Annotated in this window: 111 protein-coding genes (2 of these 111 running past the window's edge); 63 read left to right on the plus strand and 48 right to left on the minus strand. The window is 73.9% G+C overall.

The window, feature by feature from the left end; genetic code table 11:
• On the minus strand, positions 1-275 hold the start of the coding sequence (locus H9X71_RS00545; RefSeq protein WP_244961678.1) for a TetR/AcrR family transcriptional regulator. 475 nt of this gene lie to the left of the window's left edge; only the first 275 of its 750 coding nucleotides appear in the window; its start codon is at positions 273-275; its stop codon lies off the left edge, out of view.
• A 109-nt stretch (positions 276-384) separates the two neighbouring features.
• Between H9X71_RS00545 and H9X71_RS00550 the strand changes: the two genes are divergently transcribed.
• The 9 genes from H9X71_RS00550 (at position 385) to H9X71_RS00590 (ending at position 9,571) form a co-directional block, all read left to right on the plus strand.
• The gene (locus tag H9X71_RS00550; protein ID WP_191147839.1) at positions 385-1,476 is read left to right on the plus strand and encodes a Gfo/Idh/MocA family protein; all 1,092 of its coding nucleotides are present in this window, start codon (positions 385-387) and stop codon (positions 1,474-1,476) included.
• On the plus strand, positions 1,473-2,285 hold the full coding sequence (locus tag H9X71_RS00555; RefSeq protein ID WP_191147840.1) for a hypothetical protein: 813 nt from the start codon (positions 1,473-1,475) through the stop codon (positions 2,283-2,285). Before H9X71_RS00550 ends, H9X71_RS00555 begins: the two co-directional genes overlap by 4 nt.
• Positions 2,286-2,344: 59 nt before the next feature.
• Positions 2,345-3,670: an ABC transporter substrate-binding protein gene (locus tag H9X71_RS00560; protein ID WP_191147841.1), complete on the plus strand. Its 1,326-nt coding sequence runs from the start codon at positions 2,345-2,347 to the stop codon at positions 3,668-3,670.
• 42 nt (positions 3,671-3,712) lie between these two features.
• On the plus strand, positions 3,713-4,699 hold the full coding sequence (locus H9X71_RS00565) for a carbohydrate ABC transporter permease (protein WP_191147842.1): 987 nt from the start codon (positions 3,713-3,715) through the stop codon (positions 4,697-4,699).
• The gene (locus H9X71_RS00570; RefSeq protein ID WP_191147843.1) at positions 4,696-5,577 is read left to right on the plus strand and encodes a carbohydrate ABC transporter permease; all 882 of its coding nucleotides are present in this window, start codon (positions 4,696-4,698) and stop codon (positions 5,575-5,577) included. The genes H9X71_RS00565 and H9X71_RS00570 overlap by 4 nt, the downstream gene beginning before the upstream one ends.
• Positions 5,578-5,758: 181 nt before the next feature.
• Complete coding sequence (locus H9X71_RS00575) at positions 5,759-8,125, plus strand: ATP-binding cassette domain-containing protein (RefSeq protein WP_191147844.1); 2,367 nt, start codon at positions 5,759-5,761, stop codon at positions 8,123-8,125.
• A gap of 155 nt (positions 8,126-8,280) precedes the next feature.
• Positions 8,281-8,892, plus strand: coding sequence for a TetR/AcrR family transcriptional regulator (locus H9X71_RS00580; protein ID WP_191147845.1), 612 nt, complete (start codon positions 8,281-8,283; stop codon positions 8,890-8,892).
• The gene (locus H9X71_RS00585; RefSeq protein ID WP_425321404.1) at positions 8,889-9,257 is read left to right on the plus strand and encodes a DMT family transporter; all 369 of its coding nucleotides are present in this window, start codon (positions 8,889-8,891) and stop codon (positions 9,255-9,257) included. Before H9X71_RS00580 ends, H9X71_RS00585 begins: the two co-directional genes overlap by 4 nt.
• The gene (locus H9X71_RS00590) at positions 9,257-9,571 is read left to right on the plus strand and encodes a DMT family transporter (protein ID WP_191147846.1); all 315 of its coding nucleotides are present in this window, start codon (positions 9,257-9,259) and stop codon (positions 9,569-9,571) included. Before H9X71_RS00585 ends, H9X71_RS00590 begins: the two co-directional genes overlap by 1 nt.
• Positions 9,572-9,593: 22 nt before the next feature.
• On the opposite strand, the gene H9X71_RS00595 is transcribed toward H9X71_RS00590, so the two are convergent.
• Together H9X71_RS00595 and H9X71_RS00600 are read right to left on the minus strand one after the other, a co-directional pair.
• A complete protein-coding gene (locus H9X71_RS00595) occupies positions 9,594-11,447 on the minus strand; it encodes a glycoside hydrolase family 2 protein (protein ID WP_191147847.1) in 1,854 nt (617 codons plus the stop codon).
• Positions 11,448-11,598: 151 nt separating this feature from the next.
• Entirely contained in the window at positions 11,599-14,235 is a 2,637-nt protein-coding gene (locus H9X71_RS00600; RefSeq protein ID WP_191147848.1) for an MMPL family transporter, read from the minus strand.
• A 67-nt stretch (positions 14,236-14,302) separates the two neighbouring features.
• Here H9X71_RS00600 and H9X71_RS00605 point away from each other — a divergent pair, with 67 nt between their 5' ends.
• Positions 14,303-14,887: a TetR/AcrR family transcriptional regulator gene (locus H9X71_RS00605; RefSeq protein ID WP_244961679.1), complete on the plus strand. Its 585-nt coding sequence runs from the start codon at positions 14,303-14,305 to the stop codon at positions 14,885-14,887.
• Positions 14,888-14,947: 60 nt separating this feature from the next.
• Positions 14,948-16,156 (plus strand): MFS transporter, encoded by a 1,209-nt coding sequence (locus tag H9X71_RS00610; protein ID WP_191147850.1) that lies wholly within the window; start codon positions 14,948-14,950, stop codon positions 16,154-16,156.
• Positions 16,157-16,198: 42 nt separating this feature from the next.
• Here H9X71_RS00610 and H9X71_RS00615 read toward each other — a convergent pair whose 3' ends face one another.
• Positions 16,199-17,056, minus strand: coding sequence for a 3-hydroxyacyl-CoA dehydrogenase (locus tag H9X71_RS00615; protein ID WP_191147851.1), 858 nt, complete (start codon positions 17,054-17,056; stop codon positions 16,199-16,201).
• Positions 17,057-17,401: 345 nt separating this feature from the next.
• On the opposite strand from H9X71_RS00615, the gene H9X71_RS00620 reads away from it, so the two are divergent.
• The 4 genes from H9X71_RS00620 to arfB all read left to right on the plus strand — a co-directional run bounded on the left by H9X71_RS00620 (position 17,402) and on the right by arfB (position 20,041).
• On the plus strand, positions 17,402-18,328 hold the full coding sequence (locus H9X71_RS00620) for a hypothetical protein (protein WP_191147852.1): 927 nt from the start codon (positions 17,402-17,404) through the stop codon (positions 18,326-18,328).
• Between the two features lie 125 nt (positions 18,329-18,453).
• On the plus strand, positions 18,454-19,311 hold the full coding sequence (locus H9X71_RS00625) for a phosphatase PAP2 family protein (protein WP_191147853.1): 858 nt from the start codon (positions 18,454-18,456) through the stop codon (positions 19,309-19,311).
• A gap of 28 nt (positions 19,312-19,339) precedes the next feature.
• Positions 19,340-19,579, plus strand: a complete 240-nt coding sequence (locus H9X71_RS00630; protein WP_191147854.1) for a hypothetical protein — start codon at positions 19,340-19,342, stop codon at positions 19,577-19,579.
• Between the two features lie 39 nt (positions 19,580-19,618).
• Positions 19,619-20,041, plus strand: a complete 423-nt coding sequence (arfB, locus tag H9X71_RS00635; protein WP_191147855.1) for an alternative ribosome rescue aminoacyl-tRNA hydrolase ArfB — start codon at positions 19,619-19,621, stop codon at positions 20,039-20,041.
• 50 nt (positions 20,042-20,091) lie between these two features.
• On the opposite strand, the gene H9X71_RS00640 is transcribed toward arfB, so the two are convergent.
• Together H9X71_RS00640 and H9X71_RS00645 are read right to left on the minus strand one after the other, a co-directional pair.
• A complete protein-coding gene (locus H9X71_RS00640) occupies positions 20,092-21,141 on the minus strand; it encodes an LLM class flavin-dependent oxidoreductase (RefSeq protein ID WP_191147856.1) in 1,050 nt (349 codons plus the stop codon).
• Between the two features lie 79 nt (positions 21,142-21,220).
• The gene (locus H9X71_RS00645) at positions 21,221-21,376 is read right to left on the minus strand and encodes a type II toxin-antitoxin system Phd/YefM family antitoxin (protein WP_191147857.1); all 156 of its coding nucleotides are present in this window, start codon (positions 21,374-21,376) and stop codon (positions 21,221-21,223) included.
• A gap of 70 nt (positions 21,377-21,446) precedes the next feature.
• On the opposite strand from H9X71_RS00645, the gene H9X71_RS00650 reads away from it, so the two are divergent.
• Positions 21,447-21,791 carry a DUF2200 domain-containing protein gene (locus H9X71_RS00650; protein ID WP_191147858.1) on the plus strand — a complete coding sequence of 115 codons (345 nt, stop codon included), beginning with the start codon at positions 21,447-21,449 and terminating at the stop codon, positions 21,789-21,791.
• Here H9X71_RS00650 and H9X71_RS00655 read toward each other — a convergent pair.
• Both H9X71_RS00655 and H9X71_RS00660 read right to left on the minus strand, forming a co-directional pair.
• Positions 21,788-22,015, minus strand: coding sequence for a DUF2283 domain-containing protein (locus tag H9X71_RS00655; protein WP_191149018.1), 228 nt, complete (start codon positions 22,013-22,015; stop codon positions 21,788-21,790). The two genes, H9X71_RS00650 and H9X71_RS00655, sit on opposite strands and share 4 nt — an antisense overlap.
• Complete coding sequence (locus H9X71_RS00660; RefSeq protein WP_191147859.1) at positions 22,015-22,590, minus strand: TetR/AcrR family transcriptional regulator; 576 nt, start codon at positions 22,588-22,590, stop codon at positions 22,015-22,017. Before H9X71_RS00660 ends, H9X71_RS00655 begins: the two co-directional genes overlap by 1 nt.
• 74 nt (positions 22,591-22,664) lie before the next feature.
• Between H9X71_RS00660 and H9X71_RS00665 the strand changes: the two genes are divergently transcribed.
• Both H9X71_RS00665 and H9X71_RS00670 read left to right on the plus strand, forming a co-directional pair.
• Entirely contained in the window at positions 22,665-23,810 is a 1,146-nt protein-coding gene (locus H9X71_RS00665; protein WP_244961680.1) for a zinc-binding alcohol dehydrogenase family protein, read from the plus strand.
• A gap of 30 nt (positions 23,811-23,840) precedes the next feature.
• Positions 23,841-24,425 (plus strand): YdeI/OmpD-associated family protein, encoded by a 585-nt coding sequence (locus H9X71_RS00670; protein WP_191147860.1) that lies wholly within the window; start codon positions 23,841-23,843, stop codon positions 24,423-24,425.
• A gap of 15 nt (positions 24,426-24,440) precedes the next feature.
• Here the strand turns inward: H9X71_RS00670 and H9X71_RS00675 are convergent, their stop codons facing one another.
• Positions 24,441-25,028, minus strand: a complete 588-nt coding sequence (locus H9X71_RS00675; protein ID WP_191147861.1) for a GNAT family N-acetyltransferase — start codon at positions 25,026-25,028, stop codon at positions 24,441-24,443.
• 278 nt (positions 25,029-25,306) lie between these two features.
• On the opposite strand from H9X71_RS00675, the gene H9X71_RS00680 reads away from it, so the two are divergent.
• From H9X71_RS00680 to H9X71_RS00690, 3 genes are read left to right on the plus strand one after another with little or no spacing between them, the layout of a single operon-like run.
• Positions 25,307-26,656 carry an ABC transporter substrate-binding protein gene (locus tag H9X71_RS00680; RefSeq protein ID WP_191147862.1) on the plus strand — a complete coding sequence of 450 codons (1,350 nt, stop codon included), beginning with the start codon at positions 25,307-25,309 and terminating at the stop codon, positions 26,654-26,656.
• 40 nt (positions 26,657-26,696) lie between these two features.
• Positions 26,697-27,560: a carbohydrate ABC transporter permease gene (locus tag H9X71_RS00685; protein ID WP_191147863.1), complete on the plus strand. Its 864-nt coding sequence runs from the start codon at positions 26,697-26,699 to the stop codon at positions 27,558-27,560.
• Positions 27,557-28,483 carry a carbohydrate ABC transporter permease gene (locus H9X71_RS00690; protein ID WP_191147864.1) on the plus strand — a complete coding sequence of 309 codons (927 nt, stop codon included), beginning with the start codon at positions 27,557-27,559 and terminating at the stop codon, positions 28,481-28,483. Before H9X71_RS00685 ends, H9X71_RS00690 begins: the two co-directional genes overlap by 4 nt.
• A 30-nt stretch (positions 28,484-28,513) precedes the next feature.
• On the opposite strand, the gene H9X71_RS00695 is transcribed toward H9X71_RS00690, so the two are convergent.
• Positions 28,514-29,173, minus strand: a complete 660-nt coding sequence (locus tag H9X71_RS00695) for an HAD-IA family hydrolase (protein ID WP_191147865.1) — start codon at positions 29,171-29,173, stop codon at positions 28,514-28,516.
• Positions 29,174-29,271: 98 nt separating this feature from the next.
• Between H9X71_RS00695 and H9X71_RS00700 the strand changes: the two genes are divergently transcribed.
• The gene (locus tag H9X71_RS00700; RefSeq protein WP_191147866.1) at positions 29,272-29,466 is read left to right on the plus strand and encodes a hypothetical protein; all 195 of its coding nucleotides are present in this window, start codon (positions 29,272-29,274) and stop codon (positions 29,464-29,466) included.
• Between the two features lie 131 nt (positions 29,467-29,597).
• Entirely contained in the window at positions 29,598-30,725 is a 1,128-nt protein-coding gene (locus H9X71_RS00705) for an FAD-dependent oxidoreductase (protein ID WP_244961681.1), read from the plus strand.
• A gap of 21 nt (positions 30,726-30,746) precedes the next feature.
• Here the strand turns inward: H9X71_RS00705 and H9X71_RS00710 are convergent, their stop codons facing one another.
• The 9 genes from H9X71_RS00710 to H9X71_RS00750 form a co-directional block, all read right to left on the minus strand.
• Complete coding sequence (locus tag H9X71_RS00710; RefSeq protein ID WP_244961682.1) at positions 30,747-31,418, minus strand: coiled-coil domain-containing protein; 672 nt, start codon at positions 31,416-31,418, stop codon at positions 30,747-30,749.
• Between the two features lie 140 nt (positions 31,419-31,558).
• A complete protein-coding gene (locus H9X71_RS00715; protein WP_191147867.1) occupies positions 31,559-32,518 on the minus strand; it encodes an acetylxylan esterase in 960 nt (319 codons plus the stop codon).
• A gap of 110 nt (positions 32,519-32,628) precedes the next feature.
• Positions 32,629-33,276: a TetR/AcrR family transcriptional regulator gene (locus tag H9X71_RS00720; protein ID WP_244961683.1), complete on the minus strand. Its 648-nt coding sequence runs from the start codon at positions 33,274-33,276 to the stop codon at positions 32,629-32,631.
• Between the two features lie 26 nt (positions 33,277-33,302).
• Complete coding sequence (locus H9X71_RS00725; RefSeq protein ID WP_191147868.1) at positions 33,303-35,339, minus strand: CocE/NonD family hydrolase; 2,037 nt, start codon at positions 35,337-35,339, stop codon at positions 33,303-33,305.
• Positions 35,336-37,069 (minus strand): dipeptide ABC transporter ATP-binding protein, encoded by a 1,734-nt coding sequence (locus tag H9X71_RS00730; protein ID WP_244961684.1) that lies wholly within the window; start codon positions 37,067-37,069, stop codon positions 35,336-35,338. Before H9X71_RS00730 ends, H9X71_RS00725 begins: the two co-directional genes overlap by 4 nt.
• Positions 37,069-37,965: an ABC transporter permease gene (locus H9X71_RS00735; protein WP_191147869.1), complete on the minus strand. Its 897-nt coding sequence runs from the start codon at positions 37,963-37,965 to the stop codon at positions 37,069-37,071. The genes H9X71_RS00730 and H9X71_RS00735 overlap by 1 nt, the downstream gene beginning before the upstream one ends.
• Positions 37,962-38,960: an ABC transporter permease gene (locus tag H9X71_RS00740; protein WP_191147870.1), complete on the minus strand. Its 999-nt coding sequence runs from the start codon at positions 38,958-38,960 to the stop codon at positions 37,962-37,964. Before H9X71_RS00740 ends, H9X71_RS00735 begins: the two co-directional genes overlap by 4 nt.
• A complete protein-coding gene (locus H9X71_RS00745) occupies positions 38,957-40,603 on the minus strand; it encodes an ABC transporter substrate-binding protein (protein WP_191147871.1) in 1,647 nt (548 codons plus the stop codon). Before H9X71_RS00745 ends, H9X71_RS00740 begins: the two co-directional genes overlap by 4 nt.
• 125 nt (positions 40,604-40,728) lie before the next feature.
• A complete protein-coding gene (locus tag H9X71_RS00750) occupies positions 40,729-41,196 on the minus strand; it encodes a VOC family protein (RefSeq protein ID WP_191147872.1) in 468 nt (155 codons plus the stop codon).
• A 107-nt stretch (positions 41,197-41,303) separates the two neighbouring features.
• On the opposite strand from H9X71_RS00750, the gene H9X71_RS00755 reads away from it, so the two are divergent.
• Positions 41,304-42,272, plus strand: coding sequence for a helix-turn-helix transcriptional regulator (locus H9X71_RS00755; RefSeq protein WP_191147873.1), 969 nt, complete (start codon positions 41,304-41,306; stop codon positions 42,270-42,272).
• A 15-nt stretch (positions 42,273-42,287) separates the two neighbouring features.
• Here H9X71_RS00755 and H9X71_RS00760 read toward each other — a convergent pair whose 3' ends face one another.
• Entirely contained in the window at positions 42,288-44,276 is a 1,989-nt protein-coding gene (locus H9X71_RS00760; protein ID WP_191147874.1) for an APC family permease, read from the minus strand.
• 448 nt (positions 44,277-44,724) lie between these two features.
• Here H9X71_RS00760 and H9X71_RS00765 point away from each other — a divergent pair, with 448 nt between their 5' ends.
• On the plus strand, positions 44,725-46,053 hold the full coding sequence (locus H9X71_RS00765) for an LPXTG cell wall anchor domain-containing protein (RefSeq protein WP_191147875.1): 1,329 nt from the start codon (positions 44,725-44,727) through the stop codon (positions 46,051-46,053).
• Between the two features lie 108 nt (positions 46,054-46,161).
• Here the strand turns inward: H9X71_RS00765 and H9X71_RS00770 are convergent, their stop codons facing one another.
• Positions 46,162-47,391 carry a multidrug effflux MFS transporter gene (locus H9X71_RS00770; RefSeq protein WP_191147876.1) on the minus strand — a complete coding sequence of 410 codons (1,230 nt, stop codon included), beginning with the start codon at positions 47,389-47,391 and terminating at the stop codon, positions 46,162-46,164.
• A gap of 50 nt (positions 47,392-47,441) precedes the next feature.
• Between H9X71_RS00770 and H9X71_RS00775 the strand changes: the two genes are divergently transcribed.
• The 4 genes from H9X71_RS00775 (at position 47,442) to H9X71_RS00790 (ending at position 54,493) form a co-directional block, all read left to right on the plus strand.
• On the plus strand, positions 47,442-48,947 hold the full coding sequence (locus H9X71_RS00775; RefSeq protein ID WP_342355633.1) for a type I restriction-modification system subunit M: 1,506 nt from the start codon (positions 47,442-47,444) through the stop codon (positions 48,945-48,947).
• On the plus strand, positions 48,947-50,086 hold the full coding sequence (locus tag H9X71_RS00780; RefSeq protein ID WP_191147877.1) for a restriction endonuclease subunit S: 1,140 nt from the start codon (positions 48,947-48,949) through the stop codon (positions 50,084-50,086). Before H9X71_RS00775 ends, H9X71_RS00780 begins: the two co-directional genes overlap by 1 nt.
• Positions 50,083-53,463 carry a DEAD/DEAH box helicase family protein gene (locus tag H9X71_RS00785; protein ID WP_191147878.1) on the plus strand — a complete coding sequence of 1,127 codons (3,381 nt, stop codon included), beginning with the start codon at positions 50,083-50,085 and terminating at the stop codon, positions 53,461-53,463. The genes H9X71_RS00780 and H9X71_RS00785 overlap by 4 nt, the downstream gene beginning before the upstream one ends.
• A 199-nt stretch (positions 53,464-53,662) precedes the next feature.
• On the plus strand, positions 53,663-54,493 hold the full coding sequence (locus H9X71_RS00790) for an oxidoreductase (RefSeq protein WP_191147879.1): 831 nt from the start codon (positions 53,663-53,665) through the stop codon (positions 54,491-54,493).
• Between the two features lie 37 nt (positions 54,494-54,530).
• Here the strand turns inward: H9X71_RS00790 and H9X71_RS00795 are convergent, their stop codons facing one another.
• From H9X71_RS00795 to H9X71_RS00805, 3 genes are read right to left on the minus strand one after another with little or no spacing between them, the layout of a single operon-like run.
• Positions 54,531-54,788: a hypothetical protein gene (locus H9X71_RS00795; RefSeq protein ID WP_191147880.1), complete on the minus strand. Its 258-nt coding sequence runs from the start codon at positions 54,786-54,788 to the stop codon at positions 54,531-54,533.
• A gap of 57 nt (positions 54,789-54,845) precedes the next feature.
• Positions 54,846-55,481: a methylated-DNA--[protein]-cysteine S-methyltransferase gene (locus H9X71_RS00800; RefSeq protein WP_191147881.1), complete on the minus strand. Its 636-nt coding sequence runs from the start codon at positions 55,479-55,481 to the stop codon at positions 54,846-54,848.
• Positions 55,478-56,008 carry an RNA polymerase sigma factor gene (locus tag H9X71_RS00805; RefSeq protein ID WP_191149025.1) on the minus strand — a complete coding sequence of 177 codons (531 nt, stop codon included), beginning with the start codon at positions 56,006-56,008 and terminating at the stop codon, positions 55,478-55,480. Before H9X71_RS00805 ends, H9X71_RS00800 begins: the two co-directional genes overlap by 4 nt.
• 337 nt (positions 56,009-56,345) lie before the next feature.
• On the opposite strand from H9X71_RS00805, the gene H9X71_RS00810 reads away from it, so the two are divergent.
• Together H9X71_RS00810 and H9X71_RS00815 are read left to right on the plus strand one after the other, a co-directional pair.
• The gene (locus H9X71_RS00810) at positions 56,346-57,089 is read left to right on the plus strand and encodes a response regulator transcription factor (RefSeq protein ID WP_191147882.1); all 744 of its coding nucleotides are present in this window, start codon (positions 56,346-56,348) and stop codon (positions 57,087-57,089) included.
• 263 nt (positions 57,090-57,352) lie between these two features.
• Entirely contained in the window at positions 57,353-58,666 is a 1,314-nt protein-coding gene (locus H9X71_RS00815) for a sortase (RefSeq protein ID WP_191147883.1), read from the plus strand.
• 97 nt (positions 58,667-58,763) lie between these two features.
• Here the strand turns inward: H9X71_RS00815 and H9X71_RS00820 are convergent, their stop codons facing one another.
• Both H9X71_RS00820 and H9X71_RS00825 read right to left on the minus strand, forming a co-directional pair.
• Positions 58,764-59,516: a mechanosensitive ion channel family protein gene (locus H9X71_RS00820; RefSeq protein ID WP_191147884.1), complete on the minus strand. Its 753-nt coding sequence runs from the start codon at positions 59,514-59,516 to the stop codon at positions 58,764-58,766.
• A gap of 175 nt (positions 59,517-59,691) precedes the next feature.
• Positions 59,692-60,540, minus strand: coding sequence for a DUF2382 domain-containing protein (locus H9X71_RS00825; protein WP_191147885.1), 849 nt, complete (start codon positions 60,538-60,540; stop codon positions 59,692-59,694).
• A 102-nt stretch (positions 60,541-60,642) separates the two neighbouring features.
• On the opposite strand from H9X71_RS00825, the gene H9X71_RS00830 reads away from it, so the two are divergent.
• Positions 60,643-61,431: a TetR/AcrR family transcriptional regulator C-terminal domain-containing protein gene (locus H9X71_RS00830; protein WP_244961685.1), complete on the plus strand. Its 789-nt coding sequence runs from the start codon at positions 60,643-60,645 to the stop codon at positions 61,429-61,431.
• 19 nt (positions 61,432-61,450) lie between these two features.
• On the opposite strand, the gene H9X71_RS00835 is transcribed toward H9X71_RS00830, so the two are convergent.
• Entirely contained in the window at positions 61,451-62,380 is a 930-nt protein-coding gene (locus H9X71_RS00835) for an NADP-dependent oxidoreductase (RefSeq protein WP_191147886.1), read from the minus strand.
• A gap of 91 nt (positions 62,381-62,471) precedes the next feature.
• Here H9X71_RS00835 and H9X71_RS00840 point away from each other — a divergent pair, with 91 nt between their 5' ends.
• Positions 62,472-62,969 (plus strand): MarR family winged helix-turn-helix transcriptional regulator, encoded by a 498-nt coding sequence (locus H9X71_RS00840; protein ID WP_191147887.1) that lies wholly within the window; start codon positions 62,472-62,474, stop codon positions 62,967-62,969.
• Between the two features lie 32 nt (positions 62,970-63,001).
• Here the strand turns inward: H9X71_RS00840 and H9X71_RS00845 are convergent, their stop codons facing one another.
• Positions 63,002-63,547 carry a hypothetical protein gene (locus H9X71_RS00845; protein WP_191147888.1) on the minus strand — a complete coding sequence of 182 codons (546 nt, stop codon included), beginning with the start codon at positions 63,545-63,547 and terminating at the stop codon, positions 63,002-63,004.
• A 168-nt stretch (positions 63,548-63,715) separates the two neighbouring features.
• On the opposite strand from H9X71_RS00845, the gene H9X71_RS00850 reads away from it, so the two are divergent.
• From H9X71_RS00850 to H9X71_RS00865, 4 genes are all read left to right on the plus strand, one after another.
• Entirely contained in the window at positions 63,716-64,930 is a 1,215-nt protein-coding gene (locus H9X71_RS00850) for a Gfo/Idh/MocA family protein (protein ID WP_191147889.1), read from the plus strand.
• A gap of 48 nt (positions 64,931-64,978) precedes the next feature.
• Positions 64,979-65,680, plus strand: coding sequence for a hypothetical protein (locus H9X71_RS00855; protein ID WP_191147890.1), 702 nt, complete (start codon positions 64,979-64,981; stop codon positions 65,678-65,680).
• A gap of 172 nt (positions 65,681-65,852) precedes the next feature.
• Positions 65,853-66,578, plus strand: a complete 726-nt coding sequence (locus H9X71_RS00860) for a YcnI family protein (protein WP_191147891.1) — start codon at positions 65,853-65,855, stop codon at positions 66,576-66,578.
• A complete protein-coding gene (locus tag H9X71_RS00865; RefSeq protein WP_191147892.1) occupies positions 66,575-68,026 on the plus strand; it encodes a PepSY-associated TM helix domain-containing protein in 1,452 nt (483 codons plus the stop codon). The genes H9X71_RS00860 and H9X71_RS00865 overlap by 4 nt, the downstream gene beginning before the upstream one ends.
• Positions 68,027-68,060: 34 nt before the next feature.
• On the opposite strand, the gene H9X71_RS00870 is transcribed toward H9X71_RS00865, so the two are convergent.
• The 3 genes from H9X71_RS00870 to H9X71_RS00880 form a co-directional block, all read right to left on the minus strand.
• Entirely contained in the window at positions 68,061-69,074 is a 1,014-nt protein-coding gene (locus H9X71_RS00870) for a LacI family DNA-binding transcriptional regulator (RefSeq protein WP_191147893.1), read from the minus strand.
• 112 nt (positions 69,075-69,186) lie between these two features.
• Positions 69,187-69,909: a Pr6Pr family membrane protein gene (locus H9X71_RS00875; protein WP_191147894.1), complete on the minus strand. Its 723-nt coding sequence runs from the start codon at positions 69,907-69,909 to the stop codon at positions 69,187-69,189.
• A gap of 86 nt (positions 69,910-69,995) precedes the next feature.
• Positions 69,996-71,195: a glycosyltransferase family 4 protein gene (locus H9X71_RS00880; protein WP_244961686.1), complete on the minus strand. Its 1,200-nt coding sequence runs from the start codon at positions 71,193-71,195 to the stop codon at positions 69,996-69,998.
• A 216-nt stretch (positions 71,196-71,411) separates the two neighbouring features.
• Between H9X71_RS00880 and H9X71_RS00885 the strand changes: the two genes are divergently transcribed.
• The 5 genes from H9X71_RS00885 (at position 71,412) to H9X71_RS00905 (ending at position 75,368) form a co-directional block, all read left to right on the plus strand.
• Positions 71,412-72,758, plus strand: coding sequence for a TRAP transporter large permease subunit (locus tag H9X71_RS00885; protein WP_191147895.1), 1,347 nt, complete (start codon positions 71,412-71,414; stop codon positions 72,756-72,758).
• 73 nt (positions 72,759-72,831) lie between these two features.
• On the plus strand, positions 72,832-73,110 hold the full coding sequence (locus tag H9X71_RS00890) for a hypothetical protein (protein ID WP_191147896.1): 279 nt from the start codon (positions 72,832-72,834) through the stop codon (positions 73,108-73,110).
• A gap of 40 nt (positions 73,111-73,150) precedes the next feature.
• Positions 73,151-73,735: an RraA family protein gene (locus tag H9X71_RS00895; protein WP_191147897.1), complete on the plus strand. Its 585-nt coding sequence runs from the start codon at positions 73,151-73,153 to the stop codon at positions 73,733-73,735.
• 27 nt (positions 73,736-73,762) lie between these two features.
• A complete protein-coding gene (locus tag H9X71_RS00900) occupies positions 73,763-74,542 on the plus strand; it encodes an IclR family transcriptional regulator (RefSeq protein ID WP_191147898.1) in 780 nt (259 codons plus the stop codon).
• Positions 74,543-74,585: 43 nt separating this feature from the next.
• Positions 74,586-75,368, plus strand: coding sequence for an NAD(P)-dependent oxidoreductase (locus H9X71_RS00905; protein WP_191147899.1), 783 nt, complete (start codon positions 74,586-74,588; stop codon positions 75,366-75,368).
• Here H9X71_RS00905 and H9X71_RS00910 read toward each other — a convergent pair.
• Positions 75,365-75,994, minus strand: coding sequence for a YdcF family protein (locus H9X71_RS00910; RefSeq protein ID WP_191147900.1), 630 nt, complete (start codon positions 75,992-75,994; stop codon positions 75,365-75,367). The genes H9X71_RS00905 and H9X71_RS00910 overlap by 4 nt on opposite strands.
• Positions 75,995-76,088: 94 nt before the next feature.
• Positions 76,089-76,340, minus strand: coding sequence for a DUF4287 domain-containing protein (locus tag H9X71_RS00915; RefSeq protein ID WP_191147901.1), 252 nt, complete (start codon positions 76,338-76,340; stop codon positions 76,089-76,091).
• Positions 76,341-76,557: 217 nt separating this feature from the next.
• Here H9X71_RS00915 and H9X71_RS00920 point away from each other — a divergent pair, with 217 nt between their 5' ends.
• The 5 genes from H9X71_RS00920 to H9X71_RS00940 all read left to right on the plus strand — a co-directional run bounded on the left by H9X71_RS00920 (position 76,558) and on the right by H9X71_RS00940 (position 78,974).
• The gene (locus H9X71_RS00920) at positions 76,558-76,827 is read left to right on the plus strand and encodes a hypothetical protein (protein ID WP_191147902.1); all 270 of its coding nucleotides are present in this window, start codon (positions 76,558-76,560) and stop codon (positions 76,825-76,827) included.
• 194 nt (positions 76,828-77,021) lie between these two features.
• Complete coding sequence (locus H9X71_RS00925) at positions 77,022-77,525, plus strand: FluC/FEX family fluoride channel (protein WP_191147903.1); 504 nt, start codon at positions 77,022-77,024, stop codon at positions 77,523-77,525.
• Positions 77,522-77,902, plus strand: coding sequence for a fluoride efflux transporter FluC (locus tag H9X71_RS00930; RefSeq protein WP_191147904.1), 381 nt, complete (start codon positions 77,522-77,524; stop codon positions 77,900-77,902). Before H9X71_RS00925 ends, H9X71_RS00930 begins: the two co-directional genes overlap by 4 nt.
• Complete coding sequence (locus tag H9X71_RS00935) at positions 77,899-78,387, plus strand: GNAT family N-acetyltransferase (protein ID WP_244961687.1); 489 nt, start codon at positions 77,899-77,901, stop codon at positions 78,385-78,387. The genes H9X71_RS00930 and H9X71_RS00935 overlap by 4 nt, the downstream gene beginning before the upstream one ends.
• Positions 78,384-78,974 carry an NUDIX hydrolase gene (locus H9X71_RS00940; RefSeq protein WP_191147906.1) on the plus strand — a complete coding sequence of 197 codons (591 nt, stop codon included), beginning with the start codon at positions 78,384-78,386 and terminating at the stop codon, positions 78,972-78,974. The genes H9X71_RS00935 and H9X71_RS00940 overlap by 4 nt, the downstream gene beginning before the upstream one ends.
• 105 nt (positions 78,975-79,079) lie before the next feature.
• On the opposite strand, the gene H9X71_RS00945 is transcribed toward H9X71_RS00940, so the two are convergent.
• The 4 genes from H9X71_RS00945 to H9X71_RS00960 form a co-directional block, all read right to left on the minus strand.
• A complete protein-coding gene (locus tag H9X71_RS00945; protein WP_191147907.1) occupies positions 79,080-79,928 on the minus strand; it encodes a DUF4097 family beta strand repeat-containing protein in 849 nt (282 codons plus the stop codon).
• A gap of 60 nt (positions 79,929-79,988) precedes the next feature.
• A complete protein-coding gene (locus H9X71_RS00950) occupies positions 79,989-80,651 on the minus strand; it encodes a LuxR C-terminal-related transcriptional regulator (protein ID WP_191147908.1) in 663 nt (220 codons plus the stop codon).
• Positions 80,639-81,844 carry a sensor histidine kinase gene (locus H9X71_RS00955; RefSeq protein ID WP_191147909.1) on the minus strand — a complete coding sequence of 402 codons (1,206 nt, stop codon included), beginning with the start codon at positions 81,842-81,844 and terminating at the stop codon, positions 80,639-80,641. Before H9X71_RS00955 ends, H9X71_RS00950 begins: the two co-directional genes overlap by 13 nt.
• Before the next feature lie 80 nt (positions 81,845-81,924).
• Entirely contained in the window at positions 81,925-82,440 is a 516-nt protein-coding gene (locus H9X71_RS00960; protein ID WP_244961688.1) for a hypothetical protein, read from the minus strand.
• A 227-nt stretch (positions 82,441-82,667) separates the two neighbouring features.
• Here H9X71_RS00960 and H9X71_RS00965 point away from each other — a divergent pair, with 227 nt between their 5' ends.
• From H9X71_RS00965 to aroQ, 12 genes are all read left to right on the plus strand, one after another.
• Positions 82,668-83,906 (plus strand): sugar ABC transporter substrate-binding protein, encoded by a 1,239-nt coding sequence (locus H9X71_RS00965; protein ID WP_191147910.1) that lies wholly within the window; start codon positions 82,668-82,670, stop codon positions 83,904-83,906.
• The gene (locus tag H9X71_RS00970) at positions 83,906-84,895 is read left to right on the plus strand and encodes a carbohydrate ABC transporter permease (protein ID WP_191147911.1); all 990 of its coding nucleotides are present in this window, start codon (positions 83,906-83,908) and stop codon (positions 84,893-84,895) included. The genes H9X71_RS00965 and H9X71_RS00970 overlap by 1 nt, the downstream gene beginning before the upstream one ends.
• Complete coding sequence (locus tag H9X71_RS00975) at positions 84,888-85,778, plus strand: carbohydrate ABC transporter permease (protein ID WP_191147912.1); 891 nt, start codon at positions 84,888-84,890, stop codon at positions 85,776-85,778. Before H9X71_RS00970 ends, H9X71_RS00975 begins: the two co-directional genes overlap by 8 nt.
• Positions 85,779-85,857: 79 nt before the next feature.
• Entirely contained in the window at positions 85,858-86,631 is a 774-nt protein-coding gene (locus H9X71_RS00980; protein WP_191147913.1) for a ThuA domain-containing protein, read from the plus strand.
• Positions 86,628-87,848 carry a Gfo/Idh/MocA family protein gene (locus tag H9X71_RS00985; protein ID WP_191147914.1) on the plus strand — a complete coding sequence of 407 codons (1,221 nt, stop codon included), beginning with the start codon at positions 86,628-86,630 and terminating at the stop codon, positions 87,846-87,848. The genes H9X71_RS00980 and H9X71_RS00985 overlap by 4 nt, the downstream gene beginning before the upstream one ends.
• Positions 87,849-87,868: 20 nt before the next feature.
• Positions 87,869-89,185, plus strand: a complete 1,317-nt coding sequence (locus H9X71_RS00990; protein WP_191147915.1) for an ROK family transcriptional regulator — start codon at positions 87,869-87,871, stop codon at positions 89,183-89,185.
• A 99-nt stretch (positions 89,186-89,284) separates the two neighbouring features.
• A complete protein-coding gene (locus tag H9X71_RS00995) occupies positions 89,285-89,551 on the plus strand; it encodes a hypothetical protein (RefSeq protein WP_191147916.1) in 267 nt (88 codons plus the stop codon).
• A gap of 210 nt (positions 89,552-89,761) precedes the next feature.
• Positions 89,762-90,709, plus strand: coding sequence for an ATP-binding cassette domain-containing protein (locus H9X71_RS01000; RefSeq protein WP_191147917.1), 948 nt, complete (start codon positions 89,762-89,764; stop codon positions 90,707-90,709).
• Positions 90,706-91,566 carry an ABC transporter permease subunit gene (locus H9X71_RS01005; protein ID WP_191147918.1) on the plus strand — a complete coding sequence of 287 codons (861 nt, stop codon included), beginning with the start codon at positions 90,706-90,708 and terminating at the stop codon, positions 91,564-91,566. The genes H9X71_RS01000 and H9X71_RS01005 overlap by 4 nt, the downstream gene beginning before the upstream one ends.
• A 79-nt stretch (positions 91,567-91,645) precedes the next feature.
• Positions 91,646-93,010, plus strand: a complete 1,365-nt coding sequence (locus tag H9X71_RS01010) for a sensor histidine kinase (RefSeq protein WP_191147919.1) — start codon at positions 91,646-91,648, stop codon at positions 93,008-93,010.
• Positions 93,007-93,681, plus strand: coding sequence for a response regulator (locus tag H9X71_RS01015; RefSeq protein WP_191147920.1), 675 nt, complete (start codon positions 93,007-93,009; stop codon positions 93,679-93,681). Before H9X71_RS01010 ends, H9X71_RS01015 begins: the two co-directional genes overlap by 4 nt.
• A gap of 84 nt (positions 93,682-93,765) precedes the next feature.
• Positions 93,766-94,356, plus strand: coding sequence for a gamma subclass chorismate mutase AroQ (gene aroQ / locus H9X71_RS01020; RefSeq protein ID WP_191147921.1), 591 nt, complete (start codon positions 93,766-93,768; stop codon positions 94,354-94,356).
• Positions 94,357-94,383: 27 nt separating this feature from the next.
• On the opposite strand, the gene H9X71_RS01025 is transcribed toward aroQ, so the two are convergent.
• The 5 genes from H9X71_RS01025 to H9X71_RS01045 all read right to left on the minus strand — a co-directional run bounded on the left by H9X71_RS01025 (position 94,384) and on the right by H9X71_RS01045 (position 98,523).
• Positions 94,384-94,722, minus strand: a complete 339-nt coding sequence (locus H9X71_RS01025; protein ID WP_191147922.1) for a YnfA family protein — start codon at positions 94,720-94,722, stop codon at positions 94,384-94,386.
• A gap of 74 nt (positions 94,723-94,796) precedes the next feature.
• Complete coding sequence (locus tag H9X71_RS01030) at positions 94,797-95,288, minus strand: FBP domain-containing protein (protein ID WP_191147923.1); 492 nt, start codon at positions 95,286-95,288, stop codon at positions 94,797-94,799.
• Positions 95,289-95,527: 239 nt separating this feature from the next.
• Positions 95,528-95,977 (minus strand): MSMEG_6728 family protein, encoded by a 450-nt coding sequence (locus tag H9X71_RS01035; protein ID WP_191147924.1) that lies wholly within the window; start codon positions 95,975-95,977, stop codon positions 95,528-95,530.
• A gap of 50 nt (positions 95,978-96,027) precedes the next feature.
• On the minus strand, positions 96,028-96,846 hold the full coding sequence (locus H9X71_RS01040; RefSeq protein ID WP_191147925.1) for a GNAT family N-acetyltransferase: 819 nt from the start codon (positions 96,844-96,846) through the stop codon (positions 96,028-96,030).
• A 33-nt stretch (positions 96,847-96,879) separates the two neighbouring features.
• Positions 96,880-98,523: a hypothetical protein gene (locus tag H9X71_RS01045; protein ID WP_191147926.1), complete on the minus strand. Its 1,644-nt coding sequence runs from the start codon at positions 98,521-98,523 to the stop codon at positions 96,880-96,882.
• A gap of 205 nt (positions 98,524-98,728) precedes the next feature.
• Between H9X71_RS01045 and H9X71_RS01050 the strand changes: the two genes are divergently transcribed.
• On the plus strand, positions 98,729-99,769 hold the full coding sequence (locus H9X71_RS01050; protein ID WP_191147927.1) for a LacI family DNA-binding transcriptional regulator: 1,041 nt from the start codon (positions 98,729-98,731) through the stop codon (positions 99,767-99,769).
• A gap of 6 nt (positions 99,770-99,775) precedes the next feature.
• Here H9X71_RS01050 and H9X71_RS01055 read toward each other — a convergent pair whose 3' ends face one another.
• Together H9X71_RS01055 and H9X71_RS01060 are read right to left on the minus strand one after the other, a co-directional pair.
• On the minus strand, positions 99,776-100,666 hold the full coding sequence (locus H9X71_RS01055; RefSeq protein ID WP_191147928.1) for a nucleoside hydrolase: 891 nt from the start codon (positions 100,664-100,666) through the stop codon (positions 99,776-99,778).
• On the minus strand, positions 100,663-101,715 hold the full coding sequence (locus tag H9X71_RS01060; RefSeq protein ID WP_244961689.1) for a LacI family DNA-binding transcriptional regulator: 1,053 nt from the start codon (positions 101,713-101,715) through the stop codon (positions 100,663-100,665). The genes H9X71_RS01055 and H9X71_RS01060 overlap by 4 nt, the downstream gene beginning before the upstream one ends.
• 180 nt (positions 101,716-101,895) lie before the next feature.
• Between H9X71_RS01060 and H9X71_RS01065 the strand changes: the two genes are divergently transcribed.
• From H9X71_RS01065 to H9X71_RS01075, 3 genes are all read left to right on the plus strand, one after another.
• Positions 101,896-103,167, plus strand: coding sequence for an ABC transporter substrate-binding protein (locus H9X71_RS01065; protein WP_191147929.1), 1,272 nt, complete (start codon positions 101,896-101,898; stop codon positions 103,165-103,167).
• A gap of 68 nt (positions 103,168-103,235) precedes the next feature.
• Entirely contained in the window at positions 103,236-104,225 is a 990-nt protein-coding gene (locus H9X71_RS01070; RefSeq protein ID WP_191147930.1) for a carbohydrate ABC transporter permease, read from the plus strand.
• Positions 104,225-105,130, plus strand: a complete 906-nt coding sequence (locus H9X71_RS01075; RefSeq protein ID WP_191147931.1) for a carbohydrate ABC transporter permease — start codon at positions 104,225-104,227, stop codon at positions 105,128-105,130. Before H9X71_RS01070 ends, H9X71_RS01075 begins: the two co-directional genes overlap by 1 nt.
• Before the next feature lie 96 nt (positions 105,131-105,226).
• On the opposite strand, the gene H9X71_RS01080 is transcribed toward H9X71_RS01075, so the two are convergent.
• From H9X71_RS01080 to H9X71_RS01095, 4 genes are all read right to left on the minus strand, one after another.
• Entirely contained in the window at positions 105,227-106,483 is a 1,257-nt protein-coding gene (locus H9X71_RS01080) for a glycoside hydrolase family 27 protein (RefSeq protein WP_244961690.1), read from the minus strand.
• Positions 106,480-107,997, minus strand: coding sequence for an alpha-N-arabinofuranosidase (locus tag H9X71_RS01085; RefSeq protein WP_191147932.1), 1,518 nt, complete (start codon positions 107,995-107,997; stop codon positions 106,480-106,482). The genes H9X71_RS01080 and H9X71_RS01085 overlap by 4 nt, the downstream gene beginning before the upstream one ends.
• Before the next feature lie 118 nt (positions 107,998-108,115).
• Positions 108,116-110,320 carry an alpha-galactosidase gene (locus H9X71_RS01090; RefSeq protein WP_191147933.1) on the minus strand — a complete coding sequence of 735 codons (2,205 nt, stop codon included), beginning with the start codon at positions 110,318-110,320 and terminating at the stop codon, positions 108,116-108,118.
• Positions 110,321-110,369: 49 nt separating this feature from the next.
• On the minus strand, positions 110,370-110,620 hold the 3' end of the coding sequence (locus H9X71_RS01095) for a glycosyl hydrolase family 95 catalytic domain-containing protein (protein ID WP_342355642.1). Its footprint extends 2,344 nt past the window's final position; 251 of the gene's 2,595 nt are visible here — the last part of the coding sequence; the start codon falls outside the window, past its right edge — the gene reads right to left on this strand; the stop codon is at positions 110,370-110,372.

Below are 110,620 nucleotides of genomic sequence, written 5' to 3' on the forward strand. Positions count from 1 at the left end.
AAGTAGCGCAGCACGGCGGCGGGGGAGACGCCCACCTCGTCGGCGATTTCCTTGATGGTCGCGGCGCCGTAGCCGCGGACGCCGAACACGCGCACGGCCGCGGCGACGATCTCCGCACGCCGGCGCACGCCGGTGGAGTACAGGCCGCGGGACGACGTGCCGGTCTCGAGGCCCGATCCCGTGGCCGCGCTCTCATCCGCATCCGGGCGCGGGGACGGCTCCTCCGGCCCGGCGGACTCGCGGCGCCTCGGGGTGGCGCTTCTCGACTCGGTCACGATCTCGATCCTGCCCCTTGTGCCTCCGTGGACGCCGACGTATGGTGACTCAACCGTAAACGGTGCGTCAGCATTCGTCGTGCGGTCATCAGCTAGGGACGAGGGCGTCGTGGGCGAAGAGGTGTTCGGTGTGGGCCTGATCGGGGCCGGACCGGTAGGGCAGGCCATCCACCTGCCGACGTTGGCGCGCATGCCCGACCGCTTCCGGGTCGTCCACGTGATGGACGTCGACGCCGAGGTCGCCGAGCGGGTCGCCGCCCGAGCGGGAGCCCGGCACTCGACCGACGCGGACGCGCTCATCGCGGATCCCGCCGTCGACGTCGTCGTCATCGGCAGCCCGAACCGCTTCCACGCCGAGCAGGTCATCGCCGCGTGCCGCGCGGGCAAGCGCGCCGTCCTCTGCGAGAAGCCGCTGGCCGTCTCGGCCGAGGAGGGCGAGGCCATCGCCCGCGCGTCCGCCGAGCACGGCGTGCCCGTGATCGTCGGCACGATGCACGCGTTCGACCCCGCCTGGATCGCGGCGCTCGACGGCTGGGACGCGTCCGGCGCGCCGGCGCACACCGTGCGCATCTCCGCCGTCATCCCGCCGAACCCCGACTCCGAGGACTCCGCCACCGAGATCGTCGGCCGGCCCGCGCCGCGCCCCGCGGGCGAGCCCGACGTCGAGGCGCAGGCGCTCGCGGTGACCGGCGGCGTGCTCGGCCTCGCGATCCACGACCTGCCGCTCGCGCGCCGGCTCCTCCCCGACGCCCCGCCGCGCGTCGTCAGCGCCCGGGCGCTCCGGCCGTGGGGCTACGAGATCGTCGCGCTGGTCGGCGACACCGTCCTCGAGGTGCACGGCGTCGGCGGCGCCTCGTGGGATCCCGAGTGGACGCTCGACGCGGTCGCCCGCGACCGCTCCCTCCACCTCGACTTCTCCCTCTCCTACGTGCACGCCGGATCCAGCACCGCCACCCTCGCCGACGCCCGCAGCACCACCGGCTGGGGTCCGTTCCCGGACAACGGCTACCTCGGCGAGTGGGAGCACGTGCACGACGTGGTCACCGGCCGTGCCGCGCCCGTGTCGATGGACGCGCAGCTCGCCGACCTCGCGCTCGCGATCGACATCGCCGAGCAGAGCGCCGCGCTGATCCGCGCGGGTGCCGACGGCACCGCGTCGTCCGCCGCCGAGCGCTCCGCCCGGACGGAGGTCGCCGCATGAGCGCGCTCACCCTCCGCATCGACCCGGCCGCGTCCCCCGTGCACGCGGGCGCCGCCGTCGCCACGCTCGCCTCCCTGCCGGAGTCCTTCCGCCGCACCGACGACGCGGGCGACGTGGTCGTCGTCGCCGGCGGATCCGGCTGGGCCGGTCGCGCGACCGACGCCGCCCGCGCGGGCGCCCGCGCCCTCCTCGTGCTCGACCCCGGCCCGGCCGACGACGCCGAGCTCGCCGCGCTCCAGGAGACGGGCGCGCCCGTGGTCCTCGACGTGCCGTGGCGGCACGACGAGGCGGTCCGTCGGGTCGCCCCGCGGATCCACCGGCTGGTCGCGCCCGGTGCCCTGCTCGAGGCGCGGGCCACCGTGGCCGGCGCCGACGACCTCGCCGGCGCCGCCCGGGCCCTCGCGCTCACGGCACAGGCGCTCGCCGGATCCCCGATCGCGGAGCTGACGACGCTCGCCCGGACGCCCGACCACCTGATGCTCACGGGCCAGATGGCCTCCGGCGTCCACGTGATCCTCAGCGCCGTCGTCGCGGCCCACGGCCACGGCTGCGCGACCTTCCGCCTCGTCGTCGGCGACCGCGCCGCGCACGTCGCCCTCCCCGCGCCGGACACGGCCGCGCCCGGCCGCGCGAGCGTCACCGACGCCGCCGGCCGCGAGGACCTCCCCGTCGTCTTCGAGTCCGGCCACCGCACCGCGATGCGCCTCGCCCGCGACGCCGCCCACGGCCGATGCGCCCCCGCCGACGTCGCCGACCTCCGCTCCCTCCTCGCCGCCGCGCCCGCGCTGGCGGGCGAGCCGCCGAGCTGACCCACGATCCCTTCCCCTCCACCACACATCAGGCACCACAACATGCAACGGAGCACGAAATGCCACAGCAGTCATCCAGCGCCTTCGGCAACGGACTCACCCGTCGATCCCTCCTGAGCGCCGGCGTCGGCGCGGCGGCCGTCGGCCTCCTCGCCGCCTGCAGCGGCGGCGGGGGAGGTGCGGGCGGAGGCGCCGGCGCCCCCCTCAAGTTCTGGAACATGCCCTGGGGCGCGCCCGCCTTCCTCACCGAGGACAAGGCGATCTCCGCGGCCTACAAGCCGGCCAGCGGCATGGGCGGCGTCAGCTACCAGCAGGTCCAGTGGGCCAACTTCACGCAGACGTTCTCGACCGCGGTCGCGGCGAACAACGGTCCGGCCGTGAGCTCCGGAGGCGGGACGACGGCGTTCCTCTTCGAGTCGCAGGGCAAGATCGCGTACGCGGACGACCTCATCGAGTCGTGGAAGTCGAACGGCATCTACGACGACTTCCTCCCGGGCCTCGTCGACACCCTGAAGACGGCCAACGGCTACGCGGCCGTCCCGTACAACCTCGACATGCGCATGTACTGGTACCGCAAGGACCTCCTCGAGAAGGCCGGCGTCGAGGCGCCCACCGACTGGGACTCCTACGAGGCCGCGTGCGCCGGGCTCAAGAAGATCGGCGTCTACGGCTACGGCACCCGCTCGGGCGCCGGCGCCTTCACCGGCTTCCACCAGATCGTCGCCCACATGATCAACAACGGCGGCGGCCTCTTCGACCCCGACCAGAACCCCGACGTCGTCACCGACAAGAACATCGAGGCCGTCGAGTGGGTCCTCGGCATGGTGAAGAACGGCTACGTGGACCCCCGCAGCGCCACCTACACCTCGGACAACGCGTACCAGCAGATGGACGCCGGCACGTTCGGCATGCTCTGGGACGGCGCGGGCGCCACGGCGAACGTGAGCCCGGAGACCGCGGCGAACATGGTGGTCGGCGACCCGCTCGTGGGCCCCGGCGGCGAGAAGGGCGCGCTCTACTTCCCGAACAACATCATGATGTACAAGTCGACGCCCAGCCAGGAGAACAGCGAGGCGTTCCTCACGTACTACTACCAGAACATGAAGTCGCTCTGGACGAAGCAGACCGGCATCGGCCTGCCGCCGCTGAAGTCCATCGCCGAGGAGGCGTACGCGGACGACGCGAACACCACGAAGATCCTCAACGACTGGCAGCCGATCTCGAAGACGTGGGGCGCCCCCGGCTCCAACACGGTCTTCCAGAACGTGACCAAGGTCGACGGCACGCAGCCGACGATCTCGTTCGCGCAGGCCGTCCTCGGCGGCACCGTCACCGCGCGCGAGTCCCTCGAGAAGCTCCAGAAGGAGCTCGAGGCCGGCGCGTGATGCGCGTCCACCGGGAGGTCATGACATGGACGGGATGAGCTGATGGCGGTCGACACGCGCGTCACCGACAAGATCGGGATGGCCCGCCGCGGCGTCGGCGTGGCCGGCTCCGGCCGCCCGCCCGGCCCCCCGCGCAAGGGCTCCGGGAAGACGCCGCTCGGACGCGCGGGCGCGACGCTGGCGCTGTTCGCGCTGCCGTCGCTGATCCTGCTCGTGCTGCTCAACGTCTACCCGGTCGTCTACTCCTTCCTGCAGTCGCTGCAGCAGGGGACGCCGTCGACGCTGCCGTGGGAGACGCCGTTCGTCGGGCTCCAGAACTACACCGACGTGCTCATGTCGGAGCAGTTCCGCAACGCGACGACGTTCACGATCGTGTTCACCGTCGTGGGCGTCTTCGGCTCGTGGCTCGTGGGCCTCGCCCTCGCGCTGCTGCTCCGCACCCGGATCCCCGCCAACGGGCTCTTCAAGGTGCTGCTGCTGCTGCCGTGGATCGTCCCGGTGGTCGTCTCGTCGACGTCGTGGAACTGGCTGGTGGCGACGCCCCAGAGCCCGGTGCCGATCATCCTGGAGACGCTCGGGTTCCCCGACGCGAACTTCCTGGGCGACCCCGTGCTCGCGCAGGTCGTGGTCTGCGTCTTCAAGGTCTGGATCAGCTTCCCGTTCATGCTGATGATGATGTCCTCGGCGCTCGCGTCGGTGGACACCAACGTCTACGAGGCGGCGAAGATGGACGGCGCGAACGCCTGGCAGGCGTTCCGCGGCGTGACCCTCCCGATCATCTCGAGGACCACCTACATCAGCTGGGTGCTGATGACGATCTTCTGCGTCAACGACTTCCCGACGATCTTCCTGCTCACGCAGGGCGGTCCCGTGAACGCGACGACGTCGCTGATCGTGCTGGCGTACCAGCAGGCGTTCCAGAACCTGCAGACCGGCCCGGCGACCGCGGTGGCCTTCATGATGACGGCCGTGCTGGTCATCGTGTCGACCCTGCTGTACCGGCAGATCAAGAAGGCGGACATCGAATGAGCCAGCCACTCGCGGCCGTCGGCGCCACCTCGGCGACCGTCGGCGACATCAAGCGCACGTCGGCGAAGGAGCGCGAGCAGAAGGGCCAGTGGTGGCGCTTCCTGTTCATCGCGATCATCACGCTGATCGTGATCACGCCCATCCTCGCGGTGCTGTTCCTCTCCACCCAGCCGGGGCAGAACTCGACGGCCACCGGGTTCACGCTGGAGAACTTCCAGCGCGTGCTCGGCGGCACCGACGTGATGATCTGGCTGGGCAACAGCCTGCTCGTCGCGCTGGTGACGGTCGTGGTCTCGGTCGTCATCGCCGCGCCCGCCGGCTACGTGCTCAGCCGTTCGCGGTCGCGGCTCGTGTCCGGGTACTCGCTCGTGCTGTTCGTGGTGCAGGCGCTGCCGGTGGTGACGGCGGCGATCCCGCTGTTCATCACGTTCTCGGCCATGGGCCTCATCAACACGCTGCAGGGCGTGGCGATCATCTACATCGGGTCGACCATGTCGGTCGCGATCTGGATGATGGCGGCCTATATCGACTCCATCCCCATCACCCTCGAGGAGGCGGCGTGGATGGACGGCGCGAGCGTGTTCAGCGGCTTCATCCACGTGGTGATGCGCAACTCCCTGCCGGGCATCCTCTCGACCGCGATCTTCTCGTTCCTGCTGGCGTGGAACGACTACCTGATCGCGCTCCTGTTCCTGCAGGACTTCACGAAGTACACCCTCCCCATCGGCCTCAACACGTTCTTCCAGCAGAACGCGGCCGACTGGGGCTCGGTGATGGCGGTCGCGGTCATCATGATGCTGCCGCCCGTGCTGATCTTCGCCTTCCTGAACAAGTACTTCAGCGTCGGCGGGATCGGCGGGTCGCTCGCCGGGAGGTGAGGCGGCCGGTGCGCGGGTGATGCCGCGCGCGAGACGAGAGCCCGCTCCGGGATCCCACGCGGATCCGGGGGCGGGCTCTCGCCGTGCACGGCGCCGGACGCTTCGTCCGCGAACGGATGGGTCCTAGGCTGAGCGGCGCGTCACGCACGCCGAGGTGCGCGACGCCGACCCCAGGAGCACGATGAGCGCCGCACCCCATCCCGCCGACCGCCACGACCTCATCCGCGTGCAGGGCGCACGCGAGAACAACCTCAAGGACGTCTCGCTCGACATCCCGAAGCGCCGCCTCACGGTGTTCACGGGGGTGTCGGGCTCCGGCAAGTCGTCGCTCGTGTTCGGCACGATCGCGGCCGAGTCCAAGCGCATGATCGACGAGACGTACCCGTCGTTCGTGCAGGGCTTCATGCCGTCGCTCGCGCGGCCGGAGGTGGATCGCCTCGAGGGCCTGACGACGGCGATCATCGTCGACCAGGAGCGGCTGGGGGCGAACCCCCGCTCGACCGTCGGCACCGCGACCGACGTCAACGCCATGCTGCGCATCCTCTTCTCGCGCCTGGGCGACCCGCACATCGGCTCGCCCAACGCGTTCTCGTTCAACGTGCCCAGCGTGCGCGTGCAGGGCTCGATGACGGTCGAGAGGGGCGCCGCGACGCACGCGGTCGCGCAGGACCACACGATGCTCGGCGGCATGTGCCCGCGCTGCGAGGGCCTCGGTCGCGTCAACGACATCGACCTCGCGCAGATCGTCGACGACTCGCGGTCGCTGCTCGAGGGCGCGATCACCGTGCCGGGCTACACGGCCGACGGCTGGCTCGTGAGGATCTTCGCCGCCTCCGGGTTCGTGCCCGGCGACGTGCCCATCCGCGACCTCACCGACGAGCAGCGGCACGACTTCCTCTACCGGGAGGCGACCAAGGTCAAGGTCGACTCGATGAACATGACCTACGAGGGTCTCGTGCCGAAGATCCAGCGGTCGATCCTGTCGAAGGACAAGGAGTCGATGCAGCCGCACATCCGGGCGTTCGTCGAGCGCGCGGTGACGTTCCAGACGTGTCCCGACTGCGACGGCACGCGGCTCGCGGCGCCGGCGAGGTCCGCCAAGGTCGCGGGGCTGTCGATCGCGGAGGCCTGCAGCGTGCAGATCTCCGACCTCGCCGCCTGGGTGCGCGGCATCGACGAGCCGACGGTCGTGCCGCTCGTGCAGTCGCTCGCGCAGACGCTCGACTCGTTCGTGTCGATCGGCCTCGGCTACCTGTCGCTCGACCGCGCCTCCGGCACGCTCAGCGGGGGAGAGGCGCAGCGCACGAAGCTCATCCGGCACCTCGGCTCGGCGCTCACCGACGTGACGTACGTGTTCGACGAGCCGACGATCGGCCTGCACCCGCACGACATCCAGCGCATGAACGACCTGCTGCTGCAGCTGCGCGACAAGGGCAACACGGTGCTGGTCGTCGAGCACAAGCCCGAGACGATCGCGATCGCCGACCACGTCGTCGACCTCGGCCCGGGAGCGGGGTCGCACGGCGGGGAGATCCGGTTCGAGGGGACGGTCGAGGCGCTGCGTGCCAGCGGCACCCTGACGGGGCGGCACCTCGACGACCGGGCGCGCCTCAAGGAGGCGGTCCGCGAGCGGTCGGGCGTGCTCGAGGTGCGCGGCGCGTCCACCCACAACCTGAAGGACGTGGACGTCGACGTGCCGCTCGGCGTGCTCACGGTGGTGACCGGCGTCGCCGGCTCCGGCAAGTCGTCGCTCATCCACGGCTCCGTCGCCGGGCGCGACGGCGTCGTGTCGATCGACCAGACGGCGATCCGCGGCTCCCGCCGCTCCAACCCCGCCACGTACACGGGCCTGCTCGAGCCCGTGCGCAAGGCGTTCGCGAAGGCCAACGGGGTGAAGCCCGCGCTCTTCAGCGCGAACTCCGACGGCGCGTGCCCCACCTGCAACGGCGCCGGGGTCATCTTCACCGACCTCGGGCCGATGTCGACGGTGTCGACGACGTGCGAGGACTGCGGCGGCAAGCGCTTCATGGCCTCGGTGCTCGAGTACACGCTGGGCGGCAAGGACATCAGCGAGGTGCTCGCGCTGCCCATCGCCGAGGCGCGCGCGTACTTCTCGGACGGCGAGGCGCGGACGCCGGCGGCGGTGGCGATCCTGTCGCGGCTCGAGGACGTGGGGCTCGGGTACGTGACGCTCGGGCAGCCGCTCACGACCCTGTCCGGCGGCGAGCGGCAGCGGCTGAAGCTCGCGGTGCAGATGGCCGAGAGGCAGGGCGGGGTGTACGTGCTCGACGAGCCGACGACGGGCCTGCACCTCGCCGACGTCGCGCAGCTGCTGGGCCTCCTGGACCGCCTCGTCGAGTCGGGGAAGACGGTGATCGTCATCGAGCACCATCAGGCGGTCATGGCGCACGCCGACTGGATCATCGACGTGGGGCCCGGCGCGGGTCACGACGGCGGCAGGGTCGTGTTCGAGGGCACGCCCGCCGAGCTCGTCGCGTCGCGCTCGACCATCACGGGCGAGCACCTCGCGGCGTACGTCGGCGGGTGATCGAGCGCCCGGAGGAGGGGAGCCCGGTGACGATGCCGCCGTCGGCCGCCGGGTGCGCGCGTCTCGATCCGGTCGAGCCCGGCTGCTCGCGGGGGCGAGCTGGGGATCCTCCGAGCGGAGTTGGCCACTTGGCCAAATTACCGTAGGGTCTCCTCATGCCTCCCCGCGAACACCGCCCCCAGGACGAACGACGGCGCCAGCTGATCGACGCGGCCGTCGCCGTCATGACCGAGGAGGGGGTCGCGGCCGTCACGACCCGCGCCGTGACGACCCGCGCGGGGCTGCCGCACGGGTCCTTCCACTACTGCTTCGACTCGAAGGCCGACCTCTTCTCGGCGGTGCTCAGCCAGGAGCTCCGCACCGTCCTCGTGGCGGCCTTCGACCCGCCCGCCGAGGCCCTCCCACCGGTCGAGCGCATCGCCTTCGGCCTCCGGGCGCGGCTCGACCTCGTCGCCGCGCGGCCCGACCACGCGCTCGCCCTCGTCGAGCTCACGGCTCTCTCGCACCGCGACCCGGCCCTCGCGCATCTCGCCCGGTGGGAGCAGGCGGAGTACCGGCGCGAGGTGACGCGCGACGTCGACGAGTGGACGGCGTCCGACGGGCTCCGGTGGTCGGCGCCGACGCCGCGGATCGCCGCCCTGCTCATCGCCGTCGCCGACGGCATCGCGAACTCCTGGCTCGCCGACCGCGACGACGAGGCCGCCCAGGCCTCCATCGTCCTGGCCGCCCGGTCCGTCGCCGCGCTGCTGGAAGGGAGCGGATCGTGAAGTGGCTCTGGCTCACCTCCGCCGTGGCCGTCGAGGTGACCGCCTCACTGGCCCTCCAGGCGGCCGTCGACGCCCCCGGCTGGTACGTGCTCGTCGTCGCGGGCTACCTCTCGGCGTTCGTCTGCCTGACCCGGGTGCTGAAGGCCGGCATGGCCATCGGCGTCGCCTACGGGATCTGGGGCGCCGCCGGCGTCGCGCTGACCGCCGTCATGGCCTCGGTCCTCTTCGGCCAGCCGTTGACCGGGGTCATGGTCGTCGGCCTCGTCCTCATCATCGTCGGCGTCCTGCTCGTGGAGCTCGGCTCGCAGCGTGCGCATGCGGCACGCGCCCGCGGTGCCGCGGATCACAGCGGCGGGACCGTCTGATGGGCTGGGTGCTGCTGTCGATCGCCATCCTGTGCGAGGTCGCCGCGACGATCAGCCTCAAGCTCGCGACCGACGGGAGGAAGGGCTGGTACGTCGTGGTCGGCATCGGCTACGTCGTCGCCTTCTCGCTCCTCGCCGGAGCCCTCGCGCTCGGCCTCCCCATCGGGGTCGCCTACGGCGTCTGGGCGGCGACCGGCGTCGCCCTCACCGCGGTGCTCGGGCGGCTCCTCTTCAAGGACCCGCTCACCTGGCTGATGAGCGCGGGCATCGCCTGCATCATCGTCGGGGTCGTCCTCATCGAGGTGGGCCACTAGGCACGCTCGGGCCGCCTCCGGATCAGGCGTCGTCGCGCATCTCGTACGCCGCCCGCTGCTCCTGCACCGCGCGGATGCGCGCGATGTCGAACTTGGGCCGGCGGTGGAAGTCGTAGACGCCGTTCTGCTCCTGGAACGTGTCGGTGAGCTGCGTGAAGCAGTAGCCGAACATCAGCGGATCCTCCAGCAGCACCTCGGTGAGGCCGCGGAACCGGGCGTGCCACTCCTCCTCGCTCGCGACGCGCTCGCCGTAGCCCCAGGAGACCGCGCGCTCGGGGTCGTCGCCGTCGGCGGAGGACGAGGCGGCCGCCGCCGCGTCGGACTCGGCCGGGTTCCACCAGATGCCGCCGTACTCCGAGACGAAGAACGGCTGGCCCGCGTACGGCACCGACATCGCGCGGCCGTCGAGGTCGTTGACGAAGGGGCGGCCGTCGGCGAGGCCGGCCTGCTCCAGGCGGAATGCGGCGGGATCCTGCTCGTAGGAGTGGGAGTCGTAGACGTCGGCGGCGGGCACGCGGTGGGAGTAGCCGGAGGCGTCGAGGACGGGGCGCGACGGATCCGCCGCCTTCGTCGCCCGGTACATCCCGGCGGTCACGTCGTCGAGCTGCGTGATGCGGTCGTGCAGCGGCTGGTACGTCTCGTTGAGCGGGCACCAGCCGACGATCGAGGGGTGGGAGCGGTCGCGGGTGACCGCCTCGATCCACTGGGTGATGAACGACGCCGTCGGCTGCTGCGCGTCCTTGCCGAGGCCGCCGCCCGCGCCCCAATCGCCGAACTCGCCCCACACGAGGTAGCCGAGCCGGTCGGCGTGGAAGAGGAAGCGCTCCTCGAACACCTTCTGGTGCAGGCGGGCGCCGTTGAAGCCCGCCGCCATCGACAGCTCGATGTCGCGCACGAGGGCGGCGTCGTCGGGCGAGGTCATGAGCGTGTCGGGCCAGTAGCCCTGGTCGAGCACGAGGCGCTGGAAGACCCGGCGGCCGTTGAGGAGCAGGTCCTGCCCGTCGATGGAGATGGAGCGGAGGCCGCCGTAGGACGCGACCTCGTCGACGACCCGCGCGTCGTCGCCGTCGCCGTCGACCAGGCGCAGCGCGATGTCGTACAGGTGCGGGTCCTCGGGCGACCACGGGCGCACCCGGTCCTCGGGGAGCCGCAGCACGACCCGCGCGCCGAGGACCGCGGGCACGGCGGCGCGCGTGATCTCGCCGGCCGCGTCCGCGAGCACGGCCTCGAACCGCAGGCCCGCGGTGCGCGGCGCGAGCTCGGGCGTCACGGTGAAGGAGGCGTCGCCGAGCTGCGGCTCGACGTGCACCGAGCGGATGTGCGCCTCGGGCACGGGCTCCAGCCACACCGTCTGCCAGATCCCGGTGGTGCGCGTGTAGAAGCACTCGGTGTTCGCGTACCAGGTGGCCTGCTTGCCGCGGGCCTGCGGCTCGTCGCGGGTGTCGCGGGCGCGGACCACGATGGTCAGCTCCTCCTCCTCGGCCCGCACGCCGAGGTCGGCCGTGAACGACGTGAACCCGCCGCGGTGCCGCGCGACCTCCTCGCCGCCGACCCAGACGGTCGCGTCGTGGTCGACCGCGCCGAAGTGGAGGAGGACGCGTCGGCCGCTCCAGCCCGCGGGGATCCGCACGGTGCGGCGGTACCAGACGGCCGCGAGGAAGTCGACGTCGCCGATGCCCGAGGCCGTGGACTCCGGCGCGAACGGCACCAGGATCTCCTCCGCCAGCTCGCGCTCGACGAGCCCGCGCTCGAGGCCGGAGTCGCCGCGGTCGCGCTCGAAGCCCCACGAGCCGTTGAGGACCAGCCAGTCCGGCCGGGTGGTCTGCGGGCGCGGGTGCTCGGGCTTGGGGATCGCGCGGGCGGGGGCGTCGGTCATGGGCGGGTCCTTCTGTCGCGGGAGGCCGGGCGGACGTGCTCGGGATCCACTCTCGCGCAGCCGGGTGGGACCGTCCCGGGAGGATCGCCGCGGGCCGGGAGGACCGCCGCGGGCCGGGCGCCGGGCACCCGGGCGCCCGGCCGACCGCCGCCTACCGCTCGTGCGGCGCGGCCTCCGTCTCGGCCCGGACGGTCGACGCCGTGGGCGGCGCCGCGTGCGCCCCGTGCCCGCCGTCGGCCGGCAGCCCCTCGGGCAGCTCGGTCGCGGGGACCCCGGCAGCGGCCGACGCGTGCGGGTGCGTGCGCTCGAGCGCCGCGCCCTCGATGTCGACGTCCGGCAGGATCCGGTCGAGCCAGCGCGGCAGCCACCAGGCCGAGCGGCCGAGCAGGTGCATGAGCGCGGGCATCAGCAGCATCCGCACCACGAACGCGTCGAGGAGCACGCCGAACGCGAGGCCGAAGCCGATGGACCGGATGATGGTCGACTCCGAGAAGATGAAGCCGCCGAACACCGACACCATGATGAGCGCCGCCGCCGTCACGACCGCGCGCCCGGCCCGGAGGCCCTGCACCACCGCGAGCCGCGCCTCGGCGCCGTGCACGTACGCCTCCCGCATGCCGCTCGCGAGGAACAGCTGGTAGTCCATGGCGAGGCCGAACAGGATCCCGACGAGGATCACCGGCAGGAAGCTCAGGATCGGCCCCGGGCTCTCCAGCCCGATCAGCCCCGCGCCCCAGCCGAACTGGAACACCGCGACGATGAGGCCGTAGGTCGCGAACAGCGACAGCACGAACCCGCCCGTCGCGATGAGCGGCAGGAGGATCGAGCGGAACACGACGATCAGGATCAGCAGCGACAGCCCCACGACCACGAGCAGGTAGAGCGGCAGCACCGCGGCCAGCGCCTCGGAGATGTCGATGTTGGTGGCGGCCTGCCCGGCGACGCCGAGCGAGATCCCGCCGTCGAGCTCGGGCATCGCGCGGATGTCCTGCACCAGCTGCTCGGTCGACTCGCTGTTCGGGCCCTCCTCGGGGAGCACCTGGAACGCGAGCACGGTGCCGTCGTCGGTGTTCGCGACGGGTGCCACGGCGACCACGTCGTCGAGGTCGTGCAGGGCCTGCGCGACGTCGACCTGGGTGGCGAGGAGGTCGGCCTCGGCGACGCCCGCGGGCACGTCGGCGACCACGAGCAGCGGGCCGTTGGCGCCCTCGCCGAACTCGGCGGCGACCGTGGAGAAGGCGCGCTCGCTGGTGGATCCGGCGGGCTCGCTCGACCCGTCCGGGAGCCCGAGGCGCATCGACAGGCTGGGGATCGCGACCACGAGCAGGGCCACGACCGTGCCGAGCACCGTGAGCACGGCGCGCGCGTTCGACATGGGCTTCAGGGCCTTCGCCGCGTCCTGCGGGCGGGCCGGGTCGGCGGCCGCCGCGCGCTCGCGGTCGCGCTTCCGCAGCACGCGCGCGCCGGCGAGGCCGAGCACCGCGGGCGTGAGGGTGATGGCGACCAGCACCGCGACGAGCACGCAGACGGCGCCCACCGTGCCCATCAGCGCGAGGAACGGCACGCCCGTGATGTTGAGGGCGAGGAGCGCGACGATCACGGTGGATCCCGCGAACACGACCGCCGTTCCCGAGGTGCCGTTGGCGAGCCCGATCGACTCGCGCACGCCCGTGCCGGCGAGCATCTGCTTGCGGTGCCGGTTGACGATGAAGAGGGAGTAGTCGATGCCGACCGCGAGGCCGAGCATCACGCCGAGCACCGGGGTCACCGACGCCATGTCCACGACGCCGGAGAACGCGAGCGAGGCCGTGACGCCGACGCCCACGCCGACCACCGCGGTGACGATGGGGAGCGAGGCGGCGATGAGCGTGCCGAGCATCACGATCAGGACGATGGCGGCGAACACGAGGCCGACGACCTCGCCGATGCCGAAGATCTCGGGGACGCCCTGCGCCAGGTCGGTCGCGAAGTCGACGCGCGTGCCGTCGACGGGGGAGTCCTGGAAGTGGGCGATGGCCTCCTGCTTGGTCTCCTCGGAGAGCTCGAGGCGCGGCTCCGTGAAGGAGACGTTGACGATCGCGGTCGAGCCGTCCTCCGAGACGACGCCGATGCCGTCCGTGAGGCCGAGGAGCGTGCGGCCGAGTTCGGCCTGCTCGGCGCCGGACTCGAGCTGCGTGCGGTTCGCGTCGACCGTCGCCTGCTGCTCCTGGAGCGCCTGGGTCTGCTGGTCGAGCTGGGCCTGCTGCGCGTCGAGCGGCGCGAGCTGGGCCGCCTGCGCGCCCGCGGCCTCGGCCTGCTGGCGCGCGGCGGTGAGCTGCTGCTGGCCGGCCTCGAGCTGCGCCTTCCCGGCGTCGAGCTGCTGCTGCGCCTGGTCGAGCTGGCTGCGGCCCGCGGTGATCTGCTCGTCGCCGCTCTGCAGCTGCGCGGCCTGGTCGGCGCGCTGCTGGGTGACGGCGAAGGGATCCACCACGGAGGCGACGCCATCGAGGTCGCCCGCGCTCGTCGCGAGGGCCGAGATGTCCGCCTTCTGCTGGTCGGTGAAGGCCGAGCCGTCGGTGGTCGTGTAGACGACCGTGCCGGTGCCGCCCGCGGTGTCCGGGAGCGTCCGGGCGAGCTCGTCGGTGACGGCGCCGGACGCCGTGCCCGGGATGTCGAAGCTGTTGCCGAGGGTGCCCGCGAAGGCGAGGAACGAGCCCACGCCGATCCCGAGGATCACCACCCACGAGATGATCACGACCCACGCTCGACGCGCGGCCATCGAACCGAGCCGGTACAGCACTGATGCCATGTCATCTCCCTCAGACGCTTCGACGATACGCTACGTCTCGTCTAGTTTCTGGAGCTACCCTGTGCAGGTGAACGAGCACCGAACCGGGCGGGTCCGCAGCGAGGCGGCCCGCGAGGCGATCCTGAGCGCGACGGTGCGCCTCATCCACGCCGTCGGCTACGACCACCTCACGATCGAGGGCGTCGCCAAGGAGGCCGGCGTCGGCAAGCAGACGATCTACCGGTGGTGGCCGTCCCGCGGGGCGCTCATCGCCGACTGCATGACCGAGGGCCGGCTGATCCCCGTGGAGTTCGCGGTGCCCGACACCGGCGACCTCCTCGCCGACATCGAGCGCTGGCTGACCGACGTGCTCGCCGTGCTCGACGCCCCGGCCGGCGGTCCGCTCGTGCGATCGCTGGTGGCCGCGGCCGCGGAGGACGAGGCCGTCGGCGACCGCCTGGGCGCGAGCCTCGGCGTCGACCGCGACCTGTCCGAGCGCCTCGCCTCGGGGATCCGCGCGGGCCAGCTCCCGCCCGACGCCCCCGTCGAGGAGCTGGGCCAGGCGATCCTCGGCGTCATCGTGCTGCGCGTGCTCGGCCGGAAGGCCGACCACGCGGAGAGCGTGACGCGGCTGGTGCGGTTCGTGCTGGGGTCGGGCGGGGCGCACGGCTGAGCGGACCGCTGTCGGAGGCGCGGCCTAGGCTTGCGTTACAACGTTGTAATCGGAGGCACCATGGACCGGCTCGATCCCGCGTGGGCACGACGGCGGTGGCTCCTCGCCATCCTCGGCGGGTTCGCCCTCGGCGGCTTCACCCTGTCGAGCTGGGCGGCGCGGCTGCCCTCCATCCGCGCGGCCCTCGAGCTGGGCGACGCGGAGCTCGGCTTCGTCCTGCTGGCGACGACCGCGGGATCCGGCGCGGGGCTCCTCGCCTCCCGCCTGCTGCTCAGCGGCGGGGGAGCGCGCAGGGGGCTCGCCACGGCGGCCCTCGCGATGGCCGCGGGCGTCGGGACGGTGGGGGCAGGGGCCGCGATCGGCAGCGTGGCCGTCCTCCTCGCGGGCTTCGCCATCGCGGGAGTCGGCCTCGGCTCGCTGGACGTGCTCCTCAACATCGACGGCGCCGTCATCGAGCGTCTGTCGCGCCGCACCCTCATGCCGCTGATGCACGCGGCCTGGCCGGCGGGCGCGGTCGTCGGGGCGGGCGTCGGCGCGGGGTGCGCGGCGCTCGGGGTCGCGCCGTCGGTCCAGCTGATCGGACAGGCGGCGGTCATCGCGGCCGCTGGGCTGGTGCTGGTGCGGGCGGTGCCGTCCGGGAGCCGGGGGACGCGTCGTGCGCGGCGCCGGCGCAGGGACGCACGTGCCCGGCGGGCGCCGCACGTCGACGCCCGGCTGCTGGCGATCGGCGTCGTGATGCTCGGGGCCGAGTTCGGCGAGGGCGCGGCCAACGGCTGGATCAGCGTCGCCGTCCGCGACGCGATGGGCCGGCCCGAGGCCTTCGCGGCCGCCGCGATCGCGATCTACGCGGCGGCGCAGGTGGTCGTGCGGGTCGCCGCGGGACCGCTCGTCGACCGCCTCGGACGCGCGGCGATGATCCGCTGGACCTCCGCGCTCGGCCTCGCGGGCGTCGTCCTCTTCATCCTCGACCTCGGCACGGTGCCGCTCGTGATCGGCGTGGTCCTCTGGTCCGTCGGCGTCTCGATGGGCTTCCCGCTCGGGATGTCCGCCGCGGCTGAGGGCGACGACCCGACCGCGCGCGTGACCCTCGTCGCGAGCGTCGGGTACGTCGCCGGCTTCGTGGGACCGCCGCTCATCGGCCTGCTGGCCCAGGGCTTCGGGATCCTGCCCGCGCTGTGGCCGGTGGCCGTGCTGTTCCTGGTGGGTGCGCTGCTGGCGCCCGCGTTCCGGTCGCGGCGCGGGGAGGCGTCGGCCGCGCCGGTCGGGTGACGGCTGCCGGCCGCACGAGGCCCCGCGTCACCCGGCCCCGCATCACCCGTACGCGTAGAACCCCTCGCCGGACTCCACGCCGAGCTTGCCCTTGTCGAGGTACTCGCTCTTGAGGTGCGCCGCCCACGCCTGCGCGCCCGGGTCGTCGCTCGCCGCGGAGATGGCGTGGGCGGTGCGGAGGCCCACCACGTCGTAGATCTGGAACGGGCCGAGGGGCGCGCCGGTGGCGATGCGCCAGGTGGTGTCGACCGTCTTGGGATCCGCGACACCCGTCAGCACGAGGCCCGCGGCTGCATCGAGCAGCGGCACGAGCAGGGAGTTGAGCACGTAGCCGGGCTGCTCCTTCTTCAGCGGGATCGGGACCATGCCGATCTCCTCCGCGAACGCGACCACCCGGTCGAACACCTCGGGCGACGTGCGCTCGGTGCCCATGATCTCGGCCGTGTTCTGCCGCCACACGTGGTTCGCGAAGTGCAGGGCGAGGAAGCGGTCGGGGCGGCCGGTGGAGTCGGCGATCGCGCTCGGCAGGAGCGTCGAGGAGTTGGTCGCGAAGACCGTGCGCTCGGGGGCGGCGTCGGCGATGCGGCGGTAGACGTCCTGCTTGAGGTCGAGGCGCTCGGGGACGGCCTCGATCACGAGGTCGGCGTCGGCGACGGAGGCGGCGAGGTCGCTCGTCAGCGTGATCCCGGCGGCGGCCGCGGTCGCGGACTCCCGGGTCTCCTCGCCCGACTCGGACACGTACTGCGCGACGATCGCGTCGAGCCGCCCGCGTGCGGCCTCGAGTGCGGAGTCATCGACGTCGTAGCTCGTCACGGTCTTGCCGTGGTTCGCGGCCTGGAACGCGATCTGCGCGCCGAGCACCCCCGCGCCGAGGACGGTGACCTTGGTGATGTCGGGCATGCGGACTCCTTCGTCGGCGGACGCGGGCGGCGGCGGGCGGGTCCCGCGGGCGGCGTCCCCTCCAGCGAAGCACCGGGCGGTGCGCGGCGGCCCGCGCGTGCGGGGAGCGGACATCGAGCGGACGCGCGGAGAGAGGGGCAGTGGGGATCGGCCGACGGTGCTGCCGGTCATTCGAGCCGCCCGAACTGGGGGCCACTCGGCCCCTTCGCGGGACCACGCAGCCTCATAGGCTCTAGCCGGTTACCCGCCAGTCAAGCCCCCCACGAGTTCCGTCGAGTTCCGCGCTGCCCGCGCTGGAGCGATGCGCAGATCTGCGCTCCGGCTCGTCATGGAAGAGAAGATGTGATGGTCCACGAGAATCCCGAACCCGATGTCGCAGCGCTGCCCGCGGAGGTCGAAGGAGAGGTGACGCCAGCGCGCCACAAGGTCTCTCGAAGGACCTGGATCATCGTGGGCTCGTCCGTGCTGGCGTTGGTCCTCCTCGTAGTGGCCGCGCTCATCGTGGCGAACCTCCTCCGGGAGCAGGCCGAGGCCAAGGCGGAAGCCGTCTCCGCGTACACGTCAGCGCAGACCTCGCACGGGAGTGCGCTGGAGGGCCTCCGCACCGCCATCGCCAACGCCGAATCGCTCACGGGGGTGACGGGAGATGACGAGGTCGACGACGTGGATCTCCTCGTCGAGCTGAGGGCACAGGTCGACGCGGCGCAGGAGAGCCTCACCGGGACGGATGTGGAGTACATCGACTCCGCCGCTCGGAGCAGGGAGGAAGTGGAAGCCGCCGCCGCCGAGCTCACGGAGGCTCAGGAGGAGGCGCGGGGCGCGTCGAAGAGCGTGAACGATGCGCGCGTCGCCGTGGCGGACGACGTGTCGGCGCGCACGGAACGGATCGCCGAGGAACAGCGAGCGGCCAAGACCGCTGCGGCGAAGGCGGCTGCAGGACCGGTCGCATTCGAGGATCTGTTCCGTTCCGGCAACAGCGTCATCGGCACCTACTACCGCTTCGAAGGGCGCATCATCCAGGATGCGGGTTCGGGGAGCTACCGAGTCAACATGACCAAGGACCCCGGATACTCGCGCGTGTTCTGGGAGGACACCATCCTCGTGTCCGTCGCGGGGACCCCGGGCACCCGTCTCCTGGAGGACGACATCATCTCCTTCACGGCGGCATCGGGGGGAGTGCAGAGCTACACGACCGTCTTCGGAGCGACCGTCACGCTGCCCCTGGTGATCGCGGAAGCGGGGGACATCTCGGTCACGGGACGAGCGGACTAGCTCGGCAGGCGACCTGCTCCTCCCGCTCGCCGTGGGCGTGCGATCACACACTTCGATCGGGCCGTCCCCGGCCGGCACTGGGTAGCGTCGAGGGGCGGATCCCTCCGCGGAGCACGGAGGACCACATGACCGACACCCCGAGGCGGAAGCCCCTCGAGCCCCTCGACCCGACCGAGCAGGGCGTGGAGGGCGAGCTCCGCCGCGACCGCTTCCTCGGCGACCGCGACCTCACGCGCTGGGTGACGCCGGTCGGGCGCGTGCTCGCCCGCGTCGTGCAGCGGATCATGCGCGTGCTCGGCCCGCACGCCGCCCTCGTCATCACGCTGCTGGTGGGCCTCGCGCTCGCCGTGGGCCTCTCGGCGATCGCCGCGCAGGTCTACGACAACGTGACCGACGCCGACGGGGTCGCCGGCCTCGACAAGCCGCTCCTCACCTTCATGCTCGGTCTCCGGTCGCCGGGGCTCGACACCGCGGCGACCGCGTACACGGACATCGCGGGCGTCGTGATCATGCCGATCATCGCGGTCGTGACGATGCTGTTCCTGGCCATCCGGCGCCGCTCGTGGACGCCGATCATCCTCGTGACGGCAGCGGGCGCCGGATCCCTGCTGCTCACCATCGCGGGGAAGAACATCATCGGCCGCGCCCGCCCCGACCTGGCCGACGCGGTGCCGCCGTACGAGACGTCGCCGTCGTTCCCCAGCGGTCACACGCTGAACGCGGTCGCGATCGCCGGGATCCTCGCCTACGTGCTCCTCCTCCGCCAGCACCGCCGCGCGACCCGCGTGCTCTCGATCACCGTGGCGGTGGTCTTCGCCGTGACCGTCGGCATCTCCCGCGTGTACCTCGGCCACCACTGGTTCACGGACGTGCTCGCGGCCTTCTTCCTCAGCGGCGCGTGGTTGGCGCTGGTGATCACGGCGCATCGGCTGTACCTGACGGCCAGGCGGCCGGAGGCGGTGGAGGCGGGCCCGACGCGCTGACCCGCCGGTCGTGTGCGACGGTGGACCCATGGCAGACCGACGCATGTTCGAGGACGACTCCGCGGCACGGCTGCAGCTGACGGGTGATCTGTCGCCTCGTCAGGTACTCGTGCTGATCGCGGTGACCGCTTTCATGTCCGCGTCCGCCCTCGCATTCGTCGAGCTCGACCTCGTCATGCGCGTCGTCGTCATGGCGGTCGTGATGCTCGTGCTCGTATTGATCGGGCGGGTGATCATCCGGCGCATGAACCTCCGCCGGCACCGCTAACCGGAGCACGCTCGGGTAGACCCGTGCGACCCTTGCCACATGGATTTAGAGGTCGGCCCCGCGCTGACCATCCCCGCGGCGGAGCTGCAGTGGCGGTTCTCGCGGTCGTCCGGTCCCGGCGGGCAGCACGTCAACACCTCGGACAGCCGGGTGCAGCTCACGTGGGACGTCGTGGGATCGCTCGTGCTGAGCGAGGCGCAGCGGGAGCGGATCCTCGAGCGGATCGGCCGGCGCCTGGTCGCGGGGACGGTCACGGTGACGATGTCCGAGCAGCGGTCGCAGCTGCGCAACCGGGTCGCCGCGATCGACGCGCTCCGCGAGATCGTGGCCGATGCGCTCGCACCGGCGGCCGCGGAGCGCCGCGCGACACGTCCCACGCGCGGCTCGCAGCGCCGCCGCCTCGCGGCCAAGACGCAGCGGTCCGCGACGAAGCAGCAGCGCAAGCGGCCGACCGGGGAATGAGAGCGGGCGCCACCTCCGGAGAAGGAGACGGCGCCCGCGTCAGCGACGGATCAGGCCGACGCGCCCACGGACACGTCAGTCCGGTCCCACCCCAGCGCCTCGCCGATCTGCTTGATCGCCGCGAGCGACCGCAGGTTGAAGTCCACCCCGAGCTGGTTCGGGATCGTGACGAGCAGCGTGTCCGCCGCGGCGATCGCCTGGTCGGCGCCGAGCTCCTCGATGAGGCGCTCGGCGGTGCCGATGTAGGAGCGGCCGAAGCGCCACTTCTCGCCGCCGACCTCGCCGACCTGGTCCTGGCCCTCGATCTGCGCGCGGATGCCGAAGTAGCGCTCCGACTCGTCGTCGACGATCGGGATGATGCTGCGGCTCACGCTCACGCGCGGCTCCCACGCGTGCCCGGCGGCAGCCCAGCCGTCGCGGAACAGCTGGATCTGCTCGGCCTGGAGCACGTCGAGCGGCACGCCGGTGTCCTCCGAGAGGAGCGTCGACGACATGAGGTTCATGCCCTGCTCGGCCGCCCACTGGCCGGTGGCGCGCGTGCCGGCGCCCCACCAGATCCGCTCGCGGAGGCCCGGCGACTGCGGGGTGAGCGCGACGCCGCCCGCGATCATGCCGCGCTGCGGGGCCGCGGTCGCGAGCTCCTCGCCCTCGAGCGCGCGGAGGAAGAGGCCCGTGTGGCGGCGGGCCATGTCGGCGTCGGTCTCGCCGTCCTGCGGCACGTAGCCGAATGACTCGTAGCCGGCCTCGACCTGCTCGGGCGATCCGCGGCTGATGCCGAGCTGCACGCGGCGGTTGGAGATGAGGTCGGTCATGGCCGCCTCCTCCGCCATGTAGAGGGGGTTCTCGTAGCGCATGTCGACGACGCCGGTGCCGATCTCGATCCGGCTGGTGCGGCTCGCGATGGCGGCCAGCAGCGGGAACGGCGCCGCCTGCTGGGGCGCGAAGTGGTGCACGCGGAAGTACGCGCCGTCGATGCCGATCTCCTCGGCCGCGACCGCGAGGTCGATCGACTGGAGCAGCGAGTCCTGGGCGGTGCGCACGCGGGATCCGCGCACGTCCTGCCAGTGGTTGAACGACAGGAAGCCGATCTTCGTGGCCATGGGGCGCTCCTCGGTGCTCGACGGCGACGGATCCGGGTGGATGCGTCTGCATGGAACGGAACCGCGCCGGGGCGCCCGCCTATTCCCGCGTCCGCTGCGCTTCGGTCGTGATCTGCGGCTCGCTCAGCTCGCGCTCCTCGAACTCACCGCGCCGGGCGCGTTCGAGGGCGGCGAGCAGTCGCCGCGCGCCGCCCGGGTTCCGGAGCAGGTGGGAGGTCTCGTCTTCGGCGGACATGGGAGGTCCTCTCGTCGGGATGAGGCGACGGTACCTGTACCTCCCGCGCCCGTCGGCCTACGCTCCGGACATGCACCGCATCTACACGACGTCGTTCGCGTCGGTCCACGTGCTCTACGTCAAGAAGGTCGAGCGCAAGGGCCGCACGCGCGCGGAGGTCGACGAGGCGATCACCTGGCTCACCGGCTTCGATCAGGCCGAGCTCCAGCGCCACCTCGACGCGGAGACGACGTTCCAGGACTTCTTCGCGGCGGCCCGCCTCACCCCGCTCGCCGACCAGGTGCGCGGCGTGATCTGCGGCGTCCGCATCGAGGAGATCGAGGATCCGCTGATGAAGGAGATCCGGATCCTCGACAAGCTCGTGGACGAGATCGCGCGCGGCCGGCCGATGGTGAAGGTGCTGCGAGGCAGCTAGCCGATCCGCTCCGCCTCCGCCAGCACCGCCGCCGGCAGCGCGGCGCTCGCGTGCAGCACCTCGATGCCGAGGAGGCGGCCGTCGGCGTCGAAGTCGAGGGCGACCTCGCCGCGGTCGCCGGGGGTCATGATCGAGTGGATCGTCGTGGCCGCCTCGCCGTCCCCGATCGGTTCCGCCAGCGCGATGTACGCGGCGTCCGCGGCCGGGTCGTACGTGACCCGCATCACGCGCCCGCCGCCATGACCCGACGGAACGCGGCGAGCGTCTCGCGCAGCACGTCGGCGAGGTCGGTGGCGCCGCCCTCGTCCGAGAGCCAGCGCCCGATGGAGACGCCGAAGACCGTCGCGGTGGCGTGGGCCACGAGCACGGCCGTGAGCGGATCCACCCCGCGCTCGACGAAGCCGGCGCGCACCGCCTCCTGCATCGCCTGGACCTTGCGCATCTCGCGCTCCTGCAGACCGGCGTCGGCGACGATGATGCGCTTCCGCGCGAGCAGCGTCGCGCGCCCCTCCGCGAACTGCGACGCGACGACCTCCGGGAAGCCGTCCTCGACGACCTGGAGCGGCGAGCGGTCGGGCGCGGCCTCGCGGATGATGCGCGTGACGAGCGCCGGCAGCTCGTCCTCCTCGGCGAACAGCACCTCGCGCTTGTCGGCGAAGTGGCGGAAGAAGGTGCGCGTGGTGAGGCCGGCGCGGGCGGTGATCTCGGGCACGGTCGTCTCCGCGAAGCCCTTCTCACGGAACAGCTCGAGCGCGGCGGCGGCCAGGCGCTCGCGCGTGTCCGGCTGCCATCTGCTCATGCGTCGATCCTAGTGATGACACGGCGTGCCATCGATGTGTATGGTGATGACACGCGATGTCATCGGATGTCGCGATGACCGGATGGAGATCCGCCGTGCCCACCGCATCCCCCGAGTCCGCCGCCTGGCTCGCCTCGTCCGCCGCCGACCTCACCGTCGGCCCGGCGCCGCGGACCGCTCCCCGGGAGGGCGAGGTCGCGATCCGCGTCCGCGCCGTCGCGATCAACCCGCTCGACACCATGAAGCAGCACATGGGCGACCTCATGTACCGCTGGCTGCCGCACCCCGCGGTGCTGGGGGAGGACGTCGCGGGCGTCGTCGAGGAGGTCGGCCCGGGCGTCACGCGCTTCGCCGTCGGCGACCGGGTCGTCGCGTACGCGGTCGGCATGGAGAAGGGGCGGCGCCACGCGCCTGAGGGCGGCTTCCAGACGCGCGCGATCGTGCGCACCGACCTCGCCGCCCCGATCCCCGACGCCCTGCGCTTCGAGGACGCCGCCGTCCTCCCGCTCGGCATCTCCACCGCCGCGTCCGGCCTCTTCGGCGCCGGCCAGCTCGGCCTGCGGATGCCCGACGCGACCATGCCGGCGACGGGGGAGACCGTGGTGGTGTGGGGCGGATCCACGAGCGTGGGCATGAACGCGATCCAGCTCGCCGTCGCCGCCGGCTACGACGTCGTGACCACCGCGTCGCCGCGCAACCACGAGCTCGTGCGCTCGCTCGGCGCGAGCCGCGCGTTCGACTACCGGAGCCCGACGGCAGTGCAGGACATCGTGCAGCACCTGGCCGGGCGACGCGTGGCGGGCGTGCTCGCGATCGGCACCGGATCCGGCGGCCCGGCCGTCGACGTCGCCATCGCCACGGGCGCGACGCGCGTCAGCATGGCGAGCCCGCCCGTCTCGTTCGAGACCCTGCCGCGCGGCGGCCGCATCGGCCTGCCGCTCGTGCGCCTCGGCCTGCGCATGGGCACGGCCACCCCGGCGCTGATGCTGCGGGCGCGCGTCCGCGGGATCCGCGCGACCTTCATCTGGGGCAGCGCCCTCATGCACGACGAGGTCGGCCCGATGCTCTGGGAGCGCTTCCTGCCGGCCGCGCTCGCCGAGGGCCGCTACGTCGCGGCGCCGCAGGCGGAGGTCGTGGGCGAGGGGCTCACGAGCATCCAGCCCGCGATGGACCGGCTGCGCCAGGGCGTCTCGGCGCGGAAGCTCGTGGTCGCGCTCTAGGGGACGGCGGTCATCCGTAGCATCGGACCCATGCCCGCCGCCGTGCACGACCTCCTCACCGTCCCCGACCGGGCCGCCTGGCGCACCTGGCTCGACGGGCACGAGGAGACGTCCGACGGGGTGTGGCTGGTGCTCGCGAAGAAGGGCACGACGGATCCGACCTCGCTCACCTACGCCGAGGCGCTCGACGAGGCGCTGTGCAGCGGGTGGATCGACGGGCAGACCGCGAGCATCGACGAGCGCATCTTCCGGCGCCGCTTCACCCCCAGGCGGAAGGCGTCGCTCTGGTCGGAGCGCAACATCGGCCTGGTCGCGACGCTCACCGCGGAGGGGCGGATGCGGCCGCGCGGCGTGATGGAGGTGGAGCGCGCGCAGGCCGACGGTCGCTGGGAGCGCGCCTACGCGGGCCAGGCCTCCGCCGCCGAGCCCGAGGACCTGCTGGCCGCGCTCGCCGCATCGCCCGCCGCCGCGGCCACCTTCGCGACGCTCACGAAGGTCAACCGCTACGCCGTGATCCACCGGGTCGCGACCGCGCCGAACGCGACCGTGCGCGCGAACCGACTCGCCAAGCTCGTCGCGATGCTCGAGCGCGGGGAGTCGCCGCACCCGCAGTAGGGGACAGGCGGGCGGTCAGCGCGCGGCTGCGGACCACTCCCGCGCCAGCACCGACATCACGACCTCGTCGTGGAACGCGCCGTCGTGGAAGACCCTCTCGCGGAGCACGCCCTCCTCGACGAAGCCGACCTTCGCGTACGCGGCCCGGGCGCGCGCGTTGAACGCGAAGACGTGCAGCTCGATCCGGTTCAGCCCCATCTCGCGGAACCCGTAGTCGACGAGGGTGCGCACCGCATCCGTGCCGTAGCCCGCACCCACGTGCTCGGCTCCGATCATCACCGTGAGCGTCGCCGCGCGCGTGAGGAGGAGGGCGCCGAAGAGGGTGACGTGGCCGACGAGACGGCCGGAGGTGCGGTCCACGACGCTGAAGCCCACGTCCCCGCCGGCGCCGGAGTTGGCGCTCCACTTCCGGAACTGCTCGACGACGTCGCCCTCGGGCCGAGGCCGCACCGTGAGCTGCTGCAGAACCGCCCACTCCGGATCCCGCCACCAGCGCACGAGGTCGGGGAGGTCGGCGTCCTCGAGCGCCCGCAGGCGGATCCGCTCGCCCTGCAGGATGCCCGCCCCGTACCGCTGCGGGTCGCCCGCGTCCGTCCATGCCATGCGGTCATCGTCCCATCCGGGCGCGGCGCCCGGTCGCGCGGCCCGACATCCCGCGGGCGTCTCTTTCGTCTTGCTGACGGTCCCGAGGCGATTCCGACCGAGACCATGAGGGCACCCGTAGTTTGTGGACCAACGGCCCTTTGTCGCGGGTCGGGGGAACGCGGCCGGCGTCCCTCCGGCACGAGAGCCCGCCGGGGCCGGGCACCACCCGGACCGCACGCCCGCGTGCATCCTCCTCGTCCCGTCGCCTCGCGCGACCCGCACCCCGAAGGACTCCGATGCGCGACACAGCCCCCTCGACCACCCGCCGGCGACGCCGCCCGATCCGCCTGGCGCTCGGCGCCGCGGTGGCCGCCGCGACCGTCGCCCTCACCGGCTGCGGTGCCGGCGCCGACGTGGGAGGAGCCGGCGTCGCCTGCGACATCCCGCAGCCCGACGCGAAGACCACCGTCAACGTGCTCTCGTACAACAGCCCGTCGACGAACCCGTTCACCGACGCGATCGCCACCGGCTGCACGGGCGGGAACCTCACGGTCAACGCCCCCACCACCGACTTCGGCGGCCAGAACCAGCGCGCCGTGCAGTCCATGTCGGGCGCCAACCCGAGCTACGACCTCGTCGAGGTCTACGGCACCGTCTACCCGCTCTACGCGGAGCGCGGCTGGATCGAGCCGCTCGACGACCGCATCGCGGACAAGGGCGACGAGCTCGGGATCGACGACATCGACCCGACCCTGCTGGAGTCGCTGCAGTACGACGGCGAGCAGGTCGGCATCCCCACCTTCTGGGGCACGATCATCTTCATCTACCGCGAGGACATCCTCTCCGACCTCGGCATCGAGGTGCCGACGACGTTCGAGGAGATGTACGCGGCGGCCGACCGGATCCGCACGGAGACCGGCATGGAGAACCCGCTGGCCCTCCCGTTCAACGCCGCGGGCGACAACTCGAGCGCCTACAACCAGTACCTCGGCTCGCTCGGCGGGACCTGGTTCGAGGACGGCAGCGCGACGCCGACGCTCGACAGCCCCGAGTCGATCGCCGCGCTCGACACCCTCCGCGCCACGTACCAGCAGATGAGCACGCAGTCGACCTCGTGGTCGTCGCCCGAGGTGATCACGCAGCTGCAGACCGGCCAGGCCGCCATGTCGATGCTGTTCGCCGGCCGCGTGTCCGCGCTCCTCGACGAGGGCCAGACCGAGAACTTCGACAAGTTCGCGTTCGCCGTGCCGCCGTCGGTGCAGGAGGGCGGCACGCCCGCCACGAGCCTCTCGGTCGACGGCCTCTCCATCGCCGCGAACTCGAAGGTCGACAAGGACCTCCTCTTCGACCTGCTCGGCGTCGCGACAGGCGCCGACGCCGCGACCGAGGCCGCCAAGGCCACGATCCCGGCCCGCACCACGCAGGCGCAGGCCGCCGACCTCCCGTTCGAGGAGGCCGCGCGCGACGTGCTCGAGAGCGAGAAGCCGAACGGCCTGCCGCTCGTGCCGTACATGTCCGACGTGTTCGCCGCGATGGCCCCGATCCTCGCGCAGGTCGTCGACGGCACGCTCTCCTCGGCCGACGGCGCCGCACAGCTCCAGGCGGCGGCCGTGCAGGCCATCGCCACGGCGGGCTTCGCGCCCTGATGCGCGCACCCGGCACCCCGTCCCGCCTCCGCCCCCGGGCATGAGGCTCAAGACCTTCGCCGCGTTCACGGCCCCCGCCATCATCCTGATGGCGGGGCTGTTGATCGTGCCGCTGATCACCACGCTCGTCTGGAGCTTCCAGAACGTGCCGGTCGGCCAGCCGGGCGTCTTCAACGGCATCGCGAACTACGTCGAGATCTTCACCGACCGCCGCTTCGGGCGCGACGCCGCGTTCACGATCACCTACGCGATCGTCATGACGACCGCGAAGCTCATCGTCGGCTACGGCATCGCGCTGCTGCTCAACCGCATCGAGCGCGGCCGCATGGTGATCCTCGGGCTCCTCATGGCGAGCTACGTGGTGCCCACCGTGATCGGCGCGCTCAACTTCTCCTGGCTCTTCAACGACATCTTCGGCGGCGTCGTGAACCAGGGCCTCGCCGTGTTCGGGATCCACGTGGACTGGCTGACGGAGACCGGGCCCGCCCGCGTGCTCATCGGCCTGCACGCGCTCTGGCACGAGACGCCGTTCGTGATCCTCGTGCTGCTCGCCGGCCTGCAGACGCTCCCCGAGGAGCCGCTCGAGGCCGCGCAGCTCGACGGCGCCGGCTGGTGGCAGCGCCAGCGGTACATGATCGTGCCGCTGCTCGCGCCGCTGTTCTCGTTCGTGACGCTGATCAGCCTCATGGACAGCCTCAAGGTGTTCGACTCGATCCGGATCATCACCCCGGCGGCCGGCAGCGTCGGCACCGAGTCGCTCATGGTGTTCGTGTACCAGGTGGCCCTCGGGGAGTCGTACCGGCTGGGGGTGGCGAGCGCGGTGAACGTGGTCACCATCGTCATCACGCTCGTGCTGCTGATCCCGTTCCTCCGACAGACCTGGAAGGGGGCGCGGGCCGCATGACCGCTTCCACCCCGCTCGTGCCCACCGGACGCACCCGCCTCCCGCAGGAGGGCCGCCCCACGGGATCCGGCCGCACGCTGACCGCGAGGGAGCGCCGCCGGCGCGAGCGCATCGGCTCGCTGTGGGCCGGCGCCGCGCTGATCGTGGTCGTGATCGTCGCGCTCAGCCCGTTCCTCTGGGCGCTGCTCACCGCGATCAAGCCGTTCCAGGACGCCTTCACGAACCCGCCGACGTGGATCTTCGAGCCGCGCCTCGACGCGTTCGTCGACCTGTGGCGCGGCACCCGGTTCGCCGAGGTGCTGGTCAACACGTTCATCGTCGCGGGCCTCACCGTGGTGGTGGCGCTGGTCGTCGGCGCACCCGCCGCGTACGCGTTCGCCCGGTACGCGGGCGTCGTGGGGCCGATCCTGCTCCTGCTCGCCGTCGTGCTGCGCACCATCCCGCGCTTCGCCGTGGTGCTGCCGTTCTACGAGATGAGCCAGGCCCTCGGGATCTACGACACCAAGCTCGCGCTCACCGCCGCCCTCGTGGCGGTGAACATGCCGTTCACGCTGCTGCTGCTCGTCGGGTTCTTCCGCGACATCCCGACCGAGCTCGACGAGGCCGCGATGATCGACGGCTGCAGCCGCTTCGGCGCCTTCCGCCGCGTGATCGTGCCGCTCATGGGGCCGGGACTGGTGACGGCGGGCGTGTTCACGCTGCTCGTCGCGTTCCAGGAGTACCTCGTGGCGCTGACGCTCACGCAGAACCAGGCCGTCACGATCCCGGTGTTCATCGCCGCGCAGAAGGGCGCCGACGACATCTCGACGTACCAGACGCTCGCCGCGGCCAGCATCGCGCTCGTGATCCCGGTGGTCCTCATCGCGGTCTTCGCGCGGAAGTACCTCGTGGCGGGGCTCGGCGGGGGAGCGGTCAAGGGCTGACGCGGGCGGCCGCGCGGCCGCGCGGCCGGGTCAGTCGTCGGGGAGCGTGAGCGTGAGGATCCCGTCGTGGACCTCGACCGTCGTGCCGCGGTGGTCGCGGACGCGGGGGAGGCCGACGGTGGCGTCGCTCGCGTGGTCGCCGACGACGACCACGCGCATGCCGGCGGCGAGTCCCGCGCGGATGCCGGCCTCGGCGTCCTCGTAGACGATCGCGTCGGCGGGATCCACGCCCAGGCGCTCCGCCGCGAGCAGGTAGCCGTCGGGGTGCGGCTTGCCGGCCTCCACGTCCTCGGCGGTGACCAGGGTGTCCGGCACGCGGACGCCGGCGCCGGCGAGGCGGGCGCGCGCGAGGGCGAGGCCGGCGCTCGTGACCAGGGCGTGGGATCCGGCGGGCAGCGCGGCCACGAGGTCGCGGGCGCCGGGGATCTCGACGGTGGCGGGGCTGCCGTCGAGCTCGAGCCGGTCGAGCTCGGCGAGGAGCGCGGGCACGTCGCTGCCGGCGGGGGCGAACCGGGCGATGCTGTCGGCGGCGCGGACGCCGTGGATCCGCCGGATCAGCTCCTCGGGATCGTGTCCGAAGCGCCTCGCGAGCATCGTCCAGATCTCCTCCACGAGCGCGGTCGAGTCGACGAGCGTCCCGTCCATGTCGAGCAGGAGCGCGCGGGCGGTGAGCGTGACGGGGAAGGGCATGCGTCCATCCTCCCGGACGGGTGGCAGCCGGGCGGTCCCGCGTCGGCCACGATGGAGGGGATGCCGCGATCCGACGCGGGGCGAGCGGAGGCGGACGCGTGGGCGACGGCTTCGAGAAGGCCGTGCTGGTGGCGTACCTCGTGTGCGCGGTCGGCGCGATGGCGATGTTCGTGCGCCTCATGGCGAGGCGCATGGTCACCGAGGAGCGCGCCTCGCGCCGCACGCTCGTGATCACGGGCGTCTTCGCGGCCGGGTACGTCGTCACCGGGGTGATCCGCGTGTTCCTGCTCTAGGTCCCGCCCCGCTCGGCCCCGGGCGGCGCCGCGCCGGCCCGAGGATGGAGGTCCGCCCACCGCTTACGGCTCCCGCCGGTCCCGGTCGTGGGCGACGTGCGCCCGTACCCTGGACCGATGCGGGGATCACGGTGAGGGCGCGCGCAGCGCACCACGTGGTCATCGGCGCCGGGCTCGCCGGGGCGGCCACCGCGTGGCAGCTCGCGAGCCGCGGGCACGAGGTCACGGTGCTCGAGCGCGACCGGCCGGCGAGCATGCTGGGCAGCTCGCACGGATCCGCCCGCATCCTCCGCTACGCCTACGACGACCCCTTCTACGTGCGCCTCGTGCGCGACGCCCGCGTGCTCTGGGACCGCCTCGAGCGCACCGCGGGCGCCCGGCTCGTGACCCCGACCGGATCCGTCGACTCCGGCCTCGTGCGCCGCCCCGCCGAGCTCGCCCGCGTGCTCGAGCGCGTCGGCATCGAGCACGAGCTGATGAGCGCGCGCGAGGCGGAGGACCGCTGGCCCGAGATGTCCTTCGACTCCGACGTGCTGTTCCACCCGGCCGCGGGCGTCGTCGACGCGGAGTCCTCCGTGCGCGCGATGCTCGACCTCGCCGTCGCGCACGGCGCCGTCGTGGTCAGCGGCTGGGAGGCGGCGTCCGTGGAGCGGGTCGGCGCCGGCTTCGTCGTCACCTCCCACGACGGGCGCCGCGTCGCGGGCGACAGCGTGGTGGTGGGCGCGGGCGCGTGGCTGCCCGACCTCCTCGGGGCGCTGCCGCTCCCGCGCGCGGCGCTCGACCGGATCCCGCCGCTGCGCGTGCGCCAGGAGCAGGTGTTCCACTTCCCCTACATGGACGGGCCGCCCGCGCGGCCCGTGCCGACCTCCATCCACGCCGACGAGCGCATGCAGGTCTACGCGCTCCCCGGCGGCCGCGACGTGGAGGGCCGCGGCCACAAGGTCGCCGAGTTCGACGGCGGGCGGGTGATCCCGTCGGCCGCGCACCAGGACGGCGTCGTGGATCCCGCCAACCGCGCCCGCGTCGTCGACTGGGTGCGCCGGAACCTGCCGGGCGTCGACCCGGTGCCGTACGCGGAGTCCACGTGCCTGTTCACGAGCACGCCCACGGAGGACTTCGTGATCGACCGGGTCGAGGGGATCACGCTCGTCTCGCCCTGCTCGGGCCACGGCGCCAAGTTCGCGCCGCTCATCGGCAGCCTCGCGGCGGATGCGGCGACGGGCGAGCGCGTGGAGCCGCGGTTCGCGCTCGCCCCCTGAGGCGCGGGGCGCGATCCCCGGTCAGACCTTCTGGGGCCGACCCCGCCCGGCGGGGCGCACGCGTCCCGGACCACGGGCCTCCGCGCGCTCCGCGGTCCGCTCGCGCTCCGCGGCCAGCCGCGCCAGCTCGTCGCGGAGCTCGTCGACCCGGTCGGCCCGGCCCTCCTCGGGGACGGCGCCGGGCAGCAGCTGCGGGGCGAGCCGCGCGCGCACGATCTGCTCGAGCGCCGAGTCGCGCGCGATGACGAGCACCTCGCGGAGCGCCTGCGGATCCCGCGAGAGCGCGCCCAGCCGCTCCACGATCTCCTCGGCGATCTCGGCGCGCAGCCGGAGGCCGGGCACGTCGCCCTCGCGGTAGTCGTCGGGACGCCGCCCCTTCCCGTCGCGGAGGGCGGCGCGGTCGCGGGTCATCCGGAGGCGTTCGGCCTCGCCGCGCTTCTCGCCGATGAGCTCGGCCAGCTCGCCGCGGAGCGCCTCGATGAGCGACTCCTCGTCGTACGGGCGGCGCTCCCGGAGGGTGCGCAGGATGATGAGGTTCTCCATCTGCAGCCGGAGCGCGACGCCCACGAGCAGCAGCGCCTCCTCGATCAGCACCTCCTTCTGGGCCGGATCCGCGGCGACGCGGGCGGCCACGGAGGGCGGCGGGGCGCCCGGCTTGGAGGGCTTCGCGGGGCGGATGCGGGGCCGGGGCATGACGTCCTCCCGCTCCGCTCGCGCGATCGGCGAGGTGCTCCCAGGGTACGCGGAACCACCGTCCGTCGGGCGGGTCGCGCGCCCGATCCGGGGTGCCGCCGCGACCCGTCCGGAGCCGCCGGGACGCGGCGAGCCCGGCCTCAGCCCATCCGCCGCCGGAGGAACGCGAGCGTCCCGAGCTCGTCGTCGATGCCGCCGCCGTCGTGGCCGTTGTACTCCCACTCGACGATCTCCTTCTCGCCCGCGTACGCGTTGAAGGCCCCGTAGACGGTGGAGGGCGGGCAGGTCGCGTCCATGAGCCCGACCGAGAAGCGGGCGGGCGCGGTGGCGCGGCGCGAGAACGCGACGCCGTCGAAGTAGCGCAGCACCGCGTGCACGTCCTCGCCGCGGCCCCGGTGCGTCTTCAGGTAGTCGACGACCTCGTGGTACGGGTACGCGTCGGTGATGTGGGTGGCCCGCTCGATGTCGCAGAGGAACGGCACGTAGGCCGAGACCGCGGCGAGGTCGTCGCGGAGGCCCGCGACCGCGAGGGCCATGCCGCCGCCCTGGCTGCCGCCCTGCACCGCGATGCGCGACGGATCCACGACGTCGAGCGACCGGGCCACGTCGACCGCGCGCACCGCGTCGGTGAAGAGGCGGCGGTAGTAGTAGGTGTCGCGGGAGGCGATCCCGCGGGTCATGAAGCCGGGGATCGCGGGGCCCGCCTCGCCGTGGTCGGCCGTGGCGCCGGCGCTCCAGTAGGAGCCCTGGCCGCGGGTGTCCATCTGCAGGTGGGCGAAGCCGGCGGCCGCGTAGATCAGCGTCTCCTCGGCGCGTCCCCGCCCGCCGCCGTAGCCGACGTACGAGACCACGGTGGGCAGGGGGCCGGTGGCGCCGGCTGGGGTGCGGAGCCAGGCGCGCACGTCGGTGCCGCCGGATCCCGCGAAGGTCACGTCCTGCACGTCGACGAGCGCGAGGTCCGTCTCGACCGGAGCGAGGCGCACGTCGAGGTCGTGCTGCCCGGCCTCCTCGAGGGTGTCGGCCCAGAAGGCGTCGAAGTCCTCCGGGTCGACGTGGCTGCTGACGTGGGCGCGGGCGGCGTCGACGGGTTCGATGAGCATGGGTCCTCCGGGCGTTCGGCGGTGGGCGGTGGCGGGTCGGCGTCCCGCGTGCCGATGGGCCGCGTCGCCTCGATCATCATGGCCCGGGTCGGCGCCCCGTCGCGCGCGCGTCAGCGGAAGAGCGGCTCCCCGACGGCGAGCTCGGCGTCGAGGAAGGTCCAGATCCACGCGAGCGCCCGCGCGTTGTCGAGGCCCGGCACCTTCTGGGAGAGCTGCGTCGCGATCCCGTCGCTGTAGGCCGCGAGCTTGAGCGCCACCTCGGACGCGTCCACCGCCCGGAACGCGCCGCCCGCGACGCCCCGGCGGATCGTGCGGACGAGGCACGCCTCCCAGACGCGGATGCGCTCCAGGCGGTCGGCGGAGAGGCCGGGCTGGCGGGCCACCGCGGTCCAGTAGTCCGACCAGAGCCGCCAGTGCGCCTCGGCCTCGTCGCCGCCCGTGAAGAGCGGCTCCACCAGCAGGCGGATGCCGTGCACGGGATCCGGATCCGCGTCGACCTCCTGGACGATCGACGCGTAGAACCGGTCGGTCTCGAGCACGACCACCTCGTCGAGGATCTCCGCGACGCTGCCGAAGTGGTACGTGACGGTGCCGACCGACACGTGGCCCTCGGCCGCGATGTCGCGCAGGCCGGTGGCGGTGAGGCCCTGGCGGAGGATCACCGCACGGGCAGCCTCGACGATCATCGCCCGCCGCACCTCGGGCTTCTCTCGCTTGCCGCCGCGGCGGGCCGCGGAGACGGGCGCGGGCGCGTGCACGTGTGGGTCGCCCGTCGCGTCGCCCGTCACGCGGAGGTCCGCGGCACGAGGTCGTCGAAGACGCGGTCGGCGATCAGCACCTCGGGCGCGTCCGGCCCGCCGTCGCGCGCCCAGGCCCGGAGCGTGTTGACGACGCGGTAGGCGTCCGCATCCGCCGTGACGCGCGAGGTCGTCTCTAGCCGCGCGCGCCAGCCGGGCTGCTCCAGGCTGATGGCCCAGCGCGACTCCGCGACGGCCGACAGCGGGTCGCCGTCGGTGATCCGGTACGTCTCGCGGCTCGACTCCGTGAAGACGAGGCCGTCGGGGTAGACGCGGGATCCGCCGTAGCCGGGGTCGACGTCGAGCGTCCACTCGCCCGTCGCGACGTCGTGCGTGACGCTCCGCTCGGGCAGGCCGGAGTCGTCGGGGATCCGCTGGATCGCGAGCGGCGTGGACTGCACGGCCTCCTCGAAGCGCACGCCGTCGTCCTCCGTGCGCGTCCAGACGGGCAGGGTCACGAGGCTGCGGGCGGGCGCGACCTCGAGCGTCGCCTCGCGGGCATGCGGCCAGATCCACGGCCAGTACGCCGACGACACGGCGATCCGCAGGCGGTGCCCGGCCGGGAATGCGTGGCCCGTGGAGACGAGCGGCACGCGCACGACGGCCTCCTCGCCCGGGACCATCGGGTCGATGCGGGCGCGGTCGATCCGCTTGTTCAGGTTGAGAGCGCCGCGGGTCACGAGGGTGGAGGCGCCGTCGGGGGCGACGTCGCAGAGGCGCACGACGACGTTCGCGTCGGGCAGGTCGCTCGTGATCGCGAGGTCGACGAGCACGTTGCCGAGCACGTCCAGCCGCTCGTCGAGCAGCAAGTCGAAGCAGACGGAGAGGCCGTCCTCCGCGCGCTGGTCCGGAGGCAGGTCGGTGGCGTTGCCGAAGGGGAAGAACCGGCCGGCGTCGAGCCCGGTGCGCTGCGGGGAGCGCACCACGACGGCGTCGCCCGCGGGGACGGGCCCGTGGAACACGGTCAGCGGCAGGACGGGCGAGGCCGCGACGGACGCCGGCGGCGGCCACGACGCGGCGGCGACCCAGCGGCCGGTGCGCTCGGGGTAGCTCGTGGCGGGCGGCTCGGAGTCGCTGAGGAAGGCGCGGAGCGCGGGATCCGCCTCCACGCCGGTGTCGACGCCCTTCAGCCAGCGGTCCCACCAGCGCAGGGTCTCCTGCAGGAAGCCGATCGACGGTCCGGGTGCGAGCCCGCGGTCCGGGTACTGGTGCGACCACGGGCCGATGATCCCCTTCACGGGCGCGGACACGTTCTCCACCAGCCGCAGCACGGCGTCGCGGTACGGATCCGCCCACCCGCCGACCGCGAGCACGGCCGCGCTGATGCTCGCGTAGTCCTCGCACACGCTGCCGTGCCGCCAGTAGTCGTCGCGCTCCTGGTGGGCGAGCCAGGTGGGCGTCATCGGCCGGTTGGCCTCGAGCCGCTCGCGCCAGCGCTCCACCCAGCCGTCGCCCACGACCTCCGGCCGCGGCGGGCGGGAGTTGAAGGCGAACATCGTCGCGCCCCACGCGGCCATGTCGATGCCGAGCACGGCACCGCCCATGTAGTGCACGTCGTCGTCGTAGCGGTCGTCGGTGGAGCAGACCGTGACGACGGCCTTGAGGGCCGACGGCGCGCGGGCTGCGAGCTGCAGGCCGTTGAAGCCGCCCCACGAGATGCCGAAGACGCCGACCGCTCCGGTGCACCAGTCCTGCGCGGCGATCCACTCGATGACCGCGACGCCGTCGTCGAGCTCCTGCGCGGAGTACTCGTCGACGAACAGGCCGTCGGAGGATCCCGTGCCGCGGATGTCGACGCGGATGGAGGCGTAGCCGTGCGCCGCGTACCAGGGGTGGCGCTCGCTGTCGCGCGGGGCGGTCCAGTCGTCGAGCCGGTAGGGGAGGTACTCGAGGAGCGCGGGGACGGGCGCGTCGGTCGCGGGCGCCCAGATGCGGGCGTGCAGGCGGGCGCCGTCGGGCATCGGGATCCACACGTCGCGGGTCGTCACGGCGGCCTCGGTCGTCCCTCGTGCGGCGTCGGTCATCGTGCGTCCTCCCAGTCCCGGATCCGGTGCCCGTCGCCGAGCTCCCTCCACCCTCCACCCGCGGCGTCGCGCCAGGTGGCGCGCGCGTCCTCGACGACCGGCAGCTCGGTGGCGCCGGGCTCCAGCGTCGCGTCGAGCAGCTGCCGCGTGTACGGGTGGTTCGGCCCCGCGAAGATGCGCTCGGTCGGGCCGATCTCCACGATGCGCCCGCCCGTCATCACGGCCACGCGGTCCGCGACCCCCCGCACGACGGCGAGGTCATGGCTGATGAAGAGGCAGCTGAGGCCCTTGTCGCGGCGCAGGCCGGCGAGGAGCTCGAGGATCTCCGCCTGCACGCGCACGTCGAGCGCCGTCGTGATCTCGTCGGCGATCACGAGCTGCGGCCCGGCCGCCAGCGCCCGCGCGATCCCGACGCGCTGCCGCTGCCCGCCCGAGAGCTGGCTCGGCAGCCGCACCGCGAAGTCGGGCGACAGGCCGACCTCGGTGAGGATCTCGCCGACGCGTGCCGGCGTCGCGCGTCCCGTGAAGAGCTTCAGCGGCCGCGCGACGGCGGCGCCGACCGTGCGCCGCGGGTTGAGCGAGGTGTCCGCGTTCTGGAACACGAGCTGCACCGCGCGGCGCAGGTCGAGCGGCCGGTGCGCGACCGCGGAGGTCAGGTCGCCGGCGACGCCGTCGCCCTGGAACCGGAAGGCGCCGGACTCCGTGGGCACGAGCCCGGCGAGGGCCGCCGCGAGCGTGGACTTGCCGCTGCCGGACTCGCCCACGACGGCGAGCGTCTCGCGCGGCCCGATCGTGAAGGACACGTCCGCGACGGCGGGCGGCAGGCCGCGGCCGTAGCGGATGACGAGGCCGTCGGCGACGACGACCGGGGGCGCGGACGCGGCCGTCGCGGCGTCCGCGGATCCGCCGCGCGGGCCTCCCGGGATCGCCGCCAGCAGCTCCCGCGTGTACGGGTGCCGCGGCGACGCGAACAGCTCGGCCGTCGGCCTCTGCTCCACGATGACGCCGTCGCGCATCACGGCGATCTCGTCGACCATCGTCGAGACGACGCCGAGGTCGTGGCTGACGAGGAGCACCGCCATGCCGAGCTCGATCGCGAGGTCGCGGATCAGGGTCAGCACCGCCGCCTGCGTGACGACGTCGAGCGCCGTCGTGGGCTCGTCGAGCACGAGCAGGCGGGGACGCGCGGCGACGGCCATGGCGATCGCGATGCGCTGCTGCTGCCCGCCGGACAGCTGGTGCGGGTACCGCCGCACGATGGCCGCCGGGTCGGGCAGGCGCACGAGGCGGATCAGCTCCTCCACGCGCTCGTCGTCGCTCGGCAGGCCGTGGCTCTCGAGCGCCTCGCGGAGCTGGCGGCCCACGCGCATGGAGGGGGTGAGCGCCTGGCCGGCGTTCTGCGCGACGACCGCGGCCGTCCCGCCGCGGAGCTCGCGCCTCGCCTGCGGGGACAGCGCGAAGACGTCGTCGCCGCCGACCTCGACCGAGCCGCCGACCACGCGGGATCCCCGGCGCAGGTGCGCGAGGAGCGTCCGGGCGACCGTGGACTTGCCGCTGCCCGACTCCCCGACGAGCCCGAGGGCGCGTCCGGCGCGGATCTCGAAGCTGACCCCGCGGACCACGGGCACGTCGGTGCGCCCCGCCGCGTAGGAGATCGCCAGGTCGGCGACGCGCACGACGGTGCCGAGCCGCACCTCCCCGGTCAGCGCGTCGCGGAAGCTCGCGGGCATCAGGCCATCCCCTTCTGCGCGCGGTCGACGCCGAGCGACTTGCTGAGCCCGTCGGCGCTGAGGTTGAGGCCGATCACGAGGGTCGCGAGCGCGACGATCGGCGCGAGCGTGCCCATCGGCACGACCGTGAGCGCGGTGCGGTTCTCCTGCACCATGAGCCCCCAGTCGGGCGTCGGCGGGTTCGCGCCGAAGCCGAGGAACGAGAGCGAGGAGATGAGCAGCACGATCCACGACGCGCGCATCGCGTACTCCACGAGCACGACGTCGAGCACGTTCGGCAGGATCTCGCGGAACACGATGCTCAGCGGTCGCTCGCCCCGGGCGCGGGCGGCGGTGACGTAGTCCTGCGTGATCACGGTCCGCGCGGCGCCGCGCACCACCCGGGTCACGGCGGGCGCGTAGACCACGGCCGCCGCGAGCACGATCACCCAGAGGCCGGATCCGAACACGGTCACGACCACGAGCAGCGCGAGGATCGACGGGATGCTGAGCAGCGCGTCGACGACGCGCATCACGACCTCGTCGGCCCAGTCGTCGGCGTAGGCGGTGACGCAGCCGACGACCGTGCCGATCGCGACCGCGATGGTGGTCGCCAGGAACGTGACGACGAGCGCGTACCGGCCGCCGTTGAGCGTGCGGGAGAGGATGTCGCGCCCGTACTGGTCGGTGCCGAGCCAGTGCGCCCAGGTGGTGCCGGAGAGCACGTCGGCGGAGTCGGTGGCCACGGGGTCGTGCCCGGCGATCCACGGCGCCAGCACCGCGAGCACCACGTGCAGCGCGATGAGGGCGAGGCCGATCGCGAGCGCCGTGGATCCCCGGAGCGGCGCGGTCCACGCGCGGAGGCGGTCGGCGGGGCCGGTGCGGCCGGCGGGCCGGGCGGGAGCGGGGGCGGTCATGCGCGGGCCTTCCGTCGGGCGCCGCGCGGCAGGCGGCGGGGGCGCTGCCGGGTGCGGAGCCGGGGATCCAGTGCGAGGGCGATGAGGTCGGCGGCGAGGTTGCAGACCACGTACACGCCGGCGCTCAGCAGCGCGATCGCCTGGATGGTCGGCAGGTCGCGCGTGGAGACGGACTCGAGCATGAGCTTGCCCATGCCCGGGTAGTTGAAGACGTTCTCGACCACGACGACCCCGCCCAGCAGCCACGCGACGTTCAGCGCGACCACGTTGAGCGTCGGCAGCAGCGCGCTCGGCACCGCGTGCCGCCACACCACCTGGCGGGTCGTGAGGCCCTTGAGCTCGGCGGTGGTGATGTACTCCGACGCCATCACGTCGATGGTCGCCGAGCGCATGGTGCGCACGATGTACGCGGCCATGGCCAGGGTCAGCACGATCACCGGCAGCCACACCGAGGGCAGCAGCTCCGCGATCGTCGCGTCGCTCCCGCGGAGCACCACGGCCGGGAACACCGGCAGGGCGATGGCGAAGGCGAGCACCAGCACGGTCGCGACCATGAACTCGGGCACGCTCATCACCACGAGGCTGACGACGCTGATCACCGAGTCGCTCCGGCGACCGCGGCGGACGCCCGCGACCACGCCGAGCGCGAGCGACACCGTGACGCCCACGAGCATCGCCGGGACCGCGATGAGCATGCTGTTGCGGAAGGCGCCGAGGAGCCGCGGCCCGACCGGGTCCCCGCTCACCAGCGACGTGCCGAAGTCGCCGCGCGCGGCGCCCAGCAGCCAGTCGCCGTAGCGGAGCCACACGTTCCGGTCGAGGCCGAGCGACTCGCGCAGGGTCGCGACGGCCTCCGGCGTGGCGTCCTGGCCGAGGAGCTGCTGCGCCACGTCGCCGGGCAGCAGCTGCACCGCGAGGAACACGAAGAGGGAGGCGAGCACCACCGTGAGGAGCGCGGTGCCGAGGCGGCGCAGGACCTGCGCGATGACGGTCATCGTCGGAACCCGATCCGGAGGTGGTCGAACTCGAAGCCGTGCTCGCGGTAGTTGACGACGTCGCGGGAGATGCCCACGAGCCGGTCGCCGAACATGGGGGTCATGTCCGCGCTGTCCTCCACGACGAGCCGCTGGGCGTCCTGGTAGAGCATCAGCCGCCGGTCGTCGTCCATCTCCGCGCGGGCGTCGTCGAGGAGGGCGTCGAAGGCCGGGTTCGACCACGCGCTCTCGTTGTAGGAGGAGCCCGTGCGGAACACCTGGTTGAGGAGCTGGTCGACGGGCCGGCCGGTGAACCAGTAGCTCACCATCAGCGGCTTCTGCATCCAGATCTCCGTGTAGTAGGAGTCGGCGGAGGAGTTCCGCACCGTGAGGTCGATGCCCGCCGCCTTCACCTGGTCGCGGTAGGCGACGGCCATGGGCGTGAACACCGACTCGTAGCTCGAGGTGTGGATCTCGGTCCGCAGCCCCGCCATGCCGGCCCGCGCGAGCAGCGCCTTGGCCTCGTCGGGGTCGTACCGCCGCTCCACGTCGACGAACGCGGCGAGGGCGGGCGGCACGGGGTTGTCGCGGGCGGGGGTGCCGGTGCCCTGGAGCGCGGTCGCGACGATCTGCTCGGGGTCGTACGCGAGCTTCATCGCCTGGCGCACGAGCGGGTCCTGGAACTCGGCGCTCGTGGCGAGCATCGGGATCGTGTACCACTGCGCGTCGACCACGCGCGCGACCGTGGCGCGGCTCGACGCGGAGACGACGCGGGCCGTCGCGAAGTCGAGGTTCGTCTGCGAGATGAGGTCGATCTGCCCGGCGAGCAGGGCGTTGACGCGGGCCGTCGTGTCCTGGATGGAGGAGAAGTCGATGCCGTCGAGCACGGGCCGGCCGGCGAAGTGGTCGTCGAAGGCCTCGACGCTGCCGGATCCCGCCGGCGCGAAGGACGACAGGCGGAAGGGGCCGGTGCCGATGCCCGTGCGGCCGATCGTGGCGACCGCGGCGGCGGGCACGATGTAGCACTGGTACGCCGTGAGCAGCGACGGGAACTCCGCGTTGGGGGTCTTCAGCTCGAAGCGCAGCGTGTGCGGATCCGGCGCGCGCATGCTGCCGGAGGCGATCATGTCGCCGAGCACGCCGCCCTGCGGGGAGGCGGTGGCCGGGTCGATGATGTGCTCGATCGAGGCGATGGCGTCGTCGGCCGTGAAGCGGGATCCGTCGTGGAACCGCACGTCGCGACGCAGGCGGAAGGTCCACGTCGTGGCGTCGGCGCTCGCCGACCAGTCCTCGGCGAGGTCCGGGATCGTCCGGCCCTGCTCGTCGAGCCGCACGAGCCGGTTGTACAGCGCGCCGAGGTACTCGTAGGCCGAGAGGGAGCTGGCCGGGTCGAGGGTCTCGGCGGCGGATGCGGCCGGCCGGGCCACGCGCAGCCGGCCGCCGGGCGCCGCCTCGCCGGTGGCGGCGCCCTCGGGGATGGTCGTGCTGTTCGCGCCGGTGCTGCACCCGGTGAGGGCGAGCAGGCCGAGCCCGGCGACGCCGAGGGTGCCGGTGACGACGGCGCGGCGGCTGGGCGTCCGGGGACGCTCGGGGCGGTCGGCGATGCGGACGGTGCGTGCGCTCGCGGCGGGGAGCGCGGAGCGGGTGGTGACGATCGATGGCATCGGGACGGGCCCTCCTCGTTATCGTTCAGGTGAACGATAGGCGAGATGTCGGCCCGTGGCGAATGCGGGGGCGGACGCGGCCCTCCGCGTCCGCGCCCGAGCAGCCCCTCCTGCGGCCCGTCGGATCAGCCGGCGGACGGCGCCTGCACGTCGATGACCCAGGTCACGCCGAACCGGTCGGTGAGCATCCCGAAGCCCGCCGACCAGGCGGACGCGGCGAGCGGCTCGATCACGGTCGCGCCCTCGGCGAGCCCCGCCCAGCAGCGCTCGACCTCGGCGAGGGACGCGCCCCGCAGCGACTGGAAGAAGGTGCGGTCGGTGATCGTCGCGCCCTGCTCGCGCGTCGTCGTGCCGGCGACCGCGCTGCCGTCGGCGTCGTCGTGGCCGGGCACGTCGTAGGCCATGAGCCGGAGGCCGTCGGCGGTCTCGAGCTGGCCGAAGACGACCTTGTCCGCGCCCGGCGCCCCGGCCGGCATGCCGAGGTCGGCGTACGTGGCGACGACGACGTCCCCGCCGAGGACGCTCCGGTAGAGCTCGAGCGCCTGGCGCGCGGTGCCGCGGAAGTTGAGGTGGGTGGTGGTCGTGATGCTCACGGTGTCTCCTCGTGCTGGGTGGTGCGGCTCCGGATCCGGCCCGCTGAGGAGCACCCTCCCGGCAGTGGCGGACAGTCGCGGTCCTCCACTCCCGCGAGACTGGGTCCATGATCGGGAGCTCGTCGCGGATGCTGTCCCTCCTGTCGCTGCTGCAGACCCGTCGCGACTGGCCGGGACGGATCCTCGCCGAGCGCCTCGAGGTCACGCCGCGCACCGTCCGCCGCGACGTCGAGCGGCTCCGCGAGCTCGGGTACGAGATCCGCTCGGTGAAGGGGCCGGACGGCGGCTACCGGCTCGCCGCCGGGTCGGAGCTGCCGCCGCTGCTGTTCGACGACGAGCAGGCCGTGGCGATCGCGGTCGCGCTCCAGGCCGTGCCCGCGATGGGCGTCGACGTCGACGAGGCCGCGGAGCGCGCCCTCGCGACCGTGCGGCAGGTCATGCCGTCGCGGCTGCGGCACCGGATCGACGGCGTCCGCTTCACGGGCGCGGAGCCGGCCGCGGGCGCTCTGCCCCGGGTGGATCCGGCGGTGCTGGAGGCCGTGAGCGCGGCGGTCCGCGACCGGCTGACCCTCCGCTTCGACCGCGCCGGCGCGGAGGCGGGGCCGCCCCGGCGCGTGGAGCCGCACGCGATCGTCGCCCGGCGCTCGCGGTGGTACCTCGTGGCGTGGGACCTCGACCGCGACGACTGGCGCACCTTCCGGCTCGACCGGATGCTGCCGCGCACGCCCACCGGCCCGCGCTTCGCGCCGCGGGAGCTGCCCGCGGCGGACGCGCGGACGTTCCTCGCGGCCCGGGCGAAGGGATCCGCGGGGGAGGATCGCTGGCCCTGCACGGGCGAGCTGGTCGTCGAGCTGCCCGCCCGCGCGGTCGCCCCGTGGATCGGCGACGGCGAGATGGAGGAGGTGTCGGCGACGTCGACGCGGATCACCGTCGGCTCGTGGTCGTGGACCGGGGTCCTGGCCGCCGTGGCCCGCTTCGACGCCCCGTTCACGGTCGTCGGGCCGGAGGAGCTGCGCGCGGCGGCCGGGGTGCTGGCCGCGCGGCTCCGCTCCGCGCAGGAGCCGCCGCGCGCGTGACGGCACCGCCGCACGTCAGCTCACGTGCACGTCCGGCCGCCGCGCCCGCACCGGCTCGGCCCGCCGCAGCACCTCCCGCGTGACCGGGGCGACCTCGCCCGTGCCCGTCACGAGGAAGCGGAGGAGGTTGCCCACGGGCGACCCCTCCGTCCACTCGAAGTAGACGCCGGGCTTCACGCCCGTGAGGTCGCGCACGGCGAGGAGCACGGCGGCGATCGTGTTGGGGACGTTGCCGCTCGTGACCTGGAGCACGCGGAACCCGCAGCGCACGCTGCCGCGCACCACGAGGTCCTCCTCGAACTCGGAGGAGTCGCCCGGGGTCACCTCGAGGAAGATCACGGGGGCCCGGGCCGGGATCCCGCTGTCGCGCCGCTCGTCGCTCGCCTTGCGGCGGTACTCGGCGATGCGCTCCTCCTCCGTCAGCGCCTCGTCGGGCTCGTCCGGCTCATGGGCGATGATGCTCACCGCGCCGTAGTCCTCCGCGTCCTCGACGACGAAGGCGCGCGCCCGCTCGTCCATCGTGAGCGAGGTCGCGCGCAGCTGGAACGAGCGCTGGACGCGGCTGACGATCGAGACCACGAGGATCCCGAGGATGAACAGCGCCGCGATCCGCACGCCGTCCGGCCGCTCGATCACGTTCACCACGGTCGTGTACGCGAACACCGCCGCGATGGCCGCGAAGCCGACCGTGCGCTTGCGCTGCCCGGCCTTCCGCGCCGACAGCGTCACCGCGACCGAGGCCGAGGTGATGAGCACGAGCACGCCCGTCGCGTAGGCGCCGGCCTGCTGGTCGACGTCGGCCTGGAAGACGATCGTCACGAGCACGGCGATGGCCGTGAACACGAGCACGAGCGGGCGCACCGCCGCGGCCCAGTGCGGCGCCATGCCGTAGCGCGGGAGGTAGCGCGGCACGATGTTGAGGAGCCCGGCCATCGCGGAGGCGCCCGCGAACCAGAGGATGCAGATCGTGCTGATGTCGTAGAGGGTGCCGAAGCCGTCGCCGAGGAAGTCGTGCGCGAGGTACGCGAGCGCGCGGCCGCTCGCCTTGCCGCCCTCCTGGAACTCGGCCTGCGGGATCAGCAGGGTCGTCACGAAGCTCGACGTGATGAGGAACGCGCTCATGATGAGCGCCGCCGTCGCGAGCAGGCGCTTCGTGCCGTGGATCCGCATGCGCGGCACCCCGTCGGCGTCGTCCTCGCCGCGCACCTGCGGCATCACGGCCACGCCCGTCTCGAAGCCGGAGAGGCCGAGCGCGAGCTTCGGGAACACGATGAGCGCGATGCCCACCATCACGAGCGGGTTGCCGTGCTGCGCCGTGAGCGCGAGCCACCAGTCGTCGATGACCTGCAGATTCCCGGCGACGTGGAAGAGGGAGACGACGATCACGACCGCGTTGAGCGCGAGGAACACGGTCACGAGCACGACCGCGATCGAGATGGCCTCCTTGAAGCCGCGGAGGAACACGAACGCGAGCGCGGCCAGCAGCACGAGGGTGAGCAGCACCTCGTTGCCCTGGAACCAGTCGGGCGCGAAGGGGTTCTCGACGGCGTGCGCGGTCGCGTCCGCAGCCGACAGCGTGATGGTGATGAGGAAGTCCGTCGCCGCGAACCCGAGCAGCACGAGCACGAAGAGCTTCCCGCCCCACCAGGGGAGGAGGCGCTCGAGCATGGCGATGGATCCCTCGCCGCGCGGGCTCTCGCGCGCCACCCGCCGGTACACGGGCAGGGCGCCGAGGAGCGTCAGGAGGATGAGGACGAGCGTCGCGAGCGGCGACAGCAGGCCCGCCGCGACGGCCGCGATGGCCGGCTGGTAGCCCAGCGTGGAGAAGTAGTCGACGCCCGTGAGGCACATGACGCGCCACCAGGAGTGCGTCCTGCCGACGGTCTCGGCGTGCGGGCCGGGGTGCGCGCCGGATGCGCCGGGCAGGCCGTCGAGGAGCCACGCGGTGATGCCCGCGCGGGCTCGGCGCTGCTCGGGCGCGCGCAGCAGCTTCGGCGCGCTCACGACCGGGCCGCCGAGGTGGCGGAGCGGAGCGGGGACGTCATCTGACCGTGGTCCGGGCAGTGCACGGGGATCCTCCTGAGGCGGCGCCGGGACCCCGTCTCGCGGATGCGACGGTCGGGCCCGGCAGCATCGTCGGCTCATCGTGCCACCTCCGGTCGGGAGCGGGGTGCGCGTGCAGGGTGCGGTCATGCCGGCGGGCGTCCACGGACACCCCAGTACAGGGGCGATCGGCGCGTGAGATCCGCATGCTTCCGGGCGACGGCGGCGCACGTGCTACTCGGGGCAGGCGAACGTCATCCTCGGGGAGGAGGGGCCGATCCATACAGTCTGCGGTGGGGAGCTGATCCTCCCCACCGCGTCGCCGAGGCCCTGGGACGCGTCCCCTCTCCCGCGCGTCCGCGGCACAGCCATGGTGCGGACACGCGGTCCTGCACACCTTGGAGATGCCATGACCCGCACCACCACGACCGCCGTTCGCGGCCGGTCCTTCCGCCGCGCAGCGGTGGGCGCCTGCCTCTCGGCGTCGCTCGTCCTGCTGCCCCTCGCAATGGCGCCCGCCGCCCACGCCGAGACCGCGGCCGCCGCCGAGACCGAGGCCGTCCCCCAGGGGGCAGCTCCCGCCGAGGACGCGACCGCCGCGCCCGCCGCGCCCGCCGCCCCCGCCGAGGGATCGGCGCCCCTCGCCGACGCCCCGGTCGAGGTCAGCCCCACCCCCGTGCCCGCGCCCACCGCCGCGCCGGACCTCGCGGCCACGCCGGCCCCTTCCGCCGCGGCCGACGCATCCGCCCCCGCCGCGGCGGCCCCCGCCGCGGACGCCCCCGCCGTCGACCTGCCCTTCACCTGGACCGGGCCCGACCTCGGATCGCCCCTCACCATCTCGAAGGACGTGCCCTTCACCGGCACCGGGCACCCGGGCAGCCTCGTCTCGGCCTCGTACACCAACGCCGACGGCCAGCTCGCGATCGCGGGCTACGGCTTCGTGGCGGCCGACGGCGCGTGGTCGTTCTCGGCCGGCTTCGGCGACCTGACGGAGGGCGCCAGGACCGCCCGCGTCGAGGTCACGCAGGTGCTGCTCGAGACCGAGGAGCCCGTGACGGAGTCGCTCGCGCGCACCATCCGCTTCGCCGAGGCCCCCGTCGGGCCGTTCGTGCGCGGCGAGATGGGCTTCACCCTCGAGCGGACCACGCTCAGCATCTCCGAGGCCAGGGACAAGCGGATCGGCATCCGCCCCGCCGCGACGGGCTTCCTCCGGTACGAGTCCGTCGAGGTGACCATCCAGGACGAGGACGGGCAGTTCGTCGGCATCAGGATCGACAGCGTCGCCGGCATCGACCCCGGCATCCCCGTCGACGAGCGCATGAGCACCCGCTCGCTCGACGACCGCGTCCGCGCGGACGAGGACGGCACCTACCGCCAGGACCTCTCCCTGTACGGCCCGCTCCAGCCGGGCAAGTACTTCTTCGTCGTCCGCGGTCTCGAGTCCGGCATGGCGCAGGGCATCGACTTCTTCCTCACGGAGGACGAGGCCGGCTCGCCCGCGGACCCGGCGGTCCCGTCGCTGCCCGGCACGCCGGTCCCCGTGCCGTCCGCGCCGGCGATCGTCCCCGCGGGCACGGCTCCGAAGCCGATCGCGAAGCCCTCGGCCCACGGCGACCAGCTCCCCGTCACGGGCGCGGACGGGACCGCGGCCCTCGGCCTCGGCACCCTCGGCGCGGTGCTGGCGCTGGTCGGCGCGGGTGCCCTCGTCGCCCGTCGCCGCCTGCGCTCCGCGGAGTAGCGCGCGCGACACCGCTCCCCGCACGCCACGACGGCCGGACCCCTCGGGATCCGGCCGTCGCGTCGTGGGGCGCTGCCGCCGCCGGGACCCGGCACGCGCGGACCGCGGTCATCCGCCCGCGCGGGCCCGCGATGCCCAGAGCTGCGCGGCGAGTCCCACCACGATGAAGCCGCACATCAGCGCCCCCATCGCGGTCGCGGTGCCGCCGAGCGCGCCCGCGAGCGGCGTCGCCAGCCCCCCGAGGCCGAACTGGAGCCCGCCGACGAGCGCCGAGGCCGTGCCGGGGTGCCGGTGGCCGAGCGCCTGCGTGAGGGTGATGGATCCGGGGATCACCCACCCCCAGCCCGCGGTGACGAGGGCGAGGGCCGGCCAGACCAGCGCGGGACCCGAGCCCGTGACCGCGCCGACGAGCACGAGGGTCGACCCGACCGCGCAGGTGGCCAGGCCGATCGTGAAGAGGCGGTCCTCCTCGAAGCGCCCGATGAGGCGGCGGAAGACGAGCGTCGACGCGATCATGCAGGACGCGTTCGAGGCGAACACCAGCGTGTAGAGGCCCTCGCCGAAGCCGTACTGCTCCTGGAACACGAACGAGGAGGTGGCGATGTAGGAGAAGAAGCCGATGGTCGCGGTGCAGCCGGTGACGAGGTACCAGCGGAAGCGGGGGATCCGGAGCAGCTCCGCCATGCGGCCGAGGACGGCGCGGGGCGAGGTGCCGCCGGCGCCGCTGCGGACGAGCGTCTCCGGCAGCAGGCGCGCCGCGGCGAGGGTGAGGGCCAGTCCGAGCGCGGCCAGCACGACGAACGCGGCGCGCCAGGACGAGAAGGTCAGCACGAGGCCCCCGACGAGCGGGGCGACGACCGGGCCGACGGAGTTGACGACGGCGAGCGTCGCGAAGAGGCGGCTGCGGAGGGCGCCGGTGGAGGCGTCGCCGACCATCGCACGGGCCGAGACCGCGGCGGCCGCACCGCCCAGGCCCTGCACGACGCGGGCGAGGATCAGGGTCGTCGCGTCGGGGGAGATCGCGCAGACCACGCTCGCCACGGTGAAGAGCGCGGTCCCGGCGAGGAGGATGCGGCGGCGACCCACGCCGTCGCTGATCGGCCCGATGACCAGCTGCCCGACGGCGAACGCGACGAGGAACGCGGTCAGCGTGAGCTGCACCGAGGCCGTCGAGGCGTCGAGGTCGGCGGCGATGGCCGGGAGGCCCGGGATGTAGAGGTCGGTCGCGAAGGGCGAGATGCCGACGATGAGCGCGACGGTGAGGAGCGGGCCGCGGCGTGCGGTCCACGACGTCCGCGGGTCGGGGTCGGGATGCGGGTGCGGGGCGTCGTCGCTCATCCGTCCCGACAGTAGACCGGTCGCCGCCGGAAGGCGTCAGCTGCAGCAGCGTGCGGCGCCACGTCCAGCGGCCATGGTGCGGATATCGTCAATGCGTGATCACTGGAGAGCTCAAGAGCAAGATCGACCGGGTCTGGGACGCGTTCTGGTCAGGGGGCATCTCGAACCCGCTCGAGGTGATCGAGCAGATCACCTACCTGCTGTTCGTGCGGCGGCTCGATGACCTGCAGACGCTCGCCGAGAGGAAGGCACGCGCCACCGGCGTCGCGCTCGAGAAGCCGATCTACCCGCCGCGGCAGAGGGAGCTGCGCTGGAGCCGCTTCAAGAACATCGACGCCGAGGTCATGTTCGAAGTCGTGCGCGACGAGGTGTTCCCCTTCCTGCAGGACCTCGGCGGCGACGGGTCGACGTACGGCGAGCACATGCGCGACGCCCGCTTCACGATTCCGACGCCCGCGTTGCTGTCGCGGGTCGTCGACATGCTCGATGACATCCCCATGGCCGAGCGCGACACCAACGGCGACCTGTACGAGTACCTGCTGTCGAAGATCGCGTCCGCAGGAGTGAACGGGCAGTTCCGCACGCCCCGGCACATCATCGAGTTGATGGTCGCGATGACGGCGCCGCAGCCGGAGGACGAGATCTGCGACCCCGCGTGCGGCACGGCCGGATTCCTCGTCGCCGCATCGGAGTACGTGCGGCGCGAGCATCCCGGAGTGATGACGAACGCGGCGCAGCGCTCGCACTTCCACTCGAGCATGTTCCACGGGTTCGACTTCGACTCGACCATGCTGCGCATCGGCAGCATGAACATGCTGCTGCACGGCGTCGAATCGCCCGACATTCGCTACCGCGACTCGCTCTCCGAGGGCGTGAGCGCCGATTCGGAGCGCTATTCGCTGATCCTGGCGAACCCGCCGTTCGCCGGTTCGCTCGACTATGAGTCGACGTCGAAGGACCTGCAGCGCGTCGTGAAGACGAAGAAGACCGAGCTGCTCTTCATGGCCCTGTTCCTGAAGCTGCTGAAGCCGGGCGGCCGCGCCGCCGTGATCGTGCCGGACGGCGTGCTGTTCGGGTCGTCGACGGCGCACAAGGCAATGCGGCGCATGCTCGTGGAGGACCAGAAGCTCGACGCGGTCGTGAAGCTGCCCTCCGGTGTCTTCCGCCCGTACGCGGGTGTCTCGACCGCGATCCTGTTCTTCACGAAGACGGACTCCGGCGGCACCGACGACGTCTGGTTCTACGACGTGCGCGCCGACGGCTTCTCGCTCGACGATAAGCGCAACCCGATCGAGGCCAACGACCTGCCGGATGCGCTCGCTCGCTGGGCGGACCGTCGGACCACGGAGCGCGACAGGGCTCGCACCGACCAGTCATTCACGGTCCCCAAGGCGGACATCGTCGCGCAGGGCTACGACCTTTCCATAAACCGTTACAAGGAGGTCGTGCACGATGAGGTCGAGCACAGGCCACCGCTGGAGATCATCGCGGACATCGAGGCCCTCGAGGCCGAGATAGCGGAGGGGCTCTCTCAGCTTAAGGCGATGCTCGCGTGATGACTGCACGGCTCGGCGACGTGGCGCTCATTCAGCGTCAATCTGTTAACCCAAACAAAATCGACCCAAATACGATCTATCTTGGACTCGAGCACCTCGCTCGAGGCGGTCGAATAATCGGCCATGAGACGGTGGGTAGCGCCGCTCTATCCAGCTCAAAGTTCACTTTTTCTGCCAAACATGTCCTTTATGGGAAGCTCCGTCCAAATCTTGGCAAGATCAGTAGACCGACATTCAGTGGCGTCTGTAGCACGGATATTCTTCCCGTGCTCCCTGGCCCGCACCTCGATCGCGATTACCTTGCCCATTATCTGTCTCAGCCAGTAATGGTGGAATTCGCTTCGTCCCGAGCGGCTGGCGCCAACTTGCCTAGACTAAGCCCATCTGTCCTTAATGAATTCGAGATTCCTGTTCCGCGGCTAGAGGAGCAACGGCGGATCGCCGCGATTCTCGATCACGCCGAAACGCTGCGCACTAAGCGCCGCCGGCTACTAGCTTCTCTAGATTCCCTAGCGCCACGTCGATTTGACGAGGTCTTCGCAGACCGAGCTGGACACCGTGTCCCGATGGGCCGCTTAATTGATGAGCAACAGATTGGTTTGGATCGTCGTTCTAGTGAGCAGGGCGCCGATCGCTCGCACGGTTATATAAAGATGGACGCCATAACTCGGGATGGCCACATGGATTTAGCGCGTCTTACTTACGTCAATGCATCGGTCGACGAAGTGAGCAAATATACGGTCCACAATGGCGACCTACTCCTAAATACCAGGAATTCTCGGGAGCTGGTAGGTAAATCTGCAATCTTCCATGGGCTGCCGTGCCTATATAATAATAACATCAGTCGCATTCGTTTCACTGAGCAAGTGGATTCACGGTACATACACGCCTTTTTGTGGTCGCGCGAAGGGCGCCGGCAGCTCGAGTCTCGGAAGTCGGGAACCACGAATGTAGTTGCGATGTACGCGAAGGACTTCGCGACGATCTCGGTCCCGGTGCCTGATCTCGAGGAACAGCAAGCGTTCAGCGCCATGGTTGCGGCGGTCGACATTCGACGGATTCAAGTGAGGCGCTCATTGCAGTTGGATGACAGCTTGTTTGCGTCACTGCAAGCACGGGCATTCCGGGGCGAGCTGTGACCGCCAACTTCGCCTTCGCGCGCGCCGCCTGGCCGGACGTCTTCGAGGACGCATCCCGAGCGGAGTCCTACCTCTCCAGCGACCCCCGGTCGGCGTGCTTCTACAGCCGCCGCGCGGTGGAGCAGCTCGTGGGTCACCTCTACGACGTGCTCGACCTGCCCGTCCCGTACCAGGACGACCTCGCCGCCCGCATCAACGACGCCGGCTTCGCACGGGTCGCGGGTGTGGGCATCGGGCAGAAGCTGAACCTGATCCGCAAGCTCGGCAACCAGGCGGTGCACGCGCAGCATGCGATCCGACCCGACATCGCGCTCGCGGCGCTGCGCGAACTGCACCACGTGCTGGTGTGGGCGACGTTCCGGCACTCGGCACACCCGGAGGCCGTGCCGACTGGTGAGCAGTTCGATCCGCAGCTCGCCGCGCGCGCGGCACCGCTGACCCGTGACGACGTGCAGCGGCTGGCGGCCAGGTTCGCTGCGCAGGACCAAGCCCACGCCAGGGCTCTCGCCGACCGCGACGAGTTGGCGGCCGAGCAGGCCGCGGAGATCGAGCACCTGCGCGAGCAGATCGCTGCGGCTCAGGCGACGAACCACGGTCCCGACGACCACGACTACTCCGAGGCCGAGACCCGGGACCTCTTCATCGACGTGCTGCTGGCCGAAGCGGGCTGGCCCCTCACTGACCCGCGTGATCGCGAGTTCCAGGTCACGGGCATGCCCAACGGGCCGGGAGTCGGTTTCGTCGATTACGTGCTGTGGGGCACCGACGGACTGCCGCTCGCCGTCGTCGAGGCGAAGCGCACGAGGGCGAGCGCGCAGGTCGGGCAGCAGCAGGCGAAGCTCTACGCCGACAGCCTGGAGGTGGCCTACGGGCGGCGCCCTGTCGTGTTCTTCACGAACGGGTACGAGCACTGGCTGTGGGACGACGAGGCGGGGTATCCGCCGCGGCAGGTCGCCGGGTTCTACACGCGCAGCGAGCTCGAGCTGATGATCCAGCGCCGCTCGACCCGCCTGCCGCTGTCGGGGGCCGCGGTCGACGCGGCCATCGCGGGCCGGCACTACCAGGCGCAGGCGATCCGAGCGGTGGGGGACGCGTTCGACCGCAAGCAGCGGCAGGCGCTGCTGGTCATGGCGACCGGGTCCGGCAAGACGCGGACGGTCATCGCGCTGACCGATCAGCTCACGAAGGCCAATTGGGCGAAGCGCATCCTGTTCCTCGCGGATCGCACCGCGCTGGTGAAGCAGGCTGCGAACGCGTTCAAGGCCCATCTGCCGGGAGCCACGACGGTCAACCTGGTGACCGACAGGAACGCCGAAGGGCGCGTCTACGTGTCGACGTATCCCACGATGATGAACCTGATCAATGAGACCTCGGACGGCGAGAGCGGTTCGATGCGGCGATTCGGGCCGGGGTTCTTCGACCTGATCGTGATCGACGAGGCGCACCGGTCGATCTACCAGAAGTACGGGGCGATCTTCGACTGGTTCGACGCCCTGCTCGTCGGGCTGACGGCCACGCCGAAGGACGAGGTCGACCACAACACCTACCGGCGTTTCCACCTCGAGGATGGCGTGCCGACGGACTCCTACGGCCTCGATGAAGCGGTCGAGGAACGATTCCTCGTACCGCCGCGCGGGGTGTCTGTCGGCACCCGATTCCTGCGTCAGGGCATCCGGTACGACGAGCTCAGCCCGGCGGAGAAGGAGGACTGGGACGCACTTGACTGGGGTGAAGACGGCACCCCGACCTCGGTCGAGGCGGACGAGCTGAACCGGTTCCTCTTCAACGAGGACACCGTCGACAAGGCGCTGGCCACCCTCATGACGCGCGGGTACAAGGTCGCGGGCGGCGACCGACTCGGCAAGACCATCGTGTTCGCGAAGAACCAGGCGCACGCCGAGTTCATCCAGCGTCGCTTCGACGAGCAGTACCCCGAGCACGCGGGGCACTTCGCGCGGACCATCACGCACAGCACGCCGTACGCGCAGAGCTTGATCGACGACTTCTCGATGGCCGACCACGCGCCGCACATCGCGATCTCCGTCGACATGCTCGACACGGGCATCGACGTTCCCGAGATCGTGAACCTCGTGTTCTTCAAGCCGGTGCGGTCGAAGTCGAAGTTCTGGCAGATGATCGGCCGCGGCACGCGACTGCGCCCGGACCTGTTCGGCGAGGGCCAGGACAAGCAGGACTTCCTCGTCTTCGACTTCTGCGGCAACCTCGAGTTCTTCAGCCAGGACCTGCCCGGCAGCGAGGGCTCCATCCAGAAGTCCCTCACCCAGCGGCTGTTCGAGGCGCGCCTCGGACTGATCACCGGGCTCGACCGGGTGCAGCTGGATCGGGAGCTGCGTTCTTCGACCGCCGACACCCTCCATCGGATCGTGGCGGGGATGAACCTCGACAACTTCCTCGTGCGCCCGGCGCGGCGGTGGGTCGAGCGGTTCGCCGAGGCGGCGGCGTGGGATGAGCTGACGCTCGAGGACGCGGGCGAGGTGCTCATGCATCTGGCCGGGCTGCCATCGAGCGTCACCGACGACGACACCGACGCCAAGCGCTTCGATCTGCTGATCCTGCGGCGGCAGCTCGCGCAGCTCGACGGCGACCTGGTCGCCGCCGAGCGCATCCGCCAGCAGGTGCAGGCGATCGCGACGGCGCTGCTGTCGAAGTCGGCGATCCCGTCGGTCGCGGAACAGCTCGTGCTGTTGGAGGAGATCGCGGGCGACGACTGGTGGGTCGACGTGACCCTCGACATGCTCGAGGCCGTGCGTCTCCGCATCCGCGCTCTCGTGCGCTTCGTGCCGAATGTGACCCGCCCGCGCGTCTATACGGACTTCATCGACGAGCTCGGCGAAGTCACCGAGATCGTGCTCCGCCAGACCACGCCGGGCACCGACCTCGAACGGTTCCGGGCGAAGGCGACCGTGTACCTGCGGCAGCACGAGGACCACCTCGCGCTTCAGCGGCTACGGCGCAACCGACAGCTGACGCCGGACGACCTCAGCGCGCTCGAGACGATGCTGCTCGCCAGCGGAGCGGGCTCGAAGGCCGACATCGAGCTGGCGGCCGCACAGGCGCAGGGGCTCGGGCCGTTCATCCGCTCGCTCGTCGGCCTGGATCGCGAGGCGGCGCTCGAGTCCTTCGCTCGCTTCCTCGACGGGTCGCGCTTCTCGGTCGATCAGATCCGCTTCATCCACCTGATCGCCGACGAGCTCACGGCGAACGGCGTGATGGACGCGGGGCGCCTTTACGAATCGCCCTATACCGACCGGGCCCCGAGCGGCATCGACTACCTCTTCGACGAGACCGACGTGACCGCCATCGTGAAGATCCTTGACGACGTCAAGGCGCACGTCCGGCCCGAGGACGTGGCCTGAGCTCACCGAATGCTGATGAGGTCACTCGCTACCTCGCCGACGGAGGGCTCGCGCATGTTCGAGATCCGCAATCCGACCACCCGCATCGGATGAGCGGGCACGCCGTCCGCCCGGCCACCGCCCGTCGATGCGCCTAGCCTCGACGGGGGCGCACCGCACCGGCCGCGCCCACCCGCATCCACGAGGAAGAGGAACGCGCATGACGACCTGGCTGATCACGGGATGCTCCACGGGGCTCGGGCGCGCCTTCGCCGAGGAGGCGCTGTCGCGCGGGAACGACGTCGTCGTCACCGCGCGCGACGCCGCGAACGTGCAGGACCTCGCCGACCGCTACCCCGAGCACGTCCTCGCGCTCGACCTCGACGTGACCGACCAGGCGCAGGTGTCGCTCGCCGTGGACGAGGCGACCGCCCGCTTCGGCGGCGTCGACGTGCTCGTCAACAACGCGGGCTACGGCTACCGCGCGGCCGTCGAGGAGGGCGACGAGGCCGACGTCGCGCGCCTGTTCGACACGCAGTTCCACGGCAGCGTCCGCATGATCAAGGCGGTGCTGCCCGGCATGCGTCAGCGTCGCAGCGGCACGATCGTCAACCTCTCGTCCATCGGGGCCGCCCGCACGGGCGCGGGATCCGGCTACTACGGCGCGGTCAAGGCGGCCATCGAGCAGATGACCATGGCGCTCCGCACCGAGCTCGAGCCGCTGGGGATCGTCGCCACGGTCGTGGCGCCCGGGTCCTTCCGCACCGACTTCTCGGGCCGCTCGCTCACGCAGTCGGCCACGGTGATCGACGACTACGCCGAGACCGCAGGCAAGCGCCGCAAGGAGAACGACACCACCGACGGCACGCAGCCGGGCGACCCCGCGCGCGGCGCGAAGGTGCTCGTCGACGCGGTCGAGGCGGGTGCTCCCTACTACCTGCTGCTCGGCGGCGACGCGATCGAGATCGTCACGGGCGCCCTCGACGACCTGCGCGCCGACATCGACGCGTGGGCGGAGCGCAGCCGGTCGACGGGGTACGGCGCGAGCTGATCCGCGGGGGCGGCGCCGGTCATCGCGGCGCCGCCGCCTACGCCGCGGGAGGCGGGGGCTGCTCGCCGTCCGCGGTCGTGCGGCCGGCCGTGCTACCGGCGGGGCGGATCCCCATCACGAAGAAGGTCACGCCGAGCACGAGGAACGGCAGACCGGCGACGCGGGTGTCCTCGAGGGTGAGCATGAGGGCCAGGCCGAGCATGCCGAACACGATGCCGAGGGCGGTGTTCTGGTTCGTGTCCTCGGCGGCCGCGGCCGGGTCGTCGGGATCCGCGGGCGTCCTCGGTTCGCTCATGCCGTCCACGCTAGGGAGCCGGGCCCGCGGAGCGCGTCCGCCTCGTGGGGGATGCGGTCAGCGCCCGGATCGGCGCCCCTCCAGCTCCAGCAGCGTCGTCTTCGCCGCGAGCCCGCCGATGTAGCCGCCGAGCGTGCCGTCGGAGCGGAGGACGCGATGGCAGGGGATCACGACGGGCAGCGGGTTCGTCGAGCAGGCCGTGCCGACCGCGCGCGTGGCGGCCGGGCTGCCCGCGGTCTCGGCGACCTCGCGGTAGGTGCGCGTGGATCCGTACGGGATCTCCGGGAGCAGCCGCTGCACGCGGTCGCGGAAGCCGGTGGAGAGGCGGCGGTCGAGCGGGAGGTCGAAGGAGCGGCGGCGGCCGGCGAAGTACTCGTCGAGCTCGCGGGCGGCCTGGTCGAGGCGCTTCGGCGCGCGCAGGATCCGCGGGCCGAGCCGGCGCGCGAGGTCGCCGAGCACGGTGTCGTGGTCCTCGCGGGAGTAGGCGACGCGGATCAGGCCGCGCTCGGTCGCGGCGAGGAGCAGCGGGCCGACGGGCGAGTCGACGGTCGTGAAGCCCACGTCGAGGGCGCCGTCGGCCTCGGCCGCGTCGGCGAGGCGGAGGCGGAGGGCGTCGAGGGCGGGCGCGGTGGGATCCGCCCGCTCCAGCGCGTCGGGGTCGAGGAAGCGGGTGGTGTCGTCGGGGTCGGTCACGGTCGTCCTCCAGCGGTCGCGGCGGGTGCGGATGCGGATGCGCGGTCGGTCCCCGGCGGGCCCGCCCCCATCGTCCGCCGCAGGTTCGCGACCCCGTCGGCCGCCGCGCGCCGCGCGGCCTCGGGCGTCCCGCCGACGATCGCCGCCACCTCCGCGTACGGCAGCCCGCCGAGGTGGCGGTACGCGACCGCGAGCCGCTGCCGCTCGGGCAGGCGCGCGACCGCGGCCCACAGGTCGGGGTCGCCGGATCCGGGGACGCCCATGTCGGAGACCCGCTCGGGCACCTCCTCGACGGGGAGCGCGCGGCGGCCGCGGGCGCGGATCGCGTCGAGGGCCTTGCGGTGCGCGATGGTGACGAGCCAGGCGCGCACGTCGGCCCGCGGCCCGAGCCGCGGGTACGCGACGAGCGCCGACAGGAACGTCTCCGACCACGCGTCCTCGGCGTCGGCGTGCCCGCCGAGCACGGCCCGGCACACGCGGAGCACCACGGCGCCGTGCTCGGTCACGACCCTGTCGAACGGCTGCATCATCTCCACACCGGGTAGACGCCGGGGCGGGGTGATCCGTGAGGTCGGCGTGCGGATCAGTCTCCCGGATCCTCCGCCCGGGCCGGTAGGCCGACGCCGCGCCGCGCACGCGGGCAGCCCCGCCTGCGGACGCGCCGTGCGCCTCCTGGCGGTCTCCGATCCGTCGCCCGTGCAGTCCGTAGGGACCACCCGAGACGGTCCCGACGGATGACGACCCGGCGCCCCGCGGCCCGGAGGATGGAGGAGCGGCCCACCCCCGGCCGCGCCGCTCCGCGAGGAGCGACCGCCGCCGGCCCGGCCCCCACGGGTCGGCGGCCACGACGACACGAGGATCCGCATGACCGGCACCGTCAGCCCCGCAGCCCGCGACGACGAGCAGACCGCGCCCGGCGTGCCCGGCGTGCCGCGCGTGATCCGCGTGTTCGTGGTCGACGAGGAGGCGCCCATCACGCAGCTCCTGTCGCTCGCGCTCCGCATGGAGGGCTGGGACGTGCGCGTCTTCGCGACCGGCCGGGCCGCGATCGACGCCGCCGTCGAGGCCGCGCCCGACGCGATCCTGCTCGACATGACGCTCCCCGACGTCTCGGGCGTGGAGGTCGTCGCCGAGCTCCGCCGCGCGGGCGTCGCGTCGCCCGTCCTCTTCCTCACCGGCCGCGACTCGCTCGAGGACCGGCTCGCGGCGTTCGGCGCCGGCGCCGACGACTACGTGACCAAGCCGTTCGGCCTCGAGGAGGTCGTCGAGACCCTCCGCGTGCTCTTCCGCCGCCGCGGCCTGGCCCCGGCCCTCGTCACCGCGGGCGACCTCGTGCTCGACCCGGCCTCGGGCGAGGCGTGGCTCGCGGGCGTGCCGCTGACGCTGGATCCGAGGGACCTCGCCGTGGTGGCCGCGCTCGCCGAGGAGCCGACCCGCCGCCTGTCCCGACGCGAGCTGACGCACCGCCTGGCGGACGGCGGCTGGGGCGTGGTCGCCCCGCGCGCGCTCCTCGACCTGCCGTCCGTGACGGGTCGCGTGGCCGGTCGCGACCAGGTCGTGCTGGTCCGCGTCGCGGGCGACGACCTCGTGCTCGCCCCCTCGTCCTGACGCGGGCCGTCCGCGGCCCGCTGGCGCCCACCCCAGTCCGGGGGTCGATCCCGCGTGTCACCCCCGCAACTCCGGGGATCACGAGTCACACGCGTCACACTGCCCCGAATATTTCCCCAGGTGGGTAGCGGAAATCAATACAGTCGGCGGTGGGGAGCTGATCCTCCCCGCCGCGTCCCCGAGACCCCGGAGCGCGTCCCCTCTCCCGCACGGCCGCGGCACAGCATCGACGCGGACGGGCGGTCGGCACCACTGGAGATGTCATGACCCGTCCCACCCCCGCCGCCGGCCGCGGCAGGTCGTTCCGCCGCGCTGCCGCGGGCGCCTGCCTCTCGGCATCGCTCGTGATCCTGCCGCTCGCGATGGCGCCCGCCGCCCACGCCGAGACCCTCCCCGCGCCCGTCGCCGAGGCGACCCCCGCCGCGGAGCCGACCCCCGCCGTCGAGGCGCCCGTCGAGACCCCCGCCGCGACCCCGACCCCCGCGGTCGAGGCCCCCGCCGAGGACGCCGCCCCGACGCCCGCGCCGACCGAGGAGCCGACGCCCGCCGTCGACGCCCCGGCCGAGACGACGCCCGCGCCGACCCCGTCCACGGGTGCCCCGACGCCCGGCGCGCCCGCGACCGGCCTGCCGTCGCTCGAGCCGACCGCGCCCGTCGTCGAGCTGCCCTTCACCTGGACCACGCCCGACCGCGGCGTCGCCCTCCCGATCAACGAGGCCGTGCCGTTCGCCGGCACCGGCACCGCGGGCAGCATCGTCACCGCCAGCTACTTCAACGCCGTGGGCGTCAAGTCGATCGCCGGCATCGGCATCGTCGGCGCGGACGGCGCGTACGCCTTCCCCGCGAGCTTCACCGAGCTGCTGCAGGACTCCAAGACCGCGAGCGTCACCCTCACGCAGGTCGGCCTCGACCTCACCGTGAAGGGCGAGATCCGCGGCCTCGTGCGCTTCGCCGAGGCGCCCGTCGGCCCGTTCGTGCGCGCCGAGGCGTCGTTCTCGACCATCTCGCCGATCACCGTCACCGAGGCGACCAGCATCCTCGGCGGCCTCAAGGTGAACGCGACCGGCTACCTCCGCTACGAGGCCGTCGAGGTCACCGTGACCGCGCCCGACGGCCGCGTCATCCAGCTCAGCGACGCCAACGGCGGCGTGGGCGTCGGCACGCGCTCGCTGAAGGACCTCGTGCGCGCCGACGTCGACGGCACCTTCGCGCAGCCGATCATCCTGTTCGGGGACATCCAGCCGGGCACCTACCAGGTCTCCGTCGCGGGCCTCGAGTCGGGCCTCACGCAGGGCGGCACCGTCGAGCTCACCGGCGCGGACGCCGGCGGACCGGTCATCCCGGGCCTGCCGACGCTCCCCGGCACGCCCACCCCCGCGCCGACCGCGCCCTCGATCGACCCCGCGGGCACCGCCCCGAAGCCGATCCACAAGCCGGCCGCGCACCACGACGACACGCTGCCCGTCACGGGCACCGACGGCGCCGCGGCCCTCGGCCTGGGCGGCCTCGGCGCGCTGCTCGCGCTCGTCGGCGCCGGCTCGCTCGTCGCCCGCCGCCGCCTGCGCTCCGCGGAGTAGCGGCACGGCACCACCCGCACCACGCACGACGACGGCCGGATCCCCGAGGGGATCCGGCCGTCGTCGCGTGCGGGTGCGTCCGGGGGACGCGGGGGGATCAGGCGCGGCGGGGGCGCGTGGCGTCCTGCGCCTTCTGCTGGGCCTGCTTCGCCTGCTGCTGCACGCTCGGGGCGTCCTTCGCGTGCTGCTGGATCTTCGGGGCCTCCTCCTCGGCCTTCGTCAGCATCGCCTCCCAGCGGGCCTGCATCGGCTTGATGAGGCCGCCGCCGGCGCCGACGATGATGACGCCGGCGATGATCGCGAGCACGGCGATGAGGATCGGGGTGGTGACGGTCGTCGCGACCTCGATCTGGTTGAGGGCCGCGGTGATCCCGAGGAACAGGATGAAGACGGCGACGACGTTGCCGAGCACCTTCCCGTAGGACAGGCCGCCCAGCGTGTTCTGGATGAGGCCCTTGGCGCCGGCGGCGATGGCCGACGCGATGACCACGATGATGATCGCGACGATGATCTTCGGCAGGAAGCCGATGATCCCCTGGAGCAGGTCGCTCACGGGGTTCGGCCCGAAGACGCCGAAGGCGAACTGCAGGACGAAGAGCACGAGCGTGTAGTACACGATCTTCGCGACGATGTCGGAGGCGTCGAGCTTCGATCCGGCGAGGGCCTTCTTGATGCCGCCGCGCTCGACCAGGCGGTCGAAGCCGACCTTCTCGAGCAGCTTGTCGAGGGCCTTCGAGATGACCTTCGCGACGATCAGGCCGACGACGAGGATGAGCAGGAAGAGCAGGGCGAGGGGCACGAACGCGATGACCGCGGCGAGCCCGTCCTGGAGTACGGCGGGGAAGTTCATGGGGTGGCCCTTTCAGGGTCGGGTGGGTCGACGCGGGGCGTCGGCGGAGGGTGCTGCGGTGGTGCGGTGGTGCGGTGGTGCGGTGGTGCGGTGGTGCTCGGCCGGGCGGGCTGGATCCGCCCGGCCGGTGGCGGGACGACCGGCGGTCGTCCCGGCACCGGGGTCGTGCGGTGGATCAGCGGCGGGTGGTGCCGTCCGCGTCGCCGTCGACGTCGATCTCCTCGTGGCGGACGTCCTCGGTGACGGTGCGCTCATCCGTCACGGTCTCCGTGCCGAGCTTCACGCGCTCGACGGGGACGGTCTCCATCTGGACGACGGGGCGCTCCTCGGTGAGGACGACCTCGTGCTCCTCGTCGGAGAGGTCGGGGCCGGAGGTCGCCGCGCCCACGTTGCCGTCCGTGATCGGCTCGCGCTCGAGGCGGACCTCCTCGTGGCTGACGGGGACGGTCACGGTCTGCTGCTCGGTGACGACGTGCTTGCGCAGGCGCGCCCGGCCGGTCTCGACGCGCTCGGTGCCCACGTGGAGCTGCTCCTCGGAGCGGGTCATGGCGTCGTCGGTCGTGGGGCCGGAGGTGTCGTGGCCGACCACGCCGTCGCGGTCGCGGTCGCGGTCCGCGTCGACGCCGCGGTCGCCGTCGACGCCCGCGTGCTCGTCCTGGTCGAAGAGGCCCTGCGTGCCGGCGGCGTCGCCGGTCGTGGCGGTGGAGGATCCGCCGCCGAGGCCGTAGTGCGCGTACAGGGCGTCCTCCTCCTGCTCGCTGAGGGCGCCGTCGGCGTCGACGCGCGGGGCGTCCTTGACCTTCGCCTTGTCGTAGCGGACCGTGAGGGTCTCGCGATCCCAGTCCGCGCCCTCGAGCGGGACGAAGGACTCGGACGTGCCGAAGAGGCCCGTCTTGACGGTGGCCCAGAGGGGCGCGTTCGTCTCGGGGTCGACGTAGACCTGGCCGACTGTGCCGACCTTGTCGCCGTCCGCGTCGTGCACGGTGGCGCCGACGATGCTGCCGATGTCGCGGGAGTCGATCATGGTGATGCTCCTATTCCCCGGCGGGGTGGCCGGAGGGTCGTGGTTTCGGGTGGCCTTACGGTGTAAGCCCGATGCCGACCTTACGCCGTAAGCCGCGCTACCGTGAAGCCCTCTGATGCGCTCGCCCTCAGCACCGCGCTGCCCGGGCCGCGCATCCGCTGGGAGGCATCCGCCGTGGCAGGACGCGAGAGGGCGAGCAGGTCGGGCGCAGCGGCGACCAAGCTCAGCCGCGAGCTCATCGTCGAGACCGCGCTCGCGCAGGTCGACCGCTCGGGCACCCAGGGCCTCTCGATGCGGTCCCTCGCACAGGAGCTCGGCGTCGAGGCCATGTCCCTCTACCGGTACGTGCACGGCAAGGAGGACCTGCTCGAGGGCATCGTCGCGACGCTCATGGGCGACCTCACCACGCACCTCGCCGAGGCCCAGGGGGAGCACTGGCAGGCGTTCCTGCAGACCGTCGCGCACGAGGTCCGCCGCATCGCCACCGACCACCCGAAGGCGTTCCCGCTCGTGGCGACCCGGCACCCGGCGGCCCCCTGGCTGCGTCCGCCGCTGCGCAGCGTCGAGGTCGTCGACACCTTCCTCACCGCGCTCACCGGCAACGGGTTCACGGACGCGCAGGCCGTCAACGCGTACCGCGCCTTCAGCAGCTTCCTGCTCGGCCAGCTCCTCCTGCAGTCCGTGGTCCGCGGCGCCGAGGCGGGGCCCGCCGAGGAGCCGCTCGACGAGGGCGGCGCGGACATCCCGCAGGGCGACGGCAGCATGACCCTCGACTCCGCGCCCGAGGTGCGCCGCCTCCGCGAGCTCCTCAGCGAGGACCGCAGCGACGAGGAGTTCGAGGTCTCGCTCGAGGCGCTCCTCGACCGGCTCGACCGCGAGCTCTCGCAGTAGCGGATCCGGCGGCGGCGGATCAGGGGAGGACGATCACCTTCCCGACGATGCGCCCCGACTCGGCCTCCGCGTGCAGCGCGGGCAGCTCGTCGAGCGCGATGCGCCGCGTGACCTCCACCGTCAGCGCGCCGGCGTCGACGAGCGCCACAAGCTCCGCGAGCCGCTCCCGGTCCGGCCGGACGAACACGGTGGCCGCGCGCACGTCGCGCGCGTCGTCGCCGGGGGTCGCCATGAAGGCCGTCGTGCTCACCACGGCGCCGCCGTCGCGCACCGCGGCGACGTAGGAGGCGAACAGCTCCGGCTCGATCGGCGCGAGGTTGAGCAGCACGTCGACCCGGCCGTCGAGCGCGCCGAGCAGGTCGGTGGTCGTGCGGTCGACGACCTGGTCCGCTCCGGCGGCGCGGACGGCCGCCTCGCTGCGGGGGCTGGCGGTCGCGATCACGTGCACGCCGAGGCGCTTCGCGAGCTGGACGGCGTACTTGCCGACCACGCCGCCGGCGCCGACGATCAGCACCCGCTGGCCCCGCTCGAGGCGGCCGTCGTCGACGAGCGCCTGCCACGCGGTCAGCGCGACCGAGGGCAGGCCGGCCGCGTCGGCCAGCGGGATGCTCGTCGGCGCCGCGACCACGGACTCGGCCGGCGCGACGACGAGCTCGGCGGCGGCGCCGTCGCGCTCCATCGGGAGGAACGCGATCACCGCGTCGCCGACCGCGACGCCCGTCACCCCGTCGCCGACCGCGTCGACCGTGCCCGCGACGTCGTAGCCGGGGATGTGCGGGAGCTCGATCGGGATGGGCAGGAACCCGCCCCGCATCCCGGCGTCCGCCGCGCTGTACGCCGACGCGGCGACGCGGATCCGCACCTGCCCGGCACCCGCCTCGGGCGCGGCGACGTCGACGACGTGGAGGACATCGGGTCCGCCGATCTCCTGGAACTGCACTGCCTTCATGGTCTTCCCCTTCGCATTGTGCTTCGAGTTCGAAGCAGTACCAGGACGCTAACATTGCTTCGAATCCGAAGCAACACCTAGGATGGGATCCATGACGGAGACGCCCCGATCCCTGACCCCGACCCAGCTCGGCGCCTACCTCGCCTTCACCGAGGTCGGCAGCCTGCTGCGCCCGGCGGTCGAGGCCCAGCTCCGCGACGCGGGCGGCCTCAGCTACGTCCAGTTCCAGCTGCTCGCACGGCTCGGCGACGCGCCGGACGTCCACCTGCGCATGACCGACCTCGCCGACGGCGTCGTCTACAGCCGCAGCGGCCTCACCTATCAGGCGCAGCTCCTCGCGCAGCGCGGGCTCGTCACCCGGTCGCCGTCGCCGGACGACGAGCGCAGCACCGTGGTCGCCCTCACCGACGAGGGCCGCGAGGTGCTCGCCGCGGTGTTCCCCGGGCACATCGAGACCGTGCACGGGCTCCTCTTCGCGCCGCTGTCGGACGCCGATGCGGGGCACCTCGCGCGGATCCTCGGCCGGGTCACCGAGCACCTGCGCGCTGCGCCGCCGCGCTCCGCGGGCCGCCGCCGCCGGAAGGCCTGACCCCTCACGTCGACCGCCCTCCGCGGTCGGGGCTAGGGCCGGGCGGCGTACGCCACGGCGCACGCGACGCCCACGGCGAGCAGGGCCGGGGCGCCGAGGATCCCGCACCAGAAGCTCGGCGCCTGCCGGCCCCGCGGGAGGAGGGAGGCCGCGATCCCGACCAGGAGGCACCAGGCGGCGATGAGCGCGAGCACGGGCTGCTGGAACACCCAGATCATCGGGATCCAGTGGATCCCGACGACGATCATGATGACGGGGGCCACGAGCTCCGGCGTGCCCCGACGCACGAGGACGGCGGCGGCGATCCCCCCAGCGACGAGCTCGACGGCGACCATCGCGACGTAGACGGTGAACGGCGCCGAGTCCACGACGAGCGCGGTCGGCGTGCCCCAGTCGCGGATCGCGGCGGGCAGCGTCAGCCCCACGACGGCGACGCCGGCCAGCGCGAGGGCCCCGAGCACGATGCGCCAGGCGGTGCGCGGCGGACGCTCCTGCGCCCACCCGGCCCAGGCGAACGTCGCCACCCCGAAGACGGCGGCCATGAAGGCGACGTCGCGCGGGAAGTCCAGCGGGATCATGCCGCCCCCCTCCGGCCGGGTCGCCTCCACCCTAGGACGGCGGTCGTCCCGGGGCGAGGGGTCGGGCGGTCGCCTTGTCACGCCGCGCGCCCGACCCGTACATTTGACGCGACCCGCAACGAATCACCCGCACGCGGATCCGCACCCCGTATGAGACGAAGGAGTCCCATGTCCGACACGCAGCCCGCAGCCCCCGCCACGGAGACCGGAGCCGCCCTCGGCGTCGCGATGATCGGCCACGGCTTCATGGGCGCCGCCCACTCGCAGGCCTGGCGCGTGGCGCCCGCGTTCTTCGACCTGCCGCTCGCGCCGCGCATGGTGTCCGTCGTCGGGCGCGACCGTGCCCGCACGCAGGAGTCCGCGGACCGCTGGGGCTGGGACCGGGCGGAGACCGACTGGCGCGCCGCCATCGAGCGCGACGACATCGACGTCGTCGACATCTGCTCGCCCGGGAGCACGCACGTGGAGATCGCCGTCGCCGCGCTCGAGGCCGGCAAGCACGTGCTGTGCGAGAAGCCGCTCGCCAACACGGTCGAGGAGGCCGAGGTCATGGCGGCGGCCGCGGAGAAGGCCGCCGCGAAGGGGATCCGCGCGATGGTCGGCTTCAGCTACCGCCGCGTGCCCGCCATCACCTTCGCCCGCGACCTCGTCGCCCAGGGCGCGATCGGCGAGCTGCGCCAGGTGCGCGCGCTCTACCTCCAGGACTGGCTGACCGACGCCGAGGGCCCCATGACCTGGCGCCTCGACAAGGAGGCGGCGGGATCCGGCGCGCTCGGCGACATCGGCGCCCACATCGTCGACGCCGTGCAGTTCATCACGGGCGACACGCTCGACGCGGTGAGCGGCCTGCTCCGCACCTTCGTCGAGGAGCGTCCGCTGCTCGCCGAGACGCGCGGCCTCGGCGGCGTGGCGTCGAGCGAGCGCGGGAAGGTCACGGTCGACGACGCGGCGTACTTCACCGGCAAGCTCGCGGGCGGCGCGCTCGCCAGCTTCGAGGCGACCCGCATGGCCACCGGCCGCAAGAACGCGCTGCGCCTGGAGTTCAGCGGATCCGACGGCGCCATCTCCTTCGACCTCGAGCGCCTCAACGAGATCGAGCTGTACGACGCGACCGCGCCCGCCGACAAGCTGGGCTTCCGCCGGATCCTCGTCACCGAGCCCGAGCACCCCTACACGGCCGCGTGGTGGCCCACGGGCCACGGCCTCGGCTACGAGCACGCGTTCACCCACCAGGTGCGCGACCTCGTGCACGACATCGCCGCGGGCCGCGAGCCGCAGCCGTCGTTCGCCGACGGCCTCCGCGTGCAGCGCGTGCTCGACGCCGTGGAGCGCAGCTCGGCCGACGGCAGCGCCTGGGTGCAGGTGGATCCCGCCGCGAGCTGACGCGCGGCCCCTCGCGTACCCTGGCCAGGACGACCGGGAGGCGGACGGGTGCAGGCACGGCAGGAGCGGACGCTGCGCGCCGCGCTGTCCGCGCTGGTCTGCACGCTCGTCACGGCCACCGCGCACGCGGCGGCCGGCGGCGGCATCCCGCATCCGCTCGTCCTCGGCCTCGCGCTCGTCGCCGGCGTCGCCCTGTGCTTCGCGCTCGGCGGACGCCGGGTGACGCTCGCCCACCTCGTGCTCGCGATCGGCGCGACCCAGGGGGTGCTGCACGCGGCGTTCACGTTCGGCGGGAGCGGCCTCGGCGTCGACGGCCCCGGCATGGCCGCGGGCGCGGCCGGGGCGACCGACGGATCCGCGGCCCACGACCACGCGCACGCCGCGGGCGCCGCCGCCCGCGCGCTCGCCGCGCCCTCGTCCGCGATGGCGATGCCCGCCGACCACGACGGAGCCATGCTGCTCGCGCACGTGATCGCGGGGATCCTCAGCATCTGCTCGCTGCGCGTCGGAGCCGACGCCGTCCGCCGGGTCGCGCGGGCCCTGGCGCTGCGCGTCGGCGGGGCGATCTCCGGCGCCGCGGGCGCGCTCGTGGCCGCCGCCGTCGCCGTGGCGGCCGCGCTCGCCGAGCCCCTCGTCACGCCGCGCCCCCGCCGGATCCGCGCGGACACCCGCCCCCGCCGCCTCGTCGCGCTCCTCGCCGCGCGCATCCGGGGCCGCCGCGGCCCGCCGCTCGGCGCGCTCGCCGCCTGATCCCGCGCCCGCCGCGTCCCCTCGGGGCGTCCGGGCGCGGTCCCGCGTCGTCACCCGCCGACCCGGTCCGCCCGCGCCTCCGCGCCGCCGGACCGGTCGCCGTCGCGTCGCCGCGCCCCCGCACGCCCGGACATCCGCACGGCCACGCCCGTGCCCCCACCGAAGGACCACCATGCCCTCCCGCACCGCCCGCCTCCCCGTACCCGCCCGCGCCGACGGGCCCGCCCGTCGTCCCGTCCCGCGCCGCACCCGCGTCGTCGCCGGCGCCGCCCTCGGCCTCGGCCTCGCCCTGTCGGCGCCGCTCGCCGCATCCGCCCACGTCGAGCTCGACGCCTCCTCCACGGCGCCCGCCGCCCTCAGCGTCCTGACCTTCGCGGTCGGGCACGGCTGCGAGGGATCCGCCACCACGGCCCTCGCGATCCGCTTCCCCGCCGACGTGCAGGCCGTGAAGCCGACGCTCGCGCCCGGCTGGAGCGTCGCCGAGCAGGAGGCGGCCGACGGAACGACCGTCACCTACACGGCCGACACCCCGCTGCCCGACGCCCTCCGCGCGACCGTGCAGGTCGAGGCGCTGCTCCCCGTCGACGGCGCCGCCGGCGACGTCGTGGCGTTCCCGACGCTGCAGACCTGCGTGGAGGGATCCACCGACTGGGCCGAGACGCCCGCCGCGAGCGCCGAGCCGGACCACCCGGCGCCGACCGTCACGCTCACCGACGCGACGAGCGCGACCGGCACCGGCACCGCCCCCTCCGCCGACGCCGCGTCCGCGACCCCCGCCGCCGCGCCCGTCGACCCGGTCGCGCGCCTCCTCGGCCTCGGCAGCCTGGTCGTCGGCGTCGTCGCCGTGATGCTCCTCACCCTCGGCATGCGCCGCCCGCAGCAGGGCGCCCGCCGATGACCGCCGTGGAGGACCGCGCCGCCCGCGATCGGCCGGCCGAGCCCGGCCCCGCCGCGACCGTCACCCGCCCGCGGCGCGGCTGGTTCCTGCCGCTGCTGCTCCGCCTGCACTTCCTCGCGGGGATCCTGGTGGGCCCGTTCATCCTCGTGGCGGCGCTGAGCGGCGCGGCCTACGCCCTGTCGCCGTCGATCGAGCGCGTCGTCTACGCGCACGAGCTGCGCGCGCCCGCCACCGATGCGACCGTCCCGCTCGCCGCCCAGGTCGAGGCGGCGGAGGCCGTGGTGGGCGGATCCGGCACCCTCGTCGCCGTGCGCCCCGCGCCCGCGCCCGGCGACACCACGCGCGTGATGTTCACGGGCGAGGGCCTCCGCGCGAGCGAGAGCCGCGCGATCTTCGTGGATCCCGCCGACGCCTCCATCCGCGGCGACCTCCCGGTCTACGGCACGAGCGGCGCCCTCCCGCTGCGCTCGGCGATCAGCGACGTCCACCGCACCCTCGGCCTCGGCGACGTCGGCCGGATCTACAGCGAGCTCGCCGCCAGCTGGCTCGGCATCGTCACGCTCGCGGGCCTCGGCCTGTGGATCGCGCGCTGGCGCCGGTCGCCGCGCCGCCGTGACCTCGTGCGGCCGGATCCGCGCGCCACGGGCTACCGGCGGGTCCTCTCCTGGCACGCCGCGACGGGCGTGTGGCTGGTCGCGGGCGCGCTGTTCCTGTCGGCCACCGGCATCACGTGGTCGCAGTCCGCCGGCCAGAACGTGACCGACCTCCGCGCGGCGCTCAGCTGGCAGGCGCCGGCCCTGCCGACCGCGCTCGGCGCTGAGGCGGGCACGGGCGGGGGAGCGGCGGATCCGCACGCCGGCCACCACGCGTCCGCCGCGCCCGCAACGGCCGCCGCCGTGGATCCCGCGACCTTCGACGACGTCCTGCGCGTGGCGCAGGGCGTGAACGTCGACACCGGGCTCGTGGAGATCACGCCCCCTGCCACGGCCGGCACGGCGTGGACGGTGAGCGAGATCCAGCGCTCGTTCCCCACGCAGGTCGATCAGGTGGCCGTTGACGGCAGCACGCTCCAGGTCGTCGGCCGCACCGACTTCGCTGAGTACCCGTTCCCCGCGAAGCTCGCCCGCTGGGGCGTCGACACGCACCAGGGCACGATGTTCGGCCTGCCGAACCAGATCCTGCTCGCGGTGACGGCGCTCGGCGTCGCCGCGATGGTGGTCTTCGGCTACCTGATGTGGTGGAAGCGCCGGCCCGGCGTCGCCCGTGCCGGCAGCCCGGCGCCCGCGGGTGCGCTCGTACGGGCGCCGTGGTGGGGGATCGCGGCGGTCGTGGCCACCGGCGTCGTGGTGGGCCTGTTCCTGCCGCTCGTCGGGATCCCGCTGGTCGGCTTCGTGCTGCTCGACGCCCTGGTCACGGCCGCCCGCGTGCACCGCGCGCCCGCCGGCTGATCCCGCGGCCGAGCCGGTGCCGGCCGCCCGCGCGTCAGCGGCCGGCCGGCGCCGGCCCGGTCGACGCCGCCACGTGCAGCGCGCACGGCAGGAGCGCGTGCGGCAGCTCGGCGACCGTGCCGTCGAGGCGCGCGAGCAGCGTCTCGACGGCGAGCCGCCCGAGCTCCGGTCCCGGCGCGTCCATGGTGCTGAGGGCGGGCTCGACGAGCGCGCCCACCTCCGTCGACGACGCGAGCGACAGGATCGACACGTCGTCCGGCACGCGCCTCCCGGCCGCGTCGAGCCCCGAGATGAGGCCGCGCGCCGCCTGGTCGTTGAGGAGCATGACCGCGGTGATCCCCGGATCCGCCGCCAGCAGCTCGGCCGCCGCCTGGCGCCCGCCCGCGGGCGTCGGTGCGCAGCGGACGACGGCGCCGCCCAGCCCCCGCGCCTCGGCCTCGACGCGGAACGCGCGCTCGGTGCGCGTGGTCGGTCCGTAGCCGCGCAGGGGCCCGCCCTCGAGGTCCTCCACCATGAGGCCGAAGCGCCGGTGCCCGAGGCCCTCGAGGTGGTCGATGCCCTCGGCGACGGTGCGCTCGAAGTCCATGTCGACGAAGGGCAGGTCGCGGGTGTCGGCCGTGCGCCCGATGGAGACGAAGGGCACGTCGAGCTCGGCGAGCTCGGCGATGCGGGTGTCGTCCATGCGCACCTCCATCACGATGACGCCGTCGACGAGCCGCCCGGAGACGAGGTCGGACACGTCCTCCGGCGACGTGCCCGTGGGCCAGAGCACGAGGTGGTAGCCGAGCTCGGACGCGCGCGTGGCCGCGTTCATGAAGATCTCGAGCGCGATGCGGCTGAGGCGCTGCACGTCCGCGGGGAACAGCAGCGCGATGATCCGGGTGCGCTTGCTGGCGAGGGCCCGCGCGACGACGTTGTTGCGGTACCCGAGCTCCTGCATCGCCTCGGTGACGGCCCGCCGCGTCTGGTCGGACACGGCCTTCGTGCCGTTGACGACGAAGGAGACCGTGGCGATCGAGACCCCCGCGCGTGCGGCGACCTCTCGCATGGTCGGGATGGCTGCTCCTCGCGGTCGGCGGTCGCGCGCGGTCGCGTGCGGGCGGGATGCGCCTCAGCGTAGCCCGGCGGACCGCCGCGCCGGTCGCGGCGGTCGCGCGGGATCAGACGCGCTCGGGTGCGCGGAGCGGCGCGTGCGGTGCCCGCGGTGCGCCGGCGCCCGCGCCGATGCGCGAGACCAGCACGAGGCCGCCCGCGAGGGCGCAGACCGCGACGGTGAGCCCCACCACGTACTCCGCGACCGTGGTGTACCCGCCGGGCGAGGACGCCGGGTCGAGGAAGCCGTACGGGTAGTAGGTGGCGCTGCCGGTGGCCTGGTCGCCCGTGAACGGCCCGCGGCCGAGGGTGACGGCCATCCACGCGAGCGGGAAGACGATGAGGCGGCCGATGGCGCCGCCGCCGAGCGGCCGGCGGTCCGGCGCGACGAACCAGTCGAGGAGCATGACGACGGGCACCGCCACGTGCACGATCTGGTTGGCCCAGTCGAGCTCGAGGGCCGGCGGGCCGGGGACGCCGCGCAGCAGCAGGTTCCACACGATGCCCGTGATGAGCAGGTAGACGGTCGACGCGAGCCGCAGCGTGACCCACGCGACGCTCGGATCCGCGACCCGGCCGCGCAGGAGGCGCACGCCGCCGACGGCGAGGACGACCACGCCGATCAGGTTGGCCTCGGTCGTGAAGAAGAGCGCGAAGTCGAGCGACTTCCCGGCGATGCCCGGCAGGCCGAGGCTCGTCCAGTAGTCGAGGTTGACGCGGTACTGGGCGATGACGCCGACGAGGGCCGCGGCCGCCGTGGCGAACCGGACGAGGGAGAGGAGGATGCGCACGGGATACCGTCGCACTTCCGCCCGCGCGCGGGAGCCGACCGTCCACGGGCGGATAGGCGGGGACCCGGGCGCGGCCGCGCGGGCCGTCACGCGGTCGCCGCTCCCCGGGCCGCGCGGACGATGCGGAGGCGCGCCTCCTCGAGGGACCGGGCGTGCGCGGCCGGCGCGACCGCGGCCGCCGTGCGGGTGGCCTCCGCGGCCGGCGCGTCGAGCAGGCGCCGGTCGGCGGCCAGCCGGAGGATCGTCGCGGCCAGCCCCTGCGCGTCCGTCGCGTCGGCGAGCAGCGCGGCGCCGCCGAACTCCGTGGCGAGCACGGGATCGCTCACGATCGCGGGCCGTCCCTCCGCGAACGCCTCCATGGCGATCATGGGCTGGTTGTCGAAGCCGAGCGAGGTGATGACCGCCGCGTGCGCGCCGCGGAGCAGCGCGGCGACCGCCGCCGTGGGGACGCGCCCGTGCGCGGTGACCCCGGCGGGCACGGCCGCGCGCGGCTCGCCGCCGGCCAGGTCGAGGTGCACGGTGCCGGGATCCGCGCGCTCGGCGACGAGGGCCATCGCGTCGAGCATCACCGCGAGCCGCTTCTCGGGCGCGAACCGCGCCGCCCAGACGAGCCGCAGCGGACCGCCCTCCGGGAGCGCCGCGGCCGGTCCACGCGCGGCGCAGCTCGTGTTCGACAGCACCTCCACGCCGGCGAGGCCCGCGCGGCGCAGCTCGACGGCCTGGTGGCGGGACGGCGAGAGGACCAGGTCGGCCTCCCGGCCGATCGCGACGGTCATGCCGCGGAGGGCGCTGTCGAGCGGGCGCGGGGCGAGCCGCACCCGCGGATCCGGCAGCCCGGTGAACGCGCGGTGCATGCCCCGCGCGACGGGCGCGAGGAACCCGGCCCACTCCGGCCCGCGGAGGAAGAACGTGTGCACCGTGTGCATCGTCGGGATCCCCCGCCCGCGGCCGACGCGCAGGGCGGCGGCGGCCAGCCCGTGCTCGGAGTGCGTCAGGACGAGGTCGGTGCCGGCGGCGTCCATCAGCCGCTCGAGGCGCGCCCGGGTGGCGGCGCCCGCGCGGACGAGCGGCAGGCCGAGGAGCGGGAACGGGCAGCTGGGCGGCACGTCGTGCAGCGCGATGCCCGTGCCCTGCAGCTCCGCGCACGAGGTGGCGTCGGGCGCCGCGACCGTGACCGCGTGCCCCGCCCGCGCGAGCGCGAGCGCCTGCTGGACGACGGCCGTCTGGGCGCCGCCCAGGTAGGAGAAGGCGTAGTCCATGACGAGGAGCGGGCGGAGCGTGGGCATCGCCTGACGCTAGCCGTCCGGGCCGCCGGGCGACGGCCGCCTGGGGAGACGGCTCCCGCCCTCGGGAGGGATCGCGCGGGCGGATGCGGGATGCGGTACGGGAGCTCGCCGCCGGCCCGCCTTGACATCCCGCGCCGGGACCCCCATGCTCATCAAAACGAACTTTCAGTTCACCAAGTGAACTGCACCACTCAATGGAGAGCGGAAGGATCACTCATGGGGTTGGCTGTCTGGGCCCTCATCTCGTACATCGGGATCATCGTCGTCTGGAGCGTCGCGCTGAAGCGCGGCATCGGCGAGGCGATGGTCGTCGGGTTCCTCGTCGTCTGCGCGTTCGGCGGCGGGGAGTTCCCCCGCCTCGTCCTCACCGGCATGCAGGCCGCGTTCGACCAGGAGATCGTCTTCGCGGCGCTCGCCTTCACGTTCATCGGCTTCCTGCTCGCCTCCACCGGGGTGATCGACCGGCAGGTGGACCTGCTCAACTCGCTGCTCGGCCGGCTGCGCGGCGGGGCCGGGTACGTGGCCACGGTCGGGTCGGCGCTGTTCGGCGCGGTCGCCCACTCGGGATCCGCCAACGCCGCGACCATGGGGTCCGTCGCGATCCCGTGGATGAAGCGCTCGAACTGGCCGCCGCACGTCGCCGCGACGCTCATCGCCGGCAACGCGGGCAACGGCACGGTCATCCCGCCGAGCGCCTCGTTCTTCATCCTCATCGGCACCGCGACGGTCGCGCCGTACGTCTCCATCGACGAGCTGCTGCTCGCGATGTTCGCGGCCGCGGCCTGGTGCATCCTCTGGCGCCTCGTCGTCGTCTTCTACTTCGTGCGGAAGCACGGGATCGGGCGGGTGTCGGCCGCCGACATCCTGCCCTTCGGCCGCAGCTTCCGGCAGGGCTGGTCGTCGCTGCTGGTGTTCCTCGGCATCGTGATCCCGGTGCTCGTCACCCTCGGGCCGACCGGCGACTCGCTCACGGGCGTGCTCGGCGAGGAGGTGATGGAGTCCATCAGCATCATCGTCTGGATCCCCGTCCTCCTCGGCCTGTTCGCCGCCGCGCTCGGCTGGCGTCGGCTGCCGAGGTCGGGCCGCGAGTGGTACGGCTTCGTGGCGAAGACCGCGCCCCGCTACCGCGACATCGGCGCGACCCTCGTGTTCGCCTTCGCCGGTGGCGCCGTGCTCACCGAGCTCGGCCTCGCGGAGCAGCTCTCCAGCGTGCTCAACGGGCTGGACGCGTCGCCTGTCGTGATGTCGATCATCGTCGCCGTCATGGTCGTGCTCGTCGCCGGGCCGCTCAGCTCGACGGCCACCATCGCGACCATCGGCGGCATCGGGTTCAGCGTGCTGGTGGCCTCCGGGGTGGATCCCGTGCTCGCGGCCTGCGTCGTGCTCGTCGCCGCCTCGACCGAGGGCGCGTCCCCGCCCGGGGCGTCGGCCATCTACATCGCGACCGGCATCGCGCAGGTGAACCCGGTGAAGACGTTCGTGCCGCTGATCGTGCTGTACGTGCTGCCGATCCTCGTGATCGCCGCCCTCATCGGACCCGGCTGGCTGCCGGTGCCGCACTGATGGCCGCCGCCCGCGTCCCCGCCGCGCATCCCCGTCCCGTCCCCGCCCGCACGACCGCCCCGAGGAGGAGCTGATGTCGGAAGAGAAGACCCCCGCCGAGACGACCCACGGCCCGGCCCGCCTGCGCGCCATCCGCGTGATGACCGCCGTCTTCGTCGCCCTGCTCGTCGCGATGCTCGTGCTCGGCACGGTGCTGGTGCTGCTGCAGATCGCGGGCCTCGTCGTGGTCGACGGCGGCCTCATCGCCGGCGCCTCGGCGGCGCTCAGCCCCTGGACGTTCGGCGTCGCCGGCGTGCTCGGGATCTGGACCCTCCTGCTCTCCTACGTCCACGGCTGGAAGCCCGCCGACTAGGCGGCACGGCCACCCGCATCACCGGAAGAAGAGGCACGACATGACGGACGCATCCTCCCTCGCGCGGCTCGCCGCCCTCCCCGTCGCCAACGTGGGCGACTCCATGGACCGCCTCGGCGTCGTCGACGCCGGGATCCACGCGGTGTGGCGCGGCGCGCGCGTCGCCGGCCCCGCCTTCACCGTGGAGGTCGCGGGCGGCGACAACGCCGGCATCCACGAGGCCCTCGGGCGGTTGCGACCCGGCGACGTCCTCGTCGTCAACGGCCACGGGCTCCGCGACCGCGCGCTCGTCGGCGAGCTCATCGGCGAGAGGCTGCGGTCCGCCGGCTGCGCGGGCATCGTGATCGACGGCGCCCTCCGCGACGTCGACGACCTCGAGGAGATGGGCTTCCCCGCCTTCGCCCGCGCCGTGACGCCCGCGGGCCCGTACCGCAACGGGCCGTACCGGATCCAGGTCCCCGTCGCCATCGGGACCGTGGTCGTGAGCCCGGGCGACATCGTGCTGGGCGACTCCGACGGGCTCGCGATCGTGCCCGCGGCGGAGGCGTCGGCCGTCGCCGACCGGGCCGAGGCCAAGCACGCGGACGAGTCCGCGACCCGGGCCTCGATCGTCGCCGCACGATGACACCCGGCGCCTGGGACGATGGGGAGCATGCCAGCCACCCCCGCGGACAGCGCCGCGACCCCCGCGGAGACCACCTCGTCCACCGTCCGCAGCGTCGACCGGGCGCTCGACCTCCTCGAGCTGCTGGAGCGGGGGGACGGGCCGCTCAGGCTCGTGGAGCTGAGCCGCGGGTCGGGGCTGCAGAACGCGACCGTGCTGCGGATCCTCGGATCGCTGCAGCGCCGCGGCTGGGTGACGGCGGAGAACGGCGAGTACCGCGTCGGGCCGGCGGCCCTCGGGATCGCGAACGGCTTCCTCACCACCGACCGGCTGAGCGGCAGGGCCCGCCCCGTGCTCCAGCAGCTCGCGGACAGCACGCGGCTCACGGCGTCGCTGTACGTGCGGATCGGGGAGGAGAGGATCCTCACGGTGCGCGTCGACGGCGAGGACCCGCTGCGGTACCAGCTGCCCCTCGGCCGGCGGCTGCCGCTGCACGTGGGCGCGGGGAAGAACATCCTGGCGGCCTTCCCGGAGCAGGAGCGCGAGCGGGTGCTCGCCCGGATCGGCAGCACGGACACGGCCGGCGGCACGACGGTGTCGGCCGACGAGCTGCGGGCGCAGCTCGAGACGGTGCGCCGGGACGGCTTCCACATCTCGATCGACGAGAGGGAGACGGGCGTCGCCGCGGTGAGCGTCCCGATCCACGACCGGTCCGGCGACGTCGTCGCGGCGATCTCGGCCTCCGGGCCGTCGGAGACCATCACGCACGCGCGCCTCGAGGCGCGCGTGCCGGAACTGCGCCGAGCGGCAGCCGCCGTGGAGCGGTAGACGCCGGGTCGCGAGAGGCGGCCGGCAGAGGAGGAGACGCACGATGAGGACAGCGTTCATCGGACTCGGCGAGGCCGGAGCCATCTACGCGGCGGCGGCCGCTGCCCGCGGCGACCAGGTCGCCGGCTTCGACCCGGCCGCCCCCACCACGCCGGACGGCGTCGAGCGATCCGCCACCCTCGCCGAGGCCGTCACCGGCGCCGACCTCGTGGTCGTGCTCACGGGCGCGGCGCTGAGCGAGCGCATCGCCGCGGATGCCGCCCCCCACCTGGGCGCCGACGCCGTCTACGCGGACTTCACGACGGCGTCGCCCGAGGTCATGGCGCGCGTCGCGCAGCTCGTGCAGGACGCGGGCGCGCGCTTCGCCGACGTCGCGATCCTCGGTCCGGTGCCGGCCGAGGGGGCGCGCACGGCGACGATCGTGAGCGGATCCGCCGCGCAGGACGTCGAGGAGTACCTCGTCTCCCTGGGCGCGGAGGTCGAGCGGATCGACGGGCCGGCCGGCGAGGCCACCAGCCGGAAGCTGCTGCGCAGCGTGCTGATGAAGAGCCTGGCGGCCGTCGTGGTCGAGGCCGTGACCGCGGGACGCGCGGCCGGCTGCGAGGAGTGGGTGCGCGATCAGATCGCCGGCCAGCTGTCGGGCGACGTGGCCGCGAAGATCGAGCGCTACGAGTCGGGCAGCCGGAAGCACGCCGTGCGGCGCGGCCACGAGATGGGGTCGGTGGTCGAGCACCTCGGCGCGCTCGGGGTCCCGTCGGAGATGTCGGAGGCCTCGATGCGGTTCCTCGGCCGGCTCGCCGAGGAGGAGGCCGCACGCGGGGCCTAGTCGTCCGGTCGGCCGCGCGACGCCTCGCGGGCCCGGCGCAGCAGCGCGACCGCGATGGCGAGCGGCTTCATCCACGTGACCTCGCCGAACCGGTACTCCCGGCCGCGGGCCAGCCGGTCGGCGAGGTCGGGGCGGGCGGCGCGCAGGTGGACGCGGGCCTCCTCGGCGTGCACGGGGTCGGAGACGATGCGGATCGTGTCGGCGTCCTCGACGAGCGGGATCGCGTTCGCGACGTTCTCGCGCGTGCTCCGGCTCGCCTCCTCGAGGACGACCGGGCCGCGGTAGCCGAGCTCGCGGGCGTACCGGGCGAGGATCCGGGCCTCGGGCTCGTCGCCCATCACGGATCCGCCGCACAGCACGAGCGCGGTCGACGTGGCGCTCGGGTCCATCGAGCGGAGCGCCGCGCGCACGCGGTAGCGGTTGACGCGGTTCGCGCGCGCCCCCGCGTTGCCGAAGCCGAGCACGATGACGGCCTCGCGGCCCACCGTGCCGTCGGGCCGGCCGGGGGAGATGCCGAGCCCGCGCGTGCTGGCGGCCCGGTGGATCCCCTCGCTCGCCAGGAGCACCGCGGCGACGGCGGCGCCGAGCGCGGCCGGCAGCGCGACGAGGATCCGGCGGGTGCGCATGCGCCCAGGCTACGGGCGCGGTCGGCGGCCGGCGGGCGGGCGGTGCGGCGGGCGGGCGGTGCGGCGGCGCGGCTGCCCGATCACCCGGTTCCCGTCAGCCGGCGCGGGCCGCCTTCACGTACGCGACGACCGCGTTGGCGTGCCCGTGCCCGAGCCCGTGCTCGGCCTTCAGCCAGGCGACCGCCTGCATGTGCGGCTCCACGTCGAGCCGCTCGTCGGCGAGGTCGATCCAGTGCTGCACGGGCTGCCCGTGCGCCTTCTCGATGCCCGGGAAGTAGGAGGCGGGCCCCTTCGCCTTCTGCCCCTCGGGCGGCGGGGGCGGGGCGACGATGCCGTGCGCGTTCATGCTGCGACGGTACCGGCGGGGCGCGGCGAAGGCCAGGGGCGATCCCGCCGCGGAGCGCCTCGGCTGCTGCTGCCGCTGCTGCCGCTCCTGCCCGGTGTCAAGGGGGAAGACTGTTGCCCACCCGAGGAATAGTGTCGGGATCGTCGAGCCGCACCTGGACCCCGTGCCGGCTCGCCAGGACGCCGGCCTCCCCGGCGCGAGACGGCACGAGGGTCCCATGCACACCACCACCAGCATCCGCATCGACGGGGAGCGATTCCTCCTCGCCGACGGACAGGACGTGGAGGCGCTGAAGGCACGCCTCGTCGAGGCGGTCACCGGCGGCGCGCGCTTCGTGGAGTTCGACGGCGTCGGCCGGGTGCACGTCGCCGTCCTCGTCACGTCCCGCTCGGTCGTGCGCCTCGAGGTGCACGAGCGGGGGGACGACCTCGACGGCCCGCTGGAGCTCCCGGTCGACGTCGACGTCGACCTGTACTCGTACGGCTGAACCGGGCGGCCGTCCGCGCGGGCGCGCGGCAGGCGGCCTCCCGTCCGCCGCGTGGTTCAATGGTCCGGTCTCCTCCGGGAGGGCCTCCCGCGGGGGGCGCGGCGGTGGGGCTCGCCGTCCCCGAACCTCGGCATCCCGTCGACGACGGTCCCTGTCTCACGGCATCGCCATGCCAGCCGAGATGGGAGACCCGCATGACCCACGACCGTCCGCACGCCGCCCGACCGGCCGCACCCCGGCCTCCCCGCGAGCGGCCGCCGCGCCCCGTCCACCTGCGCTGGTCGTCGCTCGGCCTCGTCGCCCTCGGCGGCGCCGTCGGCACGGGGATCCGCGAGGCGCTCGCCCTCACCTGGCCGGCGCCCGCGGGCGGCCTGCCGGTGACGATCCTCGTGATCAACGTCGTCGGCGCCTTCGCGCTCGGCGCGCTCCTCGAGGCGCTCGCCCTCCGCGGCCCCGACGAGGGCCGCCGCCTGGCCGTCCGGCTGCTGGTCGGCACGGGCGTGCTCGGCGGCTTCACCACCTACAGCTCGCTGGCCACGGACGCGGCCGCGCTCACGGGATCCGCGCTCGGCACGGCGCTCGCCTACGCTGCGCTCTCGCTGGTCGTCGGCGCGGCCGCGTCGCTGGCCGGGATCGCGGCGGGCGGCGCCCTGCACCGGCGCCGGGCGTCGGGCCGCGGGACGGGAGCGGCGTCGTGAGCGGCCCGCTCGTGTTCGCCCTGATCTGCGTGGCCGGCGGCATCGGAGCAGCCCTCCGCCTGCTCGTCGACGGCGCCGTGAAGGGCCGCGTGGGCGCCGGGTATCCGTGGGGCACGACCGTCATCAACGTCACCGGGTCCTTCGGCCTGGGCCTCCTGGCCGGGGCGGCCGCGCACGCGGGGCTCCCGCACGACCTCCTGCTGATCCTCGGCGGCGGCCTGATGGGCGGCTACACGACCTTCAGCACCGCCAGCCTCGAGACCGTCCGCCTGGCGCAGGCCGGCCGGCTGGGCGCGGCGCTCGCGAACGGCCTCGGGATGCTCGTCGCATGCATCGCGGCGGCGGGGCTGGGGCTCGCGCTGGGCGCGGGGCTGTGACCGCGCTGCGGCGGGCGCTCGCCGGGGACCTCGTCGACCTGCGCGCGTTCCTCCGGGCAGCGGACCTCACCGTCGACGGCCTCGACGCGCCCGGCGCGGGCTTCTGGGTCGAGCGGGACGGGGACGGCCGCGTCGTCGGCAGCGCGGGTCTCGAGCTCGGCGCCGGAGGCCGGCACGCGCTCGTCCGCAGCGTGGCGGTGGATCCGGCGCTGCGGTCGTCCGGACGCGGATCCGCGCTCGCCCGGCACGCCCTCGCGGAGGCGGAGGCCGCCGGCGCCGAGCGCGCCTGGCTCTTCTCGCGGCGCTCGGGTCCGTTCTGGCGCGGCCTCGGCTTCGCGGAGGCCGACCGGGACGCGCTCGCCGCGGCGCTGCCGGAGGCGCACCAGGTCGTCGCCTTCCGCGCCAGCGGGCAGCTCGCCCGCGAGGTCGCGTGGTCCCGGGTGCTCGGGGCGGGGACCACGCCCCCGCCTAGGCTCGCGGGATGAGCAGCGCGGAACCCGACCACGAGCCCGAGCCCGTCTGGAGCACCACCGACCGGCGGGACCTGCACCGCGGCCGCGTCGTGCTCGTCGACCACGGGGTGCTGCTGCCCGACGGGTCGACGTCGCGCTACGAGGTGGACGAGAGCGTGCCGTACGCGGTCGCGACCCTCGTGGTCGACGGCGACCACGTGCTGCTCTCGCGCCAGTACCGGTACCCGCTCGGCCGGTGGATCCTCGACCTCCCCGGCGGCGCGGGCGACGCCTCCGAGCAGCCCGCCGACGCCGCCCGCCGCGAGCTCGAGGAGGAGCTCGGCCTCGTCGCGACGGAGATCCGCCCGCTGCGCACCTACGCCGTGAACCCGGGCCGCGCGTCGTGGCTCGTGCACGTGTTCGCCTGCACCGCGCCGACCACCGCGGGCGTCGCCGACCGCTCCGACCCGTCCGAGCAGGTGCGCCTCGTGCGGATGCCCGTCGTCGAGCTGGACGCGCTCATCGCCGCGGGCGGGATCGAGGACCCGACCCTCCTCATCGCCCGCGCCGCCGCCGCGGAGCAGGGGCTGCTGCCGCCGGTGGGGGCGGCCGTCCGCTGAGCCGCCGCCGCTCTCCCGCCGCCGCTGCCGAAGCGACCGCGCACGCGCCGACGCCGCGACCCCGCGCGAGCGGTGGCCACGGCGCGGACGCGCGACGGACGGGCGTCAGCGCCGGTCGACCGTGATGTCGCCCATCGTCGCCGAGAGGACGTACCGACGCGTCGCGTCCGCGTCGCTGCCGACGGCGTTCGACACCTGGCCCATCACCGTCTCGGTCGTGATGGCGTAGGCGCCCTCGGGCAGCAGGATCCGCTGCTCGCCGGCCGTCGTCTCCACCCGCATCGAGGTGGGCGCCGTCGCGAGGTCGAGCTCGGTGTCGCCCGCGCCGCTCGTGGCGCGCACCTCGCCGGACACCCGGAGGCCGTCGGCCGTGAGGTCGCCCGCGCCGCTCTCGACCTCGAGGTCGGCGACGCTGCCGGAGAGGCGCACCTCGCCCGCGCCGGAGTCGACGTCCACGTCGCGGAAGTCGCCGGCCACGACGATCCCGCCCGCGGCCGTCGAGACGTCGACGTCCATGCCGGCGCCGCCGGTCCCCGCGGGCACCTGCACCACGAGCTCGGCGCCGGGCGACGAGCCGAACGGCAGGTCGAGGATCCCCCACGAGGGGTTCCGCAGCTCCACCTCGAGCTCGCCGTCGTGCACCGCGTGGGTCTCGCGGAGGGCGGACCCGCCGGAGCGGAAGACGATGCGCGTCGCGTCGACGTCGGCCTGCTCGACCCGCACGTCGGCGGCGGACGCGTCGATCGACACGCTGGCGAAGGGCTCGGTCACGGTGCTGGTGCGCGAGCGGTCGCCGCGGTCGAGGCCCGCGACGACCTGCAGGACGACGAGCGCGAGGAGCGCCACGAGGGCGACGGATCCGACCGCGACGAGCACGGTGCGGAGCGTCCGCGGCCGGCGGGGCGCGGGCGGGCTGGGCTGGGCGGGCGGACCCGCGGGGGCGATGGTGGTCATGGCGGCCTTCTGTCGGAGGAGGAGCGGGAGGAGCGGGAGGTCGGAGGCGGGAGCGGCGGATCAGCCGCGCGGGTCGGCGGCGCGCGCCAGGTACCGCAGGACGGCGAGCACGCGGCGGTTGCCGGTGCTCTCGGGCGGGAGGTCGAGCTTCGTGAAGATGGCGGAGACGTGCTTCTCGACCGAGCTCTCGGAGATGTGCAGGGCGCCGGCGATCGCGCTGTTCGAGCGACCCTCGGCCATCAGCTGCAGCACCTCGGCCTCGCGCGGCGACAGGGCGTCGACCCCGTCGGAGCGGCGGGAGCGCACCACGATCTGCGCCACGACCTCCGGGTCGAAGACCGTGCCGCCCGCCCCGACCTCGGCGACGGCGGCGAGGAACTCGTCCACCTCCGCGACCCGGTCCTTGAGCAGGTAGCCGAGGCCGGCCGAGTTCGAGGCGATGAGGTCGGCGGCGTAGCGCTCCTCCACGTACTGGGAGAGCACGAGCACGGCCGCGTCGCGGTCCTGCGCCCGGATGAGGACCGCGGCGCGGATCCCCTCGTCGGTGAAGGTCGGCGGCATGCGCACGTCGACGATGGCGAGGTCGGGGCGCTCCCGGTCGACGGCCGCGAGCAGCGCGGCGGCGTCGTCGACGGCGGCCACGATCTCGTGTCCGGCGTCGGTGAGGAGGCGCTCGAGGCCCGCTCGGAGGAGGACGGAGTCCTCGGCGATCACAATGCGCACGGGACCTCCACGGTCACGTCGGTCGGGCCCCCGAGGGGGCTCGAGGTGGTCAGGGTGCCGCCGGCGGCGCGCACCCGGTCGTGCATGCCGCCGAGGCCGCCGCCGGGGTTGCCGTCGCGGGTGGCCCCGCCGCGGCCGTCGTCGGAGATCACGGCGCGGATCCCGCCGGGCACCTCGTCGACGGCCACGGAGCAGCGGGACGCGCCCGAGTGCTTCGCCACGTTGGTGAGGGCCTCGGCGACGGCGAAGTACAGCACCGCCTCCACCTCCGGGCGGGGCCGGGCGGAGAGGTCCACCCGGACGGTCGTGGGCACGGCGTTGCGGGACGCGACGGCGGAGAGGGCGGCGTCGAGGCCGCGGTCGGTGAGCACGGCCGGGTGGATCCCGCGGGCCAGCTGCCGCAGCTCCGTGATGGAGTCCTTGGCGTCGCGGTGCGCCTGGTCGAGGAGCTCGCGGGCGGCGGCGGGATCGCTGTCCATGCGGGCGCGGGCCATGCCGAGCGTCATCGCCAGCGCCACGAGCCGGGGCTGGACCCCGTCGTGCAGGTCGCGCTCGATCCGCAGCCGCTCGGTCGACGCGGCGTCCACGGCGCCCTGCCGGGCGTCCGTCAGCGTGTCGACCCGGCTCTCGAGCGCGGCCGTCCGGCTCGTGCCGAGGAGGGCGGGGGAGACCGCGCGGTCGAGGGATCCGGCGCCCCACACGTAGAGGACCAGCAGCGCCGTCAGGAGCACCGCCGTGATGGTCGCGGCGAGCCCGCCCCCGGGGACGGCCGGCAGCTCGCCCGACCCGACCGCGGCCGCGAGCTGCGGCACGGCGCCGAAGAGCGTGACGAAGACGAGGCCCAGCACCATGCTCAGCGCGTGGTGCAGCAGCTGCCGCCACGTCACCGGGTCGACGAGGTCGAGGAGCGGCTGCGTCAGGTGGCGCCACGCGCTCGTGACCGTCGTCCGCTTCCGCACGGGCGGGGTGATGGCGATGTCGTGCACCGCGGCGGTGCGGGCCCGCTCGACGACGCCGATGCCGCGGATCAGCACGGCGGTGGCGGCGAGCACGAGCACGCCGATGCCGGCCGCGGGCAGGGTGCCGACCCCCGTCGACAGCAGGGTGACGAGGATCACGACCCAGGCGAGGCCGAGCACGGCGTCGATCAGCAGGTCGACGGCGGAGGTCCAGAGGACGGTCACGGTGTTCACGTGTCTCACCGTATGGGGACGCATTTCCCCAGGCGATGGAGGTGGCCGCCCGACCTGGTGGGGGACAGCCCCCACCCCTGTCAGCCGAGCACGACGACCGCGCACCCGAGCAGGTACCCCGCCTGGACGGCGGCGCGCAGGGGGAGCGGCGTGGTCGGGGCGGCCGGATGGCGCCGACCGCCGGCCGCGCGCACGTTAGCCGGGAGCACCGCGACGAGCAGGATCGCGAGGCCGATCGCGGCCGGCGTGCGCAGCGGCGGGATCAGCAGGCCGATCGCCCCCGCGACCTCCAGCAGGCCCGTGGCGGTGACGACGAGGTCCGCGCGCGGCACGCGGGGCGGCACGATCGCGATCAACCCGCTGCATCGGGGCTCGACGAAGTGCGCGCTCGCGGCCAGGGCGAATCCGGCGGCGAGGCCGATCGCCACGGCGGGCGGCCAGGCGTCGAGCGCCGGGACCGCGAGGCCGAGGAGCCGCGCCGCGAGGGTGACGACCACGGCGACCGCGAAGGGGATCACGTCGGCTCCGGGAGCTCGCGGGTCGCGGTCATGGCGGATCTCCTCGTGCGGGTGCGGCGGGACGTCCCAGTCGAGCACGTCGGACGTCTCGACGCCAGGCCGCGTCCCGTCCGGCGCGCCGTCGCCCGCCGCCGCCCGGGTCCCGCCCGCAACGTTTCCGGTTAACCGCTTTACACGACCCCTGATCCGGTGTTAGCGTCGCCGCCATCGGGTACGCGACGACGCCACCCGGATGCGTGCGAGCTGGCGGATCACGGTGTCGTCGCGACCCGGACCCACCGCCACCTCAAGGAAGAGACCACGCGATGTCCCCTCGATCCACCGCCCGCCGCCGCCTCGTCGGCGCCGCCGCCCTCGCGGCCGCCTTCCCCCTCGTGCTCGCCGGCTGCTCCGGCGGCGGCGGAGGCGGATCCTCCTCGGGCGGCAGCGCCTCGGAGATCACCGTCACCGACTACTACAACGAGGGCAACGACGACGCCGTCATCGGCGACACCCTCGCGAAGTGCGGCGAGTCGCTCGGCGTCACCATCAAGCGCACGTCGATCCCCGGCTCGAGCCTCATCCAGAAGGTGCTGCAGCAGGCCTCCTCGCGCACCCTCCCCGACGTGCTGATGCTCGACAACCCCGACCTCCAGCAGATCGCCGCGACCGGCGCGCTCGCCCCGCTCGAGGACTTCGGCATCTCCACCGACGGCTACGCGAAGGGCGTCGTCGACGCCGGCACCTACGAGGGCAAGACCTACGGCCTCGCGCCCACCGTGAACACGATCGCGCTCTTCTACAACGTGCAGATGCTGGCCGACGCGGGGATCCAGCCGCCCACCACGTGGGACGAGCTGAAGACCGCGGCCGCCGCGCTCAAGGACGGCGACCGCTACGGCATCGCGATGGACGCCAACGCCACCTACGAGGGCACCTGGCAGTTCCTGCCCTTCATGTGGTCGAACGGCGGCGACGAGAAGGACATCGCCACCCCCGAGACCGCCGAGGCGCTGCAGCTCTGGACCGACCTCGTGAAGGACGGGTCGGCCTCGCAGAGCGTCGTCAACTGGACCCAGTCCGACGTCAACGACCAGTTCATGGCCGGCAAGACGGCGATGATGATCAACGGCCCGTGGCAGATCCCCGCGCTCACCGAGTCGGGCGTCGAGTACGGCATCGCGAAGCTCCCCGCGCCCACCGCCGGCGGCACCGCCGTCGCCCCGCTGGGCGGCGAGGTGTGGACCGTGCCGCAGACCGGCGACAAGGAGAAGCAGGCCACGGCCGCGAAGGTCGTCGAGTGCTTGAACTCCGATGAGAACCAGCTCGACATGGCCACCAAGCGCTTCACGATCCCGTCGAAGACCGCCGTCGCCACCGAGTTCGGCCAGCAGGTGCCCGAGGAGCAGGTGTTCGTCGACCTCGTCGCCGACGCCCGCGCCCGCACCGGCCAGCTCGGCGAGGAGTGGCCGAAGGCCGCCACCAAGATCTACACGGCCGTGCAGTCGGCGCTGACCGGCCAGTCCTCCCCGGAGGACGCGCTGAAGAACGCCGAGCAGGGCTGATGGCGACGACCGCCGTCCCCGCCCGCCCGACCGCGCAGGCGGCCGGGCGGGCCCGGGGCGCCGGGGTCGCGGCCGAGGCGTCGCGACCCGGTCCCCGCCGTCCCCGCTTCAGGTGGGAGCGCTTCTTCCAGGCGATGTTCCTGGTGCCGGCGGTCGTCTACCTCGTGCTCTTCTTCGGCTTCCCGGTCGTGAAGAACATCGTCATGAGCTTCCAGGAGTACACGACGACCACCTTCTACACGGGCGAGGCGCCGTGGGTCGGGTTCGCGAACTACGCGTCCGTGCTCTCGTCGGGGATCTTCTCGACGGCGCTGCTCAACACGTTCCTCTTCACCGCCGGGTCGATCCTCGGCCAGTTCGTGATCGGCCTCGTGCTCGCGCTGTTCTTCCGCCGCTCGTTCCCGCTCAACGGGCTGCTGCGGGCGCTGCTGCTCCTGCCGTGGCTGCTGCCGCTCATCGTCTCGAGCGCGGTCTGGAAGTGGATCCTCGACCAGGACTCGGGCGTGCTCAACCAGTTCCTGCTCGGCGCCGGCGTCGTGCAGGACCCGGTGCCCTGGCTCACGAGCCCGGCCTTCGCGCTCATCACGGTGATCGCGGTGAACGTGTGGATCGGGATCCCGTTCAACACGACCATCCTCTACGGCGGCCTGCAGGACATCCCGCCGGAGCTGTACGAGGCCGGCTCCCTCGACGGGGCCACCGGCTGGAAGGGCTTCCGCCACATCACCTGGCCGCTGCTGCGCCCCGTGGTCGGCGTGGTGCTCGTGCTCGGCGTCGTCTACACGATCAAGGTGCTCGACATCATCCTCGGCCTCACGAACGGCGGGCCCGCGAACGCGACGCAGACCATCGCGACGCAGTCGTACACGCTCTCGTTCCAGCAGTTCGACTTCGGGTCGGGCGCCGCCCTCAGCAACATCCTCATCGCCATCTCGGCGGTGTTCGCGGTGGTCTACCTCCGCGCGAACAGGAAGGCCGTCGATGAGTGACACCGCCGCCCGCGTCGCCCCGGCACGCGCCGCGTCCCGTCCCGCCCTGCCGCGCCCGGTCGGGTCGCGGAAGCCGCGCGCCGACCGCAGCTGGATCTCCACGGTCGTCGGGGTCGTGATCCTCGCCCTGATGCTCTTCCCCGTCTACTGGATGATCAACATCTCCCTGCAGCCCGCGGGCCCCGCCATCCAGGCCGCGTGGTTCCCGTTCGAGGCGCAGTTCGAGGGCTACGCGACGGCGCTCTCGGAGCAGGGGCGGGCGCTCGGCACGAGCCTCGTGATCGCGCTCGGCAGCGTGGTGCTCAGCCTCGCCATCGCGACCCCGGCGGCCTACGCGCTGGCGCAGTTCAAGTTCAGGTGGATCAACGCCGTGCTCTTCGGGATCCTCATCTCGCAGATGATCCCGGGCATCGTCGTCGCCAACGCGCTCTACGCCGCGTACAACGACGTGGGGCTGCTGAACTCCATCCCGGGCCTGATCCTCGCGGACTCCACGGCCGGCATCCCGTTCGCGATCCTCATCATGCGGGCGTTCATGGCCAACATCCCGCCGTCGATCATCGAGGCTGCGAAGGTGGACGGCGCCGGGAACTTCCGGGCCTTCCGCTCGATCGTGCTGCCGGTGAGCCTCAACGCCGTGATCACCGCCGGGCTCTTCACGTTCCTCTTCACCTGGAGCGACTTCCTGTTCGCGCTCACGCTCACGACCACGGACGACGTGCGCCCCATCACCCTCGGGATCTACCAGTACATCGGGACGTACACCGCGGACTGGAGCACGGTGATGGCGACGGCCGTGCTCGCGTCGCTCCCCGCGATCGTGCTGCTCCTCGCGGCGCAGCGCTTCATCGCGGCGGGCGCGACGGGCGGCGCGGTCAAGTGATCCGCCTCCCGCGCGCCCGCGCCCCCGACGGCGCCGCCGCCGTCCCCGTCACCCGCACCACCCCATGAGAAGGAAGACCATGACCGACACCACCACCCCGCTGCGCGTCACCGTCTGGGGCGAGAACCGCCACGAGCAGATCGAGCAGCACGTGCAGGAGCGCTACCCGACCGGCATGCACGGCGCCGTCGCCGAGGGCGTGCAGGAGAACCTGCCCGACGCGCACGTCGAGATCGCGACCATGGACCAGCCCGAGCACGGCCTCACCGAGGAGCTGCTCGCCCGCACCGACGTCCTCACCTGGTGGGGCCACGCCGCCCACGGCGAGGTGGACGACGAGATCGTCGAGCGCGTGCACCGCCACGTGCTCGCCGGGATGGGCCTCATCGTGCTGCACTCCGGCCACTGGTCGAAGATCTTCACGAAGCTGATGGGCACCACGTGCACCCTGCGCTGGCGCAGCGAGCACGACCGCGAGCTGGTCTGGACCGTGAACCCGCAGCACCCCATCACGCGCGGCGTGCCGAACCCCATCGTCATCGACGAGCAGGAGATGTACGGCGAGTACTTCGACGTGCCCACGCCCGACGAGCTCGTCTTCATCTCCGGCTTCACCGGCGGCGAGGTGTTCCGCAGCGGCATGACCTACCGCCGCGGCTTCGGCCGGATCTTCTTCTTCTCGCCCGGAGACCAGGACTTCCCCGTCTACCACCACCGGGACGTCCGCCGCGTGATCGCGAACGCCTGCGAGTGGGCGCGACCGGATCGCGAGCGCGAGACGCCCACGCTGCTGCGCTACGAGTCGGGCGAGTTCTTCCAGGGCGCCGACTACGCCGGGGCGCTCGAGCGATGACCGACGGCGAGCGGCGCGCGGGCGCCGACCACCGGATCGTCGCGCCCTCCGGCGGCGCCCGCCTCCGGGTCGTGCAGGTCGGCGCGGGCGGCATGGGCCAGGCGTGGCTGGCGACCATCGCGGAGGATCCCGACGTCGAGCTCGTGGGCGTCGTCGACCTCGACGCGCGGGCCGCGGAGGCCGGCGCAGCCGCGCACGGGGCCACCGCGGAGTGGTCCACCGACCTCGGCGAGATCATCGAGCGGGTGCGGCCCGACGCGGTGGTCGACGTCACCATCCCGCGGGCGCACCACCCCGTCACCACGCAGGCGCTGTTCGCCGGGATCCCGGTGCTCGGCGAGAAGCCCGTCGCGCTGACGGTCGCCGAGGGGCTGTCGCTCGCGGCGGCGGCCGAGATCACGGGCGAGCTGTTCATGGTCAGCCAGTCGCGCCGGTACAACGACCACCTCGTCGCGCTCCGGCGGCGGGCGGCCGACCTCGGCGGCGTCGGCATCGTCACCACCGAGTTCTTCAAGGCCCCGCACTTCGGCGGGTTCCGCGAGGAGATGGACGACGTGCTCCTGCTCGACATGGCCGTGCACCAGTTCGACGCCGTGCGGTACCTGCTCGACGCGGATCCCGTGAGCGTCTACTGCGAGTCGTACAACCCGGCGTGGAGCTGGTACCGCGGCGACGCCGGCGCCACCGCCGTCTTCACGTTCGAGGGCGGCGTGCGCTACGTCTACACGGGCAGCTGGTGCAGCCCGGGCGCGGAGACGTCGTGGAACGGATCCTGGCGGGTGAGCGGCGCGCACGGCACCGCGCTCTGGGACGGCGACCACGACCCGACGAGCGAGATCACGGACGCGCCCGACGGGCCGCCCGCGGAGCCCGAGCCGGCGGAGTCGGTGGGCGTCGAGATCGCCGGGTCGCTCCGCGCCTTCGTGCGCGCGCTGCGCACCGGCGAGCGGCCGCACGGCGAGGTGCACGGCAACGTGATGAGCCTCGCGATGGTGGAGGCCGCGATCGAGTCGAAGGACACGGGCACGCGGCTCGCGATCGACGACGTGCTCGAGCGCGCGCACGCGACCGCGCTCGCCGACGAGCGGCGCGACGACGTGCGCGCGCGGCTCGAGGAGTGGCGCGACCGGGGCGTGCGCGAGGCGCTGCAGGGGCCGCCGGCGTCCGGGGATCCGGCGGGCGTCGCGGCCGTCGCCCGCCCGTCCGCCGCCGGGTAGCCTCGTCGGGTGGGGATCCAGTGACCGGGCACGAGACGGGCGACGCCGTGGGCGCGCCCGAGCCCCTCGCACCGGTCGCGGATCCCGCCCGGGCCGTCCCGCTCGCGCCGGATCCCCGCTCCCGCGGCACCACGCCCGACCACGTGCGCCGCTCCAACCTCGCGACCGTGCTGCAGATCGTGCACGAGACCGGGCCGGCGTCCCGCTCCGAGCTGACCCGCGAGACGGGCCTCAACCGCTCCACCATCGCCGCGCTCGTGGGCGAGCTGCAGGAGCTGGGCCTCGTCGTGGAGTCGGAGCCGCCCGGCACCAACCGCGTCGGCCGGCCGAGCCCCATCGTGTCGGCGGATCCGCGCGTGGTCGTCTTCGCGGTCAACCCCGAGATCGACGCGGTCACGGTGGGGCTCGTGGGCCTCGACGGGGTCGTGCAGCAGCGCGTGCGCCGCGACACCGACGGGATCCCCACGGCCGCGCGGGCCGCCGAGCTCGCGAGCGCCATCATCGCGGAGATCCGTGCCGACCTCCGCGCCACCCGGCCCGACGCGCGCGTGCTCGGCATCGGCGTCGCCGTGCCCGGCCTCGTCCGCTTCGACGGCGGGCTCGTGCGCCTCGCGCCGCACCTCGGCTGGGTCGACGAGCCGTTCGCCGCCCTCCTCGCGGAGGCCACCGGGCTCCCGGCGCTCGCCGCCAACGACGCGAGCCTCGCGGCCGTCGCGGAGGGGCGCTTCGGATCCGGCCGCGACGTCGACGACCTCGTCTACCTCAACGGCGGCGCGTCGGGCGTCGGCGGCGGCGTGCTCATCGGCCGGCGCCCGTTCGGCGGCGCGGAGGGCTACGGCGGCGAGCTCGGCCACACGCTCGTCGACTCCGGCGGCGAGCTCTGCCACTGCGGCGCCGTCGGGTGCCTGGAGACGACCGTCGGCCAGGACGCGCTGCTCGAGGTCACGGGCCTCCCGCGCGCCCGCGCCGACGAGCTCGGCGAGGTGCTCGCGGCGGCGCTGGAGGCGGGCGACGCCGCCGTCACCCGCGAGGTCGAGCGGCAGATCGACAACCTCGCGGTCGCGCTGCGCAACGTCGTGAACATCTTCAACCCGTCGCTCGTGGTGCTCGGCGGCTTCCTCGGGTCGCTGCACGCGGCGGATCCCGACCGGATCCTCGCCCGCGCCACCGCCCAGGCGCTCCCCGGCGCGCGCGAGGCCCTGCGGATCCGCCGGGCGGCCCTCGGTCCCGACCGGCTGATGATCGGCGCGGCCGAGCTGGCGTTCGCGCGCGTGCTCGTGGACCCGTCGGGCGTGGCCCGCGAGGCGGCGGCGGACGCGGAGCGCACTTCCGCGTGAGCCGCCTGCCCGGGCTGCTGCGCGACCTCGCCGGCTGACCTCGCCGCGTGCCCCGAGCTGGGGCGCGCAGCACGGCGCCCGGGCCCGTACCGTCGGGGCATGCCCTCCACCCCGCGTCCGCTCTGGGACGCCGCCGCCGCGCTGCTGCTCACGGCCGCCGTGCTCGCGGTCGGCGTGTGGTCGGGCGGCTGCAGCACCTTCGCCGGCATGGCGCCGCGGTGCTGGGCGGGGCCGAGCCTCGGCTGGCCCGTGGCGATCCCCGTGGCCGTCGTCTGCGCATCGCTCGCGGCGCTCTGCATCCGCCGAGCGCGACGCGCGAACCCGCCGGACCGGACGCCCGCCCGCTCCCGGGACCGCGAGCGGTAGGACCCTGCCGCTGCCGCTGCCGCTGCCGCTGCCGCTGCCGCTGCCGCTGCCGCTGCCGCTGCCGTTGCCGCCCCGCCGGCCCGCGTGCCCCTGGGGGCGCACCGTGTCATCCCCGCGGCGTACGCGACGACGCGTCCGATCTGGTCCTCCCGGTCGTCCCGGCGCGCGGAGCCCGCCGCGAGGCTCGAGGTGCCGAGCAGAGGAGGGCACATGATCGAGGCATCCGGCCTGACCAAGGACCACCCGGGAGGACGCGCGGTCGACCACGTCGACTTCACCGTCCGACCCGGATCCGTCACGGGGTTCCTGGGGCCGAACGGCGCCGGGAAGTCCACGACGATGCGCATGATCGTGGGCCTCGACCGGCCCACGTCCGGCCGCGTCACCGTCAACGGGCGGGCGTACGCCGAGCACCGGGCGCCGCTCGGGGAGGTGGGGGCGCTGCTCGACGCGACGGCCGTGCACGGCGGCCGCACCGCGCGGGCGCACCTGCTCTCGCTGGCGGCGACGCACGGGATCCACCCCCGCCGGGTCGACGAGGTCCTCGAGATGGCGGGCCTCGCGAGCGTCGCGCGCCGCCGCGTCGGCACGTTCTCCCTCGGGATGGGCCAGCGCCTCGGCATCGCCGCCGCGCTCCTCGGCGACCCGCGGACCCTGATCCTCGACGAGCCCGTGAACGGGCTCGACCCGGAGGGCGTCCTCTGGATCCGCACGCTGCTGCGCGGGCTCGCCGCCGAGGGCCGCACGGTGCTGCTGTCGTCGCACCTGATGAGCGAGATGGCCCTCACGGCCGACCACCTGCTGATCCTCGGCCGCGGCCGCGTGATCGTCGACGCCCCCACCCGCGACGTCGTGGAGCGCGCGCAGACCCGCGTCGTCCGCGCCCGGACCCCGATGCGGGCGGAGCTCGAGCGCGCGCTCGCCGGTCGGCCCGGCGTCGGCGTGGTCGCGGTGGAGCACGACGTGCTCGACGTGTCGGGGCTGGACGCGCCGGGCATCGCCGCCGCCGCGTCCGCCGCGGGCGTGGCCCTCCACGGGCTCGCACCCGTCCCGGTCTCCCTCGAGGAGGCCTACATGCAGCTCACGGCGGGGGAGGTCGAGCACCGCTCCGCCGCATCCGCCACCGCCCACGACGCCCCCACCGGAGGACGAGCATGACCGCACCCACCCCGCAGCAGGGCGGATCCGCCGCCCGCGCCGTCGCGCACCATCCGGCCGTCCGGCCGGTCACCTTCCGCCGCATGGTCGCCGGCGAGCGCATCAAGATCGGCTCGCTCCGCTCCACCTGGTGGATCCTCCTGCTCGGCACCGCGGTCGTCCCCGCCTTCGCGGTCTCCCGCGTCATCAGCATCGCGGGCGTCCCGGAGGCGGTCGGCTCCGCGGGCATGGTCGGCGCGGCGTACGTCACGGGCGGCGTCGCGCTCGCCCAGCTGGCCTTCGCGGTGCTGGGGGTGATGGTCGTGGCGGGCGAGTACGGATCCGGCCAGATCCGCACCACGCTCACGGTCACGCCGACGCGCGTCCGGGCGCTGCTCGCGAAGGCCGTCGTCCTGGTGCTGGTCGTCGTGGCCGCGTCGACCGTCGCGGTGCTCGCGGCCTGGGCCGCCAGCGCGCCCTGGTTCGGCGCGACCGGCATGTCCGTCGACCTGCGGCGCGAGGAGGACGCCCGGCTCATCCTGGGCACGCCCCTCTACCTCGGCGCGGTGGCCGCGCTCGCGTTCGGCATCGGCCTGCTCGTCCGCAGCGCGGCCGCGGGCATCTCGATCGTGGTCGGCCTGCTGCTCGTGGTCGAGAACCTCCTGGCCGCGATCCCGTGGGCGCCGCTGCAGTCCCTCGCGGCCCACCTGCCCTCGAGCGCCGGCAGCCGGCTGCTGCGGTCGGATGCGGTCGGCTCCGTGATCACCGTCGCGGACGGCACCGAGCTGTCGCCGTGGGGCGGGTACGGGGTCATGCTCCTCTGGGTGCTGGGGGTGCTCGCCGTGGCGACGGCGCTCCTCCGGCGCCGGGATGCGTGACGGCGGCGCCGGGGCCGTCGCGGCCGGCCGGCCCGTGGCGGCGACCTGCCAGAGTGGGACCGATGATCCAGGGGCGGGCGTGAGCGCGGGGCGGGGCGAGGCGCCGGACCTCGCCGGGCTGCAGGTGCGGCCCGTCGGCCCGGTCGGCCGGCTCCTCGCGCGGCGCCCCGCCGTCGGCGACGCGGCGCTCATCGCCTGCTTCGCCGCCTGGGCGCTCGTCACCGGCGTCGGCGCCGATTCGATGTACGCGCTGCACGTCCACCTCGGCTCCGAGCAGGTGCTCCGGATGCAGGCCGCGTCCCTCGCGCTGACGGCCGCCGGGTGCGCGCTCCTCGTGGCGCGTCGCAGGAGGCCCGTCGTCGTCGCGGCGGGCATGGCGGTCCTCGGGCTGGCGGCGCTGGCCCTCACCGGCGCGCCCTCGGGGATCGACCTCGGGCTCGCGCTCGCCCTGCACGCCGTCGCGGTCGCGCGCCGCCCGCTCGTGACCTGGGCCGTCCTCGTCCCCGCGGTCGCGGCGATGCTCACGGCGGCGCGGATCCTGCCCCTGCCGCTCCAGGTCGGCGCCGTGATGAGCGGCCTCTCGCCCGACACCGCGGCCGGCCCCGACCCGTTCCTCGGCGGATGGCAGCCCGTGGCCCTGCCCGTGCTGGTGCTCGCGCTCCTCGCCGTCGCCGTGGGCACCGGCGTCCGGAGCCGGCGGCTGCACCTCGCCCGCATCGTGGAGGCCGCCGAGGCGGTCGCGCGCGAGGCCGAGCAGCGCACCCGGCTGGCGGAGGCGGCGGAGCGCGCCCGCATCGCCCGCGAGATGCACGACGTCGTCGCGCACAGCATCTCGGTGATGGTCGCCCTCGGCGGCGGCGCGTCCATGGCGCTCGACTGGGCGCCGGACCGCGCCCGCCTCGCCCTCGACGAGCTCGTGGGGACCGGGCGGACGGCCCTCGCCGACATGCGGCGGGTCCTCGGGGTGCTGCACGACGCCCCGGCCGGCGCGTCCGACCCGGCCGGCGACGGCGCCGCCGCGGAGCCGTCGGTCGCGCCGCTCCCGGGCATCCGCGACCTCGCGCCGCTCCTCGACCGGTTCCGGCTGGCCGGGCTCCCGGTGCGCGCGACGGGGATCGCCGACGCCCGGCTCGCGCGCGCCGACGCCACGCTGCAGCTCGCGGTTCACCGCATCGTGCAGGAGGCGCTGACGAACGCGTTGCGGCACGCGCCCGGGACCGCCGGCGTCGAGGTGGCGATCCAGGCGCTCCCCGGCCGGATCGAGGTCGTCGTCGCCGACGAGGGCCCGGGCGTCCCCGTGGAGCGCACCCCCGGCTCGGGCCGCGGGGTGCTCGGGATGCGGGAGCGGGCGGCCGCGTTCGGCGGCACGGTGGACGCGGGCCCGCACGGCCGCGGCTGGGCCGTGCGCGCGGTGCTGCCCGTCGACGAGGAGGACGGACGATGACGAGGATCCTGCTGGTGGACGACCAGTCGCTGGTGCGGATGGGCTTCCGGCTCGTGCTGGAGAGCGCCCCCGACCTCGAGGTCGTCGGCGAGGCGGCCGACGGGCGCACCGCGATCGACCAGGTCGCCGCGCTCCGCCCCGACGTCGTGCTGATGGACGTGCGGATGCCGGGGGTCGACGGCATCGAGGCGACCCGGCGCATCGTCGAGGGGCACCCGTCCGTGCGCGTGCTCATCCTCACGACCTTCGACCTCGACGAGCACGCCTTCGCCGCCCTCCGCGCCGGCGCGAGCGGCTTCCTCCTCAAGGACGCGACGCCCGCGGAGCTGGCGTCCGCGGTGCGCGTCGTGGCCTCCGGCGACTCCGTGGTCGCCCCGCGCGTGACCCGGCGGATGCTCGAGATGTTCGCCGACGTGCTGCCCGTGGGATCCGCGCCGGCCGCCGCGGGCGTGCACCCCCGGCTCGCCGCCCTCACGCCGCGCGAGACGGAGGTGCTGCGCCGCGTCGCCGAGGGGCGCTCCAACGCGGAGATCGCGGGCGACCTGTTCCTCGCGGAGGCGACCGTGAAGACGCACGTCGGCCGGATCCTCGCCAAGCTCGGCGTGCGCGACCGGGTGCAGGCCGTGGTCCTCGCCTACGAGACGGGGCTGGTGCGCGCCGCGATCGAGTGACCCCTGTGGAGGCGGCGGGGTGCGCGCGCGGTCGCCTGCCTATGCTCACGGCGACCCGCCCACCCGAACCCCGATCGGATCCCCATGCCCCACCGCGCCCTGCTCGCCACGTCCGCGTTCGCCGTCTCCCTCGCCGCGCTCCTCGGCGCCGCCGCGCCCGCGCAGGCGTGCCCGCGCGACCCGGCGGAGCAGCGGGCGGTCACCGCCGTCGCGTCCGCCGCGCTCGACCGCCTCGAGATCGCCGACGACGTGGCCGCGTCGAAGTGGCTGTCGGGCAAGGCCGTGGCGGATCCCGCGCGCGAGCAGGCGGTCATCGACGCCACGGTCGCCGCGGCGGAGGCCGACGGGGTCGACCCGGTCGCGGCCGAGCGCATCATGCGGGCGCAGATCGAGGCGAGCAAGCAGGTGCAGGTCGCCCTCATCGCCCGCTGGCACGCGCACCTCGAGGAGGCGCCCACCACCGCGCCCGACCTCACCACGAGCGTCCGCCCGCGCATCAACGCGGTGGACGCGCGGCTCGTCCCGGCCGTCGGCGCCGCGCACGACGCGCTCGACGACCGGGCGTGCGGCCACCTCGTCACGGACGCCCGCGGCGAGCTCGGCCGCGGCCTCGACGACGCGCACCGCAAGGCCTTCCGCACCGCGCTCGCGACGGTCTGCACGCCGGCGTCCTGAGTCGGGCCGGGCGCCGACGGATCCGCGTCAGGTGCCCTGCCCGCGCGGCCCGGCCATGATCACCGCGACGCCGAGCAGGCAGATCACCGCGCCGGCCACGTCCCACCGGTCGGGTCGGTACCCGTCGACGACGGCCGCCCAGGCGAGCGAGCCCGCGACGAACACGCCGCCGTAGGCCGCGAGGATCCGCCCGAAGGACGCGTCCTCCTGCAGCGACGCGATGAACCCGTACGCGCCGAGCGCCATCACGCCGAGGCCGGCCCACCACCACGGCCGCCCCTCGCGCACCGCCTGCCAGACGAGCCAGGCGCCGCCGATCTCGGCGACCGCGGCGAGGGCGAACAGGATCACGGTGCGCAGCAGCATGCTCCGAGCATGGCCGACCCGACCCGACCCGACCCGGGCCGGGACGCGGCCCCGCGGGTCGGGCGGTCGGCGGCTCAGGCCGTCGACGCCACGTCCGCCGCGAACGCCGCCACGCGGGCGCCCAGGTCGTCGATGAGCCGCGCGGTCGCCGCCGCGGGGTCGAAGCCGAGGTACGGGATCGGGCGGGGCTTCCGCACGTTCGCGCTGCACTCGAAGTCGGCGCAGACGAGCGTGCCCACGGTGTTGCCGTTGCGTCCCGCCGCGCCGGCCCGGCGCGCGCCGTAGAAGACGACCGGGGCGGGCAGGCGCACGTCCTGGCACCAGGTGCATTGGGCGCGGGACCGCGGGGCGGTGCCGGCCTGCTGCAGCAGCACGCCGATCAGCTCGTCGCCGACGGGCGCGACCACGATCCCGCGCTGCGGCGACTTCGGGTCGCGCCAGCCGAGGAAGTCGAGGCGGTCCCAGCGGAGCTCGGCGAAGCCCTCGGGGAGGCGGATGTCGCGGGCCTCGCGCTGGGAGGCGTTGACGAGGGAGGAGCGGATGGCGGATTCGGTCAGGGGGAGCATGGGTGCCCTTCGTGCGGGGTCGCGGCGGGATGCCGCGGGGACGGGTGTCGTGGGGAGGCGGTCGGATCCCGCGGGATCGACGACGCGCCGGGTGCGGCCGGTCCGTGCGGGGCTCCGGCGGCGGATCCGACGACTACCTGGTGCCGACGGACGAGCCGCCGACGACCTCCCCACGCCCCGAGGGCGCCGCGCTGCTCGTGATGCTCACGCCGCCACCGTACCCCGGGTGGGGGAATCGTTCACGCGCTCGCGCCGGGCCAGACGTAGTCGAGGTCGTCGGGATCCTCCGGGAACGCCGGCCGGTACAGCTCCGGCGCCTTCGCCAGCAGCTTCGAGCGGTGGGAGAGGTGCAGCTCCGGGCGGCCCCACCACGGCGGCAGCTCGATGCGGCCCTCCGTGTAGGCGGCGAGGTCCTCGGGCACCTCGGCGATGATCGCGAGCGTCTTCTCGAAGCACGTGTCGGCGAACCCGCGGCGGGTCCACTCGGCGCACGTCGCCTCCTGGTACTCCATGAGCGCCGGCCGGTAGCCGCGCCACATCCGCGTGACCGGGTGGCTCTGCCAGCCGTAGCCCGCGACGGTGACGGCCTTCATCACCTGGAGCGTCTCGACGCGCTGCTTCCCGAGCCGCTTGTCGTCGAGCACGGCCATGCTCGCGGCGAGGTCCGGGTAGGGGAGGAACGTCTGCATCCGACCAGTCAACTCCGGTGGGGGCGGGGCGGGCGGTCGTGCGCGTCGGCTCAGCGCGACCAGGCGTACGGCGTCGTGGTGGAGCAGGCGACGAGGCCGGAGCGCTCGAGGATCGGGCGCGAGAGGTCGGTCGAGTCGCTGTGGACGAGGGTGCGGCCGGCCGCGAGCGCCGAGCGGGCGCGCGCCGCGGTGAGCGCGCGGTAGATGCCGCGGCCGCGCCAGCCCGCGCGGGTGACGCCGCCCCAGAGGCCCGCGAAGTCGGATCCGGCCACGGGCTGCAGTCGCCCCGCCGCGACGACCAGCCCGTCGGCCTCGGCGATCCACAGCTCCATGGCGGGGTCGGTCGCGACGCGGCGGAGGATCGCGTCGGCGTGGTCGGGGGTGACGGCACCGCCGAAGACCTCGTCCTGCAGGGCGCTCATCGCGCGCACGTCGGGCTCGGCCGTGATCCGCCGGAGCGCCACGCCCGCGGGCAACGGCACGTCGACGGCGAGGCCGCGCGCCTCGCCGAGCATGATCGTCTCGCGCTCCTCGGGCGTGAAGCCGTGCGCGCGGAGGATCCCGTCGAGCCCCGGCGCGCGGTCGTGCCCGCGGGTCTTCCACTCGACCGACGCGATCGCCGGATCGTCCCGGAACCGCGCGAGCGCCCGCGGCACGAGCTCGCCGAGCGCCGCCTCGTCGAGGCCGCCCAGGTCGGCGTAGGTGATGAAGCCGCGGCCCCCGGGGAACGTCGCGAGCAGCAGCGGCCCGAGCCGCCGCACGTCGAGCGCGTCGGTGGTCTCGGCGTCGGTGCGGAGCTGGGCGTCGTAGGCGGCGAGGAGGCGGGCGGCGGATGCGGGGTCGCGGGTCACCCGGCGATCCTCCCGCATCGCGGTGCGGGAGGGGGCGGCGGGGGCGCCCCGTCACGACCGGCGGCGCAGCTCCAGCACGCGCGCGGACGGGCCGCCCGCGATGGAGCCGACCGTGAGGATCCCGCGGGCGGCGTCCCACTCCGCGTCCCACGCCGCGAGCGCGCGCCCGAAGACGACGGCGACGTCGAGGCGGCGGCCGACGAGCGACGGGATCGCGAGGGTCGCGGTGCCGGCGTCGTCGCCGCGATCCCAGACCGTCACGACGACCGCGTCGCCGGAGTCGTGCGCGACGGCGACCCAGCGGTCGTCCGCCGCGGGGAGGCCGAGCGGCCAGAGCGGCAGCGCGCGGCCGCGGCCGTCGCGGAGGTCGTCGGCGGCGCGCGCGGCGTCGGCGACGAGGTCGCGCTGCGCGGGGGCGAGGCCGGCGATCCCGTCGAGGTCGTCGTGCACGCGCAGGCCGCCCGCGAGGCCGGTGGCGAGCGCGACGGCGCAGGCCTCGGGCGGCAGGCCGGTGAGCGCGGGGATCCGCACGGCCACGTCCTCCGGCGGCGTCGAGAGCGGGGCGGTCGCGACGGCGACCGGGTCGGCGAGGGGCGCGGCGGGGGCGGCGGCTCCGGGCGCGGCGTCGGCTCGCCCGGCGCGCGCGGCCCGGCGGGCGCGGGTCATCGCGGCGGCCGCGTCCTCGAGGTCGGTGCCCACGGCGACCAGCGTGGTCGCCGGCGCGGAGGAGGCGCCGGGGGCGAGCGGCGAGCCGGCGCCGTCGGGATCCGCCGGCCGGGTGAGCGCGAGGTGGCGGTCGCCCGCGTGCGCGCCGACCACCCAGCGCCAGGGGCCGTCGTGGGCGACCTCCCACATCCAGGCCACCTCCTGCCGGTCGGAGACGAGAGCGGCGACGGGCAGCAGGTCGCCGGTCGCGGACGTGCCGGAGACGGAGCGCGCGACGGCCGAGCGCGAGGGATCCGCGGCGTCCGCGTCCCGCAGCGCCCGCAGGGCCCACCGCTCGCCGCCCGAGCCCGACCCGGCGACGCGGCCCGCGACGAGCACCCAGTCGGCGGCGGGATCCGGCGCGTCGCCCTTGTCGAGGCGCACCCCGAGCGGCACGGCCCAGCCCGTGACCGCGGCGAGCAGCACGGGCGCGCCGGTGCCGTTCGTCACCACGGCGCTGCTGCGGACGGCGCCGTCGCGGCCGTGCAGGGTGACGGCGGCGCGGATGCCGTCGGGCGTCGCGGAGACGATCTCGAGGGTCGCGCCGTCGGGGGACACGGAGTGCGCGACGTAGCGGAGGTCGGCGCCGAGGGCCACGGGCTCGGACGCCTCACCGGGTCCGACGCGGTCGGCGACGAGCACCTCGACGAGCGGGACGGGGTGGGCGAAGTGGGTCTCGACGGATCCGGCGACCAGGCGCGTGAGCATCACGGGCCGGTCCGCGGAGCGGCGGAAGCGCAGCTCGAGTCGGCCGCTGCGCCAGACGAGGTCGTCGCGGCGGTCGTCCGGGGCGGCGCCCGAGCGGCCGTCGCGTCCCGCGGTGCGCACGCCGGCGGTGCCCGCGACGACGGAGGCGGTGGTCCCGGTCGGCGGCACGCGGCGGCCGGATCCGCGGTGGCGGTCGTCCGCGCGGGCCTCCGCGATCGCGGGGCAGGGCGCGGGAGCGGCCGCGGGGCGGGTCCGCAGCTCGACGAGCGGGGTGGGGGTCATCGTCGTCCTCCGTGTGCCGGGCGGATCGCTCCGCGTTCGCCATCGAACAGACCTTGCGCAACTCCGGGGGGAGCCGCGCGCGGCATCCGCTCATCATCCTCTGCGCCAGCGCGCGGGGGCAAGGGGAAGCAGGATCTCGATCCGGCAACGCTGCGAGGAGGAGTTGCGCAACTCGGCAGGCCGTCGCTCGGATAGGCTCCGCCCCATGGACAGCACGAACACGGCGCCCCGCCCGACGATGGCGCAGATCGCCGCGCGCGCCGGCACCACCGTCCCGACGGTCTCGAAGGTGCTCAACGGCGGCACGGACGTCTCCGAGGCGACCCGGGCGCGCGTGATGGCCGCCGCGCACGCCCTCGACTACCGCCGCCGTCCGCGCACCCGGGCGACCGCGGCGGACGCGCGCGCCACCCGTGTGGTCGACGTCGTGGTCGGGCACATCGAGGGCAGCTGGATCGGCCCGGTGCTGAGCGCGATCGAGGAGGAGGCGTCCGTGGCGGGCGTCGACCTCGTGCTGACGCGGGCGCGGCCCGACGGGGAGTGGATCAGCCGGCTGCTCCGCCGGCCGTCGCTCGGCGCGATCCTCGTGCTCGTCGACGCGACGCCCGCCCACCTGCACACGCTGACGACCGCCGGCATCCCGGTGGTCGCGATCGACCCGAGCACCCGGCCGCCCGCCGAGGTGGCGAGCGTCGGCGCCACGAACTGGGAGGGCGGGCGCATCGCCGCGGAGCTGCTGATCGCGCGCGGGCACACGCGGATCGGCGTCATCGGCGGCGTGAAGGCGCACCTGTTCGGCAGCGCGCGCATCGACGGCCTGATGACGGCGCTGCGCTCGGCGGGCATCGCCGTCCCCGACGCCCGCGTGGTCTTCTGCGACTGGGACCGGGAGCGCGCCCGCTCCGCCGCGGGCGCCATGCTCGCGGGCGCCGACCGCCCGACCGCGATCTTCGCCTGCTCCGACGTGATGGGCCTCGGGGTCTACGAGGCCGCCGACGACGCGGGGCTGCGGATCCCCGACGACCTCAGCGTCGTCGGCTTCGACGGCGTGCAGGAGTCGGCGTGGGCGATGCCGCCCATGACCACCGTCCGCCAGCCGATCGCCGAGATGGGCGCCGCGGCGTTCCACATGCTGCAGCAGGCGGACCGCGCCGGCCGCACGCGCGCGGCCGGGCCGGCCGGGTCGCGCATGGAGCTGGAGACCGAGCTGGTGCTGCGCGGATCCGTCGCGGAGCCGCGCGCGTAGGCGGCCTCAGCCCGCCCGGGTCCCGTGCTCGCGCAGCTTCGCGATGAGGTCCTCGATGAGCCAGCGCGTGTCGAACGCCTCGCAGACGCGGATCCGCGGGCCGGCCGCGTCGGCCGCCTCGCCCGCCTCGAGCTCCCCGTCCGCCGTGAAGCGGGGCGCCTGCCGCATCCGCCACCGGCCGCCGGCCGGGTTCATGACCGCGCCGATCGCCGGGCTGTCGCCGAGCGAGCGGAGGTCGAGCGGGCCGTACGGGATCGTGCGGTTGAACGCGATCACCCCGTCGACGAGGTGGTCGGCCAGCGCGCTCGTGCCGCCGAGCCGCGTGCGCAGCTCCGCGTGCCCGACGCCGACCATCGTGTAGACGGGCAGGGGGATCTGCCACACGGCGAGCCCTGAGGCCATGACCACGTTCGCCGCGGTCACGTCGTTGGCGAGGTTGAACTCGGGCCGGTACGCCGCGACCTCGCCGTCGTACGGCGGCCCGCCGACCCACACCACGACCACGTCGCGCGACGCCATCGCGGGCTCCGCGAGCAGGGCGCTGGCGACGTCCGTGAGCGGCCCGAGCACGGCGATCCACAGCCGGCCGGCGTCGCGCATCGCCTCCTCGACCATCAGCCGGGAGCCCTCCGACGGGACGGGCGTGCGGGCGTCGGGGAGCGGATCCGGCGCCCCGTCGAGCACCCTCACGGAGGATCCGGCGAGGCCCGTCACGAGATCGATCTCGCGGCGCGACGCGGCCATGCTGCCCGGCTGTCCGAAGTGCGCGGCGACGACCGCGCGCACGTCGAGCGTCTCCGTGAGGAGCGCCTGCGCGACGGCGAACTGGTCGTCGACCTCGTTCGCCGCGTCGGTGCTGACGATGAGGCGGTGCGGCGCGGGCGTCCGCCCGGTCACACCGACTCCCGCTGCACCAGGCGCGTGGCGAGCACCGGCTGCCGGTCGACCTCGCGGCCCTCGATGGCGGCGATCACCGTCTCGGCGGCGACTCGGCCCATCTCCTCGAGCGGCTGGCGGATGGTGGTGAGCGGCGGATCCGACGTGGTCGCGATGATCACGTCGTCGAACCCGATGACGGAGACGTCGGTCGGCACGCGGCGGCCCGAGGCCTGGAGCATGCGGATCGCGCCCGCGGCCATGAGGTCGGAGGAGGCGAACACGCCGTCGATGGCCGGGTGCCGCTGGAGGAGCCGGGCCATGGCGGCCGCGCCGCTCTCGAGCGTGAACTCGGCGTGCACGATGGCGCCGTGCTCGATGCCCTGCGCGGTGAGCTCGTCGCGCCAGCCGCGGATGCGGTCGCGGGCCGGCTCCATGTCGTGCGGGCCGGCGATGATCCCGAGGGTCCGCCGCCCGGCGTCCGCGAGCGCGCGCGCCGCGAGCCGCCCGCCCCCGTGGTTGTCGGAGTCGACGATGATCGCGTCGTCCGCCAGGTCGCCGCGCGGCCGCCCCACCCAGGCCACGGGCACGGGGGAGTCGGCGAGGGTCTGGGCGAGGTGCGTGATCTCGTGCTGGAGGATCACGACGGCGCCGTCGACCGCGCGCGAGCGGAGGAAGCGGGGGATCCGGGCGGCGTCGTCCTGGTCGGCGGGCAGCAGCACCGGCTGGATCTCCGCCGCGTGCAGGCCCTTGGCCGCGCCCTTCATCACCGACGTGAAGAAGGTGCCGGTGAGGCTGTCGAGCTCGTTGAACGCGATGATCAGCGCGATGGCGCCGGAGCGGCCGCCGCGCAGCATGCGGGCCGCGCTGTTCGCCTCGTAGCCGAGCTGCTTCGCCGCGTGCTCGACGGCCGCGGCCATGCGGGCGTCGACCGTGGTGCCGCCGGAGAGCACGCGCGCGGCCGTGGCGCGGGAGACGCCGGCCGCCTTCGCGACGTCGACCAGCGTGGGACGCGTCACCAGGCGCTCGCCCTCGGCTGCATGGATCTCCTCCCGGACAGGCGCCGTCATGGTCGCGAAGCCCTCCTGATCCTAGGCGGAGATCGATGTCTCACCGTGCGGTCTCGGTTCCGCATCGTCGCTTGCACGATGGTGGCACGCGAGCTACGGTGACGCCAAGAGATCGTTCTCTCGGCCGGAGCGCTGACGCTCCGAGGAAGCCGCGCGAATCCCCGACGAAGAGGAAACATCGTGAGAAGAAGCTTGACGGCCGTCGTCGCCGCAGCAGCAGTCGCCGTCGCCCTGACCGGATGCTCGTCCGGCGGAGGGGGCGGAGCATCGGACGACCCGAACGCGGAGGTCTCGTTCTGGTCGTTCACCGGCATCGGCGCCAAGGACGGCGTGGCCGAGTACCAGAAGAAGGAGCCCGACGCGAAGGTCAAGCTGACCGAGGTCGGCTCCACCACCGAGACGGCCACCGCGCTCACCGCGGCGCTGGCCGGCGGCAAGGTCCCCGACCTCGTCATGATCCAGAACGACGACCTCCCCCAGTTCGTCGAGAACAGCGCGAACTTCCTCGACCTCCGCACGCTCGGCGGCGACGACATCGCGGGCGAGTACCTCCCGTGGGCCGCGTCCGCCGCCACGGCGGAGGACGGCTCGGTCGTCGGCATCCCCACGGACGTCGGCGGCCTCGGCTTCGCGTACCGCGCCGACCTGTTCGAGCAGGCCGGCCTGCCGACCGACCCCGACGAGGTCGCGGCCATGTGGAAGGACTGGCCCTCGTTCATCGCGATGGGCGAGCAGTACACGAAGGCGACCGGCAAGCCGTTCGTCGACAACATCGAGACGAGCGTCTTCTTCTCCACCGTCAACCAGGTGAGCGAGAAGTACTACTCGCCCGAGGGCGAGCTGGTCTACGACAAGAACCCGCAGGTCGAGGACGCGTTCCAGGTCGCGGTCGACACCCACGACGCCGGCATCAGCGCGGGCATCGCGGCGTGGTCGTCGGGCTGGGCGCCGGGCCGCGCGAACGGCGCGTTCGCCGTCACCATCGCGCCCTCGTGGATCCTCCAGGGCATCAAGACCGACGCCCCCGACACCGCCGGGAACTGGCGCGTGGCGAGCGTCCCCGGCATCGGCGGCAACTGGGGCGGCAGCGTCATCGCCATCCCGGCGCGCGCCGAGCACCCGGAGGCGGCCTGGCAGTACATCGAGACGATGATGTCGGGTGAGGCCCAGCAGGAGCACTTCGAACGCACGGGCACCTTCCCGGCGGCCTCGGCCGCGGTCGAGAGCGAGGCGGTGTCGGCCTACACGGACGACTTCTTCGGCGACTCGAAGATCGGGCAGGTCATGTCCGAGTCCGTCACGAAGTTCCCGTCCTTCTACAACGGGCCCGACACGTCGCCCATCAACGCGGCCCTCCTCAACACGCTCGTCGAGCTGGAGGCGGGCAACGTCACCTCCGACAAGGCGTGGTCCGAGGCGCTCTCCACGGCCAAGACCGCCGTCGGCGACTGATCCCGTCCCACCCACCCGGCGGCCCGGCGCGCTCACGCTCCGGGCCGCCCCTCAGACGGAGGTACCCCATGTCGACGGCGACATCACCCCGCACGAGCACCGAGCCACCCCCACCCCCGACCTCCCGGCGCGCGAAGGCGCCCGCGGTCCCGAAGGCCCGCCAGATCACGCAGTCGCTCTCCGAGCGCATCGCGCCGTACGCCTACGTCGCGCCCTTCTTCGTCATCTTCATCGTCTTCGGCCTGTTCCCCCTGGTCTTCACGTTCTACGTCTCGCTGTTCGACTGGAACCCGATCGGCAAGCAGACCTTCGTCGGGCTCGCGAACTTCCAGCAGCTCTTCGCCGACGACCGGTTCTGGAACGCGCTCGTCAACACGTTCGCGATCTTCCTGATCTCGACGATCCCGCAGCTGCTGCTCGCGCTCTTCCTCGCGCACCTCCTGAACCACGCCCGGCTCAAGTGGGCGAACTTCTTCCGCATGGCGCTGCTCGTGCCGTACATCACCTCGGTGGCCGCCACCGCGATCGTGTTCGCGCAGATCTTCGACCGGAACTTCGGCCTCATCAACTGGGTGCTGAGCCTGTTCGGCCTGCCGTCGGTCAACTTCATGGCGACCAACCACGGCTCGTGGATCCTCATCTCGGCCATGGTCATGTGGCGCTGGTTCGGCTACAACACGCTGCTGTACCTCGCCGGCCTCCAGGCGCTCCCGCGGGAGATGTTCGAGGCGGCGGCCGTCGACGGCGCATCCAGCTGGCAGCAGTTCCGGCACCTGACGATCCCGGCGCTCCGCCCGATCATCATCTTCACCGTGATCATGTCGACCATCGGCGGCCTGCAGATCTTCACGGAGCCGCTGCTCGCGGCGCCCGAGTCGGGCCTCACCTGCGGCGCCGGCCGGCAGTGCCAGACGCTCGCGCTGTTCCTCTACGAGCAGGGCTTCGGCCAGTTCAAGTTCGGCTACGGATCCGCCATCGGCGTCGTGCTGTTCGTGATCGTCGTGGTCGTCGCGCTCCTCAACTTCTACCTGTCCACCCGCACGAGGAAGGCGAGCTGATGTCCGACGTGATCGACCAGACCGTGTCACCGGTCGTCGCCGCACCCGTCACGAAGCGGTCGGCGCTGCCCAGGCGCCGGGGCAAGGGCGGCGGCATCAGCCCGATCGTCTACGTGTTCCTGAGCATCGCCGTGCTGATCTCGGTGTTCCCGCTCTACTACATGCTCGTCGTGGCCTCGGTGGGGGCGACCGCCGTCACCTCGATCCCGCCGCGCCTGTTCCCGGGCACGAACTTCTTCACCGTCGCCGGGAAGGTGTTCGACACGGTGCCGTTCATGCTGTCGCTGCTCAACAGCGTGATCGTCTCGACGACCGTCGCCGTGCTGTCCGCGGTGCTCTGCGCCATGGCCGGGTTCGCGTTCGCGAAGCTCACGTTCCCCGGGCGGAACCTGCTGTTCCTCATCGTGCTGCTCACCATGACGGTGCCCGCGCAGCTCAGCGTGATCCCGCAGTACCTGATCATCAGCCAGCTCGGCTGGGTCGACACGCTGCAGGCGATCATCGTGCCGGGCCTCGCGAGCGCGTTCGGGATCTTCTGGATGCGGCAGCACATGTCCACCACGGTGAGCGACGAGCTCATCCAGGCGGCCCGGCTCGACGGCGCGAACTCGTGGCAGCTCTTCTGGGGCGTCGCGTTCCCGGTGGTGCGGCCGGCCGCGTTCGTGCTCGGGCTCATCACCTTCACGGGCGTGTGGAACGACTTCATGTGGCCGTTCATCGTGCTGAAGTCGCCGGAGCTGTTCACGGTGCAGATCGCGCTGAAGCAGCTCCAGGCGAACCGGTCGATCGACGTGGCGCTCGCCATGGGCGGGTCGTTCATGGCCACGCTGCCGCTCCTGATCCTGTTCTTCTTCGTCGGTCGACGGATGATCACGGGGATCATGGACGGCGCCTTCAAGGGCTGACGCCCGCCGCACGACGACCACGACGACGCCGGCCGTCCGGATCCCTCGCGGGACCGGGCGGCCGGCGTCGTCGTCGTGCGGGCGGATCGCCGCGGGTCAGGCGAGGCGGAGCAGGCGCACGCCGTGCGCCTCGACCTCGAGCGGGATGCCGCCGTCGACGACGGCCAGCTCCTCGCCGGTCCACACGTCGACGGCGCGGGTGGCGTCCGGGCAGCCGAGGTCCGCCAGGTGCGCGGTGACGGAGCGGGGCGCGTCGCCCAGCTGGAAGACCGCGCGCCAGCGGGTGGATCCGCGCTCGGCCGCCCACACCACGAGGTCGCCGTCGCGCACGATCTCGCGGCTCGCGTCGCTGCCGAGCAGCTCGAGCACGTCGTCGTTCGTGAGGAGCGCGAGCGTCGCCGGATCCGTGTCGGGCAGGTGCCCGCCGAACATCAGGGGCGAGCGCAGCAGGCACCAGAGCGAGACCAGGGTGCGCTGCTCGGCCGGGGTGAAGCGGCTCCGCCGGTCGTCGCCGACGTGCGCGCGGATCCCGATGCGGCCGAGCGGCAGCATGTCGGCGTCGGCCCACCCGCCGGGCCGCTGGTGCGGTGCCCACCTCGCCGCGCGCTGGAACTGCTCGCGGAGGTGCGCCCAGTCGTCCCAGAAGTCGTCCGAGATCCGCCAGAGCTGCGCGGTCTCCCGCAGCAGGTCGAGGTTCTCGAGGGAGAGCTGCTTGCCGGGGGAGAGGCTGAGCGTCATCGGGCGGCCCGAGGCGGCGATCGCCCGGGAGACCGCGGTGATCTCGGCCGCCTGGATCGGCGGGTACAGCACGTCGTCGAGCTTCAGGTAGTCGACGCCCCAGCCCGCGAGCATCGCGAGGACCGAGTCGTAGTACTCCTGCGCGCCCGGGCGGGTCATGTCGACGCCGAAGTCGTCGGGGTTCCACGGGCACGGGTTCGCGGGGTCGGCGATGTCGGCGCAGGTGGCGTCGGATCCGAGCACGGGCAGCCGCTCCTCCGCCGCGCGCCGGGGCACGCCGCGCATGAGGTGCACGCCGAAGCGGAGGCCCATCGCGTGGATCCGCGCGGCCAGGTCGGCGAACCCGCGCCCGCCGGCCGACGACGGGAACCGGCCGACCGCGGGCTGCGGCCGGCCCCACGCGTCGAGCTCGGGCGCGGACACCTCCTGGTAGTCGGCCGTGCCGGGATCCGGCTCGTACCACTGGATGTCGACGACGACCGTGTCCCAGCCGTGCGGCAGGAGGTGCTCGGCCAGGTAGCGGGCGTTCTGCATCACCTCCTCCTCCGTGACGGAGGCGCCGAAGCAGTCCCAGCTGTTCCACCCCTGCGGCGGCCGGGCGCCCGCCGCGGTCACGCGTCGATCCGCAGCGAGAGCGTCGCGAACGAGTGCGGTGGGAGCGTGAGGCGGAGGCCGTCGGCGGTGCGCTCGTACGCGTCGAACGGGACGGGGCTCACGGCGTCCGCGTCGCCCGGGCGGTTGTGCGCGTCGGGGCGGTCGGCCGTGAGGATGCGGCCCACGACGTCGTCGACCGCGCCGCCGCGGAACGCGAGGTCGATCTCGAGCGGCTCCTCGAGGTCCACGTTCGACACGGAGACGAGCACGCGGCCGGCCTTGGCGCTCGCCGAGGCGGAGGCCAGCGGGATCTCCCGGCCGTCGACCGTGCGCGCGGGCCCGGCCACCGTGGCGGGCAGCGAGGCGGCGTCGTGGTGCCCGCGGTTCATCTCGAACACGTGGTACGTGGGGGTGCGCACCATCTCGCCGCCGTCGGGATCCGTGAGCAGCATCGCCTGCAGCACGTTCACCGTCTGCGCGATGTTGGCCATCCGCAGCCGGTCGGCGAAGGAGTGGAAGACGTCGAAGTGCAGCGCGGCGACCATGGCGTCGCGGATGGTGTTCTGCTGGAACAGGAAGCCCGGGTTGGTGCCCTCCTCCACGTCCCACCAGGTGCCCCACTCGTCGAGCACCATGCCGAACCGCTTCTCGGGGTCGTGCACGTCCATCACGGCGGCGTGCGCGCGGAGCAGCGGCTCGATCCCCTGGGCGGCGACGATGGTGCTCCAGTACGCCTCGGCGTCGAAGTCGGTGGCGCTGCCCTTCGCCGTCCAGCTGCCGCCGATCGTGTAGTAGTGCACGGAGATCGACTCCCACGGCACGGACGAGAACGGGTGCGCGTCCATCTCCGGGATCACGCGCATCAGCGTCTCGGTCCACTCCGTGTCCATGGTGTCGGCGCCGGCCGCGATGCGGTGCAGCGGGGTGGCGCCGCCGCTCCTGCAGAAGGTGCCGAACTGCCGGGCGAGGTCGGCGTAGGTGACCGAGCGCATGTTGCCGCCGCAGCCCCAGGCCTCGTTGCCGAGGCCCCAGAACGGGACCGTCCACGGCTGGTCGCGGCCGTTCGCGCGGCGGAGGTCGGCCATGGGCGACTGGCCCGCGCCCGTGAGGTACTCGACCCAGTCGGACATCTCCTGCACCGTGCCGGAGCCGATGTTGCCGGAGACGTAGGCGTCGGCGCCGAGCAGCTCGCAGAGGGCCATGAACTCGTGCGTGCCGAAGGCGTTGTCCTCGACGGCGTCGCCCCAGTGCGTGTTGATGAGCTTCGGCCGGTCCTCGCGCGGGCCGATGCCCTCGCGCCAGTGGTAGCGGTCGGCGAAGCAGCCGCCGGGCCAGCGGAGGTTGGGGATGTCGAGGGCCTTGAGCGCCTCCACCACGTCGAGGCGGATCCCGCCGACGTTCGGCACCGGCGAGTCCTCGCCCACGAAGAAGCCGTCGTAGATGCAGCGGCCGAGGTGCTCGGCGAAGTGCCCGTAGAGGTGGCGGCTGATGGTGGCGCCGGGCCGGTCCAGGTCGACGGTGATGGTGGTGGTCACGGGTGCTCCTCCGGTGGGGCGGCGTCGATGCCGCGGCGGGTCGTGCGGGTGGGTGGGTGGGTGCGGGTGGGTGGGTGCGCGGGCGGTGCGCGAGCGGATCGGGGTGCGGGTGCCCGCGTCAGGCGGCGGCGCCCGCGTCGATGCGGACGAGCCGCAGCACGAGCACCCTCTCACCGTGCGCCGTCTGCAGCTCGAGGCCCGCCTCGCGCAGGAGGCTCCCGGAGTACGAGGGCGCCTCCGCGTCGGATCCGAGCTCGACCGTCTCGTCGAACCAGCGCGGGCTCAGCCAGCCCGGCCCGAGGGATCCGGGGCGCGCGGCCTCCACGCGGTAGCGGGCCTCGGCGAGCAGGCCCGGCAGCCGGATCCGCCGCCGGGAGTCGGGCGACGGGCCGGCCGTGACGATCGTGTAGATCGCCTCCGAGCCGTCGACCGCGACCACGCCGCGGATCGACGGCGCGTCCGGGTCGAAGTCGCCGGCCCCCACGACGCGGCCCGTCGCGATGAGGCCGCGGTGCTCGCGGTAGGCGGAGATCCAGCGGGCGAGCACGCGCTCCTCGTCCTCGTCGAGCGTGCGGATGTCCCACTCCACGCCGAAGTGGCCGAGGAACGCGATGCCGCAGCGCGTGTGCAGGTCGCTCCAGCGGCCGGTCGCCTCCGAGACGGGCGACGCCACGTGCGAGCCGAGCATCTCCGGCGGGACGAGGAGGCCGGTCCAGCGGAGCATTCGGGAGCGGTCGAGGGGGTCGTGGTTGTCGGAGGTGTGCACACGGTCGGTGCGCGCGAGGATCCCGAGGTCGATCCGCCCGCCGCCCGACGCGCAGCTCTCGATCTCGAGCTCGGGGTGCCGGACGCGCAGCTCGTCCATGAGCGCGTAGACCGCGAGCGTCTGCTCGTGGACCGCGGGCGTGCCGCTCGCGGGGTGGCCGGCCTCGATGAGGTCGCGGTTGTGGTCCCACTTGAGGTACGCGACGCCGAGGTCGCGCACCAGCCGGTCGAGCGCGTCGAGGATGTGCGCGAACGCGTCGGGGTTCGTGAGGTCGAGCACCTGCTGGAAGCGGAACCGGGGCGGCAGCTCGGGGCGGGCGCGGAGGATCCAGTCGGGGCGCGCCCGCGCGAGGTCGGAGTCCTCGTTCACCATCTCGGGCTCCACCCAGAGGCCGAGCTCCATGCCGAGTCCGCGCACGTGCTCCGCGAGCGGGCCGAGGCCGTCGGGCCAGGCGGCGGGATCCGGGGTCCAGTCGCCGAGGCCGGCGCGGTCGTCCCGGCGCCCCCGGAACCAGCCGTCGTCGACGACGTACCGCTCGACGCCGAGCGCGGCGGCCCGGTCGGCGAGGTCGGCGAGGGTGGCGAGGTCCTGGTCGAAGTGCACGGCCTCCCACACGTTCATGGTCACGGGGCGGGGCCGCCGCGACGAGCGCGAGACCTGTCGGAGCAGGCCGTGGTACCGGGCCGCGGCGTCGTCGAGGCCGTGCCCGAACGCGCCGTGGATCCACGGCGACGCGTACTCCGCGCCCGGCGCCAGCCGCACCTCGCCGGGCAGCAGCAGCTCGCCGCCGCGGAAGGCGAGGTGGCCGTCGGTGCGCTCGACCGTGTGCCGGTGGTTGCCGCCGATGCCCACGTGGCAGAGCCAGACGCGGCCGGCCTCGGCGTCGAAGCCGGGCGTGCCGATCGCGACGACCGTGGTGGCGTCGAGGCCGGTGCGGCCCCGGCGGGACGAGCGCGTGTGCTCGCCCATGACGACCGGGTGCCGCTGCGGCACGCGCTCGGTGCCCCAGCGGCCGGAGAAGTCGAGGATCTCGCGCGCCTCGATCGGCACGCGGAACGACGGGTCGACGCCGATGACCTCGAGCGGCTCCCCGTCGGCGGCGTCGTTGCGCACCACCGCGCGCGTGCGGAGGACGCCCGACGGCGTGAGATCGATCTCCAATTGGACGCCGATCCCGGCCCACGCGTCCGCCGCCTCGACGACGACCGACCCGCCCGCGCGCTGCGCCACGGCGCCGGGGGCGAGCGCACCGCCGTCCACCCGGACGCCCGTGACCGCGAGCCGGGGCGACCACGCGGTGCCGGCGCGGTGGGCGCGGATCCCGGGGAGCGCGCCCCAGCCGGACCCGTTCTCCGGGAGCATCGTCGGCTCGTACGGCCGGTCGGACCCGCCCACCATGCCGGGCCGGTCGGGCGTGCGCGCGTAGGTGGCCAGCTCCTCGTCGGAGGCGTGGATGCGCGGGCCCCAGTGCGCGACGACCGGCAGCGCGTCGTCCGCCTGCGTGAGGAGGACGGAGACGCCGTCGACGGCCAGGTGGATCACGCGGGGGAGCGGCATGGTCCATTCCTACCGTCGATCGGCGCCCGAGGCTAGTGAGAGATCGATCTCAGGCGTCGTCCCCGTGGCGCCAGGCGAGCTCGACGCGCACCGGCTCCTCGCCGATCGCGAGGCGGGCGGCGGGATCGTGCGCCGTGCCGTCGACCCGCACGGCGGCCGCCGCCCTGGGCGGCAGCCGGAGCGCCGTGCCGTGGGCGGGCGCCAGCCACCCGGCGCCGGGCACGCGCCGCACCGTGAGCGCGGCGCCCTCGGCGTCCCAGTCGAGCCGGTCGACCACGAGGCCGCCGCGCGCGCGGAGGC

It is taken from the genome of Clavibacter zhangzhiyongii (assembly GCF_014775655.1).
In the GTDB taxonomy this organism is placed as follows: domain Bacteria; phylum Actinomycetota; class Actinomycetes; order Actinomycetales; family Microbacteriaceae; genus Clavibacter; species Clavibacter zhangzhiyongii.

Coding starts and splice junctions, on each gene's coding strand:
- H9X71_RS00555 (WP_191147840.1), top strand. CDS start 1,473: ATGAGCGCGCTCACCCTCCGCATCGACCCGGCCGCGTCCCCCGTGCAC.
- H9X71_RS00560 (WP_191147841.1), top strand. CDS start 2,345: ATGCCACAGCAGTCATCCAGCGCCTTCGGCAACGGACTCACCCGTCGA.
- H9X71_RS00565 (WP_191147842.1), top strand. CDS start 3,713: ATGGCGGTCGACACGCGCGTCACCGACAAGATCGGGATGGCCCGCCGC.
- H9X71_RS00570 (WP_191147843.1), top strand. CDS start 4,696: ATGAGCCAGCCACTCGCGGCCGTCGGCGCCACCTCGGCGACCGTCGGC.
- H9X71_RS00575 (WP_191147844.1), top strand. CDS start 5,759: ATGAGCGCCGCACCCCATCCCGCCGACCGCCACGACCTCATCCGCGTG.
- H9X71_RS00580 (WP_191147845.1), top strand. CDS start 8,281: ATGCCTCCCCGCGAACACCGCCCCCAGGACGAACGACGGCGCCAGCTG.
- H9X71_RS00590 (WP_191147846.1), top strand. CDS start 9,257: ATGGGCTGGGTGCTGCTGTCGATCGCCATCCTGTGCGAGGTCGCCGCG.
- H9X71_RS00595 (WP_191147847.1), bottom strand. CDS start 11,447: ATGACCGACGCCCCCGCCCGCGCGATCCCCAAGCCCGAGCACCCGCGC.
- H9X71_RS00600 (WP_191147848.1), bottom strand. CDS start 14,235: ATGGCATCAGTGCTGTACCGGCTCGGTTCGATGGCCGCGCGTCGAGCG.
- H9X71_RS00610 (WP_191147850.1), top strand. CDS start 14,948: ATGGACCGGCTCGATCCCGCGTGGGCACGACGGCGGTGGCTCCTCGCC.
- H9X71_RS00615 (WP_191147851.1), bottom strand. CDS start 17,056: ATGCCCGACATCACCAAGGTCACCGTCCTCGGCGCGGGGGTGCTCGGC.
- H9X71_RS00620 (WP_191147852.1), top strand. CDS start 17,402: ATGGTCCACGAGAATCCCGAACCCGATGTCGCAGCGCTGCCCGCGGAG.
- H9X71_RS00625 (WP_191147853.1), top strand. CDS start 18,454: ATGACCGACACCCCGAGGCGGAAGCCCCTCGAGCCCCTCGACCCGACC.
- H9X71_RS00630 (WP_191147854.1), top strand. CDS start 19,340: ATGGCAGACCGACGCATGTTCGAGGACGACTCCGCGGCACGGCTGCAG.
- arfB (WP_191147855.1), top strand. CDS start 19,619: ATGGATTTAGAGGTCGGCCCCGCGCTGACCATCCCCGCGGCGGAGCTG.
- H9X71_RS00640 (WP_191147856.1), bottom strand. CDS start 21,141: ATGGCCACGAAGATCGGCTTCCTGTCGTTCAACCACTGGCAGGACGTG.
- H9X71_RS00645 (WP_191147857.1), bottom strand. CDS start 21,376: ATGTCCGCCGAAGACGAGACCTCCCACCTGCTCCGGAACCCGGGCGGC.
- H9X71_RS00650 (WP_191147858.1), top strand. CDS start 21,447: ATGCACCGCATCTACACGACGTCGTTCGCGTCGGTCCACGTGCTCTAC.
- H9X71_RS00655 (WP_191149018.1), bottom strand. CDS start 22,015: ATGCGGGTCACGTACGACCCGGCCGCGGACGCCGCGTACATCGCGCTG.
- H9X71_RS00660 (WP_191147859.1), bottom strand. CDS start 22,590: ATGAGCAGATGGCAGCCGGACACGCGCGAGCGCCTGGCCGCCGCCGCG.
- H9X71_RS00665 (WP_244961680.1), top strand. CDS start 22,665: ATGACCGGATGGAGATCCGCCGTGCCCACCGCATCCCCCGAGTCCGCC.
- H9X71_RS00670 (WP_191147860.1), top strand. CDS start 23,841: ATGCCCGCCGCCGTGCACGACCTCCTCACCGTCCCCGACCGGGCCGCC.
- H9X71_RS00675 (WP_191147861.1), bottom strand. CDS start 25,028: ATGGCATGGACGGACGCGGGCGACCCGCAGCGGTACGGGGCGGGCATC.
- H9X71_RS00680 (WP_191147862.1), top strand. CDS start 25,307: ATGCGCGACACAGCCCCCTCGACCACCCGCCGGCGACGCCGCCCGATC.
- H9X71_RS00685 (WP_191147863.1), top strand. CDS start 26,697: ATGAGGCTCAAGACCTTCGCCGCGTTCACGGCCCCCGCCATCATCCTG.
- H9X71_RS00690 (WP_191147864.1), top strand. CDS start 27,557: ATGACCGCTTCCACCCCGCTCGTGCCCACCGGACGCACCCGCCTCCCG.
- H9X71_RS00695 (WP_191147865.1), bottom strand. CDS start 29,173: ATGCCCTTCCCCGTCACGCTCACCGCCCGCGCGCTCCTGCTCGACATG.
- H9X71_RS00710 (WP_244961682.1), bottom strand. CDS start 31,418: ATGCCCCGGCCCCGCATCCGCCCCGCGAAGCCCTCCAAGCCGGGCGCC.
- H9X71_RS00715 (WP_191147867.1), bottom strand. CDS start 32,518: ATGCTCATCGAACCCGTCGACGCCGCCCGCGCCCACGTCAGCAGCCAC.
- H9X71_RS00725 (WP_191147868.1), bottom strand. CDS start 35,339: ATGACCGACGCCGCACGAGGGACGACCGAGGCCGCCGTGACGACCCGC.
- H9X71_RS00730 (WP_244961684.1), bottom strand. CDS start 37,069: ATGCCCGCGAGCTTCCGCGACGCGCTGACCGGGGAGGTGCGGCTCGGC.
- H9X71_RS00735 (WP_191147869.1), bottom strand. CDS start 37,965: ATGACCGCCCCCGCTCCCGCCCGGCCCGCCGGCCGCACCGGCCCCGCC.
- H9X71_RS00740 (WP_191147870.1), bottom strand. CDS start 38,960: ATGACCGTCATCGCGCAGGTCCTGCGCCGCCTCGGCACCGCGCTCCTC.
- H9X71_RS00745 (WP_191147871.1), bottom strand. CDS start 40,603: ATGCCATCGATCGTCACCACCCGCTCCGCGCTCCCCGCCGCGAGCGCA.
- H9X71_RS00755 (WP_191147873.1), top strand. CDS start 41,304: ATGATCGGGAGCTCGTCGCGGATGCTGTCCCTCCTGTCGCTGCTGCAG.
- H9X71_RS00765 (WP_191147875.1), top strand. CDS start 44,725: ATGACCCGCACCACCACGACCGCCGTTCGCGGCCGGTCCTTCCGCCGC.
- H9X71_RS00770 (WP_191147876.1), bottom strand. CDS start 47,391: ATGAGCGACGACGCCCCGCACCCGCATCCCGACCCCGACCCGCGGACG.
- H9X71_RS00780 (WP_191147877.1), top strand. CDS start 48,947: ATGACTGCACGGCTCGGCGACGTGGCGCTCATTCAGCGTCAATCTGTT.
- H9X71_RS00790 (WP_191147879.1), top strand. CDS start 53,663: ATGACGACCTGGCTGATCACGGGATGCTCCACGGGGCTCGGGCGCGCC.
- H9X71_RS00795 (WP_191147880.1), bottom strand. CDS start 54,788: ATGAGCGAACCGAGGACGCCCGCGGATCCCGACGACCCGGCCGCGGCC.
- H9X71_RS00805 (WP_191149025.1), bottom strand. CDS start 56,008: ATGCAGCCGTTCGACAGGGTCGTGACCGAGCACGGCGCCGTGGTGCTC.
- H9X71_RS00810 (WP_191147882.1), top strand. CDS start 56,346: ATGACCGGCACCGTCAGCCCCGCAGCCCGCGACGACGAGCAGACCGCG.
- H9X71_RS00815 (WP_191147883.1), top strand. CDS start 57,353: ATGACCCGTCCCACCCCCGCCGCCGGCCGCGGCAGGTCGTTCCGCCGC.
- H9X71_RS00820 (WP_191147884.1), bottom strand. CDS start 59,516: ATGAACTTCCCCGCCGTACTCCAGGACGGGCTCGCCGCGGTCATCGCG.
- H9X71_RS00825 (WP_191147885.1), bottom strand. CDS start 60,540: ATGATCGACTCCCGCGACATCGGCAGCATCGTCGGCGCCACCGTGCAC.
- H9X71_RS00835 (WP_191147886.1), bottom strand. CDS start 62,380: ATGAAGGCAGTGCAGTTCCAGGAGATCGGCGGACCCGATGTCCTCCAC.
- H9X71_RS00840 (WP_191147887.1), top strand. CDS start 62,472: ATGACGGAGACGCCCCGATCCCTGACCCCGACCCAGCTCGGCGCCTAC.
- H9X71_RS00845 (WP_191147888.1), bottom strand. CDS start 63,547: ATGATCCCGCTGGACTTCCCGCGCGACGTCGCCTTCATGGCCGCCGTC.
- H9X71_RS00850 (WP_191147889.1), top strand. CDS start 63,716: ATGTCCGACACGCAGCCCGCAGCCCCCGCCACGGAGACCGGAGCCGCC.
- H9X71_RS00860 (WP_191147891.1), top strand. CDS start 65,853: ATGCCCTCCCGCACCGCCCGCCTCCCCGTACCCGCCCGCGCCGACGGG.
- H9X71_RS00865 (WP_191147892.1), top strand. CDS start 66,575: ATGACCGCCGTGGAGGACCGCGCCGCCCGCGATCGGCCGGCCGAGCCC.
- H9X71_RS00870 (WP_191147893.1), bottom strand. CDS start 69,074: ATGCGAGAGGTCGCCGCACGCGCGGGGGTCTCGATCGCCACGGTCTCC.
- H9X71_RS00880 (WP_244961686.1), bottom strand. CDS start 71,195: ATGCCCACGCTCCGCCCGCTCCTCGTCATGGACTACGCCTTCTCCTAC.
- H9X71_RS00885 (WP_191147895.1), top strand. CDS start 71,412: ATGGGGTTGGCTGTCTGGGCCCTCATCTCGTACATCGGGATCATCGTC.
- H9X71_RS00890 (WP_191147896.1), top strand. CDS start 72,832: ATGTCGGAAGAGAAGACCCCCGCCGAGACGACCCACGGCCCGGCCCGC.
- H9X71_RS00895 (WP_191147897.1), top strand. CDS start 73,151: ATGACGGACGCATCCTCCCTCGCGCGGCTCGCCGCCCTCCCCGTCGCC.
- H9X71_RS00900 (WP_191147898.1), top strand. CDS start 73,763: ATGCCAGCCACCCCCGCGGACAGCGCCGCGACCCCCGCGGAGACCACC.
- H9X71_RS00905 (WP_191147899.1), top strand. CDS start 74,586: ATGAGGACAGCGTTCATCGGACTCGGCGAGGCCGGAGCCATCTACGCG.
- H9X71_RS00910 (WP_191147900.1), bottom strand. CDS start 75,994: ATGCGCACCCGCCGGATCCTCGTCGCGCTGCCGGCCGCGCTCGGCGCC.
- H9X71_RS00915 (WP_191147901.1), bottom strand. CDS start 76,340: ATGAACGCGCACGGCATCGTCGCCCCGCCCCCGCCGCCCGAGGGGCAG.
- H9X71_RS00920 (WP_191147902.1), top strand. CDS start 76,558: ATGCACACCACCACCAGCATCCGCATCGACGGGGAGCGATTCCTCCTC.
- H9X71_RS00925 (WP_191147903.1), top strand. CDS start 77,022: ATGACCCACGACCGTCCGCACGCCGCCCGACCGGCCGCACCCCGGCCT.
- H9X71_RS00940 (WP_191147906.1), top strand. CDS start 78,384: ATGAGCAGCGCGGAACCCGACCACGAGCCCGAGCCCGTCTGGAGCACC.
- H9X71_RS00945 (WP_191147907.1), bottom strand. CDS start 79,928: ATGACCACCATCGCCCCCGCGGGTCCGCCCGCCCAGCCCAGCCCGCCC.
- H9X71_RS00965 (WP_191147910.1), top strand. CDS start 82,668: ATGTCCCCTCGATCCACCGCCCGCCGCCGCCTCGTCGGCGCCGCCGCC.
- H9X71_RS00970 (WP_191147911.1), top strand. CDS start 83,906: ATGGCGACGACCGCCGTCCCCGCCCGCCCGACCGCGCAGGCGGCCGGG.
- H9X71_RS00975 (WP_191147912.1), top strand. CDS start 84,888: ATGAGTGACACCGCCGCCCGCGTCGCCCCGGCACGCGCCGCGTCCCGT.
- H9X71_RS00980 (WP_191147913.1), top strand. CDS start 85,858: ATGACCGACACCACCACCCCGCTGCGCGTCACCGTCTGGGGCGAGAAC.
- H9X71_RS00985 (WP_191147914.1), top strand. CDS start 86,628: ATGACCGACGGCGAGCGGCGCGCGGGCGCCGACCACCGGATCGTCGCG.
- H9X71_RS00995 (WP_191147916.1), top strand. CDS start 89,285: ATGCCCTCCACCCCGCGTCCGCTCTGGGACGCCGCCGCCGCGCTGCTG.
- H9X71_RS01000 (WP_191147917.1), top strand. CDS start 89,762: ATGATCGAGGCATCCGGCCTGACCAAGGACCACCCGGGAGGACGCGCG.
- H9X71_RS01005 (WP_191147918.1), top strand. CDS start 90,706: ATGACCGCACCCACCCCGCAGCAGGGCGGATCCGCCGCCCGCGCCGTC.
- H9X71_RS01015 (WP_191147920.1), top strand. CDS start 93,007: ATGACGAGGATCCTGCTGGTGGACGACCAGTCGCTGGTGCGGATGGGC.
- aroQ (WP_191147921.1), top strand. CDS start 93,766: ATGCCCCACCGCGCCCTGCTCGCCACGTCCGCGTTCGCCGTCTCCCTC.
- H9X71_RS01025 (WP_191147922.1), bottom strand. CDS start 94,722: ATGCTGCTGCGCACCGTGATCCTGTTCGCCCTCGCCGCGGTCGCCGAG.
- H9X71_RS01030 (WP_191147923.1), bottom strand. CDS start 95,288: ATGCTCCCCCTGACCGAATCCGCCATCCGCTCCTCCCTCGTCAACGCC.
- H9X71_RS01035 (WP_191147924.1), bottom strand. CDS start 95,977: ATGCAGACGTTCCTCCCCTACCCGGACCTCGCCGCGAGCATGGCCGTG.
- H9X71_RS01040 (WP_191147925.1), bottom strand. CDS start 96,846: ATGCGGGAGGATCGCCGGGTGACCCGCGACCCCGCATCCGCCGCCCGC.
- H9X71_RS01045 (WP_191147926.1), bottom strand. CDS start 98,523: ATGACCCCCACCCCGCTCGTCGAGCTGCGGACCCGCCCCGCGGCCGCT.
- H9X71_RS01050 (WP_191147927.1), top strand. CDS start 98,729: ATGGACAGCACGAACACGGCGCCCCGCCCGACGATGGCGCAGATCGCC.
- H9X71_RS01060 (WP_244961689.1), bottom strand. CDS start 101,715: ATGACGGCGCCTGTCCGGGAGGAGATCCATGCAGCCGAGGGCGAGCGC.
- H9X71_RS01070 (WP_191147930.1), top strand. CDS start 103,236: ATGTCGACGGCGACATCACCCCGCACGAGCACCGAGCCACCCCCACCC.
- H9X71_RS01075 (WP_191147931.1), top strand. CDS start 104,225: ATGTCCGACGTGATCGACCAGACCGTGTCACCGGTCGTCGCCGCACCC.
- H9X71_RS01090 (WP_191147933.1), bottom strand. CDS start 110,320: ATGCCGCTCCCCCGCGTGATCCACCTGGCCGTCGACGGCGTCTCCGTC.